The organism is Nocardioides aurantiacus (assembly GCF_003752505.1).
Taxonomy (GTDB): domain Bacteria; phylum Actinomycetota; class Actinomycetes; order Propionibacteriales; family Nocardioidaceae; genus Marmoricola; species Marmoricola aurantiacus.
Window position 1 is genome coordinate 2,329,047 of the sequence record NZ_RKHO01000001.1, and the last position, 113,428, is coordinate 2,442,474.

Sequence of the window (113,428 nt, forward strand, 5' to 3'; positions counted from 1 at the left end):
GTGATCCAGCGCTCGCCGAACCAGACCCGGGGACGCACGCCCTGCTCCTTGAGCTCCTCGCTGCGGGTGTCGGTGGCCTGCTCGAACAGCGGGATCCGGGTCTCGTGCCACAGCTGGCGGCCGAGCAGGAACGGCGAGTTGGCGCCGACGGCGAGCTGGATGCCGCTGATCACCTGGGAGGCGTTCCAGTAGGCCGCGAAGTCGTCCGGGCTGACCTGGGCGTGCAGCTGCGTGCTGGTGCACGCGGCCTCCGGCATGATCGAGTCCGAGGTCGTCTGAAGCCGCTCGCGGCCCTGCACGTCGATGACGAGGTCCTCGCCGCGTGCCGCCAGGATCTGGTCGCTGAGCAGCTTGTAGCGCGGGTTGGGGCTGATCTTGGACGGGCTCAGGTGGCCCGGCTCCAGGGTCGGCAGGATGCCGATCATCACCATGTGGGCGTCGACCTCGCTGGCGCGCTCCTCGGCGTGGTTGAGGCTCGTGCGCAGGTCGTGCTCGTACTGCGTCGCGCCGCGGGCGTGCAGCGGTCGCGGCGGGATGTTGATCTCCAGGTTGAACTGGGCGAGCTCGGTCTGGAACGACGGGTCGGCGATCGCCTCGAGCGCCTGCGCCGACTTCAGCGAGGGGCGTCCCTCGTCGTCGACGAGGTTGAACTCGATCTCCATCCCGGTCATCGGGTCCTCGGCGTCGAAGCGCGACTCCCGCAGCATCCGCGCCAGCACGTCGAGGCAGCGCCGCACCTTCTCGCGGTGGCGCGTCCGGTCGCCCCGGGTGAACTCCTGAAGGTCGACCTCTTCTCCCATGCCGCGACCCTAGACGCACCCGGCCCGGTCCGGCGCGCCGCTCAGCCCAGGAACAGGGGGAGCCGGTCGCCGCGGGGCGGGTCCCAGGTCACCGGGGACACCGCTCCCAGCAGCAGCTGGGCGACGGACTCGGCCATCGGGTCGTCCGGGTCGACCTCGACGGCCCGGTCCACCGCGCACCAGGCGAGCGCCCCGTCACCGGCCTGCCACGCGGCGATCGCCAGGACCCCGCAGGCTCCGGGGAGCAGGGTCTCGGGACAGCGGCGCGCCAGCGCCCGCCACAGCTCGACGTGCTGCCGCGCGTTGCCCCGCTCGATCTCGGCGAGGGCGACGTCGCGCAGGTCGGCGAGGGCGACCAGGGCCAGGGCCCGGCCCGCGTCGGCCGCCGACAGCGACTGCCGGTCGACCAGGGAGCGTCGCAGGCGGCGCTGCAGCCAGCGCCCCTCGGGCCGCAGCACCGAGCGCACCGGCCGGGTGCCCAGCAGCAGGTCGTCGGCGGCCCGGGTCGCGGCGAGCGTGACCGCGGCGAGGTCGGTGTCGTCGGAGCCGACCAGGGAGGCGGCCACCTCGTCGCGGTCGCGGCGCACGGTGCGGCCCTCGAAGACGTGGTGGGCGGTGAACGGGTGCGTGCTGAGGTCGTACGCCGTGCCCGGGTCGCCGTCCTCGGGCACTGGGAACCACCGCCCCTCCTCGACCCGGACGACGTCGAGCACGCCGACGCCCGCGGCGAGCAGCGCCTCGACGAGCAGCCCCGCCTGCGACCGTGCGGCCTCCGCGTCCTCGGTGTGCAGCAGCACCGCGACGTGGTGCGCGTCGTGGTCCACGCACGGCGGCACCAGCACCGCCGCCACCTGCTGCTGACCGGCGAGGTCGGTGGGCAGGTCGACGCGGGCGTGGAACCCGGGACCGGCTCCCGCACCGAAGGTGAGCAGCACCACCGAGTCGCGGGGGTGGAAGCCGAGCACGAGCGGCGCCATCACGACCAGGTCGGTGGTCGAGCGGGCGACGTACGGCGTGTGGTCGGGGGCGGCAGCGGGCTCGCGCGAGGTCGTCATGGCCACGACCCTCGCCTCGGCGGGGGCCTCGTGGGGCGTCGCGCCGGGGCCTGTGGACGACGGGCTCCCCCGGACGGCCTGTGGAGGCGAGGTGGCGCGTGCGACGATCGCTGACTGTGCGTGCCGAGCCGACGATCCTGCACCTGGATCTGGACGCGTTCTACGCGGCGGTGGAGCAGCGCGACAAGCCCTCGCTGCGGGGGAAGCCGGTCGTCGTGGGGGGCACGGGAGGGCGCGGCGTCGTCGCCACGGCGTCCTACGAGGCGCGTGCCTTCGGGGTCGGCTCGGCCATGTCGACCGCCGAGGCGCGCCGCCGGTGCCCCAACGCGGCGTTCCTCGGGGGTCGGTTCGACGCCTACCGCGAGGCGAGCGCGGCGGTGATGCGTGCGCTCCGCGAGGTCAGCCCGGTGGTCGAGCCGCTGTCGCTCGACGAGGCCTACGTCGACCTCGAGGCCGCCGACCTGCCCGACCGTTCCGTGGCGTCGGTCAGCGCCCTGGCGCGGACCCTGCGGGCGCGGGTCGCGGAGGTCACCGGCGGGCTGACCGCCTCGGTCGGCATCGGCACCTCCAAGCTCGTCGCCAAGATCGCCTCCGACCTCGACAAGCCCGACGGGCTCGTGGTCGTGCCACCTGGCCTGGAGCGCGACGTGCTCCGGCCGATGCAGGTGGTGGTCATCCCCGGCGTGGGACCGGCCACCGCCGAGCGGCTGCGCCGGGCGGGGGTCCACACCGTCGAGGACCTGGAGCAGCTCTCCGAGGAGGAGCTGGTGAGCCTGCTCGGCCGGGCCCACGGGTCCGGGCTCCACGCCATGGCACGGGCCGAGGACCCGCGTCCGGTCGAGCACACCCGGGAGGCCAAGTCGGTCAGCGTCGAGGACACCTACGACACCGACCACGTCGACCCGCGGCTGATCTCCGCGCTGCTCGACCGGCAGTCGGCCAAGGTCACCGAGCGGCTCCGCAAGGCGCGGCTGTCGGGGCGGACGGTGTCGATCAAGGTGCGGCTGCACGACTTCTCGACGGTCAGCCGCTCGGCCACGCTCGCCGGGCCGAGCGACGACGGCCGCGTCATCGCCCGGGTGGCGCGCCAGCTGCTGCGCGAGCTCGACACCTCGGCCGGCGTACGCCTGCTCGGGGTGGGGGTCTCCGGGCTCGCCGACTGGATCCAGGAGGACCTGTTCGCCGACGAGGAGCAGCCCCCGGTCGTGGTCGACCCGGACACCCAGGCGGCCCTCGACGCCGCGTCGCGAGGACGCGGCTGGTGGCCCGGCATGGACGTCGAGCACGACGAGCACGGCCGCGGCTGGGTCTGGGGCGCCGGCCGCGGGGTGGTCACGGTCCGCTTCGAGACGGCGACCACCGGGCCGGGACGGGTGCTGAGCCTCAAGGCCGACGACCCGGCGCTCCGGGCCCACGTGCGCCCGCCGCCCGAGGATCCGCCCGAGGACCCGCCCGAGGACCCGGTGGACGCCGCGGCCGACGTCACGGACGGGTGAGCCGGAACCTCACCTCGTCGCCGGGCGCGAGCTGCGCGCAGCGCGCCACCGAGGCCGGGTCGAGCACGCCGACCACGGGGTAGCCGCCGGTCGTGGGGTGGTCGGCGAGGAACACCACCGGCTGGCCCCCGGGCGGGACCTGCACGGCGCCGAGCACCATCCCCTCGCTGGGCAGCTCCCGTGACCGGGCCCACCCCAGCGCCGGTCCCTCCAGGCGCAGCCCGACGCGGTTCGACGCGCTGCTCACGACGTACGCCGCCCGGCCGAGCGTCTCCAGGGCGGCCTCGTCGAACCAGTCCTCGCGCGGACCCACGACCAGCTCCAGCGGGTCGCCGGCACGGGGCGGGACGGCCACGCCCACGGGCCGCGGCGCGCCCGGACGCTCCCCCACCGGCAGCTCGTCACCCTCCTCGACGCGGGGCGGCCCCAGCCCCGAGAGCAGGTCGGAGGAGCGCGACCCCAGCACCGGCTCCACGGCCACGCCGCCGGCGACCGCGAGGTAGGCGCGCAGGCCGACCACGGCCCGCCCCAGCTCGACGACCCCGCCGCGCGGGACCGCGACGGCGTCGCCCCAGTCGCGGGGACGTCCGTCGACCGTGACCGGGACCTGCGCCCCGGTGACCGCGACCGTGGTCGCGGCACCGACCCGCAGCCGCAGGCCGCCGCCCAGGCACTCCAGCGTCGCCGCGGCCTCGTCGTTGCCGACCAGGCGGTTGGCCAGCCGGTGCGCGGGCAGGTCGAGCGCCCCCGACCGCGGCACCCCGAGGTGGGCGAGGCCGACACGACCGAGGTCGGCGAGCAGCACCAGCCCGGCCAGCCGCTCGACCGTGATCGCCCGCTCCTCCGGCCTAGTCACGGGTGAACCTCACCGCGGTGCCGGGACGCAGCAGCGCGGGCTCCGCCGACGAGGGGTCCCACAGCGTCGTCCGCGTCGTGCCGAGCAGCTGCCAGCCGCCCGGCGACTCCCGCGGGTAGACCCCGCAGAACTCGCCGGCCAGGCCCACGGCGCCGGCCGGGACCCGCGTCCGGGGCTCGTCGCGCCGTGGCACGTGCAGGACCTCCGGCAGGCCCGCGAGGTAGGCGAACCCCGGCGCGAAGCCGCAGAAGGCGACCCGCAGCTCGGTCGAGAGGTGCAGGTCGACCACCTCCGACGTCGAGAGCCCGGTCAGCCGGGCCACCTCGTCGAGGTCGGGCCCGTCGTAGGCGACCGGCAGCTCGACCGCCCGGTCCTCGTCGTCGACGACCTCGACGTCCGCCCACGTGCCCAGCTCCGCGAGGACCGCGTTGCGGTCGACGACCCCGTCGAGCAGCACGGTCGCGGCGCCCGGCACGACCTCGTCGCACACCAGCAGCCCGGACTCGCGACGGGCCAGCGCGGCGGCCGCGGTCGCGCGGACCTGCTCCGGCCCCGCGCACTCGAGCAGCAGCGCGTCGCGGCCGACCCGCAGCGGCGTCGGGGGGCCGGTCACGACGAGCTCCACGCGCGGACACGCATCCCGGCCGCGGCGAGCGCCTCCCGCACCGCGCGGGCGGCGGTGACGGCCCCGGGAGAGTCTCCGTGGACGCAGAGCGAGGCCACCGCCCGGTCGCCCCCGGCGCGGGCCAGGGCCACCGCGTGCGCGGCGACCTCGTCGGCGCCCTCGACCAGGGCGCCCGGCTCGTCGCGTGGCACCAGCCGGCCCGCCGGGGTGTAGCCACGGTCGGGGAACCCCTCGGTCACCGTCACCCGACCGGCCGCGCGGGCCTGCCGCAGCACCGCCGATCCCGGCAGCCCGAGCACCGGCAGCGACCCGCTGCCGGCCAGCACCGCGGCCGCCTGCTCCTCGTCGTCGACGACGCGGTGGTAGAGGGCGCCGTGCGGCTTGACGTAGGCCACCTCGGACCCCGCCGCGCGGGCCAGCTCCGAGAGCGTGCCGACCTGCTCCTCGACCCATCCCCGCAGCACCTCGGGGGCGACGTCGAGGTGGCGGCGACCGAAGTGCTCGCGGTCGTCGTAGGAGACCTGCGCCCCCACGACCACGCCGCGCTGCACCGCGCCCTCGCACACCGCACGCATCGTGGGCACGTCACCGGCGTGGAAGCCGCACGCCACGTTGGCGCTCGTGACCACGGCGAGGAGTCCCTCGTCGTCGGTGACCCCCTCGCCGAGGTCGGCGTTCAGGTCGACGTCCCGCAGCCAGTCCACGGGGCCAGTCTGCCCTCCGCCCGACGGCGGGAACACGTCACTGAGAAGTGACTGAGAAGTCGACTGGACCGCAACTCCCCGGGGTACCCGAACGTCTGTAGCACCGAGGGGTCAGGACGAGGCCCCAACCCGACTCCGGTGGGAATCGCACCCCCTCCCCCGACGTTGGACAGCACAGGGCCGGCAACGCCGTCCCGCCTGTAGGAAGGGAAGCGAGTCCCAGATGACGACCACCAGCATCCGCAACGACCGTGAGATCGAGGGCCGCGACAGCGTCGGGCTCTACCTGGACGAGATCGCACGGACCCCCCTGCTCGACGCCGCGACCGAGGTCGAGCTGTCCAAGACCATCGAGGCCGGGCTGTTCGCGGCCAAGCTCCTCGAGGAGGGCCGCATCGGCCGCCGCAAGGGCGGCGCCCCCAAGACGGCCAGCGAGGCCGAGCTCCGCTGGATCATGGAGGAGGGCGAGCGCGCGATGCAGCGCTTCATCAACGCCAACCTCCGGCTGGTGGTCTCGATCGCCCGCAAGTACGGCCGCAGCCAGATGCCGATGCTCGACCTGATCCAGGAGGGCAACACCGGCCTGATCCGTGCGGTCGAGAAGTTCGACTACGCCAAGGGCTACAAGTTCTCCACCTACGCCACCTGGTGGGTGCGGCAGGCCATCACGCGTGGCATCGCCCAGCAGGCCCGCGTCGTGCGGCTCCCCGTCCACGTGGTCGAGGAGCTCAACCAGGTCGGCTCGGCCCGCCGCACGCTCGAGCGCCAGCTCGGTCGCGACCCCGAGCCCGAGGAGATCGCCGCCGAGCTCGACATGGACCTCGACCGCGTCCTGGACCTGATGTCGTGGGGCCGCGACCACGTCAGCCTCGACACCCCGGTCGACGAGGACGGCGACACCTCGCTGGGTGACCTCATCGCCCAGGAGAGCGCCCCCGGGCCCGACCTGACCGTGCTGGACACCGAGGCGAGCGCCCGGCTCAGCAACCTGGTCGGGCTGCTCGACGACCGGTCGGCCGACATCGTGCGGTCGCGCTACGGCCTGGTCGACGGCCGGCAGCACAAGCTCGCCGACATCGGTGCCCGCCACGGCATCTCGGCCGAGCGCGTGCGTCAGCTCGAGCGCGAGGCGATCACCAAGCTGCGCAAGATCGCCGACCCGGACCTGGCCGCCTAGCCTGCGGCCGGGCCCCGGTCCGGACGCACGGCCTCGAAGACCTCCACGACCCGGTCGTGGAGGTCTTCGCGCGTCCCGGTGTTCTCCACGACGTGCGTCGCGATCGCACGTCGCTGCTCCCGGCTCGCCTGGGCCGCGACCCGGCTGCGGGCGTCCTCCTCGGTCCAGCCCCGGTCGCCGACCATCCGCTCGAGCTGCACCTCCTCGGGGGCGTCGACCACGACCACGTGGTCGAAGTCGCCGCCGCGGTCGTTCTCGGTGAGCAGCGGGATGTCGTGCACCACCACCGCGTCGTCGGGCGCCTGTGCCTCGAGCTCGACGATGCGCTCGTAGACGAGCGGGTGGATGATCTGCTCCAGCCGTCGACGGGCGGCTGCGTCGGCGAAGACCAGCCGACCCACCGCCGGCCGGTCGAGACGGCCGTCCTCGGTGAGCACGTCGTCGCCGAACACGGCGACGACGGCGTCCAGCCCGGGCGTGCCGGGCTCCACGACCTCGCGGGCCAGGACGTCGGCGTCGATCACCACCGCACCCAGCTCGCTCAGCATCGCGGCGACGGTGCTCTTGCCCGACGCCACCCCTCCGGTGAGCCCCACGCGCGTCGTCATGGCCCGATCATGGCCCAGGCCGGGTGGCCGGACCACGTCCGGGGCGCAGCAGTGCCCCGGCGCCGGGGCGCCGGGGCGTGGCGCGGATCAGCTGTCGCCGCTGCCGGTCTTCTCGCGCAGCCGCTCGATGTGCTCGGAGGCCTCGGCCTTGTTGAGGTCGGCCGGGATCTCCTCGCCCGCCTGACGGGCCAGGTTGTCGAGGTAGCTGCGCTGGGGGCCGGTCATCGGCTCGTCGCCGGTGACCCACTCCTGGGGGTCGCGCTCGGCGCCGGACTCGGGCGTGGAGCTGCCCAGGGTCTCGCCCTCGCGGCGGTCGTGGGTGTCGGTCTCGGGGTGCTGTTCGCTCATGTGTTCGAGAGTACCCATCCGGTCCGACACCACTCCCCGCGTCCGCTGGGCCGGGTTGAGACGATCGGGGCGTGCCTGCGACGGACCTCCCGACCCTGCGGCCCGGCGACCGGGTCGCGCTGCTGCTGACCGGCTCCCCGGCGTACGTCGAGCTGGTGCTGTCGCTGCTGCGCCGCGGCGTGTTCTGCGTGCCGATGGACGTGGGGCTCACGCCGGCCGAGCGCGCTCCCCTGCTGGCCGACGTCGACCCGGTGCTGGTCGTCGAGGACCAGGAGCACCTCGAGGCGCTCCTGGCCGCACACCCTGACGACCCGGCTCTCGGCCCCCCACGCGGACGGCCGGTGCACCTGACGAGCGGCACCACCGGTCGCCCCAAGGGCGTCTGGTCGGGCCTGCTCGACGAGGCCGACGGCGCCGCGCTCGCCGCCGAGGAGCGCGACCTGTGGGGCTTCGCGGCCGACGACGTCAACCTGGTGCTCAGCCCGCTGCACCACTCCGCACCGCTGCGCTTCGCGCTGGGCACCCGGCTGGCCGGGGGACGCGTCGTGGTGCCCGGGCCGTTCGACGTCGAGCGGGTGACGCGCGCGATCGTCGAGGAGCATCCGACCACGATGTTCTGCGTGCCGGCCCACCTGCAGCGGCTCTTCGCCCACTGGAACGACGTCGGGGTGCCGGACCTCGACGGCTTCCGCCTCGTGGCGCACGCCGGCGCGCCCTGCCCGGACCACGTCAAGCGCCGCCTGGTGGAGCTGTTCCCGGCGGGGAGCACGTGGGAGTTCTACGGCTCCACCGAGGGCCAGTTCACCGCCTGCCGCAGCGAGGAGTGGCTGCGTCGGCCCGGCACGCTCGGGCCGGCCCGCCCCGGACGGACGATGACGGTCGACGACGACGGTCGGCTGTGGTGCGTGGTGCCGCCCCACGCGCGGTTCGAGTACCTCGGCGCGCCCGAGAAGACCGCCGCGGCGTGGCGCGAGACGCCCGACGGCCCCGCCTTCACCGTCGGCGACCTCGGGCACGTCGACGGGGACGGCCACGTCCACCTGGACGGGCGTCGCGAGGACCTCGTGATCAGCGGCGGCGTCAACGTCTACCCCGCCGAGGTCGAGCGCGCCCTCACCGAGGTCCGCGGCGTGGTCGACGTCGCGGTCTTCGGGGTGCCCGACGAGACCTGGGGCCAGCGGGTCTGCGCGGCCGTGGTCGGCGACGTGGAGGAGGCGGCGCTGCGGGAGCACGCGCGGACGCGGCTCGCACCGGCCAAGCGCCCCAAGGACTACCGCCGGCTCGACGAGCTCCCCCGCACCCCGACCGGCAAGGTCCGCCGCCTCGACCTGCCCGGGCTGACCGCGTCCCCGGGGGACGGGGCCTGATGGGCTTCACCCGCGCCGAGCTGGCGTCCTACCAGGACGCGGTGGTGCCCGACCTGCTCCCTCCGCCCGACGTGCCGCTGCGACTGCTGTTCGTCGGCATCAACCCCGGCCTGTGGACGGCCGCCACCCAGACCCACTTCGCCCACCCGGGCAACCGGTTCTACCCCGCGCTGCTCCGTGCCGGGGTGCTCGACGAGCCCGTCGATCCCTCGGCGGGCATGACCGACGCCGACCGCGCCCGTTTCACCGCCCGTGGGCTCGGCATCACCAACCTCGCCCCCCGCGCCACGGCCCGGGCCGCCGAGCTCAGCGCGGAGGAGCTTCGGGCGGGCGGCGAGCAGCTGCGTGGGCTGGTGCGCGCACGACGACCGGCCGTCGTGGCCGTGGCCGGCGTCACGGCGTACCGCCAGGCCTTCGGCGTCCGCACCGCCCAGGTCGGTCGCCAGCCCGAGCCGTTCGAGGGTGCCGAGCTGTGGGTGGTGCCCAACCCGAGCGGCCTCAACGCGCACGAGACGACGGCGACCCTGGCGCAGGCGTACGCCGCCCCGGCGGTCGCCGCCGGACTGCTGCACCCGCTGGCAGGAAATGACCGCTCGGTGACCTGACTGCCACTCGTGGCAGGGATCGTGCGGGAGCAGGATTGCTGCCATGACCGAGACGCTGCTCCTCTGGATCCTGTTCGCCGCCGCCCTCGTCGTGATCGGCGTCGCCGTCCACGACGTGCTGACCGACCGCCCCGGACGCCGCCACGAGCCGCCGCGCAGCCACCCCCGCGACCCGTTCTCCGGCGCCCGTCCGCTGTAGCAGGCCCGGACGCGCGTCAGCCCGGCCCCACGAGGGGACCGGGCTGACGACGAGGTGCGAGCGGAGGCTAGTTGCCGCCGCCGGTGAGCTTCTCGCGCAGCGCCTGCAGGGCCTCGTCGGAGGCGAGCGAGCCGCTCCCGCCGCCACCGTCGGTGTCACCGGTGGAGACGTCGTCGCCGCCGGAGGAGTACGACGTGGCCTCGCCGGCCTCGGCCTCGGCGACCTTGGCGTCGGCCTGCTGCTTGACGTGCTGCTCCCAGCGGGCGTGCGCCTGGGCGTACTGGTCCTCCCAGACCTTGCGCTGGTCCTCGAAGCCCTCGAGCCACTCACCCGTGTCGGGGTCGAAGCCCTCGGGGTAGATGTAGTTGCCCTGGTCGTCGTAGGTCGCGGCCATGCCGTAGAGCGTCGGGTCGAACTCCTCGACCTCGGTCGCGGCGGCGGTCTCGTTGGCCTGCTTCAGCGACAGCGAGATCCGGCGACGCTCGAGGTCGATGTCGATGATCTTGACCATGACGTCGTCGTTGACCTGCACGACCTGCTCGGGGATCTCCACGTGGCGCTCGGCCAGCTCGGAGATGTGCACCAGGCCCTCGATGCCCTCCTCGACGCGGACGAACGAGCCGAAGGGCACCAGCTTGGTGACCTTGCCGGGCACGATCTGACCGATCTGGTGGGTGCGGGCGAAGTGCTGCCAGGGGTCCTCCTGGGTCGCCTTGAGCGACAGCGACACGCGCTCGCGGTCCATGTCGACGTCGAGCACCTCGACGGTGACCTCGTCGCCGACCGTGACGACCTCGGACGGGTGGTCGATGTGCTTCCAGGACAGCTCCGAGACGTGCACCAGGCCGTCGACGCCACCGAGGTCCACGAAGGCACCGAAGTTGACGATGGAGGACACGACGCCCTTGCGGATCTGGCCCTTCTGGAGCTGGGTCAGGAAGCCGTGGCGGACCTCGGACTGGGTCTGCTCGAGCCAGGCGCGACGCGACAGGACCACGTTGTTGCGGTTCTTGTCGAGCTCGATGATCTTGGCCTCGAGCGTCTGGCCGACGTAGGGCTGCAGGTCGCGCACGCGACGCATCTCCACCAGCGAGGCGGGCAGGAAGCCGCGCAGGCCGATGTCGAGGATGAGGCCGCCCTTGACGACCTCGATGACGGTGCCCTCGACGACGCCGTCCTCCTCCTTGACCTGCTCGATGGTGCCCCAGGCGCGCTCGTACTGGGCGCGCTTCTTGGACAGGATCAGGCGGCCTTCCTTGTCCTCCTTCTGGAGGACGAGGGCCTCGACCAGGTCGCCGACGGAGACGACCTCGTTGGGGTCGACGTCGTGCTTGATCGACAGCTCGCGCGAGGGGATGACGCCCTCGGTCTTGTAGCCGATGTCCAGCAGGACCTCGTCGCGGTCGACCTTGACGATGGTGCCTTCGACGATGTCGCCGTCGTTGAAGTACTTGATCGTCGCGTCGATGGCGGCGAGGAAGTCCTCCTCGCTCCCGATGTCGTTGACTGCGACCTGCGGGGCGTCGGAGAGAATGGGGGTGCTCGTCATGAGGTGATGGGAACCTTCGGGTGGATGATGGGTCGTGCGGGCACGCACAGAGGTCGGTTTCACCACCGGGCTCCAGGACCGAGGACCGTGACGGTCACCGCCTGGGCCGTGAGCGAGCGAGTGTCTGCTCTGTCCGAGACGACGCAGACCTCTGGCGCAGTGTGCGAGTCTACGCGCCCCCGGGTCCGAGCGTCCAACCGGCGGCCCGCGCCAGGAGCGCGGTGGCCCGCAGGCACGGCCCGGTGCCGTCCGCCCGCCCGGCCAGGTCGATCAGGGCCGCGAGGTCGGCCGCCTCCGCCCGGGCCTCCACGTCCTCGGGCACCCCCGGCACGATCGAGGCGTACGCCGCCAGCACCGCCTCGCGCAGCACCGGATCGCCGGCGTGCCGCAGCAGGTTGCCGAGGTCCTCCCACGGGCCGCCGGCGTGCGCGAACTCCCAGTCTACCAGCCCGGTCACCTCCAGGGTGCTGCGCTCGACCAGCACGTTGGGCGGGTTGAGGTCGCCGTGCACCAGCACCCGGCGGGCCTCGCCCGCCAGCAGGTCCTCGGCGTCGTCGACGACCGGCCCGAGTGCCGCGGCCAGGCCGTCGGGCAGCGCGGGCGCCGCCGCGTCCAGCAACCGGTCCAGGCTCGGCAGCGGCTCCTCGGCCACCAGCCGCCGGTCGGTGAACCGGCCCGCGCGGGGCTGCACCGCCAGCCCGAGCCGACCGGCGAGCACGCCGAGCTGCTCCCCCACCTGGTGCAGCCCCGCCCCGTCGAGCTCGGGCAGCACCTCGCTGAGCCGTTCACCGGGCAGATGGGAGGTGACCAGCAGTCCCGGCAGGTCGGCCCCCGGGTCGCCGCGGCGGACCTCGAGCACGCGCGGCACGGGCAGCACCCCGCGGACGAGGTCGAGCACGGCGGCGTCGACCTCGGGGGCCAGCGGGCCCCGGGCGGCCGAGCGAGCGGCGTACAGGCGCAGGACGGTGTGGTCGCCGCCCGCCCCGGCCAGGAACGTCTCGCCGCTCGCGCCCCCGGGCAGCGGCTGGAGGGAGGTCGCGAAGCCCGGCCCCTCGTCGTACGCCACGGGCCGAGCCTGCCACGGGGCGCGCTCCCGTCTAGGGTCGGTGGGTGTCCGGAGTCCGCCCTGAGCGCCGTCCCGTCGACGAGGCCGAGTCGTTGCGCGCCAACCGCGCCGACTGGGACGCCTACGCCGACGAGTACCAGTCCACCCACGGGGAGTTCCTCGGCGACGCCGGCTTCCTGTGGGGGCCCGAGGGCGTCCGCGAGGACGACGTGCACGTCCTCGGCGACGTGGTCGGCCGCGACGTCCTGGAGATCGGCAGCGGCGCAGGACAGTGCTCGCGGTGGGTGCTCCGGCACGGCGGGCGGCCCGTGGCCATCGACGTCTCGATGCGCCAGCTCCAGCACAGCCGGCGCATCGACCTCGAGCACGACGTCGTGGTGCCCAGCCTGTGCGCGTCGGCGGCCGGCCTGCCGTTCCGCGAGGACAGCTTCGACATCGTCTTCTCCGCCTTCGGCGCGTTGCAGTTCGTCGCCGACGCCGGCGCGCTGGTGGGCGACGTGGCGCGGGTGCTGCGACCCGGCGGCATCTTCGCCTTCTCCGTCACCCACCCGACGCGGTGGATGTTCCCCGACGACCCCGGCGAGGAGGGGCTCGTGGCCTCGCAGTCCTACTGGGACCGCACGCCCTACGTCGAGGTCGACGACGAGACCGGCGAGACGCGGTACGTCGAGCACCACCGCACGCTGGGCGACTGGGTCGCGGCCCTGACCCGACACGGCCTGCACCTCACCGCGCTGCTCGAGCCGCAGTGGCCCGAGGGCCACGACCGCACCTGGGGCGGCTGGTCACGCGTGCGCGGGGTGCTCACCCCCGGGACGGCGATCTTCCGGGCCCGCCGGGCCTGAGGCCGGGGCCGGGCACGACCGCGGGCCCGGCTCGCGCCGGGCCCGGGTCACGCTCAGACGTTCGTCGGCTCGCGGTCGTCCGCGTCGGACTCGGCCACGTGGGAACCCTGCGAGCGTCGACCGCGCAGCACCAGCGCGACGCCGGCGAGCAGCACCAGCAGACCGGCGATGGTGCCCACGACGGGCAGCCAGAAGCGCACCACCTTGAGCTGGGTGGCCAGCGAGCTGTAGGTCTCGACGTTGTCGGAGACCGTCGTGTCGTCGTAGCCGATGGTGACGTCGGTCAGGGTGGCCACCTGCTCGCCCTGGTACTCGGCGACGGTGTTCTGCTCCTCCTGGCCGCGGATGATGACGCCGGTCTCGGGCTCGATCCACAGCGTCCGGGTGTTGGAGTAGACCCGGTCCAGGCTCACGTCGCCGTCGGCGTCGATGCCGAAGAACGAGGCGGGGGCGTTGAGCTCGCCGACGGTGGTCGGCTCGATGACCTGCTGGTAGCGGTAGACCGTCAGGCCCTTGATGGACTCCGTGCCCTGGTAGGCGAGGTCCGTGGAGTCCTTCAGCGAGCCGTCCCAGAACTGGTAGGTCTTCTTCTCCGACTGGAACGGCAGCTTGAAGTACTGGCCGGTGATCGGGGTGTCCTCGTCGCGGATCTCCTCGCCGGAGCCCAGGTCGGCGCTCGAGGCGGTGTAGGACCCGCAGCAGTCGATCGCCTCGCCGGTGTGGCGGTCGAAGGCCACGCGGTCGTGGGTGCTGGAGCGGGGCGGGTTGTCCTCGTCGACGGTCGCGCCGGGCTCGTCGGTGTAGACGAGCGTCTCCCAGACCGCGACGTCGCGGTCGAGGTCCTTGCTCGCGTCCTCGGACGCGGCGACGTCGCCGACGACGTTGCGGGTGGAGACGAGGTCGAGCGAGATCTCCTCGCGCGAGGCGATGTCGAAGATGGTCGCGTCCGGACCCTGCGAGACCGACACCGTGTCCTGGTCCAGGGGGACCACCGCGATGCGGTCGTACATGTACAGCCGTGACAGCAGCGAGACCGCCACCACGAACACGCCGACGCCTACCAGCACCCAGCCGAGCTTCTTCACCGAACTCCCTCTCCTGCTCCCGGTACGCCGTGTCCGGACTCTGAGACGGGGAGGCTACCAGCCAGTCACGTGACCGTCGTCACCGCGCGCCGTCCGGTCGGATCTCGGCCACCACGAGGCCGTGCGCGGTGTAGAGCAACCGGTCGTAGGCGACCTCCCAGACCTCCGCCACGGGCACCTCGCGCCAGGTGTTGCGCCAGCGGTCGCGACGCAGCGCGCGCAGCGAGGCGACGGGGTGGGACCCCTCGCGGAGCTCACGCTCCAGCGCGGGGTTGTAGCCGACCGGCACGGTGAGCCAGAGCGTCCCTCCGGGGGCGAGCAGCGAGGTGAGCGTCCGCAGCGCCCGGCCCGGCTTGTCCGGGTCCTGCACGTCCTCGTCGAGGCCGACGTGCTCGAGCGTCGACACGGCGAGCACCAGGTCGAAGCGCTCGTCCAGCGCGAGGTCGGCGACGTCGACGTTGAGCACCCGGTCGGCCTGCTCGTACTTGTCGACCACCAGGTGGTCGACGGGCCGGTAGTGACCCAGCACGTGGCCGACCTCGAGCACCCGGTCGGCCGCGTGAGCGTCCAGCTGCTCGCCCGCCAGGGCCAGCTCGACGGCGCGCTCGTTGAGCCAGGTGTAGTTGTAGCGTTCGTGGACGTAGGGCACCCGCCGTCCGGCGTACGCGAAGGTGCGGGTGGTCGGCCGACCGGCGCGGGGCCGGCCCAGCAGCCACTGCCCGACCCACAGCACGCAGGAGGTCAGCACGGACACGACGCCCCGCTCGCGGACGAAGGGCACGACCCGTCCCGACAGTCGCGACGCGGTCCCCAGCAGCATGGCGCCGACCGTAACGGACCCCGGACCGGCCCCCGCCACCCCGGCGGCACCGGGCCCGGACTTCCCCGCCCTGGACTCGCTGCGGGCCGTCGCCTCCGTGGCCGTGGTCGCGACCCACGCCTCCTTCTGGGCCGGGGCGTACGCCGCTCCGGTGTGGGGCACGGCGCTGGCCCGCCTGGACGTCGGCGTCGCGCTGTTCTTCGTGCTGTCGGGCTTCCTGCTCTCCCGCCCCTGGTTCGCCCGTCGTCGCGCAGGCGCTCCCCCGCCGGGCACCGGGCGCTACCTGTGGAAGCGCGCACTGCGGATCCTGCCCGTCTACCTGCTCACCGTCGTGGCCGCGCTGACCCTGCTCCCGGGCAACCGTGACGCCGGCCCCGGTCAGTGGCTGGCGTCGCTGCTTCTGGCCGACACCTACGTCGACGACCGGCTCCCCGACGGCCTCACCCAGATGTGGAGCCTCGCCACCGAGGTCGCCTTCTACGCGGTGCTGCCGGCGCTGATGTGGTGCACGCTGCGCCCCCGCCGCGACCGCAGCGGCGACGCCCGCCGCTTCGTGGTGCTCGTGCTGGCGATGCTGGGGGTCACCGTCGTGTGGCTGCTCGACCTCTCGGTCCGGCTCGACGGCGGCGGCACCATGCTCCGGCTCTGGCTGCCCTCCTACCTGACCTGGTTCGGCACCGGCCTCGTGCTCGCGGCGGCGCAGGTCGCGCGCAGCGACCGGGGCGGCCCGGCCGCGCCGGACGTCCTCGGGGGCGGCGGGCGGCTCGGCCGGGCGGCGTGGGGCCTGGAACAGCTGGGCCGCTCGCCGGTCACCTGCTGGGTGGCGGCGCTCGCGCTCCTGGCGGTGGCCTCGACCCCCGTCGCCGGCCCCGCGGACCTCTCCCCCGCGACGCTGGGCTCGGCGCTCACCAAGAACCTGCTGTACGCCGCGGTGGCCGGCCTCGTCGTCCTGGCCGGGGTCTTCGCCCCGGCCGGTCACCCGCTGACCCGGCTGCTCTCGCTGCGTCCGCTGCGCCACCTGGGGCACCTGTCCTACGGCCTGTTCTGCGTCCACCTCGTGGTGCTCGAGCTGGTGGCCCGTTGGCGCGGCATCGAGCTGTTCGGCGGGCGCGGGCCGGAGCTGCTGGTCCTCACGCTGGTGGTCTCCCTGGCCGTCTCCGAGCTGCTCTACCGACTGGTCGAGCGCCCGCTGATGCGCTGGAAGGACCTCGGCCGGCGTACGCCGCCCAGCTCGGCCGCCACCACGACCCCGAGCGCCACCGCCACCAGCAGCGCGGGCGCGACCAGCACCCCGGCCCACCCGTCCGGGGACCCCAGCGGGCGCAGGCAGTAGACGACCGCGGCCGCCCCCAGCGGCACCCCCGCCGCCCAGGCGATGGACTCCGCCCGGACGAACCGGCCCAGCACGAGCGCCGCGCCGGCGCCGAGCGCACCGGCCAGCAGCCCCCACCACCCCGCGACCAGGCCGAGCGCCAGCAGGGTGAGGCCCAGCGGCACCACGGACGGCACCCGACGTGGGCCCACCGGCGGGAGGGCCGCCGCCCCGCGCAGCCGCGCGGCCGCCGCGACCAGCCCGAGCAGGAGCAGCCCCCCGACGAGCAGCGCGCCGCGGTAGAGGCCGTCCGGGGCGAAGACCAGGCGCACCGAGCCCGTGCCCGCGGGCACCTGCCAGCCCTGCTGCCAGCCGTCGACGACGACGGGGCGGAGGCTGCGGTCGGCGGACGTGGCCTCCCACCCGCGGTTGCGGTTGGCCGCCACGGCCAGCACACCGCCCTGCTCCTCGCCCGGCCCGGTGAGGTCGGCCTCCCGGCGCACCGGCGAGCCGTCGTCGAGCTCCACCGGCCGGGCTCCGCGCGTCGCGGTGGCCGCGGCGAGTCCCGGGGAGCGGAGCACCACCTGCTCGCCCCGGAAGGCGGGAGCGGGAGCCAGGACGACCCGGGTGCTGCCGGACGGCACCTCGACCAGCTCGGGGCCGCACACGCGGGCCGGCACGGTCGCGCGGTCGAGGAGCTGACGCGCCGAGGCGGTGACCGAGGTGGCGTACACCTGGTCGCCGACCCGCAGCGTCGGCCCGAAGCCGCAGCCGATGTCGCGCGGCACCGTGGAGAGCCGGGCGGGGAGCAACCCCATCCCCTGCAGGCGCACCTCGCCCACACCCACGCCGAGCGCGCGACGGGACCCGTCGGCGAGCTGGGTGGAGCCGCGGGGAGCGTCGAGCAGCTCCAGCTCGACACGGTCGCTGCGGAAGGGCCGCAGCCGCGCGGCGCCGGTGGCGTCCAGGTCGACGACCTGGGTGCCGCCGGGGTGGGTCACCCGCACCCGCGTCGGCCGCGTCGCCGCCGCCTCGGCGTCCAGGCGCAGCGTCACCCCGGACACCGGCCGGCGCCCGACCCAGCGCAGCGAGAGCGTCGGGGTGGCGTCGTCGGGGTCGGCCAGCCAGCTCGTGCCGGTGCGCCCGTCGACGGCGGCCACCGCGGAGGCCCGCGGGTCCTCGACCAGCACCGAGGAGGCGGTGGCCGCGACCAGCTGGTCCTGCTGGAGCAGGCCCTGCAGGGCGTCGCCCTCGGTGGGGCGCACGGTGACCGAGGCGCCGTACGTCGCTCCCCGGCCGAGCTGCAGCGTGCGGTCGAGCACCGCCTCCTCGCCCGCGCGCTCGCGGTCGGGGCCGCACCGCACGTCCGTCCCCACGGACACGCACGCGTCGCGCCCGGTGGGCGAGGCCAGCAGCACGCCGTCGGGGGCACCCCACCCGGCCGGCACCTCCGGGAGCACGAGGGTGCGGTCGACGTCGAGACCGGGCGCACGCAGCTCGGCGACCACGAGCTCCTCGGGCGGCCGCTCGCCCGGGCCGCCCCCGGTGCCGACCATCCGCACGACGTCGGTCGTGCCGGCCGGCACGGCCACCTCCAGCGCGTCCCCGCTCGAGCCGCGCTGCACCGCGCTCGTGCCGGCGTCGGTGAGGACCCGGAAGCGCTGCTCCCGCTCGCCGGTGTCGCCGAGCACGACCGTGACGCGGTCGGTCCGCAGCGGGCGCTCCGGCTCGACCTCGAGCCACGCCGGCGTCTCCCCCGGGTCGCCGGAGGCCCAGGCGGTGCCGACGTCGCCGTCGAGGGCGGCGAAGGGCTGCGTGCCCGGGCGCAGCGACCCGTCGGTGTCGGCGTACGCACGGGAGGAGGACGCCTCGACCGAGCGCGCCCCCAGCAGCCGCGCGTGCGTCTCCCAGCGGGCGTCGCCGAGCGCGTAGTCGCGGGCAGGAGCGCCCCGCCGTCCGGGGTCGCCCGCCTCGAGCGTGGCCGACCGGTTGCCGTCGAGCCGGGCGAAGTCGACCTCCTGGCGCCGCAGGCCGTCGGTGAGCAGCAGCCCCTGGCCCCCGGGGCCGTCCGGCGCGTCGACCGCGAGCCGGGTGGCGGCGTCGCCCAGCAGGCCGGCGCCGAGCAGGCCGAGCAGGTCCTCGGGGCCACCCACGACCACCGGGGCCGCGCGCGAGAGCGAGGCCTCGCGGGCGCCCGCCACGGCGTACACCTCGACGGCGCGGTAGCGGGCGGTCCAGCCGTCGTCGAAGACCAGCCGCCGCCGGTCGCGGCCGCTCTCCCGCGCCGCCTCGGTCCGGTCGAGCCGTGCGGGCTCCCCGACCTCCGGACCGAAGGCGCGGACCCGGGTGAGGCCCGGTGACCCGTCGAGGGCCTGGTGCACGAGCACCGGCGAGGGCCGGTCGGTGGCGCGGGCCAGGTCGTTGCGCACCACGAGGTGGCCGACGCCGGCCCGCCGGAGGTAGGCCGCCAACGCCTCGGACGGCCGGCCGGCCGCGAGCTGGTCCTGGATCGCGTCGAGCACCCGGATGTTGCCCGCCGGCGCCAGCGGGACCGCGTTGCGCACCGCGAAGCGGGATCGGCCCAGGGCCTGCAGCGGCTCGTCCTCGGGGTCGCCCCACTGGTAGGTCGCGAAGCTGGAGCCCGGCACGAGCAGGGCGGTGGTGTCCGGGGCGTTCGTGGCCAGCCAGCGCGAGGCCGAGGACCAGTACGCCGGGACGCCGTCGAGGTCGTCGCCGGGCGCGAGCCGGCCCGACAGCGCCGGCGTGGCCACGCCCGCCACGGCGGTGACCGCCAGGAGCAGCACGCCGAGGTGCACCACCCGCTCGCCGGTGCCGGGGGCGCGCCAGGTGGCCCGCTCGGTCCACCTCCCCCACGCCTCCCGCGGGCGGGCGTCCGCGAGCACGCCGAGGACGTGGGCCAGGCCCAGCACCAGGGGCAGCCGCAGCAGCGGGTCGAACTTGTGGACGTTGCGCAGGGGTGCCAGGGCCCCGTCGAGGGCCGCCCGCTCGGGACCCGCGAACCAGCCGGCCAGCGCCCCCCCGTGCCCGAGCATCACCACGACCAGCCCGAGCAGCGCGCCCAGCAGCAGGAACCGCCGGTGCGGGTCGGAGCGCGCGGTGATGCCGACCAGCCCCAGGAGCAGCAGCACGCCGCTGTTGAGGGCGACGTAGCCGGTCGTCACCAGGTCGTTGCCGGCACGCCACAGCGGGTCGACGTAGGCCACCCAGTGGGAGGTGCCGCGCAGGGTGTCGAAGAGCGTGGTCGGGAAGGTGGTGACGTCGGCGGTCTCGATGTAGTCCAGGAACGGCGGGCTGTAGCCGCCCAGCAGGAACAGCGGCACCAGCCACCAGGCGGTGCCGAGCAGCACCAGCCCGGGCCACCACAGCATCAGCGAGCGCCGACGCGGTCCGGGCTCGCGGGTCAGCAGCCAGAGCGCGGCCAGCGGCACCACCGCGAAGGTGGCCGCGGCGTTGACGCCGCCCACCGCCGCGACGGCGAGCGCCGAGAGGGCGGCGGCGCGGCGCGGGGAGCCCCGCTGGCTGCCGACGACGAGCGGGACCAGCACCCACGGGGCGAGGGCGCTGGGCCACGCCTCGACCGAGATCGGTCCGAGCGTGGTGAGGATGCGCGGCGAGAGCGCGTAGGCGAACCCCGCCACCACCCGTGCCGTGGGCGACCCGAGGCCCAGCGCGCCGGCCAGCCGCACCGTCCCGAGGAAGGCCACGCAGAGCAGGAGCGACCACCACAGCCGCTGCGCCACCCAGCCGTCGAGCGGCACCAGTCGGGCCAGCGAGAAGAAGGGGCCCATGGGGAACAGGTAGCCGTAGGCCTGGTTCTGCACCTGTCCGAAGGCCCCCATCGGGTCCCACAGGTGCAGCGACCGGGCGAGCATCCGCCCGGGGGCGACGACGAGGTCGAGCTTGGTGTCGCTGACCACGCGTCCTGGGCGCTGCGCGAACGACAGCGCGACCAGGACCAGGCAGCAGGTGAGGAGGCGGAAGCGCCACCGCAGACGCGTCGCCGGGTCGTGGTGCCCGGCGGTCATCGCCTCTGCAGCACGATGACGAGGTTCCAGGTGAGCACCTCGCGCACGAGCGGCACGTGCGTCAGCCAACGGGCGGCGCGCGGGTTGTAGCGCGGGACCAGGGAGACCACCTCGGCGTCCTGCTGCCGGCGGGCCCACGCGAGTCCGTCGCGGACGGTCACGCCGAACAGCGACTCGCCGAACCGGTTCTTGGGCTCGCGGCCGTGCACGCGCCGGTAGCGCCGCCGGGCCCGGGCCCCGCCGAGGTAGTGCCACGGCGAGGTCTCGTGACCGCCCCACGGGCCGAACCAGACCGTGTAGGAGATGAAGGTCAGGCCGCCGGGCCGGGTGACGCGCACCATCTCCTCGGCCATCCGCCACGGGTCGTCGACGTGCTCGAGGACGTTGGAGGAGTAGCAGACGTCGAAGCTCGCGTCGCCGAACGGCAGCTCCATGCCGCTCCCGACGACGGTGCGCGGCGCCACCTCGCCGAGGCCGGACAGCTCGCCGACGTCGGCGTCGAGGGAGAAGTACGTCGACCCCGCCTCCTCGAACGCCCGCCGGAAGTAGCCGGGCCCGCCGCCCACGTCGAGCAGCGTCCGACCACGGAGGTCGACGTGCTGGGAGAGGTGGCCGACGGCGTCGTCGGCCAGGGCGCCGTAGAACACCTCCGGCTGGGTCTGCTCGACCCGGAAGGCCCGGAACAGCCGCACCGAGCGGCGCAGCGTCGGGGCCCAGGTGGCGTGCCCCGGGACCTGCGGGACGGGCGGCTGCGGCACCGGGCGACCTTATCCGACCCGTGGTCTAATGCAGCCGTGGCAGCCAGCACGGCGGTGACCTGGGAGGACGCCCCCCGGGACGCACCCCCGGCCGACCGCACCGCCCAGATCGCCTCCCTCACGGGCCTGCGCGGGGTCTCGGCCCTGATGGTGGTCCTGATCCACGTCAGCGTCCTCACCAGGTACCCCTGGGTCGGCATCCCCGACTACGGGCCGGTCAGCCTGTTCGTGCTCTCCGGCTTCCTGCTCTCCCGACCCTGGGCACGATGGGCGCTGCGCCTGGGCGAGCGGCCCTCCGTGCGCACGTTCGCGTTCCGGCGGATCGTCCGCATCTTCCCGGCCTACCTCGTGGTCCTGGTGGCGGTCTGCGCCGTCTACCCGCCGGCCCGTCCAGACGGCCCCGGGCAGTGGCTCCGGGCCGCCACCCTGACGTGGATCTACCGGGCCGGCGACTTCCGCGCCGCGTTCCAGCAGACCTGGAGCCTCGGGACCGAGCTGTCCTGGTACGTCGCCCTGCCGGTGCTGGGCGGTCTGGGGGCCCTCGCGGCACGGCGCACTGACCCGCGCCGGGGGTACTGGCTCCTCGTGGCCCTGCTGTCCACGTCGCTCCCGGTCTCGGTCGCCTGGCGGTGGTACGTCGACACCGCGGACCTGGGCCGCTTCTTCACCTACTCCTACTGGCTGCCGGGCTACCTGGTGTGCTTCGCCGTCGGCGCGCTCGTCGCCCTGACCGTCGAGGGGCGCCGCGCGGGTGCGGTCACACCGGTCCGCCTGACCCGCCTCGCCGCGGACCCCTGGGCCGTGGTGGTGCTCGCGCTCGCCGTCGCCCTGCTGGGCACGTCGGCGCTCGGGGGCGCCAACGGGTTCTCCACCCCGATCACGCTCGACGAGCACCTGGTCCGTGCCGGCTGTGCCACCGGGGTGGCGGCGCTGCTCCTCCTCGGGGCCGTGCTGGGGCCCCGCACGACACCGCTCAACCGGGCTCTGGCGTCCCGCTGGCTCCAGGCCGTGGGTCGCTGGTCCTACGGCGTCTTCTTGTGGCACCTGCCGCTCATCACCGTCCTGGACCGCGACGTGAGCTTCCAGCAGGGCCCTGCAGGACTCGCGTGGCGGCTGGTCCTGACCCTGGCCCTGGCGGTCCCGCTGGGCGCCGCGACCTACGCCTGGGTCGAGCGGCCCACCCTCGACTGGTCGCGCCGGTTCCTCGACCGCGGCAGCACGAGCACGCCGAGCACGGCCAGCCAGCCCAGCAGCCCCAACCCCGCACCCGTGCGGAGCGACGCGCCGGCGGAGTAGTCGAGGGAGACGCGGTCGATGCCCTCGGGCACGACCCAGCCCTGCGCCCACCCGTCGACGGTCACGGACCGCAGCCGGACACCGTCGGCGCGCGCCGCGAAGCCCGTGCCGGCCGGCACTGCCAGCACCACGGTGCGGGTGCCCGGACCCGGGACCGGGAGGTCGACCGACGACCACCGGTGCGCGACGGCGTCCGCGTCCACCTCGAGCGGGGCCGGCCCGGACGTGCCACCGGCCGGCCGGTCGTCGTCGACCTCGCCGACCGCCGCGGGCGACCGGCTCAGCACCAGCCCGAGCGGCAGCCAGGTGAAGGTGGCCTCGACGCTGACCGGGGTCTCCCCCGCGGCGACCTGCGGCCGGTCGCACAGCACGGCGGCCACCGGACGGCCCTCGACGAGGTCCCGTGCCGAGGTCCGGACGCTGGTCCGGACGCTGGTCCCGCCCACGCGGACCTCCGGTCCGAGCCCGCAGCGCAGCGTGCGGACGGCGTCCGCGTCGTACGTCGTGGCCGGGGCGCCGTCGACCTCGACCTCCGCGACGGCGGCCGCGGTCGGGCTCTGCGCCGCGGTCACCGAGTCGAGCGAGGTCGGGCCCTCCAGGTCGAGCAGCGTCACCGTCACGCCCCGCGCACGGACGGCGGGGAAGCGCACGGCCCCGTCCTCCTCGACCCGCCGTTCCACCGCCCGGGGCGCAGCGCCGCCCGTTCCGGCGCCGGTCGCCTGCACCCGCACCCGGCCCGGCCGTGCCGACAGCCCGTCGTCGGGCAGGACCAGGCGCAGCCCGCTGATCCGGGCACGCTCCGGCCACGCCAGCGTCAGCGCCGGCTCCTCGTCGGAAGGGGCGGCCCGCCACGCGGTGCCCGGGTCGCCGTCGGCCGCCGCCTGCGCCCGGGTCACGAGGTCCTGGGCGGCGACGCTGGTCGCGGTCGCCGTGACGGACGGGTCGGCCAGGCCGTCGGCGACCGCTGCGGCCTGGACGGTGTCGGGCGCGCGCACCCAGGCCCGGCCGGTCACCGGGCCGGCCTCCGGCACCGGCAGCACGCGGTCCAGGGACCCCACGTCGCGACCGCGGACCGACAGCGACGGGTCGCACACGGTGGCGGGCTCGGCGGTCGGCCGCCCCGGGAGGGGGACCGCGGGCACGCACCGGGTCCGGCTCGCCGGGCGGGCGGCCAGCACCCACGTGGACGCGGACGACCGGGGCACGACGAGCTCCTCACGCACGGTGACGCCCGGCACCACGACCTCGGCGATCGCGAACGCGTCGCGCGGCGAGCTGCCCGAGAACGCCACCGCGGTGATCCGCAGCCGCGAGGTCGGGCCCGGGTCGTCGAGCACCAGGCGGCCGTCGGCGGCCACGTCGACCTCGCGGCCACCCGCGTCGGTGTCGACGCGCACCCGGGTGACCAGCTGGCCGCCGTACACGTTCTGCACGACCTGGACGGTGGTGCCGAAGACGCGCCGCGGGGCGTCGAGCTCCAGCTGCCACCACTGCCCCTCCCGGACGCCGGGACGCGACTGCCACACCGTGAAGGCGTTGCCGTCGACGGCGGCCAGCGGCTCGGCACCCGGACGGCGGCCGTCACCGGTCGCCTCGGCCGCCGAGGACGACGCCGTGACCGCCTCGGCACCGCTGACGAGGCGGCTCGCCGTCGGCGGAGCGGCGGCACCCGGCGGGACGACCTCGCGGCCCTGGCTCGCCGCGAGGGCCGGCCCGTCGGGGTCGACGGCCTCGCGCTGGTCGACGTCGCGGCGGTAGGCGGAGTCGGAGAGCACCGCGGCGCCGTCCTCGACGAGCCGCACCGCGCGGGGTCCGAGGACGCCGGAGGCGGTCAGGTCGGCGGTGGTGCCGGCGTCCCCGGCGACGTCGAGCGGTGCGCCCACGGCGACCCGCCCGAGGCCCGAGCCCGGCAGCTGCCACACCTCGACGCCGGCCGTGGCCGGGCGTACGCCGCCGTCGACCACGACGTCGGCGGCGCCGTCTCCCCCGGGGAGGGCGAGCACCCGGGTGGCACCGCCGGAGGCGAGACCGGCCCGCACCAGCCCGGAGGGGCGGCGCCGGTCGGCCGCGGCCCCGAGGTCGTCGCGGACCAGCACGTAGGCGACCCCGAGCCGACGCAGCCCGTCGAGGACCTCCGGGGCGGCCTGGCCGCGGGACACCCGGCGGAGCACGTCGTCGAGCGCGGCAGTCGCCGTCGGCGTCGACACCGGGAGGGCGTCACGTCCGACCCAGGGCCGCCCGCCGAGGGCCTGGCGCACGACCGGGTCGAGGCGTCCCGTGGTCGCGGGGAGCACCAGCACACGACCGGGCGGCGCCGACCGGGACCACGCGGCCACGTCGCGCCAGAGGTCGGCCGGGGCGCCCTGGGTGCCGGCGGCCGCGGGGTCGGTCGGGCGCTCGAGGGCGGCCAGCGCGACCCCCGCGGCGCTCAGCACGAGCGCGGCACAGGCGAGCAGGGCCCCGGCCTGGGTCCGGCTGCGCGGGGGCCGGACGAGGTCGTCGAGATGCCAGCGCAGCCCGTCGACGACCGCACCCCACGCCAGGACCGCGGCGGCCGACCACAGCGCGAGGGCGGGGGCCAGGGCCGCCGGGGCTCCCCCCAGCGCCGCCGGCGCCAGCACCGGGACCCGGAACCCGGACGAGAGCCCGGACGCGACCAGCAGCGTCCCCAGCCCGAGCAGCCCGCCCACCAGCAGCCGCTCGGGGCGGCCGCGCGCCACGACGACCCCGGCGACGGCGACAGCAGCGGGGGCCAGGGCGAGCAGCAGCAGCCAGACCAGCGACCACGCGGGGCGACCCAGCGCCTGCGCCACCTGCAGGCGCAGGTCGGCGTCCGGGAGGACGTCGGTCACCACGGTCGCCCGACGGGCCTCCCAGACCGTGACCACGCCCCACCAGGTGCTGGCCAGGGCAGCCAGGAGCACCCAGCGCAGCAGCTGGCGCAGGTCGCGGCGCCACACCACGACGGCGGCGAGGAGCCCCGCCGCCAGCACCAGCAACGACCACACCGGGGTGCCGACCCCGGCCAGCCCCAGCCAGGCGGTCGAGCGGGCCGCACCCGCCCAGCCCCGGTCACGGCGTACGACGGGCAGCAGCACCCACGGCAGCAACGCCGCCACCAGGCCGTCCAGCGGCGCGTCGACCCCCGTGGCCACCAGCACCGGGCCGCAGGCGTAGACCAGCGCCGCGACCCACGGGGCCCACGACTCCCCCGCCGCGGCCGGGCTCGCCACCGAGGCCAGCCGACGGGCACCGACGACCGCCAGCACGAGCACCAGCGCCGTCCAGGCCGCCTGGGCCGCGGTGCCCGGCACCCCCACCGCGTCGGCCAGTCGGTGCAGCGCCGCCAGCGGGAGCGAGCGCAGCCCGGCCGCCGAGGCGTCGCCGAGGGACCCGGCGGACCCCCAGCCGTCGAGGGCTCGGCCCAGCGCACCCGCCGGGTCGCCCGCCAGGTCCGCGGCGGTGCCCTCGAGACCGCGCGCGACGCTGACCCGGATGCCCACGACCGCGGCCAGGACGGCCACGGCGACGGTGCGCGTGCGTCGGACCGGCAGCCCCGCGGGGGGCCCGTCGACACGCGGCGGCCCGCTCACGGGCGTCCGCTCGCTCCCGGCCCGAGGAGCACCCGCCCGGCCAGGGCCCCCACGACCAGCGCCGTCACGACGTCGGACCCTACCGGCGGGGAGACGGCGCTCGCCCCGGACACGACGATCAGGCCCGCGACCGCCAGCGCCGCGAGGCCGGAGGCGGCGGCGAGCGGTGTCGGGACCGCCCGCGTCAGTCGGCCGACCACCGCGCCGACGGCCAGCGGGACCGACACCAGGACGAGGGCGACCAGGCCGGCGCCGGCGGCCACCCGGCCCGCCCACCCGGGTCGCCCGCCACCGGCCGGCCGCGCGGTCGGTTCGGGAGACGGGTCGGGAGACGGGTCGGCCGGCGGGCCGGCGGCAGGACGACGGCGGGCCCGCACCAGCAGCACGAGCGCGGCCAGCGCCACCAGCCCAGCCAGGACCAGCCCCACCACGATCGAGACCACGAACGTCGTCTGCGGCGCGTAGACCAGCCGCACCGGACCGTCGGTGCCCGCCGGCACCCGCCACGCCTGCTTCCAGCCGTCGACGACCAGGGGCCGGAGCTCCCGGCCGTCCACCGTGGCGACCCAGCCCGCGTTGCGGCTCTCCGGCACGCTCAGCACCGCGTCGGTGGGAGCGGTCACCGCGACGGTCCGTCCGGTGTCGCCCCAGCGCTCCACCGTCGCGGTGGGTCCCGAGCCCTCCGACGCCTCCTCCCACCCGGTCGGGCGCAGCCACAGGTCGGTCACCGCGAAGCCGGCCGGGGGGCCCACCCCCAGCCGCTGCACGCCCGCGGGCAGCGACAGGTCGTCGCCGCAGGCGCGCACCTCCAGCTCGCGGCCGGCCACGACGTCGGCGAGCGTGCCCACGACCTCGGTCGGCACCACGCGTCCGCCGGCGGCGACCACGGGCCCGAACCCGCACGCCGTGCCGGTGGGGGTGTCGGGGGACGCGGCGTGCCGGAGTCGCTGCAGACCGTCCACGCGCAGCTCGGAGATGCCGACCCCCTCGTCGCCGGTCCCGCCCGAGGCAGCGATGCGGAGCCTCCTGGTGCGGAACGGCTCGAGCGTCCCTGCGTCGGGCCCGGACGTCGCGACGAGCTGGGGCTCCTCGCCGTTGAGCGGGTCCACCAGCAGCGCCTCCGGCAGTCGGCCGGGCTGGCCCGGCTCGAGCAGCGCCTCCACGGACCGGATCGTCCGCGGCCGCTGCCAGGTCAGCGCGAGGGCGGGCGCCGGGTCGAGCGGGGAGGCCAGCCATCCGGTGCCCCGCCGCCCGTCGAGGGCGTTGGCGGGCACGACGGCCGGGTCGCCGGCGTACGTCGAGGTCGCGGTCACCGACACGCGGCGCGGGTCCAGCGGCGCGAACAGCCGCTCCAGGGCCGGACCGTTGGTGGCCACGACGCTGCCGCCCACCTCCCAGGTGCCCGGCTCGGTGACCTGCAGGGTGCGGTCGAAGCCGGTCGTCTCCGGCGTCACCAGCTGTCGACGCTGCTCGCACGACAGGCCGCGCTCCAGCGTGACGCACGCCCGGCGGGGCTCCTCGGCCGACAGGTGGACCGCCGTCCCGGCGGTGACCCGGCCGGGCAGGCGCAGCGAGCGGCGCACCTCCCGGCCCTCGAGGGAGACGTCGGCCAGGCGCACCTGCGCGCGGGTGCCGCGCACGTCGTCCAGCGTGATCCGCAGGCGGGACGTCCTCCCCTCGGGCAGCTCGACGTCGCGCGCCGCGCCCTCCGCGTCCACGCGGGCGGCGACCCGGCCGGCGTCGGTGCTCAGCCGGACCGTGCGGACCACGGCCCCGTCGAAGTGGTCGAAGGTGAGCGCCACCGGCCCGAGCTCGACGGGGCTGCCGAAGCGGACCTCGATCCACTGCCCGGTGGGGTCGCGCAGCGGCGCGGTCGCCCAGGAGGTGAAGCCCGAGTCGTCGAAGGCGGCGTACGGGTGCTGCTCGGGACGCACCGGCCCCAGCACGTCGGCGTACCCGCCCGACGACGAGGCCACGACGTCCTGGGCACCGACGTAGGTCGCGGTCGTCTGCGCCGTCGGCACGTCGGGGTCGGTGAAGTCGTGCTCCCGGCGATCGACGCGGAACCGGTCCTGGGCCGTCATCGCCCCCGAGACGGTCGCGTGGACCCGGCCGAAGCTGCGCTCGACCCGCTGCCGGGTGTCGGTCACGACGTCGGCGCGCTGGTCGGCCCCGACCAGGACGGTGGGCTGGTCCGAGGCGAGCAGGCCCGAGGCCACCAGGTCGGCGACGGCCTCGGGGCCTCCCGAGACGCGACGCACGGAGGCGGCGTCGGCGATCGCGGCGCGGGGGTCGCCGAGCGTCGTCACGGCGTACACCTCGACCTGCTGGCGGCCACCCACCTCGGGCCCGTAGCCCGCGACCCGGTCCAGGCCCGGCGTGCTCGCGACGCCGGCCTCGACCACGTCCGGCGAGGGCGCGTCGGTCTCGTCGGGGTCGAGGTCGTGGCGCAGCACCACGTGGGTCATGCCGAGCCGGGCGAAGGACGCGGCCAGGCTCGGCTGGGGACGCGCGCGCGAGACCGACTCCTCGAGCGCGTCCAGGAGCGCCAGGGTCCCTCCCGGCGCGACCGTCACCTGGGCGCGGGCCAGCCAGGGCGGCGCGTCCAGGACCTGGATCGGCTCGTCGACGGTCCGGCCCCACACCTGCACCGCGAAGCCCGCGCCCGGCAGCACCATCGCGCGCACCGGACCGGTCTGCGCGTCGAGGTAGCGGGCGGTGTCGCGCCAGGACGCCGGGAGGTCCTCCATCCCGTCGGCCGTCCGGAGCGACCCCGTCACGGCCGGGAGGGTCGCCGCCAGGACCGCCAGGGCCGAGGCGGCGAGCACGAGCCGCCGAGCGGGCACGGCGCGGGGCAGCCTCCGCCACGACCACGTCGCCGGCACGGCGCTCACCAGGGCACCGAGACCCAGGCTGAGCGGCAGGCGGACGACCGGGTCCCACTTGTGCACGTTGCGCAGCGGTGCCAGCGCACCGTCCAGGGCGTCGAGCCACCAGCCGGAGAGGACCGAGCCCGCGGGCGCGCCGCTCCCGGCGGTGAGCACCGCGAGACCGACCAGCACGCTGGCGACCAGCACCCCGCGCTGCCAGGTCCGACGCAGCGCCAGCCCCGCCAGCCCGGCCCCCGCGACGAGCACCGTCGGCAGCACCAGCAGGCGGGAGGACGCGAGCTCGTAGCCGCCGACCCAGCCCAGCGGGCCGCCACCGGGGAAGAAGGCCACCCAGTGGCTGGTGCCCCGCAACGAGGCGAGCCAGCCGGTCCCGGCAGCGGTGTTGCGGGAGGACTCGATGAAGTCGAGGAACGGCGGCGCGTAGCCCCCGAGCAGCAGCAGCGGGACCAGCCACCACGCGGTCACCACCAGCACCAGGGCGCTCCAGGCGGTCAGGTCGCGCAGCCGCCGCCGCCAGGGGCGGCCCTCCCCCAGGGCCAGCAGCAGCGCGGGCATCACGAGGCAGGCCGCGACCAGGGTGGCGTTCTGGCCGCCCATCACCGGGATCGTCGCGACCGAGGCCAGGATCCCGACGCGCGCCCGCACCCGGCCGCGGAGGTAGAGCACCAGCGGCAGCACCGTCCACGGGAGCACCGCCCCGGGGAGCGTCTCTCCGCTGAGGCCACCGACGGTGGTGAGCACCCGCGGCGCCAGCATGTACGCCGCTCCGGCCAGCACCGAGCCGAGCACGCCCACGCCCGGCCAGGAGCGCGCCAGGCGCCGAGCGCCCTCGTAGGCCAGCAGCATCACCGCCGCCGACCACAGCCGCTCCCACACCCACGCCGGGACCCCCAGCACGTCGCCCAGCCAGAAGGCCGGACCCATCGGGAACAGGTAGCCGGACGCCTGGTTCTGCAGGCCGCCCAGGGCCCAGTCGCCGTTCCACAGGCTCAGGCTGCGGCTGAGCAGGTCACCGGGGCCGAGCTGCAGGTCGAGCTTGGTGTCGAAGGTGACGCGGCCGGGCTGCTGGAGCAGGTTGAGCAGCAGGACGCCGATCGTCACGACGACGCCGGCGAGGGCGGGGGGACCCGGGAGCGGGGGTCGTCGACCCCACCGCGTCCCGCCCTGCGCCACCTGCGGCCCGCCCTCGTCCTCGCCCTGTCCGACGTGCGGCGGGGAGTCTATATGCTGCCGTGCGACCCTCAGGCCGACCCGGCCGCTCGACGTCAGGGAGAGCCATGCAGCATCGCGCCGCGCCTGGGTTCCAGGCGGCCTGGGAGGTCGCCGACCGCATCCCCGGGTGGCTCACCGAGGCGCAGGCGCGCCTGCTCTGGGAGACCGCCGAGGAGGTCCCCGACGGCGGGCTGCTGCTCGAGATCGGGAGTCACCAGGGTCGCTCGACCGTCGTGCTCGGCGCGCTCGCGCGCGAGCGCGACGCCCGCGTGGTGGCGGTGGACCCCTTCGTCGACGGCCGTCTGTTCGGGGGCCGACCGACCCGGGAGAAGTTCGAGCGCCACCTCGCCGAGGCCGGGCTGACGCCGACCGTCGAGCTGCTCGCCGACTACAGCACCCGGGCCCGTCCCTCCTGGTCTCGCCCGCTCGACCACCTCTACATCGACGGCAAGCACGACTACTGGACGCTGTCCGACGACCTGCGCTGGACCCGCCACCTCCGCGACCGGGGACCGGTCCTGGTCCACGACTGCTTCTCCAGCATCGGCGTGACGCTCGGGATCCTCGTCCACGTGCTGTTCTCGGGCCGGCTGCGCTACGAGCGCCGGGCGGGCTCCCTGGCGCTGTTCCGCGTCGGGCGACCCTCGCTGCGCGACCGGGCCCGCATCCTCGGCGAGCTGCCGTGGTGGATCCGCAACGTCGCGGTCAAGGTGCTGCTGCGACTGCGGCTGCGCCCCGTGGCCCGGGTGCTCTTCGGTCACCGCGGGCCCTACGACCCCTACTGAGGGTCAGCGGGCGCCGGTCTCCTCGAGACGGTAGATCCGCCGCTCGAGGTGCCCGCCGCGACCGCGGAGCTCGGGCTTGACGACGGCGTCCCACGCGATGCGCGGGGTCCCGCGGCGGCGCCGGGTGCGCCAGGTCAGCGCGCTCGTCACGCCCTGCGCGGCGACCGTCTCCCAGGTCCGGTGGTGACCCTCGGCGCGCATCGCCGCCGCGGCGAACTCCGGGTCCAGCTCACCCTCTACGCGCAGCCGGACCTCGCCGGTCCAGTGGTACTGCACGACCCGGTGCTCGAACCGCTTGTTCAGCACCGCGTCCAGCTCCCGGCGTACGCCGGCACGCTCGATGTAGGCGTCGATCTCGGGGTCGTGGTACGGCGCGGTCTTGGCCGTGAACACGAGCGTCGGCCCCTCCGGCTCGTCCTCGAGCCGGCACCACCACAGGTGGCTGGGGAAGTCGACGATCTTGGCGCTGGCCGCCTCGGGGACCTCGATGTAGCCCGCGGCCGCCACCCGGCTCAGCTCGGCGGCGACGCCCACCGGGTCGGTGACGTGCTCGAGCACGTTGGAGCAGATGGCGTAGGCGAAGGCGTCGTCGGCGAAGGGCATGTCGGCGGCGTCGGCGTCGAAGAGCGGTCGGCTGATCCGCGCCTTCGCGCGCCCCGAGCGCTGGGCACCGTGCTCGGCCCCGGCGAACCGGTCGAGCAGCACGTCGGCGCGCCACGACGGCTTGTCGCCGCTTCCCACGTCGAGCACCAGGTCGTCGTCCCCGACCGGGACCGCGATGCGGCGCTCGTGGAACAGGCGCAACGCCGCCAACCAGGACATGGTCGGTGAGTATGGCAGGTGAACGAGCAGTAACATTCGGCCCATGGAGGGATCTGTCCCGGCCTCGCTGGAGGGTCGTCACGTCGTGCTGTTCAACTGGCGCGATACGGCCAACCCCGAGGGCGGCGGCAGCGAGCGCTACGTCGAGACCATGGCCGCGGGCCTGGTCCGCCACGGCGCCCGGGTGACGGTCTTCTGCGCCGCGCACGCGCACGCGCCGGCCGACGAGGTCGTCGACGGCGTCCGCTTCGTGCGCCGCGGGACCCACGTCGGCATCTACGTCCTCGGGATGCTCCACCTCCTCGGCCGTCGGTTCGGCCGGGTCGACCTCGTCGTGGACGTGCAGAACGGCCTGCCCTTCTTCACCCGGCTGGCCACCCGCCGGCCCGTGGTGGTGCTGGTCCACCACGTGCACCGCGAGCAGTGGCCGGTCGTCTTCCCCGGCCGGCTGGGGCGGGTGGGCTGGTGGATCGAGCGACGCCTCGCCCCGGCGCTCTACCGCACCTCGCAGTACATCGCCGTCTCCCGCGCGACCCGCGGCGAGCTGATGGCCCTCGGCGTGGACCAGCGCCGGATCGCGGTGGTGCACAACGGCACCTCCCCCGCCCCGGCCGTCACGGCCGGCCGCAGCCCGACGCCACTGCTGTGCGTCGTGGGCCGGCTCGTGCCCCACAAGCAGGTCGAGCACGCGATCGACGCGGTGGTCGCGCTGCGGCACCGCCACCCCGACGTGCGCCTCAGCGTGGTCGGGAACGGCTGGTGGGACGAGGACCTCCACAAGTACGTCGCCGAGAGCGGTGCCGGCGACCTCGTCCGCTTCGAGGGCCACGTCGACGAGCAGCGCAAGCACGAGATCCTGGCCGCGTCGTGGCTGATGCTGCTCCCCTCCCTCAAGGAGGGCTGGGGTCTCGTCATCGGCGAGGCCGGCGTCCACGGCGTCCCGACGGTGGCCTACCGCTCGGCGGGCGGGACCCGCGAGTCGATCCGCGACGGACGGTCGGGCGTCCTGGTGGACGACCGCGCGGGCTTCGTCCGGGCGGTCGACGAGCTCCTCGAGGACCCCGCGCTCCGGGAGCGGCTCGGCGACGGTGCCCGCGAGATGTCGCACACCTTCGCCTGGTCACACTCCCAGGACTCCTTCGCCCACGTCCTGGCCGACGTGCTGGCGGGCGAGCGGGTCAGCGTCGAGGACCCCGAGGGCCCCTAGGACCTCTGGTGCAGCCGCACCGCGAACGGCCGTGCGGGTCCGGAGACGACGACAGCGGCTCCGGGGAGCCGCTGAGGTGGTGGAGCAGGAGCCTGCTCGGAGCTACTGGTTGGTGCCGTAGTCCATGACGCTCTGCTCGGGCTGCGACGCCTCGCCGTTGACGCTGCTGACGACGCCGAACGCCGTCGTCACGGCCAGGCCAGCGCCCACCAGCACGGCGATCCCGCCGGCGACCAGTCCCTGCACGATGCGTCTCCACTCCCTCGAGGCCGCTACCACCTAGCGGTCGGCCGCAAAGGTACCACCCGGTAGGCGTTCTGGGTGCACCGAACGACGTGTGCGTCGCCCGTGCCGCGCCACGGCGCCGAGCGCGAGCAGGAGGACGAGCCCGGCCGCCACCCAGGCCCCGGCCACGGGGGCCGCGGGGACGCCGTCGACGCCCTCGGCCACCGGCCCGGGGAGCTCCCAGACCACGAGCAGCCGGCCCTCGTGGACGACGCGGGGGTCGTCGTACGCCGGGGCGGCCAGCGTCGGCACCGCGTCGCCGAGCCGGGCCTGCGCCTCACGGTCCAGGACCACCCACCCGATGCCCTCGGCCCGCAGCCGCCCCGCCACCACGCCGGGCGCACCGCCCCGTTCGAGGACGCGTGCCACCCGCGCGGCACGCGGGTCCTCGCCCGCGACGCGGCGCCCGGAGACGTAGAGGTCGTCGCTCTGCAGGAAGTCGGGGGCCAGGAAGCGGCCCAGGGGGTCGAGCACCCGCCGGCCGCCGTTCCACGACGGCGCGCGGTAGCTGCTGAACGGGAGCAGCAGCACGTCGCCGCCCCCACCGTCCCGGACCGCCACCGCGCGGTCGAGCGCCGCCCGCGCGGCGGCGTGCTCGGCGGGATACTCCACCGGCACCAGCCGGCCGCCCAGGCCCCCGGCGACGTCGGGCGCCAGCGCGACCGGCGCCAGCACCAGCAGCGTCCCGACCGCCAGCCCGGCCGCCGCCGGTCGCACCGCACGGGCGGCCCGGGCCACCCCGAGACCGACGAGCGAGGCCAGCCACGGGCTGAGCAGCGCCACCCACCGGGTGCCGTCGCGGAGCAGGCCGGCACCCGGGACGGCGGACCCGAGCCACGCGACCGCGCCCGGGGAGGCCCACCCCGCCAGCGCCACGACGAGCCCGAGGCCCGCCAGGACCGGCAGCGCGAGCCGCAGCCCCGACCGTTCGTCCCGGCGCCACGCGGACAGTCCCGCGGCACCCAGCGCGAGCAGCAGGACCAGGGCGACGACGGCCGGCCAGCCCTGGCGCGAGGCCGGCACCACCTCGGTGTTCCAGATCCCGCCCAGGCCCAGCACCGCGAGCGGGGCCGGCAGCAGTCCCTCCCCCTGGGCGGCGAAGGCGGCCGCGCCGGCCGGGTCGCCGCGTCCGGCGGTGCCGTGCAACGCGCCCGCCACCACCCAGGGCGCGTTGAGCAGCAGGCCGCCGACGGCCGTGACCAGCACGGTCCGCGGTCCGACCCGCGCGGACGCCACCCCGACGACCGCCGCCACCACCGCCATCACCCCGCCGGCGGGGCTCAGGCTGCCCAGCGCGGTCCAGAGCAGCAGACGACCCACGCTGCCGTCGCCGCGGCCGAGACGCCGGGCCTCGACGAGCAGCCACGGCAGGGCGGCGTACGTCAGGAGCAGGGGCCAGTGGCCGATGCCGAGGCGCTCGGCGACGAACGGGTTCCAGACGTACGCGGTCGTGGCCGCCAGCCGGGCGAGCACCGACGGCGAGGGCACCAGCCGGGCCGCGCCCGCGCCCGCCACGACGAGCGCGAGCAGCAGGACCGCGGGCTGCAGCAGCGACCCCGGGACGACCTCGTCGACGAGGGCCACCAGGGCGTCGGAGGGCACCGCCCGCGGCAGCGACGACCCCAGGCCCCAGGAGTCCGGTCGCAGCGCCAGGTCGGGGACGAACACCATGTCGTAGGCGAGCACGTGACCCGGCGTGACCGCCGGCCCGAGGAACAGCCCGGCGAGCAGCCAGGGCCACAGCCGCACGGCCCACCGCCCCACCGCCACGTCGGCTCCTCCCCTCGACCCACCGGTCCCCCGGACGGGCGCCCCGATCCAACCACCTGCGCCCCGGGCCACGGCTGCCCCCGTAGTCTCGACGGGTGACCGAGCAGCCCGAGACCCGGGACGACTGGACCCGCGGGGGCAGCGTCATCGCCGTGGCCATGGCGGTCATGAACGTCACCACCTACGGCTACACGATCCTGGCGGCGCGGCTGCTCGGGCCGGGCAGCTACGGCGCCTTCGCCGCGGTGATGGGCCTGCTGCTGGTGCTCGGGGTGCTGCAGCTCGGCCTGCAGACCACGGGCGCGCGACGCATCGCGGCCCACCCCGAGAGCGTGGGCGAGGTCGAGCGGGCGCTGCTCCGGGTGGCGCTCGGCACGGCGGCCGTGCTGGCGCTGCTGTGCCTGCTGCTCTCCCCCGTCATCGACCGGCTGCTCAACCTCGACAGCGTGCCGACCGCGGTGCTGGTCGCGTTCACCGTGCTGCCGATGACGCTGATGGGGGCCCAGGCCGGGATCCTGCAGGGCGAGCGACGCTGGCGGGCGCTGGCGGCCCTCTACCTCGCCGCCGGGGTCTCACGACTGCTCGTCGGCGGGGCGCTCCTGGTCTGGCGCCCCACCGAGACGATCGCGGTCCTGGCCGTGCTCATCGCGTTCTTCGCCCCCGTCGCCGTCGGCTGGTGGGCGCTGCGCCGCTCGCTGCCGCACCGCCGCGGCCACGTCACCGGTCACCACGACGAGCGCAGCATCCTGGCGGAGACGTTCCGCAACTCCCACGCGCTGCTGGCCTTCTTCGCGCTCTCCAACGCCGACGTGATCGTCGCGCGCGACGTGCTCGGCGACCACCAGTCCGGGCTGTACGCCGGAGGGCTGATCCTGGTCAAGGCGGTGCTGTTCCTGCCGCAGTTCGTGGTGATCGTCGCCTTCCCCTCGATGTCGGACCAGGAGAACCGGCGCGCCGCGCTGGTGCGCAGCATCGGCCTGGTGCTCGCCCTCGGGGTCGTGAGCACGCTCGGCGCCTGGCTGCTGAGCGGCCTCGCCCTCGTCTTCGTCGGGGGTCCGGAGTACGCCGAGATCCGCGGCCAGCTGTGGCTCTTCGCCATCCTCGGCACCGTGCTCTCGGTGGTGCAGCTGCTCGTCTACAGCGTGGTGGCCCGCCAGTCGCGCTGGTCGGTCTACCTCGTCTGGGCCGGGCTGGTCGCGCTGCTCGTCGCCACCCGTGGGGTCGACGACGCCACCGGCCTCGCCGTCGTGGTCACGGTCATCGACGCGGTGGTCCTGGTGGCCCTGCTGGCGACCAGCCTGCACCGGCTGCGGCCCGGCGCCCCGGCCTCGCGCGACGTCGCGCCCGCCGCCGCGTCGCGCTGACCCGCCTCGCGCTGACCCGCCTCGGGTCGACCCGTCGGGCCTCGACCCGTGGGCCGCAGCGTCAGTGCGCTGCGTCGTGCCAGCTGTGGCCGGTGCCGACGGAGACGTCCAGCGGCACGCTGAGCTCGGCCGCGGCCCCCATCTCGCGACGCACCAGCGCCTCGAGCTGCTCGCGCTCCCCCTCGGCGACCTCGAAGACGAGCTCGTCGTGGACCTGCAGCAGCATCCGCGAGGCCAGCCCCTGGCGGGTCAGCTCACGGTCGACGCCGAGCATGGCCAGCTTGATGAGGTCGGCGGCGGAGCCCTGGATGGGAGCGTTGAGGGCCATCCGCTCGGCCATCTCGCGCCGCTGCCGGTTGTCGCTGGTGAGGTCGGGCAGGTAGCGGCGGCGACCGAGGATGGTCTCGGTGAACCCCGAGCGCCGCGCCTCGTCGACGATGCCGCCGAGGTAGTCGCGGACGCCGCCGAAGGTCTCGAAGTACTCCTCCATCAGCCCGCGCGCCTCGCTGGTGTCGATGCGCAGCTGCTGGGAGAGACCGAACGCCGACAGGCCGTAGGCCAGGCCGTAGTTCATCGCCTTGATCTTGGCCCGCATCTCCGAGGTGACCTCGGTCGGCTCGACGTCGAAGACGCGCGCCGCGGTCACCGAGTGGAAGTCGTGGCCCGAGCGGAACGCCTCGGTCAGCGCGACGTCCTCGGACAGGTGCGCCATGATCCGCATCTCGATCTGGGAGTAGTCGGCCGTGAGCAGCTCGGAGAAGCCCGGGCCCACCACGAACCCCTCCCGGATGCGGCGGCCCGCCTCGGTGCGGATCGGGATGTTCTGGAGGTTGGGGTCGGTGCTGGAGAGCCGTCCGGTCGCGGCGATCAGCTGGTTGAAGGTGGTGTGGATCCGACCGTCGTCGGAGACGGTCTTGAGCAGGCCCTCGACGGTCTGTCGCAGCCGGATCACGTCGCGGTGGCGCAGCAGGTGCTGGAGGAACGGGTGCTCGGTCTTCTCGAACAGGCCCTGCAGCGCGTCGGCGTCGGTGGTCCAACCGGTCTTGGTGCGCTTGGTCTTGGGCATGTCGAGCTCATCGAAGAGCACCACCTGCAGCTGCTTGGGCGAGCCGAGGTTGATCTCCTTGCCGATCACCTCGTAGGCGTCGTCGGCGGCCTCGCGCACCCCGGCCGCGAACTGCTCCTCCAGGCCCTCCAGCAGGTCGCGGTCGACGGCGATGCCGACCTGCTCGAGGCGAGCCAGGACCCCGATCAGCGGCAGCTCGACGTCGGAGAGCAGCCGGGTGCCGCCCCGGTCCTCCAGCTCCTCGTCGAGGGCGGCCGCGAGGTCGAGGACGGCGCTGGCGTGCAGCATCGCCGTCTGCGAGGCCTCGTCGGCGGTGTCGTCGTCGAGGCCCTCCAGGCTCAGCTGGCCGTCGTCGACCGCGCCCTGGCGCAGCTCGCGCTTGAGGTAGCGCACGGTCAGGTCGGCCAGGTCGTAGGAGCGCTGGTCGGGCCGGGCGAGGTAGGCCGAGAGGGCGGTGTCGCGCTCGAGCCCCTCGAGCAGCCAGCCGCGGGCGGTCAGCGCCAGGATCGGGCCCTTGGCGTCGTGCAGCACCTTGGGGTACGCCGGGTCGCCCAGCCAGGTCGTCAGGGCGGCGTCGTCCTCGGGGGTCAGCGTCGCGACCACGACGTGCGCGGCGCTGCCCGACCCGGTGGCCAGGGCGAGCGCGAGCACCTCCCCCGTGCCCGAGCGCCAGCTGCCCTCGACGTGCACGCCGACGCGGTCGCCGCCCTGGGCGTGCGCGGCGAGCCAGTCGGCCACCTGACCGGGCGCGAGCCGGGTGCCGTCGAGCTCGAAGCCGGACTCGTCGATCTCCTCCGGGGAGGACAGCGTCTCGAAGAGCCGGTCGCGCAGCACCCGGAACTCCAGGCTGTCGAAGAGCGTGTGGACCTGCTGGCGGTCCCACGGGCGCAGCGCCAGCTCGGTGGGCGCCAGCGGGAGGTCGAGGTCGGTGACCAGCGCGTTGAGCTGGCGGTTGCGCATCACCTGGCCGAGGTGCTCGCGCAGCGCCTCGCCCTTCTTGCCGGTGATCTCGTCGGCCCGGGCGATGACGTTGTCGAGGCCGTCGTAGAGGTTGATCCACTTGGCCGCGAACCCGGCTCCCACCCCGGGGACGCCCGGCAGGTTGTCGGAGGTCTCCCCCACCAGGGCCGCGAGCTCGGGGTAGCGGCTCGGCGGGACCTTGTACTTCTCCTCCACGGCGGCCGGGGTCATCCGCTTCATCTCCGAGACCCCGCGCATCGGGTAGATCACGGTGGTGCGCTCGTTGACCAGCTGGAAGGAGTCGCGGTCGCCGGAGCAGATCAGCACGTCGAAGTCGTCGGCGACGGCCTGGGTCGCGAGCGTGCCGATCACGTCGTCGGCCTCGAAGCCCGGCTTCTCCACGAAGGGCACGTTGAGGGCGTCGAGCACCTCCTTGATCAGGCCGACCTGCCCGGAGAACTCGCTCGGCGAGGTCGCGCGGTTGGCCTTGTACTCGGCGTACTCCGCCGCTCGGAAGGTCTCGCGGGAGACGTCGAAGGCGACCGCGAGGTGGGTCGGCTCCTCGTCGCGGAGCACGTTGATGAGCATCGCGGTGAAGCCGTAGACCGCGTTGGTGTGCTGCCCCGTCGTGGTCGAGAAGTTCTCCACCGGCAGCGCGTAGAACGCCCGGTAGGCCAGCGAGTGCCCGTCGAGGAGGAGCAGGCGCGGACGTGAGATGGGTGCTGACTCGGCCACGGGGCCGACCCTAACCCGCGGCACCGACAGCCCCCGGGGCGGCGGTGGCCCGGGTCGGGGGCGGGTGGAGGACGAGGGGGTCAGGCCCCGGCCTGGCGGCGTCGTGCCGTACGACGCTGGGCCAGCACCTCGACGAGGTGACGGTTGCTGCCGGCGGCGCTCCGGGCCCGCTCGACCGAGAGCTTCTTGCGCAGCGCGGCCGTGCTGGCCAGGCGGACGGTCGCCACGGTGCCGAGCCCCAGCCGGGCCAGGAACCGGTTGGTCTCGCGGCTCCCGTCGGTGAAGGCGCTCATCTGCTCCACCCCCTTCTCCTCGGCCCAGGACACCCCCGCCTCCATCAGCGCGTGGGCGTAGCCGTGCCGGCGGTGGCTGGGGGCGACCACGAGGTAGGAGGTGTGCACCGCGCTGTCCAGCGACAGCGGGGAGATCGGGCCGCGGGAGAGGAACAGCGCCGCCACGATGCGGTCGTCGCCCTCGGCGACCAGCAGCTTGGACTCGGGATCGGCGGCGGTGTTGGCCAGCGCCTGCACCGCGTCACGACGGGCCTGCTCGTCGGGCTCCCCGGTTCGCGTCGTCTCGGCCCACAGCTGCAGCAGCAGGTCGGCGTCGGACGGCGTGGCCTCGCGGATGACGGGCGCGAGACGCGGCATGGGACCTCCGTGGCGGGACTGCCGATCGTGGCGACCACGGGCGGCGGAGAGGGACGGTGAGAGACTAGCCCGCCCTGTAGTTCACCCGTAAAGGAGTTCCGAGTGTTCCCCGGCTTCGGCACGCTCGTCAACGCCACGACGGTGCTCCTGGGGACGCTGGTCGGCACGCTCGTGGGGCACCGCCTGCCCGAGCGCACCCGCACCGTGGTGACCGACGGGCTGGGGCTGGTGACGCTGCTGATCGCCGGCACCTCGGCCGCGGCCGTCGGCGACGAGGTGCTCTCCGACGCGGTCGGGGGTGCTGCCCCGATGCTGATCGTGCTCGGCTCGGTGCTCCTGGGCGGCATCGTCGGGTCGCTGCTGCGGCTCGAGGACCGCATCGAGGCTCTCGGCGGCGTGCTCCAGCGGGCCGCCGTACGCCGCGTGGCCCGGTCCGGCGCGCCCGCCGACGCCGCCGCGCGGGAGCGCTTCGTGCAGGGCTTCGTGGTCAGCTCGCTCGTCTTCTGCGTGGGACCGCTCACGATCCTGGGTTCGATCAACGAGGGCCTGGGCAACGGTGCCGACCAGCTGCTGCTCAAGAGCGCGCTGGACGGCTTCGCCTCGATCGCCTTCGCCGCGTCCTTCGGCTGGGGCGTCGGCGCGAGCGTGGTCTCGCTGGTGGCGATCCAGGGCGGCCTGACCGCCCTCGGTGCCGGGCTCGGCAGCTTCGTGCCCGACCCCCACCTCGCGGCGCTGACCGCGACGGGCGGGCTGCTGCTGGTCGGCGTCGCGCTGCGGCTGCTCGACCTCAAGCAGGTCAAGGTGGCCGACCTGCTGCCGGCGCTGGTGGTGGCGCCGCTGCTCACCGCGCTCGTCGTCGCCCTGCGCTAGACGGGGCCGGACACGACGCTCAGTCGCCGGTCGGGGCGTCGGCGCCGCCGACCGAGGGCCCGTGGGTGACCACGCCCTCGGCGACCTGGCGCATCGAGAGCCGCAGGTCCATCGCGGTCTTCTGGATCCAGCGGAACGACTCGGGCTCGCTGAGGCCGAGGCTCTCCTGGAGCACGCCCTTGGCGCGGTCGACGACCTTGCGGGTCTCCAGCCGCTCGGTGAGGTCGGCGACCTCGGACTCCACCTGGCGCAGCTCGGCGAAGCGGCTCATGGCCATCTCCACCGCGGGCACGAGGTCACCCTGGTCGAAGGGCTTGACGAGGTAGGCCATCGCGCCGGCGTCGCGGGCCCGCTCGACGAGGTCGCGCTGGCTGAAGGCGGTCAGGATGACGACGGGGGCGATCCGGGCCCGGGCGATCTGCTCGGCGGCCGCAATGCCGTCCAGCCGCGGCATCTTCACGTCGAGGATCACCAGGTCGGGGCGCAGCTCGGTCGCCAGCTCGACGGCGCGCTCGCCGTCCTCGGCCTGGCCGACGACGTCGTACCCCTCCTCCTCGAGCATCTCCGCGAGGTCCATGCGGATCAACGCCTCGTCCTCGGCGATGACGACGCGCGGTCGTCGGGTGCTCCCCGTCGACGCGGTCGTCGCAGCGGGCACCCCGCTCTGCTCGGTCACGGCACGAGGCTAGCCGTCGTGGACCAGACCGGTCACGAGGACCCGTGGACCGCCTCCGGCCTGCAGGATCATCCTGGAGCGGCTCCAGGGGGTGCCTGGACGACGCCGGAAGGAAACAGTCCGGTAACGGCCGTGCCGCAGGCTCCTCGTGACGGTGCTGCAGATCACCCCACGCTCTATGCTCACCCCCGCAGCCGAGTCGTCTGCCGCCCCGGCGCATGCCCGGGTGCCCGACGCCCGGACCCTTTGTGAATGGAGGACCATGTCGCCCTCGAGTCGACGAGCGCCCCAGGAGGCGCGTCGCCGCGGCCCTGCCGTGACGCTGCTCCTGCTGCTGGCGACCAGCCTGTTCGCGGTGCTGGCGCTGTCCGGGACGGCGCAGGCCGCCGACGGCGACCGCACGGTCGTGGGCACGTTGCGCAACTCCGCCGACGACAACGCGCCGGTCCCCGGTGTCACCGTCAACGTGGAGAGCAGCGACGGCGGTCAGTACACCGCCGAGAGCAACGAGGAGGGACGCTTCGAGGTGGCCGTACCGGCCGCCGACCGCGGCACCCTCACCGTCTCCCTGGACACCGACACCCTCCCCGACGGCGTCGACCTGCGTGAGGGGGCGCCCGACACCCTGCGGCCCACCGGCAGCCTCAGCACGGTGACGGCCAACTTCGCGCTCGGTCCGGACGACCGCCAGGTCTCCACCAAGTGGGACCAGGTGCCGCAGCTGCTCTACAACGGGCTGCTGTTCGGCATCGTGCTCTCGCTCGGCGCGCTGGGCCTGTCGATGGTCTTCGGCACCACCGGCCTGACCAACTTCGCCCACGGCGAGCTGGTCACCTTCGGCGCGGTGATGACCTACATGGGCAACCGCGTCTTCGGGCTCCCCATCATGGTCGCGGTGCTGATGGCGGTGGTCCTCTCCGCGGGCTTCGGCTGGCTCAACGACAAGGGCCTGTGGGCCCCGCTGCGCCGCCGCGGCACCGGCCTGATCGCGATGATGATCGTCTCGATCGGCCTGCAGTTCCTGCTGCGCAACCTCTACCAGTACTTCACCGGCGGCCGTGCCCTGACCTACCGCGAGTACGTCACCCCCGCCGGCCAGGACGCCTTCGGGCTCTTCACCTACACCACGCGCGACATCGTGATCATCCTGGTCAGCCTGCTGACCCTGATCGCGGTCACGCTGGCGCTGCAGTTCACCCGGCTGGGCCGGGCCACCCGCGCGGTCTCGGACAACCCGGCGCTGGCCGCCTCCACGGGCATCAACGTCAACCGGGTCATCACGACCGTGTGGATCTTCGGGGCCGCGCTGGCCGGTCTGGGTGGCGCCTTCCTCGGCTTCTCCCAGTCCGTGACCTACCAGCTCGGCGCGCAGGTGCTGCTGCTCATCTTCGCCGCCACCTGCGTGGGTGGGCTCGGCTCGATCTGGGGTGCGATGCTCGGGTCGATCATCATCGGCCTGTTCGTCGAGACCTCGACGCTGCTGATCCCGTCGGAGCTGAAGTACGCCGGCGCGATGATCTTGCTCATCGTCGTCCTGCTGTTCAGGCCCCAGGGCCTGCTCGGTCGGGCCCAGAGGATCGGCTGAGGAAGGACTCGACATGATCGACGCAATCACCGGAGCCCTCCACGACGGGTTCGGCTACGTGGCCATCTCCTACTGCCTCGCCGCCATCGGCCTGAACATCCAGTTCGGCTACTCGGGCCTGCTGAACTTCGGCCAGGCCGCGTTCCTCGCCATCGGCGGCTACATCATGGGTGCCGCCATCGCCACCAGCGGCATCCCGACCATCCCGGCCATGCTCATCGCGATCCTGTTCGCGGTGGCGCTGGCGCTGATCCTCGGCGTGCCCACGCTGCGGCTGCGGGCCGACTACCTCGCGATCGTCACCATCGCGGCGGCCGAGATCCTGCGGCTCGTCTTCGGCACCTCCTTCCGCGAGTACTTCCGCGGCAAGGACGGCGTCACCGGCTTCGCCGACGGCTTCCGCGGCCTCAACCCGCTGCCGGAGTACGACGGCTTCTTCCTCACCTACAGCCGCAACGAGCTGTGGACCATCATCGTCGGCTGGATCGTGGTGATCCTGATCTGCGTGCTGGTCTGGGCGCTGATGCGCTCCCCGTGGGGCCGTGTGCTGCGCGGCATCCGCGAAGACGAGGACGCCGTCCGCTCGCTGGGCAAGAACGTCTACGGCTACAAGATGCAGGCGCTCGTCCTCGGCGGCGTCATCGGCTGCATCGGCGGCTTCATCGGCGCCTTCGGCGCCGCGTCGGTCCAGGCCGACACGTTCAACCTCGACTTCACCTTCATCGCACTCACCATGTTGATCCTGGGCGGTGCGGCCCGCGTCATGGGCCCCGTCGTCGGGGCCATCCTGTTCTGGGCCGTGCTCTCGTTCCTCGGGTCGATCCTCTCCGACCTCTCGGCCAACCCCACCGTGGCGCAGTTCATGAACGCCGACCAGGCCTCCAACGTCCGGCTCATGCTGGTCGGCCTGGTGCTGATGCTGCTGATGATCTACCGACCCCAGGGGATCTTCGGCGACCGGAAGGAGATCGCGCTCGATGCCCGCTGACACCTCTCCCACCCCCGCGACCGGGTCGACCAGCATGTCCGGGTCGACGGGCACGACCGGCACGGCCACCACGACCGGGGCCACCCGGTCGGTGGCCGACCAGGGTCGCGCCGACCTCCAGGGCCTGGCCACCGAGCCCGGGGTCAGGAAGAAGGACCCGATCGTCGTCGCCACCGACGTGCGCCGCACCTTCGGCGGCCTCACCGCCGTCGACGTGGAGCACGTCGAGATCCAGCGCGGAGTCATCACCGCGCTGATCGGCCCCAACGGCGCCGGCAAGACGACCTTCTTCAACCTGCTCACCGGCTTCGACCAGCCCGACTCGGGGTCCTGGACGTTCAACGGCACGTCGTTGAAGGGCAAGTCGGCCTACAAGGTCGCCCGCCTCGGGATGGTCCGCACCTTCCAGCTCACCAAGGTGCTCTCCAAGCTCACCGTGCTGGAGAACATGCGGATGGGCGCGACCGGGCAGCGCGGCGAGCGCTTCTGGGCCGGCGCGCTGCCGTTCCTGTGGAAGAGCCAGGAGCAGGAGATCACCGCGCGGGCACGCGAGCTGCTCGGCCGCTTCAAGCTCGACGCCAAGGAGGAGGACTTCGCCGGTTCGCTCTCCGGTGGCCAGCGCAAGCTGCTCGAGATGGCTCGCGCCCTCATGGTCGGTCCCGAGCTGGTCATGCTCGACGAGCCGATGGCGGGCGTGAACCCCGCGCTGAAGCAGTCGCTGCTGGGCCACGTGAAGTCGCTGCGCGAGGAGGGCATGAGCGTGCTCTTCGTGGAGCACGACATGGACATGGTCCGCGACATCTCCGACTGGGTCATCGTGATGGCCCAGGGCAAGGTGATCGCCGAGGGCCCGCCTCGCTCGATCATGACCGACCAGCGCGTCATCGACGCCTACCTCGGCGCGCACCACGACACCGACATCAGCGAGCTCGAGCAGGTCGTCACCGCCGAGCACGAGCAGCCGAAGGAGGAGACCGCGTGAGCGAGTCCCCGCAGCACCGCGCCGGCGGACCCACCGACCCGGCCGAGTCCGGCCCCGCCCTGTCGGCCGCCGAGTCCGAGCGGCTCCTCGAGGAGCTCAACAAGCCGACCGAGGAGGCCGTGGTCCGCGAGGACGGCGAGATCGTCGCCGAGGCCGACCCGTTCGCCCCCAAGATCGACGAGGAGGCGCGCCGCGTCCATCTCCAGGCCGCCGAGGGCGCCGTGCTGCGTGCCGACGACCTGCTGGCGGGCTACCTGCCGGGCGTGAACATCCTCAACGGCGCCGACCTCTACTGCCAGGAGGGCGAGCTCGTCGGCATCATCGGACCCAACGGCGCCGGGAAGTCGACGCTGCTCAAGGCGCTGTTCGGCCTGGTCAACATCAACTCCGGCACCGTCACGCTGCGTGGCGAGGAGATCACCAACCAGCGCGCCGACAGCCTGGTGGCCAAGGGGATCGGCTTCGTCCCGCAGACCAACAACGTCTTCCCCTCGCTCAGCATCGAGGAGAACCTCCAGATGGGCTGCTACCAGGCCCCCTCGAAGTTCGCCTCGCGCTTCGAGTTCGTCACCAACCTGTTCCCCGCCCTGGGCGAGCGTCGCAAGCAGCGCGCCGGCCAGCTCTCCGGCGGCGAGCGCCAGATGGTGGCGATGGGCCGGGCCCTGATGATGGAGCCCTCGGTGCTGCTGCTCGACGAGCCCTCCGCCGGCCTCTCCCCCGCCATGCAGGACGAGGTGTTCGTGCAGACCCGCGCGATCAACAAGGCCGGCGTCTCGGTGATCATGGTCGAGCAGAACGCCGCCCGGTGCCTGCAGATCTGCGACCGCGGCTACGTCCTCGACCAGGGCCGCAACGCCTACACGGCCTCCGGCGCCTCGCTGGCCAAGGACCCCAAGGTCATCGAGCTCTACCTCGGCACGCTGGCGGAGTCCAACAAGTAGCCCGTCCGCTGCCCGTCGTACGCCCCCACCGCTGCTGCGCTGGGGGCGTCGTCGTGCCCGGGTGGTGTCGGTGCTGGCCGCACGCCGGAGGTCGGGGGGTGGTGGCCGTCGACGGACTCCCGAGGTCGCTCGGGAAACCGTCGCTGCGCCGGAGCAACATCCCCGGCGGAGCAGCAGGCTCGCCGGCGCAGCAGCCGCGCGGCGTACGACGGACCACGCAGGCGACTTCGGACGCCATACGAGGTGGTGGCCGGGACGACCAGGACGTATGACGCCCCGGACGTCATACGAGTTGGTGGCCGGGACGACCAGGACGTATGACGCCCCGGACGTCATACGAGCTGGTCGCCGGGGCGACGAGGACGTATGACGCCCTGCCGCCCCGGAGGCGCCGCAGCACCCCCACGACGCACGCGACCCCCCGAGCCGGTGGCTCGGGGGGTCGGGTGGTGTGGTGCGGGGTGGGTCAGCCGTTCTGGCCGATGCCGGCCTTGATCAGCTCGGGGACGATCTTCTTGGTCTCGTCGAACGCGATCAGCACGATGGCGTCGGGGTCCTGACCCTTGATCTCCTCGACCTCGGCGGTGTAGTTGGCCGCGTTGGCGTCGTAGAGGGTCTTGGCCACGATCTTGCCGCCGGACTCGGTGAAGAACTTCTCCACGTTGTTGGCCAGCGCCTCGCCGTAGGAGTCCTGACGGGCGAGGATCGCGACGTTCTGGTAGCCGTCCGAGGACAGCGTCTGCGCCATGACCTGGCCCTGCAGCACGTCCGAGGGAGCGGTGCGGAAGTACAGGCCCTTGTCGGCGTAGGTGTCGAACGCCGTCGAGGTGTTGGCCGGGGAGATCTGCAGGACGCCCGCGCCGGTGATCTTGTCGATCACCGAGAGGGACACCGAGGAGGACGCGGCGCCCACGATGGCGTCGGCCTTCCCGCGGAGCAGCTTGTCGGTCTCCGACGGGGCGATGTTCGGCGAACCGTCACCCGAGTCGGCCTTGACCTGCTTGACGTCCTTGCCGAGGACGCCGCCGCCCTCGTTGATCTCCTGGACCGCGAGGTCGACGCCCGCGAACTCCGGGGGGCCGAGGAACGCGAGGTCACCGGTCGCCGGGAGCAGGGTGCCGATGGTCAGGGTGCCGTCACCCTGGCCGGCGCCGCCGGAGACCTTCTGGTTGGCCTTGACGTCGGCCTCGTCGGGGATCTCGCCGGTGATGAAGTCGAGGTTCGAGTAGTTGTTGTCCTCGCCGTACTCGAAGATGCCGATGGTGGCGGCCGAGGGCGACCCGGTGGAGTTCAGGTCGAGGGGACCCGAGACGCCGTCGTAGTCGATGTCGGTGCCGTCGGCGAGCAGGTCGGCGCACTGCTTGAACTCGGTGCACTTCTCGCCCTCGCCGGAGACGGTGGCCATCTCGCCGGCGATCGCCTTCCCGGAGTCGTTGTCCGCGGCGATCGCGGCCAGCGCGGTCACGATGGTCGCGTCGTAGGACTCGGGACCGTAGGTGAAGTCCTTGAGGTCCTTGTTGACGCCGAGGAGGCGCTCGCGGAACTCGTCGCCCAGCTCGGCACCGGGGTAGGTCGCCTTGACGCCCTTGAGGGTGCCGGGGTCGAAGTCCTCGGAGTAGTTGGCGGTGTTGCCATCGACGAAGTAGAGCTGCGTGCCCTTCTTCTCCGCCGAGGAGCCCTCGTCGGAGCTGCCGCCGCTGCCGCTGTCGCTGTCGCTGCTGCCGCACGCGGAGACCGCGAACGAGCCGGCGACCGCGAGGACCGCGAGTCGGGTAAGGCGGTTGGGACGGTACATGGGACCTCCGTGATCGGGATTCAGGCTCCGGGAGAGAGCGCACCCACCACGCGTGAGGCCACCGGAGTGAGCACAACATAGGTTCCGGTGCTGGTCGGGCGGCAGCGCCGCGCGTACCTCGTGACCGAGTTGTGACGAACCCGCAGGGGTTGTGGACAAACCGGACACCACTGGGCTGGACCGGTGACCCGGCCCGCTTGTGGGATAGCGTCTCCCTGCTCACGAGCGTGACGCTCGGACGGCAGGCGCCCCGGTATCCCAATCGGCAGAGGAAGCGGTCTCAAACACCGTCCAGTGTGGGTTCGAGTCCCACCCGGGGCACGCCAGCGGTGGTGCAGGCTCAGCGGCGGTACGCCGGCGCGACCTCGTTGATGGCGTCGCCCATCCGGTGGATGCGCAGCGCGTTGGTCGAGCCGGGGATGCCGGGCGGGCTGCCCGCGATGATGACGACGAGGTCACCCTCGGCGACGCGGCCGATCTTCAGCAGCTGCTCGTCGACCTGGCGCACCATCTCGTCGGTGTGCTCCACGGCGTCGGTCTTGAACGTCTCCACGCCCCACGTCATCGACAGCTGCGAGCGCACCCGCGCCTCGGGGGTGAAGGCGAGCACGGGGATGGCACCGCGGTAGCGGGCGAGCCGGCGCGCGGAGTCACCGCTCTGCGTGAAGGCGACGAGGTACGCCGCCCCGATCCGCTCGGCGACCTCGGCGGCGGCCTTGGCGATCACGCCGCCGCGGGTGCGGGGCTGCCAGTCGATGGCGGCCATGTGGTGCAGCTCGTGGTTCTCGGTGGAGCTGATGATCCGGGCCATCGTCTCGACCGTCTCGATGGGGTACTCCCCCACGCTCGTCTCGCCCGACAGCATCACCGCGTCGGCCCCGTCGAGGACGGCGTTGGCGACGTCGGAGGCCTCCGCGCGGGTCGGTGCGGGGTTGTTGATCATCGACTCGAGCATCTGGGTGGCCACGATCACGGGCTTGGCGTTGCGGCGGGCCTTCTCGACCACGCGCTTCTGCAGGAACGGCACGTCCTCGAGCGGGCACTCCACCCCGAGGTCGCCGCGCGCGACCATGAAGCCGTCGAAGGCCTTGACCACCTCGTCGAGGTTGTCGATCGCCTGGGGCTTCTCGATCTTGGCGATGACGGGGAGCATCACGCCCTCCTCGCGCATGATCGCGCGGACGTCCTCGGCGTCCTGGGCGTTGCGGACGAAGGACAGCGCGATGAAGTCGACGGTGAGGTGCAGCGCCCACCGGAGGTCGGCGATGTCCTTCTCCGACATCGCCGGGACGCTCACCGGCACGCCGGGCAGGTTGATGCCCTTGTGATTGCTCACCCGCCCCGCGGTGACGACCTCGGTGTGGACGTCCTGGCCCTCCACGGAGGTGACCCGCAGGCGGACCTTGCCGTCGTCGATGAGGACCTGGTCGCCGGGGCCCACGTCGCCGGGCAGACCGGCGTACGTCGTGCCGGCCACCTGGCCGTCGCCCGGGACCTCGCGGGTGGTGATCGTGAAGGCCTGGCCCTTGGTCAGCTGTGCGGACCCGGCCGCGAACTTGGCCAGCCGGATCTTGGGGCCCTGCAGGTCGACGAAGACGCCGACACCATGGCCGGACTCGTCGGCGGCCCGCCGGACGTTGCGGTAGACCTCCTCGTGGTCCTCGTAGGACCCGTGGGAGAGGTTCATGCGGGCGACGTCCATGCCCGCGGCGACCAGCTCCCGGATCTTCTCCAGGCTCTGGGTCGCAGGGCCGAGGGTGCACACGATCTTTGCTCTCCGCACGCACCGACCCTAGCGGGCCGCACTTGAACGTTCCAAGGCCGACGTACGACGCAGGGGCCCGACCGGACCTGACGGGGCCGGTCGGCCCCGTCAGGCTCGCGTCGTCACGCGGTGAGCGGCCGCTCCGTCGGGGGGATCGGCGCCGGCAGGTTGGTCGACCCGGCGAGGTAGGCGTCGACCGCGGCCGCGGCCGCACGCCCCTCGGCGATGGCCCACACGATCAGCGACTGGCCGCGGCCGACGTCACCGGCCACGAAGACACCCTCGACCGAGGAGAGGTAGCCGTTGTCGCGGGCCACGTTGCCGCGGCCGTCGAGCTCGACGCCGAGCTGCTCGACCAGGCCCGGCTTCTCGGGGCCGGTGAAGCCCATCGCGAAGAGCACCAGGTCGGCCGGGATCTCGCGCTCGCTGCCCTCGACCTCCTCGAACTCCCCGTCGACGAAGTGGACCTCGACCAGGCGCAGGGCGCGGACGTGGCCCGCGTCGTCGCCGAGGAACTCCTGGGTGGAGACCGAGTAGACGCGGTCGCCGGCCTCCTCGTGGGCCGAGGAGACCCGGAAGGTCATCGGGTACGTCGGCCACGGCTGGTTGGCCGGACGGGACTCACCGGGCTGGTCCATGATCTCCAGCTGGGTGATCGACGCGGCTCCGTGACGCGTCGAGGTGCCGAGGCAGTCCGCGCCGGTGTCGCCGCCGCCGATGATCACGACGTGCTTGCCGCCGGCGTGGATCTGGCCCTCGACCTCCTCGCCGAGCGCGGTGCGGTTGGACTGCGGCAGGAACTCCATCGCCTGGTGGATGCCGGCGAGGTCGCGACCGGGGAGGTCGAGGTCGCGGGGCTCGGTGGCGCCCATGGCGAGCACCACCGCGTCGTACCGCTCGCGCAGCTGCTGGCCGGTGAGGTTCTCACCGACGGCGACGCCCGCCCGGAAGACGGTGCCCTCGCGGCGCATCTGGTCCAGACGGCGGTCGAGGACCTTCTTCTCCATCTTGAACTCGGGGATGCCGTAGCGCAGCAGGCCGCCGATCTTGTCGGCCCGCTCGTAGACCGCGACCGTGTGGCCGGCACGGGTGAGCTGCTGGGCGGCGGCGAGACCTGCCGGCCCGGAGCCCACGACGGCCACGGTGCGCCCGGTCAGCCACTCCGGGGGCTGCGGCCGGACGGCGCCGGACTCCCAGGCGCGGTCGGCGATGGCGACCTCGACGTTCTTGATGGTCACGGGGTCCTGGTTGATGCCGAGCACGCACGCGGTCTCGCACGGGGCAGGACACAGCCGACCGGTGAACTCCGGGAAGTTGTTGGTCGCGTGCAGCCGCTCGATGGCGGCGTCCCAGTCGTCGCGCCAGACCAGGTCGTTCCACTCCGGGATCAGGTTGCCCAGCGGGCAGCCCTGGTGGCAGAACGGGATGCCGCAGTCCATGCAGCGCCCGGCCTGGGTGCTGATGATCGGCAGCAGCGCGCGTCCGGGTCCACCGGGGTAGACCTCGTTCCAGTCCTTGGTGCGCTCCTCGACGGGGCGCCGGTCCGCGACCTGGCGCCCGTCCTTGAGGAACCCCTTGGGGTCAGCCATGGAGGGCCTCCATCATCTTGTTCGCGATCTCGCGGTCGTCCAGCCCGTCGGCCTCGGCCTTGGCCTTGGCCTCCATCACCACGCGGTAGTCGCGCGGGATCACCTCGGTGAAGCGGGTCAGCGACTGCTCCCAGTCGTCCAGCAGGTCCTGCGCCACCTGGGAGCCGGTCTCGTCGGCGTGGGCACGCACCAGCGCCTCGAGCTCGAGCGCGGCGTCCTCGGTGACCGGGCCGAGCTCGACGAGCTCCTGGTTGACCCGGAAGTCCTTGAGGTCGAGCACCCAGGCCACGCCGCCGCTCATGCCGGCGGCGAAGTTGCGACCGGTCTTGCCGAGGACCACGACGCGGCCCCCGGTCATGTACTCGCAGCCGTGGTCGCCCACGCCCTCGGTCACCAGGTGGGCGCCGGAGTTGCGCACGGCGCAGCGCTCGCCGACGCCACCGCGGATGAAGATCTCCCCCGACGTGGCGCCGTAGGCGATCGTGTTGCCCGCGATGATGTGCTTGCTCGGGTCGAAGGCGACCTCACGGTCCGGGCGTACGACGATCCGGCCGCCCGAGAGCCCCTTGCCGACGTAGTCGTTGGCGTCGCCCTCCAGGCGCAGCGTGATCCCCCGCGGGACGAACGCACCGAAGGACTGGCCGGCCGAGCCGAGCAGCGTGATGTCGATGGTGCCGTGGGGCAGCCCCTCGCCGCGGTAGCGCTTGGTCACCTCGTGGCCGAGCATCGCGCCGACCGTGCGGTTGACGTTGCGCACCGCGACCTGGGCCCGGACCGGCTCGCCGCGCTCGAGGGCGTCGGCGCTGAGCCGGATCAGCTCGTTGTCGAGCGCCTTCTCCAGGCCGTGGTCCTGCGGGCGGACGTGGTGGCGCGCCTCGTCCTCGTGCAGCTCGGGCACGTGGAAGATCGGCGCGATGTCGAGACCGGCCGCCTTCCAGTGGTTGACCGCCTCGGTGGAGTCGAGCACGTCGGCGCGGCCGATGGCCTCGTCGAGCGTGCGGAACCCGAGCTCGGCGAGCAGCTCGCGCACCTCCTCGGCGATGTAGGTGAAGAAGTTGACGACGTACTCCGCCTTGCCGGTGTAGCGCTCGCGCAGCACGGGGTTCTGCGTCGCCACGCCCACCGGGCAGGTGTCGAGGTGGCAGACCCGCATCATCACGCAGCCGGAGACCACGAGCGGCGCGGTGGCGAAGCCGTACTCCTCGGCACCCAGCAGCGCCGCCACGACGACGTCGCGGCCGGTCTTGAGCTGGCCGTCGGTCTGCACCACGATCCGGTCGCGCAGCCCGTTGAGCAGCAGCGTCTGCTGGGTCTCGGCCAGGCCGAGCTCCCAGGGACCGCCCGCGTGCTTGAGCGAGGTGAGCGGCGAGGCGCCGGTGCCGCCGTCGTGCCCGGAGATGAGCACCACGTCGGCGTGCGCCTTGGACACGCCCGCCGCGACCGTGCCGACCCCGACCTCGGCGACGAGCTTGACGTGCACGCGCGCCGAGGGGTTGGAGTTCTTCAGGTCGTGGATCAGCTGGGCGAGGTCCTCGATGGAGTAGATGTCGTGGTGCGGCGGCGGCGAGATCAGACCCACGCCGGGCGTGCTGTAGCGGGTCTTGGCCACCCAGGGGTAGACCTTGTGGCCGGGCAGCTGGCCGCCCTCGCCCGGCTTGGCGCCCTGCGCCATCTTGATCTGGATGTCGTCGGCGTTGGTGAGGTACTCCGAGGTGACGCCGAACCGGCCCGAGGCGACCTGCTTGATCGAGGAGCGCCGCTCGGGGTCGTGCAGCCGCTCGGCGTCCTCGCCGCCCTCGCCGGTGTTGGACTTGCCGCCCAGCCGGTTCATCGCGATCGCCAGCGTCTCGTGGGCCTCCTGCGAGATCGACCCGTAGGACATGGCGCCGGTCGAGAAGCGCTTCACGATCGCCTCGACGGGCTCGACCTCGGAGATGTCGATCGGCTGCCGTCCGGTGGCGTCGCCGTCCTTGAAGCGGAACAGCCCGCGCAGGGTCAGCAGCCGCTCGGACTGCTCGTTGACCCGGGAGGTGTACTGCTTGAACACGTCGTACTTGCCGGCCCGGGTGGAGTGCTGCAGCCGGAACACCGTCTCGGGGTCGAACAGGTGCAGCTCGCCTTCGCGGCGCCACTGGTACTCGCCGCCGACCTCGAGCTCGCGGTGCGCCGGGGCGATGCCGCCGACCGGGTAGGCCACGCGGTGCCGCTTGGCGACCTCCTCGGCGACCACGTCGAGCCCGATGCCGCCGAGCTTGGAGGTGGTGCCGGTGAAGTAGCGGTCGACCAGCTCCTGGGAGAGACCGAGCGCCTCGAAGATCTGCGCCCCGGTGTACGACGCGACGGTGGAGACGCCCATCTTGGACATCACCTTCAGCACGCCCTTGCCCAGGCTCTTGACCAGGTTGGCCACGGCCTTCTCGGGCTCGACCTTGACGTAGAACCCGTCGCGGGCGAGGTCCTCCACGGTCTCCATGGCGAGGTAGGGGTTGACCGCGGCCGCGCCGTAGCCGATGAGCAGCGCGACGTGGTGGACCTCGCGCACGTCGCCGGCCTCGACGACCAGGCCGACCTGGGTGCGGGTCTTCTCGCGCACCAGGTGGTGGTGCACCGCGGCGGTCATCAGCAGCGACGGGATCGGCGCCTTGGTGGCGTCGGCGTGGCGGTCGGAGAGCACGATCACCCGGGCGCCCTCGGCGATCGCGGCGCTGACCTCCTCGCAGATCTCCTGGAGCCGCGCGGCGAGCGCCTCTCCCCCGCCCTCGACCTCGTAGAGGCCGCGCGAGACGTGGGCGATGAAGCCGGGCATGTCGCCGTCACGGTTGATGTGGCGGATCTTGACCAGCTCGTCGTTGGTGATCACCGGGAACGGCAGCACCACCTGCCGGCAGGACGCCGGCGTCGGGTCGAGCAGGTTGGCCTCGGGCCCGATGGTGCCGTTGAGGCTGGTGACGAGCTCCTCGCGGATCGCGTCCAGGGGCGGGTTCGTGACCTGGGCGAAGAGCTGCGCGAAGTAGTCGAAGAGCAGCCGCGGCCGGTCGCTGAGCACCGCGACCGGGGTGTCGGTGCCCATCGAGCCGATCGGCTCGGCCGAGGTGTTGGCCATCGGCGTGAGGATGACGCGCAGCTCCTCCTCGGTGTAGCCGAAGATCTGCTGGCGGCGGGTGACCGAGGCGTGGGAGTGGATCACGTGCTCGCGGTCGGGCAGCTGGGGCAGCTTGATCAGCCCGGCGTGCAGCCACTCGTCGTAGGGGTGCTCGGCGGCCAGGGCCTCCTTGACCTCGTCGTCCTCGACGATGCGGTGCTCCTCGGTGTCGACCAGGAACATCCGGCCCGGCTGCAGCCGGCCCTTGCGCACGATCTTGGACTGCGGGATGTCGAGCACGCCGACCTCGCTGGCGAGGACGACCAGGCCGTCGTCGGTGACCCAGTAGCGAGAGGGGCGCAGACCGTTGCGGTCGAGCACGGCGCCGACCTGCGACCCGTCGGTGAACACCACGCAGGCCGGGCCGTCCCAGGGCTCCATCAGGGCGGAGTGGAACTCGTAGAAGGCGCGCTGGGTGGCGCTCATCTCGGTGTGGTTCTCCCAGGCCTCCGGGATCATCATCAGCACCGAGTGCGGCAGGCTGCGGCCCCCGAGGTGCAGCAGCTCGAGCACCTCGTCGAAGGACGCCGAGTCGCTGGCGCCGGGCGTGCAGATCGGGAACAGCCGGCCCAGGTCGCCCGGGATCAGGTCGGACTTCAGCAGCGCCTCGCGGGCCCGCATCCAGTTGCGGTTGCCCATGACGGTGTTGATCTCGCCGTTGTGGGCGATGAACCGGAACGGGTGCGACAGCGGCCAGCTGGGGAAGGTGTTGGTCGAGAACCGGGAGTGCACGACCGCGATCGAGCTCTCCACCCGCTCGTCGACGAGGTCGGGGAAGACGTGGTCGAGCTGGTCGGTGGTGAGCATGCCCTTGTAGGCGATGGTGCGGCTCGACAGCGACGGGAAGTAGACGTCCGTCTCCTTCTCGGCCCGCTTGCGCAGGCAGAAGGCCAGCCGCTCCAGGCCCAGGCCGAGCAGGCGGCCGGTCGAGGCCACGAACAGCTGGCTGAAGGTGGGCATGCAGTCCAGCGCCGTGCGGCCGAGGGAGGCGGGGTCCGTTGGGACCTCGCGCCAGCCGAGGACCTTCAGGCCCTCCTCGACGGCGATCTCCTCGATCCGGGCGCGGGTGGCGGCCACGGCGTCGGCGTCACCGGGCAGGAAGGCGGTGCCCACGGCGTACGCGTGCTTGCCGGGCAGCTCGAAGTCGACGACCTCGCGGAAGAAGCGGTCCGGGACCTGCATCAGGATGCCCGCGCCGTCGCCGGAGTTGACCTCGGCGCCGGCGGCGCCGCGGTGGTCCAGGTTGCGCAGCGCGGTGAGCGCCTGGTGCACGATCTCGTGGCTGGGGACCCCGGTCATGGTGGCCACGAAGGCGACGCCGCAGGCGTCGTGCTCGTGGTTGCCGTCGTAGAGGCCCTGGGGCGGTGGGACTGCCTGCACGGTGCCCTCTCCCGTCGTCGGTCGCGGCACGCGCGCGAGTCCGGCCGGGGGCGTCGAGCTCCGGCGGCTCCGCGTGGGTGCGGCGGTGGTGAGCATGCTGGTGCTGGGACGACATTGGCCCATGCGGTGCGGCGAGCCTACCCCAGGGGCCGGGGCCGGCCCGAGGTCAGGACGGTGCGTGGGACCGGTCGGGCGCCCCGTCGCGGTAGGGGCTGGCCTCGCGGGCGTCCTCGCCGCGGTGGCGGCGCCCCACCACCACCAAGTAGGCCGCCGCGGCGACGAACAGCACGATCGACATCCACACGCCCCAGCGCAGGCCGAGCACGTCGTCGAGCTCGATGGTGTCGATGCGCAGCGTCTCGATCCAGCCGCGCCCGGCCGTGTAGACCATCACGTAGAGCGCGAAGACCCGGCCGCGGCCGAGCCGGTAGCGGCGGTCGAGCGCGACGATGAGCACGACGCCGGCGAGGTTCCACAGCAGCTCGTAGAGGAACGTGGGGTGGAACGTGGTGCCCTCGGCGAAGCTCGCGCCGCTGGGCCAGTTGACCGGGTCGATCTCCAGGCCCCACGGCAGCGTGGTGGGCCGGCCGTAGAGCTCCTGGTTGAAGTAGTTGCCGAGGCGGCCGATGGCCTGGGCCAGCAGCAGCCCTGGCGCCAGCGCGTCGGCGAACGGGCGCACGAGGATGCCCTGGCGGCGGCAGTAGAGCCACGCGCCCAGGAAACCGCCGGAGATCGCGCCCCAGATGCCGAGGCCGCCGTTCCAGATCTCCAGCGCCCCCCACGGGTCGCGACCAGGACCGAAGTAGAGCTCGTGGTCGGTGGCGACGTGGTAGATCCGGGCACCGATCACGCCGGCCGGGACGGCCCAGAGGGCGACGTCGCCGACCTGGCCCTGGCGGCCGCCACGGGCGACCCACCGGCGGTCGCCGAGCCAGATCGCCGCCACGACGCCCGCGATGATGCACAGCGCGTAGGCCCGGATCGGGACCGGCCCGAGGTGCCAGACGCCCTGGGAGGGGCTGGGGATCGACAGCGGGAGCAGCTGGAGCGCCTCCAGGCTCATCCCGCGTCCTCCTGGAGCACCTTCTCCAGGTCGGCGGCCATGTCCGAGGGCGAGGTGGCGCCGGTCCACACGAGGTCGCCGCGGCCGCCCTCGACCGAGATCACGACGGTGGAGTGGTCGACCTCGTAGCCGCCGCTGGGCAGCTTGCGGCCCTTCTCGACGAGGATGTCCATCGGCTTGCCCAGCGCGACGACGTCGGCGAGCGAGCCGGTCACGCCCTCGAAGGAGGGGTCGTAGCGGTCGAGGTAGGTGCGCAGCACCTCCCGCGTGTCCCGGGCGGGGTCGGTGGTCACGAAGACCATCTGCAGCCGCGCCTTGTCCTCCGGTGACAGCTTGGCCACCGCCGAGGCGATGGTGCTCATCACGACCTGGCAGATGTCGGGGCACTTGGTGTAGCCGAAGAACACCAGCGTGCGCTCGTCCTGCGTCGCGAGGTCGAAGGGGCGGCCCTCGGTGTCGGTCAGTCCCGCCACCTCCGGGACGCGGTAGGCGTCCTGCCCCATCCCGATGCCGCGGTAGCCGTCGTCGTCGTTGGTGGTGATGCCGGTGACGGGCGCGCCGGTGTCGCCGGCGCCGCCGCAGCCGCTCAGCAGCAGGGTCAGCGCGGTGGCCGCGCCGGCCAGGGCGAGGGTCCCGCGGTGCCCGCGCCTAGCCACGGCGCACGCCCGCGGCGAGGTCGGCGGTGAGGGTCGCGAGCCGGTCCAGGCCGGTGCGGCGGTCGGGGGCGTCGAGCAGCGCGCGCACGAACGCCGAGCCCACGATCACGCCGTCGGCGTACGACGCGACCTCCGCGGCCTGCGCGCCGTCGGAGACCCCCAGCCCGACGCCCACGGGGAGGTCCGTCACCGACCGGGTGCGGGTGACGAGCGGCTCGGCGAGGTCGGAGCTGGTGGCCCGCGCCCCGGTGACCCCCATGACGGCGGTGGCGTAGACGAAGCCACGGCAGGCGTCGGTGGTGTAGGCGAGGCGGGCCTCGGTCGAGGACGGCGCGACCAGGAAGACCTTGTCCAGGTCGTGGGCGTCGGCGGCCGCGATCCAGGCCTCGCCCGAGTCGGGCGTCAGGTCGGGCGTGATGAGCCCGGCGCCGCCGGCCGAGGCCAGGTCGGCGGCGAACCGCTCCACGCCGTAGCGCTCGACGGGGTTCCAGTAGGTCATCACCACGGTGGGGACGCCGAGGCCCGCGATCTTCTCCACGGTGCGGAACACGTCGGTGGTGCGGGCACCCGCCTCCAGCGCCTGCTGCGCGGCCGCCTGGATCGTGGGCCCGTCCATCACGGGGTCGCTGTAGGGCAGCCCGATCTCGATCACGTCGCAGCCGTGCTCGACCATCACGCCGATGGCCTCGACCGCGCCCTCGACGTCGGGGAAGCCGGCCGGGAGGTAGCCCACCAGGGCCGCGCGGCCCTCGGCGCGCGCGGCGGCGAAGGCCCGCGCCGTGCTCACTTGGCGCCCTCGGCGATCTGCTCCTGGTCCGCCTGCTCCGGCGTGCCCTCGGGCGTGGTCTGGCCGAGGCCGAACCACTCGATGGCGGTGCCCATGTCCTTGTCGCCGCGACCGGAGAGGTTGACCAGCAGCGTGGAGCCCGGGCGCTCGGCGGCCAGCTGCAGCGCGCCCGCGATCGCGTGCGCGGACTCGATGGCCGGGATGATGCCCTCGGTGCGCGAGAGCAGCGCCATCGCGTCCATGGCCTCGGTGTCGGTGACCGGGCGGTACGTCGCCCGGCCGATGTCGGCGAGGTGGGCGTGCTGCGGGCCGACCCCCGGGTAGTCGAGCCCGGCCGAGATGGAGTGCGACTCCACGGTCTGGCCGTCCTCGTCCTGGAGCACGTAGGTGCGCGCGCCGTGCAGCACGCCGACCTGGCCGGCGTGGATGGTCGCGGCGTGGCGCGGGGTGTCGACCCCGTCGCCGCCGGGCTCGAGGCCGAGCAGGTCGACGCCCTCGTCGTCGAGGAACGCGGTGAAGATGCCGATCGCGTTGGAGCCACCGCCCACGCAGGCGAGCACGGCGTCGGGGAGCGCGCCGGTCAGCTCCAGGGTCTGCTCGCGGGCCTCGTCGCCGATGCTGCGGCAGAAGTCGCGCACCATCGCGGGGAAGGGGTGCGGTCCGGCGGCCGTGCCGAAGCAGTACGCCGTGTGCTCGACGCTGGAGACCCAGTCGCGGATGGCCTCGTTGATGGCGTCCTTGAGGGTGCGTGCGCCCGAGGTCACCGGGATCACCTCGGCGCCGAGGAGCTGCATCCGGGCGACGTTGAGCGCCTGGCGCTGGGTGTCGACCTCGCCCATGTAGACGGTGCAGTCCAGCCCGAGGTACGCCGCCGCGGTGGCCGTGGCGACGCCGTGCTGGCCCGCGCCGGTCTCGGCGATGACGCGCGTCTTGCCCATCCGCTTGGTCAGCAGCGCCTGGCCGAGGACGTTGCGGATCTTGTGGGCACCGGTGTGGTTGAGGTCCTCCCGCTTGAGCAGGATCCGGGCGCCGGCGACCTCCGAGAGCTTGGTCGCGTCGTAGAGCCGGCTGGGCACCCCGGCGTACTCGCGGAGCATGCGGTGGAACTCGTCGGTGAAGGTCGCGTCGGACATGGCGTCCTGCCAGGCCGCGGTCAGCTCGTCGAGGGCGGCCATCAGCGCCTCGGGCATGAACCGGCCGCCGAAGTCGCCGAAGCGACCGGCCTCGTCCGGACCGTTCGAGCGCACGGGGGTGGGTGTGGGGACGGTGGTGCTCATCGGGGGCCTCCTGGGGCTGCGGCACGCATGGCCGCGACGGCACTGCGGGGGTCGCCGTCGCGCACGAGCGCCTCGCCGACGAGCACGACGTGTGCTCCCTCGGCGGCGTAGCGGGCGGCGTCGTCGGGGCCGGAGACCCCGGACTCGGCGACGGCGACGACGTCCTCGGGGAGCCGGGTGACCAGCCGCCCGAAGACCTCGGGGTGGACCTCGAGGGTCTTGAGGTTGCGGGCGTTGACGCCCACGAGCGTGGCCTCGACGGCCAGCGCCCGCTCGACCTCGGCCTCGTCGTGCACCTCGGTCAGCACGGTCAGGCCCAGCTCGCGGGCCTGCTGGTGCAGGTCGAGCAGCTGCGGGTCGTCCAGGGCCGCCACGATCAGCAGCACCAGGTCGGCACCGGCAGCCCGGGCCTCGAGCAGCTGGTAGCCGGTGACCACGAAGTCCTTGCGCAGCAGCGGCGTCGGCACCGCGGCGCGCACCTGGCGCAGGTCGTCGAGGCTGCCGCCGAAGCGGCGCTGCTCGGTCAGCACCGAGATCGCGTCGGCACCCCCGGCGGCGTACGCCGCAGCCAGGGCGGCCGGGTCGGGGATGTCGGCCAGCGCGCCCTTGCTGGGCGAGGACCGCTTGACCTCCGCGATCACCGACAGCCCGGGTGCCCGGAAGGCGGGCATCGGGTCCAGGGCCGCGGGCAGCTCGGCGGCGGCGTCGACCAGCACGGACTCCGGGACGGCGCCGCGGCGTACGGCGAGGTCCTCGCGCACGCCTTCGACGATGTCGTCGAGCACGGACATGCGGGGGCCTCTCGGTGCGGAGCGGACGTCGTACGACGCTGGGGGGCGGTTCGCGGGGCCCGACGCCACGCGGCACCGGGGCGCGACACCCATCCGATTACCAAGGTTCTCACACGGCCCATCACATAGGTTGACCCCGTCGTGACCACCCATCGGAAGGCCTCGTCATGAGCAGCGACTACCCCCCGTCCGGGTCGGGGAACAACCCTGACCCGCGACCTGACCCCACGCCCGACACCAGCGGCGGCTACGGCTCCCAGTCCTACGGCGACCAGGGCGGCTCGCAGGGCTACGACCAGTCCGGCGCCGGCCAGCAGGGCTACGGACAGCAGGGCTACGGACAGACCCCGCCTCCCCCGCCGCCCCCCGGTGGCGGCTACGGCGCCCCCGGCGGCTACGCCCAGCCGGCCAAGACCTCGCCCCTGGCGATCATCTCCCTGGTCACCGGCATCGTCGGCCTGCTGTGCTGCAACTACTTCGTGCTGAGCATCGCCGCGATCGCGACCGGCTTCATCGGTCGCAAGCAGATCCGCGAGTCCAACGGCACGCAGAAGGGTGACGGCATGGCCAAGGCCGGCTTCATCCTCGGCATCGTCGGCATCGTGCTCGGCATCATCGTCTGGATCCTGTACGCCGTCGGCGTCAGCGGTGGGTTCGGCCAGATGCCGACCGCTCCCTGACCCAGCGCCACCCACACCCCTCAGGGAGCGAGCCACGCACCCTGGGGGGTGTTGCGCGCCACGGTGAAGACGAGGGTCAGCAGCACCGCCGCCACGACGAGTGAGGTGCGGGCGACCCGCCCCGGGCGCACCCCGGCGCGGGGACGGCCGGTCCACGCGCGACGCGTCCACAGCGCCCAGGCCAGGACCAGGACCGGGGCGACGAGGCCGAAGAAGACGAGGTTGCTGCTCAGCGCGGCGCCAGGGTCGCCGTGGGCGACGTCGTGGACGCCTCGCAGGATGCCGCAGCCCGGGCAGTACAAGCCGGTGGCCGCGAGGTAGGGGCAGGTGCCCCAGCTGCCCTGGGTGTGCGGGTCGCGCACCGCGAGCGCGGCGACGGCCAGACCGACCGCGCCGGCGGTGAGCAGCGGCGCCCGCAGGCGTCGGGCACGACCGGGTGCCTCACCGGGACGCACGTCGGAGGACGGCGGCGCCAGGGGCCCCGTCCGGCTCAGTGCGCCTTCTCCCGACCGCGGTCGACCTGACGCTCGGTGCTGTGGTCGCGGCCGCCGAGGCCGACCTTGGTCATCACCGCGCCGGCGACGAGCGCGACCGGGGCCAGCGCGACGCCGATCCAGAAGACGAGCATGCTCCCGATGACGAGCCCGATGCCGCCGACGGTGAAGGCGAGCAGCCCGATCGTCACGGCCGTCCAGGCCGCCGGGGTGTTGCCGTGGCTGTCGGACATGGAGCTCCTCGGGTCGGTGGGGGACGACCCCGCCATCCTAGGGGGCGCGGCCCTCGTCGCCGACGCCACGTTCGGGGTCGGTGGGGTCGCGTCCCTCGTCGAGGGCCTTCCACAGCTCCTGCTCGGTGGCCGGGCCGCGCTCGCGGGCGGCGGCGGCCGCGTCGGCCGGGGCGTCGTACCGCGCGCCCATCTCGGGCCAGGACGGCACCCGTCGCACCGCGACCAGCGCCGGGACCACGGCGACGACGGCCGCCACGAGGCTGGTCCAGAACCACCCGGTCAGGCCGGCCGCGGCACCGGGACGGCCGAGGGAGGTCGCGAGGTCGTCGCCCGCGGTGCCCGGCAGGGTGAGTCCCCCGGTGACCACCGTGGCCAGCAGCCCGACCGCGGCCAGGGCCGCGAGCACCGCGAAGCCGCGGCGCACCCGGGCCCGCGTGACGAGCAGCACGCCCCAGGCAGCGAGCAGCACGAGGCTGACGGCCGAGGCGAGGGGGTACGTCGTGCCGGCGTCGGCCGCCACCGAGGTGCCCGGGAGCGCTCCCCCGTCGGTCGTGCCGCGGGCGCCGGTGCCCTCCAGGGCCACCCAGGGGCGCGAGCACGCCAGCGCCGCGAGGGCGGCGCTGGCGAGGCCCAGCAGCACCACGGGCCCGAAGCCGCCCCGGGACCTGCGGGACCGCGGCGGCACCGCCGGGTCGGGCGTGGGCGTGCTCACCCCGTCGGGCCGGTCAGCGGCAGCAGCGCGGCGTCGAAGCAGGTGCGGTCGCCGGTGTGGCAGGCCGGTCCGTGCTGGTCGACCTTGACCAGCAGGGTGTCGCCGTCGCAGTCCAGCCGCACCTCGACCACCCGCTGGGTGTGGCCGGATGTCTCGCCCTTGACCCAGTACTCCTGGCGGCTGCGCGACCAGTAGGTCCCGCGGCCGGTGGTGAGCGTGCGGCGCAGCGCCTCGTCGTCCATCCAGCCGAGCATCAGCACCTCGCCGGTGTCGTGCTGCTGCACCACCGCGGGCACCAGGCCCTGGTCGTTGCGGCGCAGCCGGTCGGCCACGGCGGGGTCCAGGGAGGGCGCAGCAGACGGGTCGGTCGGGGTCGGGGACGGAGTGCTCACCGCCCCAGTATCCGCGGACCCGCCCGGGCCGGTCACAGCGACTGCTGCGCGACCCACGACGCGTGCAGCCGGGCGTAGACCGAGGGGGCGCCGTCCTCGGTGCGCTCCCCGACCAGCACGGTGTGGTGGCCGCGCTGCACGACGCGGCCGCGGTCGAAGACGATCACCTCGTCGGCCTGCTCCGCGGTGGAGAGGCGGTGGGCGATGGTGACGCTGGTGCGTCCGCTCATCAGGTGCTCCAGGGCGCGCGCGATCCGCATCTCCAGCGCCGGGTCGACGGCGCTGGTGGCCTCGTCGAGCACCAGCAGGTCGGGGTCGGCGAGGTGCGCGCGCAGCAGCGCGACGAGCTGGCGCTCGCCGGCCGAGAGCGCCTCGCCCCGCTGGCCGACGCGGGTGTCGAGCCCGTGGGGCAGCCCGTCGAGCCAGTCGCCCAGCCCGAGCTCGGTCGCCGCCGCACGCACCTGCTCGCGGGTGGCGTCGAGGTCGCCGTAGCGCGCGTTGTCGAGCAGCGTGGAGTCGAAGAGGAACCCCTCCTGCGGCACCAGCACGACCCGGCGGCGCAGCGAGGCGAACTCGACCTCGCGCACGTCGATGCCGTCGAGCAGCACCCGCCCCGAGGTGGGGTCCATCAGCCGGGTGAGCAGCTTGGCGAAGGTGGTCTTTCCCGAGCCGGTCTCCCCCACGACCGCCACCCGGCTGCCGGAGGCGAGGTGCTCGTCGACGTCGCGCAGCACGAGCGGCCCGCTCGGGTAGCCGAACGAGACGTCCTCGAACGCGACGTCCATCGCCCCGCGCGGCAGCGAGCTGCCGCGCGGACCGGGGTCGTCGAGGTCGGCGGGGGTGTCGAGGATGCCGATCACGCGGCGCCAGCCCGCGATGGCGTTCTGGGCGTCGGTGAGCACCTGGGTGCCCATCTGGACCGGGCCGACGAACAGGGTCACCAGGAAGGCGAACGCGAGGACCTGGCCCGAGGTGATGTCACCGGCCAGGCCGAGCAGGATGCCGACGACGAGCACCCCCGCGTTGGCCAGGCCCGCGGACAGCCCGCCGAGCGAGAACGAGACGGCGGTGAGCCCCTGCGCCCGGGTGGCCGCGACCTGGTTGACCCGGATGGCGTCGTCGATGCGGTCCTGGGTGCGGCCCTCGATGGCGTAGCTGCGGACGGTGACGGCGCCGACGACGGGCTCGGAGATGACCGAGAGCATCGTGCCGACCGAGCGGCGGACCACGCCGTACGCCGCGGAGAGCCGCTTCTGGAAGTAGCGCAGCGAGATGAACAGCGGGGCGAACGCCACCCACACGAGCAGCGTGAGCTCCCAGGAGTAGACGAGCATCACGACGGTGGCGAGCAGCACCTGGCCGACGCTGATGATGCCGAAGATGCCGCCGAAGACGACGAACTGCGAGACCTGGTCGACGTCGCTGGTGACGCGGGAGACCAGGGCACCGCGGCGCTCGGTGTTCTGGGTCAGCAGCGGCAGGTCGTGGACGTGGCGGAACGCCTTGACCCGCAGCGTGGCCAGGCCACGCTCGGCGGCGGTGAACAGCCGGGCCGTCATGAGGTAGGACGACAGCCCGGTGACGACGATGGCGGTCGCGGCGAGCGCCGCCATCAGCGAGACGAAGCCGAAGTCGATGCCGCCGGGGGCGTTGATGCCCCGGTCGAGGGTCTGCTGCACCGAGATCGGGACCACGACGCGCCCGGCGGTGCCGAGCAGGGCCAGCAGCAGGGTGACGCGGAACCCCTGGGCCAGCTCCGGGGAGTGCCGCAGGCCGCTGCGGATGGTCGCCCAGGCCCCGATGTCCTCGCCACTGTCCATCGTGGTGCCGGCCGAGGTCAGCTCCTCGGGAGCGGTCGGCTCGTCGGTCGTCGTGCTCACCGCGACACCTCCTCGGCGTGCTCGGCGCCCGGGCTCCCGGGCGCGCCGGGGACCTCGGTCTCGTAGGCGTTGACCAGGTGGGCGTACGCCGGGTTGCGGGTCAGCAGCTCGGCGTGGGTGCCCCGGTCGGTGATCCGGCCGCCCTCGAGGAACAGCACCTCGTCGGCCAGGGAGATGGTGGCCTTGCGGTAGGCCACGACCAGCATCGTGGTGCCGCCGCCGCGCTGGCGGATCGCGGCCAGGATGCGGGCCTCGACCTCCGGGTCGACCGCGGAGGTGGCGTCGTCGAGGACGAGCAGGCGCGGGCGCCGCAGCAGGGCGCGGGCCAGCGAGAGCCGCTGGCGCTGCCCACCCGACAGCGAGGTGCCGCGCTCCCCCAGCCGGCTGTCGAGGCCGTGGGGCAGGGCGGCGACGAAGCCGTCGGCCTGGGCGGTGCGCAGCGCCGCCCAGACCTCCTCGTCGGGCACCTCGGTGCCGAGCGTGACGTTGCCGCGCACGGTGTCGTCGAAGAGGAAGGCGCTCTGCGGGACCAGCGCGACGTGCTCGGCCAGCTCGCCGGGGGCCAGGTCGCGCAGGTCGGCGCCGTCGAGCCGCAGCGTGCCGGCGACCGGGTCGACCAGGCGGGTGACCAGCGAGGTCAGCGTGGTCTTGCCGGACGCGGTGGCGCCCACGACCGCGACGGTGCGCCCGGGGGCCAGGTCGAAGCTCAGCTGCTCGAGCAGCCGCTGCTGCGGGTCGTGGCGGTAGTCCAGGGCGTCGACCTCGAGGCGGGCGCCGGACGCCGACGGCTCCAGCCGCGTCGTGCCGTAGGAGGTCTCGCTCACGACGTCGAGCACCCGGTGGACGCGGTCGTAGCCCACGACCGACCGGGGGAACTCCCCCAGCAGCCAGCCGATCGAGCGGATCGGGAAGGCCACGATGGTGAGCAGGTAGGCGACCGTCACGACGTCGCCCGCCCCGGCGTCGCCGGAGCCGACACGGGCAGCGCCGACGCCGAGCACCGCGAGCACGCCGAGGTTGGGCAGGCCCTCCAGGAACGGGTCGAAGGCGGCGCGGATGCGCCCGGCCCGGATGCCCTCCTCGCGCAGCACCGAGGCCTTGGCCGCGAACCGCGCGGTCTCCTGCTCCTCGCGGCCCAGGGTCTTCACGACCATGCCGCCGTCGAACGACTCGTGGGCCACCTCGCTCAGCTCGGCCCGCAGCGCCTGGATGCGCGTGAAGATCGGCGACGAGCGCCGCTGGAACGCGACGTTGGCCAGCATCACCAGGGGGAACACCAGCAGGCCCACCACGGCCATCACCAGGTCGGTCAGCAGCATCTGGGCGACCGCGATCACCATCATCGCCAGCGTGCCGACCGCCATCGGCAGCGGCGCGATCGGCGCCCATGCCGCCTCGACGTCGGAGTTGGCGTTGGACAGCAGCTCGCCGGTCGGGTGCTTGCCGTGCCACGACATCGGCAGCGTGAGGTACTGCCGGGTCACCTCGCGCCGGTAGGCCGCCTGCATGCGGTACTGCATGATGCCGGCCCCGAGCCGCCGGGCGACGATGCCGACCGCCCGCAGGATGGCCACCCCGACGAACAGCGCGACGATGGCGACCAGGCCCCGGGTGGTGGTGGTCCCGGTGTCGAACGCCGGGAGGAGGACGTGGTCCGTGGCCCACCCCAGCACCCAGGCGTCGGCCACGGTGAGCGCTCCGAAGAGCACGCTCCCGAGCGTGGAGAGGGTGAAGACCCAGGGCTCGCGCCGGATGGCGACACCGAGGACACGGAAGCCCGACCCCAGGCTGGAGCCCGCCCGTCGGGGGCGGGACGCCGGGGCGGGTCCGGCGGCGGAGGCCGCGTCGGGGACGGCGGCAGGTGAGGGACTCGACACAAGGTCTCCAACCCTAGGCAGGCCCCCCGACATTCCGCACATCGCCGACCGGCATCCACTCCCCGCGCGACGGGCGCCGCCCTAGGATCCCTGGCATGGAACCCCTGTCCCGTTCCGAACGGGCCGCGCTGTGCAACTCCGCCCTCGAGGCAGGTGAGTCCGCCCCCACGCTGTGCGGCGGGTGGGACGTGAAGGACCTCGTCGTGCACCTGCTGGTGCGCGAGCGTCACCCGGTCGGTGCCGCGGGGATCGTCGTGCCGCCGCTCGCGGGGCTGACCGCACGCACCTCGCGACGCCTCGCCCGGCAGGACTTCACCGCCCTCGTCGAGCGGGTGCGCGGGGGGCCGCCGCTGTGGTCGCCGACGGCGGTGCCGGCCCTGGACCGCGCCGCCAACAGCCTGGAGTTCCTGGTCCACCACGAGGACGTCCGCCGGGCGCAGCCCGGCTGGGAGCCGCGCGAGCTGGCCGAGGCCGAGCAGCGGGCGGTGTGGAGGTCGCTGGCGGTGGCGGGCAAGGGCCTGGTCCGCGCCGCGGGCGTGCCCGTCGAGCTGCGCTGGCCCGGCGCCGGCCACGACGGTGAGGACCGCACCGCGACGCTGCGCGCCGGTCAGGACCCGGTGGTGGTCACCGGGGAACCCGTCGAGCTCGCGCTGCTGCTCTTCGGTCGCGACCAGCACCGCGGGCTGCGGTTCGCCGGCCCGCCGGACGGCGTGCGCCGCCTGCGCGGCAGCGACCTGGGGTTCTAGCACCCCGGTCGCCGCCGGACGCGGCGTCGGTCAGTTGACCTTGATGTGCACGTGGTCGAAGTGGTTGGCCGTGGCCGAGCCCCGGTCCTCCATCGACCGGAAGCCCTCGCTGGAGCGCTCGATCGTCCAGATGGTCTGCGACCAGATGATGTCGAACAGGTCGAACGCCGCGCGGTTGGCGTACAGGTAGTCCTTGACGCGCTCGCCGAGCGAGCCGCTGGCCATGAAGTCGATGGCCTGGCCGTTGACGTGCTCGCCGTGGCCGTCCTGGCCGCCGTAGGCCGAGAGCTCGGGGAAGGCGTTGCACACGGCGCGGTAGACCTTGACGGCCGCGGGCTGCAGCCCGGCCTCGAGGTCCGACCCGTCGGGGCAGGGGGCGCCGCTGACGCCGGACGCCGCGGCGGTGCCGCTCGAACCGGAGGCGGCGGAGTCGCCGGACGCTGCCGGCGCCGGGGCCTTCTCGACGACCTTCTTCTTGCTGAGGTACGACGCGGTCACCCAGCGGGCCTGCTCGTCGAAGACGACCTCGGCGTAGCCGCGCTTGCGCTCACCGGTGACGCCGATGCGACGGTCCTCGGGGAACGTGGCGACCGAGCGGCTGCCCTCGGTGGGCTTGACGCGGATCTTGAGCGGGGCGGTGCTCCACAGGGTGCGGGCGACCTCCGGCGGCCGCTGGTCGACCAGCGGCACGCGCTCCTGCGAGCGGGAGGTGCCGAGGGTGCGCTCCTCGGTCGGCTGCTCGGCGACCCGCTGCTGCTGGGGCGCGCTGATGGCGGCGCCCGCGGGGGCGGTGGCACGGTCGGGGTCGCCGGCGGCGACGCCGGTCGCGACCACGGCGACGGTGACGAGCGGGGCGGTCACGAGCACCAGGGTGCGTCCGCGGAACGTGGTGGGCACCAGGCTGTGTCGGCCTCGGGGCACGGTGGATCCTCACGTGGGGGGCAGGGCGAGCATCGATGACACCACGGGTGCTGCGCCCGAGGCCAATCGAGGTCCCCAGGCCGCGGCGTGAGCCTCGCCACGTCGGAGGGCCCTCGGAGCCGCCCGTGGTGGTCAGCCCCCGGTGGTCTCACCGGCGTCCTCGCGGACCACGCACAAGGTGCCGTCGGTGTCTTCGAGCCAGCCCTCGGGCAGCGCCACACCCTTGCGCGGGGACCCCTGTCGCCCTCGCGGCGTGCCCAGCTCGAGCACCGGGAACGGCGCCGCCGGGTCGAGCTGCGCGAGCAGCGCGTCGAGCTCGTCCAGGCCGCTGACCAGGGCCAACGCACGACGGAGGTCACCGCCGACGGGGAAGCCCTTGAGGTACCACGCGACGTGCTTGCGGAACTCCTTGCAGCCCCACTCCTCGCTCTGCTGCTGCCCGGCGAGCAGCTCGGCATGGCGACGCATCATCACCGCCACCTCGCCCAGCGTCGGCAACGTCGTCGTGCTGCGGCCCGCGAACGCGTCGGCGAGGTCGCGGAACAGCCACGGCCGTCCCAGGCAGCCGCGGCCGACCACGACGCCGGCGGCCCCGGTCTGCTCGACCATCCGCAGCGCGTCGGAGGCCTCCCAGACGTCGCCGTTGCCGAGCACCGGGATGTCGACGTGCTGCACCAGGTCGCCGATGGCGTCCCAGTCGGCGGTGCCGGAGTAGCCCTGCACCGCGGTGCGGCCGTGGAGCGCGATGGCGGCGACCCCCGCCTCCTGGGCGATCCGGCCGGCGTCGCGGTAGGTCAGGTGGTCCTCGTCGATGCCCTTGCGGGTCTTCATCGTGACCGGGACGCCGTGACGCTCGCCGGCCGTCACGGCGGCCTCGAGGATCTCGGCGAGGAGCCGGCGCTTCCACGGCAGCGCGGCACCGCCGCCCTTGCGGGTCACCTTGGGCACCGGGCACCCGAAGTTGAGGTCGACGTGGGCGACGCCGTGCTCGCTGATGAGGATCTCGGTCGCCTTGCCGACGTAGGCCGGGTCGGTGCCGTAGAGCTGCACCGACCGCACCTCCTCGGCCTCGTCGAAGACGAGCATCCGGGTCGTGGTCTCGTCGCCCTCGACCAGCCCGCGGCTGGTGATCATCTCGCAGACGTAGAGACCAGCGCCCTGCTCGCCGCAGAGCCGGCGGAAGGCCGCGTTGGTGACGCCGGCCATCGGGGCGAGCACCACCGGGGTCGCCACCTCGAGGGAGCCGAGCCGTAGCGGCGGCAGCACCGGGGCGGCAGCGGTCGCGGGGGCGTCCTCGGGGGCGTACGTCGTCACGCGGACCAGTGTGCGGCCCCGGACCGGAGCCGCTCAAATCGGCCGACCGAGGTCAGCGGCGGGCCTTCTTCCTCGCAGCGGGGAGGACCTTGCCGTCCCAGGTGATGGGCTCGAAGGTCTGCAGCGGCCGGAAGCTGACGGCCGTCAGCTCGCCGCGGTCGGGCACGAGGTAGACCAGGCAGCCGCTCGTGCTCGCCCCCTCGCCGAACTTCGCGGGCAGCGGGGTGGACGGGCAGCGGTCGAACTCGCTGGTGAACGACGAGGGCTGGATCAGGCTGTCGGCGCCGTCGACCGCGAAGAGCGGGACGGCCGCGCCGCCCAGGTCACCGGAGCCGACGTTCTCGACACGCACCGTGACGTAGTAGGGCGTCGTCCTCCTGGTGGTCGCGTCGAGCTGGAAGGCCGACAGGTCGCCGATCCGGCCGGTCTGCACCTTCTGCACGGTCAGCTCGAGGACCGAGGACTTGGAGGTGTTGGGCTCGTAGGCCACCGTCGCGGTCTCGCCGAACGCGAGCTCGGTGCCGGCCTTGGTGGGGGTGACGCCCTCGGGGATCTCGACGTCGCCGGTGGGCAGGTCGGTCGAGGGGGTGGCGGACGCCCGGGACGGCTCGTCACCGGCCGACGACCCGCCGCCGCACCCGGCGGCGACCAGGGCGAGCGCGAGGAGCGGCAGGACCAGTCGGGCGGCCGGTCGAGGGGTCCGTCGGGAGGTCGGTCGGGCGGGCGTGGGCACGCGGTCATTGTGCCCGCACGCCCGCCCCTCCGGGCGGTATTACCGGCTCAGCAGCCGAGGAGTCGCTCCCCCAGCCAGGTGCGCAGCCCCTCGAGGCTGATCCGCTCCTGCGACATCGCGTCGCGCTCGCGCACCGTGGCCGCGCCGTCCTCGAGGGTGTCGAAGTCGACGGTGACGCAGTACGGCGTGCCGATCTCGTCCTGACGGCGGTAGCGACGGCCGATCGCGCCGGCGTCGTCGAACTCGACGTTCCACAGGGTGCGCAGCTCGGTGGCCAGCGCGCGCGCCTTGGGGGTGAGGGCCTCGTTGCGGCTCAGCGGCAGCACGGCCACCTTGACCGGGGCCAGGCGCGGGTCGAGCTTGAGCACGGTGCGCTTGTCCACGCCGCCCTTGGTGTTGGGCGCCTCGTCCTCGGTGAAGGCGTCGACCAGGAAGGTCATCAGGCTGCGCGAGAGGCCCGCCGCGGGCTCGATGACGTAGGGCAGGTAGCGCTCGCCGGCGGCCTGGTCGAAGTAGGACAGGTCGGTGCCCGAGTGCTCGGAGTGGGTCTTGAGGTCGAAGTCGGTGCGGTTGGCGATCCCCTCGAGCTCGCCCCACTCCGACCCGGCGAAGTTGAAGCGGTACTCGATGTCGACGGTGCGCTTGGAGTAGTGCGAGAGCTTCTCCTGCGCGTGCTCGTAGTGGCGCAGGTTGTCCGGGTCGATGCCGAGGTCGACGTACCAGCGGGTGCGCTCGTCGATCCAGTACTGGTGCCACTCCTCGTCCTCGCCGGGCTTGACGAAGAACTCCATCTCCATCTGCTCGAACTCACGGGTGCGGAAGATGAAGTTGCCGGGCGTGATCTCGTTGCGGAAGCTCTTGCCGATCTGGGCGATGCCGAAGGGCGGCTTGCGGCGCGAGCTGGTCACGACGTTGGCGAAGTTGAGGAAGATGCCCTGCGCGGTCTCCGGGCGCAGGTAGTGCAGGCCGCTCTCGTCCTCGATGACGCCGAGGTAGGTCTTGAGCAGGCCGGAGAACTGCCGCGGCTCGGTCCAGGCGCCGCGCGTGCCGCAGTTGGGGCACGCGAGGTCGGCGAGCGAGACCTGGTCGGGGTCGACCTCGGCGCCGCTCTTCTTGGCCGCCTTCTCGGCCGCCTCCTCCTGGAGGTGGTCGGCACGGAACCGCTTGTGGCACGACTGGCACTCGGTGAGCGGGTCGCTGAAGGTCGCGACGTGGCCCGAGGCCTCCCAGGTCTCCCGCGGCAGGATCACGCTGGAGTCGAGGCCGACGACGTCCTCACGGGCCTGGACGACCTGGCGCCACCACTGCCGCTTGATGTTGTCCTTGAGCTCGACGCCGAGCGGGCCGTAGTCCCACGCGGACCTGGTGCCGCCGTAGATCTCGCCGCAGGGGTAGACGAACCCCCGGCGCTTGGCGAGCGAGACGACGTGGTCGACGGTCGTGGGGGGCGGCTTGGCCACGGGTGGGACTCCTGGGTCAGGAAGCGGGCCCGGTCGCTGGCTGCGATGGGCGAAGGGTCCACCCTAACGACGCGCGGCGGCGTGCTCAGCCCAGGTCTCGGGGCCGCCACTCGTTGAGCTCGCCGTCCAGTGCCTCGTAGGCCGAGGGCTCGTCGACGGCACGGCTCAGCAGCGGCACGGCACCGACCTTCACGTCGTACGTCGACAACGCCCGGCGGTAGCTCCCGACGTCGCGCCACCGCGTCACCATCGCCCACAGCGTCGGGTCGTCGACGTTGCGACCGAGGTCGCCCGAGACGTAGCCGCGCTGCTGCGCGAGCACCGCGTGGGCGGCCTCGAGGTCGGCACGGAACGCGGCGTCGTCCTCGTCCACCCGGAACCTGTTCACGACCAGCACGTGCCGCAGCGTACGTCGGTCCGCGACGTCGGCGGCCGAGCCCGTCGCGGGGCCTCGGTTTGACAATGATTCTCATTGGAACTGAGAATCATTGTCATGCGCTCGATCCCCACCGCCCTGACCGGCACGCTCCTCGCCGCCTCCGCCCTGAGCGGCTGCGCCGCCTTCTCCGACGACGGCGCCGGCGCGAGCGGCGGTGACGGACTGCAGGTGGTCGCCGCGTTCTACCCCCTCCAGTACGTCGCCCAGCGCGTCGCCGGCGACCGCGCCGAGGTCGACAACCTCACCAAGCCGGGCGGGGAGCCGCACGACCTGGAGATCCCGCCCTCGGAGACGGCGAGGATCGTCGACGCCGACCTGCTCGTCGTGGAGTCCGGCTTCCAGCCGGCCGTGGACGACTCGGTCGGGCAGAACGCCACCGGCGAGGTCGTCGACGCCGCCGACGTGGTCGAGCTGCTGCCCGCGGGCGAGGAGCACGCCGGCGAGAGCGCCGAGGAGCACGCCGAGCACGCCGAGCACGAGGGCGAGGAGGGCCACTCCGAGGAGGAGGAGGAGGAGGGCCACGACCACGGCGACGTGGACCCCCACTTCTGGCAGGACCCCGCGCGGATGGCGCGGCTCGCCGACGCGGTGGCCGAGAAGCTGGCCGAGGTCGACCCCGACCACGCCGACGAGTACGCCGCCAACGCCGGGCGGCTGCGCGACGAGCTGACCGACCTCGACACGGCGTACGACGAGGGGCTGTCCGACTGCGAGCGCGACACCGTGGTGGTCTCCCACGACGCGTTCGGCTACCTGGAGAAGTACGGTCTGACGATGGAGCCCATCGCCGGCCTGTCCCCCGGCGCCGAGCCGACCCCGGCCGACCTCGCCCGCCTGCAGGACCTCATCGGCAGCGACGGCATCACGACCGTGTTCTCGGAGCGGCTGGTCAGCCCCCGGCTGAGCGAGTCGCTGGCCCGTGACGCCGGTGTCGCCACCGCCGTGCTCGACCCGGTCGAGGGCCTGTCCGACCAGACCGCCGACGACGACTACCTCTCGCTGATGCGGTCCAACCTCGCCGCGCTGCAGAAGGCCAACGGGTGCCGGTGAGCACCTCCCCCACCACCACGGACGACCCCGAGCTGCCGGTGCGGCTCGAGGGCGGGGCGGTCGCCATCGGCGGCCGCCCGGTCCTGCGTCACATCGACCTCACCGTCCGCACCGGCGACTTCGTCGCCCTGATGGGCGCCAACGGCTCGGGCAAGTCGACCCTCGTGCGCGCCCTGACCGGGCTGCTGCCGCTCACCACCGGGCGGCTGCGGGTCTTCGGCCACGCCCCCGAGGAGCTGGCCGACCGGCAGCGCATCGGCTTCGTCCCCCAGCGCAGCGGCGCCGGGAGCGGCGTACCCGCCTCGGTGTGGGAGGTCGTCGCCGCCGGGCGGCTCACCCACCGGCGGCTGCTGCGCCCGCTCTCCCGCGCCGACCGCGACGCCATCCACGACGCCCTCGAGGTCGTCGGCCTGGCGGACCGGGCGCGCGAGAGCATCTCGCAGCTCTCCGGCGGCCAGCAGCAGCGCGTCCTCATCGCGCGGGCGCTGGCCGGGCAGCCCGACCTGTTCTTCCTCGACGAGCCGACCGCGGGGGTCGACCTGCCCAACCAGGTCGCGCTCGCCGCGGCGCTGGGCCGGCTGAAGGACCGCGGCGCCACCATCGTGCTGGTCGCCCACGAGCTCGGCCCGCTGGCGCCGCTGGTGACGCGGGCCGTGGTGATGCGCGACGGTCGGGTGGCCTACGACGGGGCGCCGCTCGGCGACCACGAGGTGCACGACGCCACCTTCGGCGAGCCGCACGCGCACCACCACCACGTCCACGCCGCCCACGAGCACCCGCCCGGCGCCCCCGGGCAGCGCGGGCGCCACGACCACGCCCCCCACGTCGCGGGCCCGCTGGAGCGTGGCTGATGGACCTGTTCTCCTACGCCTTCATGCAGCGGGCGCTGATCGCCGCGCTGTTCACCGGCCTCGCCGCCCCCGCGATCGGCACCTACCTGGTGCAGCGCCGGATGGCGCTGATGGGCGACGGGATCGGCCACGTCGCGGTCACCGGCGTGGCGCTCGGCCTGCTCACCGGCACCTCGCCGACCTGGACCGCGGTCGCCGTCGCGATCCTGGGCGCCGTCGCGATCGAGCTGGTCCGCGAGCTGGGCCACACCAACGGCGACGTGGCGCTCGCCCTGCTGTTCTACGGCGGCCTCGCCGGCGGCGTGCTGATCTCGGGGCTGGGTGGCAACAGCACGGCCCGGCTCCAGGAGTACCTCTTCGGGGCGATCACCACGATCGCAGTCGCCGACATCCTGGTCACGATGGTGCTCGCGGCCGTCGTGGTGCTGTGCGCGATCGGACTGGCCCCGCAGCTGTTCGCGATCGCCCACGACCAGGAGTTCGCCCGGGTGGCCGGGCTGCGCGTCCGCGCGTACAACCTGCTCGTCGCGGTGCTCGCGGCCGTCACTGTCACCGTCGCGATGCGCACCGTCGGGCTGCTGCTCGTGGCGGCGCTGATGGTGGTGCCGGTCGCGACGGCCCAGCAGCTGAGCCGCACCTTCCGCACCACGCTGGCCGCCGCCATGGTGCTGGGCGCCGCCGCCTCGGTCGGCGGGCTCACCGTCTCGGCCCTGCTCTCGAGCACCGCCACCGTCGCCCCGGGACCGGCGATCGTGCTGCTCTCGCTGGCCGGGTTCGTGGCCACCTGGCCCGTGGGTGCCTGGCTGCGGCACCGGGCCCGGCTGCGGGCGCCGTTCGTGGAGCTCGACCCCGCCACGCACGAGGAGACCGACCCCCACCCGCACGACCACGGACCCGCCTGCGGGCACGTCGCCGTCGAGCACGGCGACCACGTCGACTACGTGCACGACGGCCACCGCCACGCCGCCCACGGACGCCACTATGACGAGCACTGAGTCGACGCTGGGCCGGCCGACCCGGCAGCGGCGGGCGATCATGACGGCCCTGGAGAGCGGCGCGGAGTTCCGCACCGCCCAGGAGATCCACGCCCAGCTCGACGCCGCGGGGGCGCAGGTCGGCCTCTCGACGGTCTACCGGACGCTGCAGTCGCTGGCCGACGCGGGAGAGGTCGACTCGTTGCGCACCGAGGCCGGCGAGAGCAGCTACCGCCGGTGCAGCGACTCGCACCACCACCACCTGGTGTGCCGGTCCTGCGGCACCGCGGTCGAGATCGAGGGGCCGGCCGTGGAGCGGTGGACCCGCGCGGTCGCCGAGGAGTCGCGGTTCCGCGACGTCAGCCACACCCTGGAGATCTTCGGCACCTGCGCCGACTGCTGACCCGTGCTCGGTCCGCCCGCCTAGGGTCGGACGCATGCGACCCCGCGCCCGGCTGCTGCTCGCTGCCGGGCTGCTGGCCGCGACCGGGTGCGGTGGCCCCGACGTCGACGACCCCGGCTACCGGCGGCAGGTCCAGGACGCCGCCGACGCGGCCCGCGCCGAGGTCGACGACCTGGCCGCGCAGGTCGGCTCGGGAGCCCGCCCGTCGCGCGACGAGCTCCTCACCTGCGAGCGGGGCGGCGAGGAGGGGCGACAGGTCGCCTACAGCGTCCGCGTCGAGGTGGGTGACGCCGCCCGGGCCGTCGCCGGGAACCCGCTGCGCGACCGCTACACCAGCCGCGGGTGGGCGGTGACCTACCGCGGCACGAGCACCGTGCTGTTCCAGAAGGCCGGCACCCAGCTGGTCCTGATCCTCGACGCCGGCACCGGCACCGCCTCGGTGGGCGGCACCGGAGGGTGCGTCACCTGACGACCAGCCCGGCGCGGCGTACCCTGGACCCACCCCCTGGAGGTGGCCATGGCCGAGCCCGTCGTCGCACCGTCGCCGACCGTCGCGTCGCCGAGCAAGTACGCCCGGCTCCCCGACCCGATCGCCCCCGAGGACATGGTCGCGACCCAGGACCCGGGGCCGCTGCCCTACCAGCGTGGCGAGTTCGACACCGACGTCGAGTGGCTGCTGCGCACCGTCGGCCTCGGCTGAGCCCGCTCCGCCCGAGGCTCAGTCCTCGACCTGCGTGACGCGGTAGCGCCGGTCCAGCTCGACGGTGACGTCGTCGTCGTTGCCGCGCTCGACCTCGACCTCGTAGGCGTGGTCCTCGTCGCGGTCGGCGTACGTCGCCTCGGTGACCCGGCCGCCGCCGACCTCGGCCAGCGCGGCCCGGGTGGCCTGGCGGCGTACGTCGCCCCGCAGCGGGGTGTCGTCGTCGACCCGCCCGGAGCCGGCCCGCGGGCCGGAGTCGTCACCGGACTCGTCGCTGGAGTCGTCGGTGGAGTCCTCGCTGGAGTCGTCGCCGGGGCTGGGGCTGGGCGTGGTCGACGGGTCCCCGCCGGCCGGTGCGAGGTCCTCGTCGAGCCCGGCCTGGTCGAGGACCTCGTAGGAGTCGTCGAGCTCGACGTCCACGTCCTGGCCCTCCTCGGTCTCCACCTCCACCTCGAAGGCGTAGCGGTCGTCCTCGTCCCCGACGCTGACGTCGGTCACGCGCCCCGACCCGACCGCGGCCAGCGCGGCGTCCTCGGCCTCGCGGCGCTCGTCGTCCGAGGGAGCGGGGTCGCCGCCGCAGCCGGTGAGGACCAGGGCGGCGAGGGCGGCGGCAGCGGTCGCGCGGAGGGTCGTCGTCATGGCGACGATGCTGGCGAGCAGCGGTGAGCCGTTCGTGAGGACCCGATGAGAGGGCTCTCATCCACCGGGACGCCGTGCTGGTCGTCGGTCGGGCGCGGACGTGCGAGACGCCCCGGGCCGGTGGCCGCGGGGCGTCTCCTCGAGAGGGCTGTGGTGATGGTGGGGTGTTCGTTGATTCAAGAACGGCCAGGCCAGCGCCCCGAAACTGCTAACGCGATCTAGGACTTGCACCCCTGCTCTGCAGAATCAGCACCCGTTGCCCCGAGGGTGAGACGGTGGTTGGCCTGCCGGCCGTCCAGTGACGGAACGTTACTTCCTCCAAGCACATTGTTCGCGCCCGGCCATGTGAAGGTCGGAGACGTCGGGCCAACGTCGCTGTCGTGAGAAGGTCCCGACGTTCGAGAAAACCCTTCTCGCGGGGGGCACAAAGTCGGCGTCTTCCTTCTAGGCGACACACTGCGACCATCAAACACCTCTGGCGGAAACACTCGCGGCCAGATCCTCTTGAGTGTCCGGAGACGATGAAGTGATGGACGCGCCGTCAGATCCCTCGTACCGCGAGGTCGCGCGACACGTGCGCAAGTTCCCGCCAGAGCCACTGCTGCGCGAGATCGCCCGGATGGCTGCTGCCGAGACTCATCGTCGGCTCGTAGAGCGCGAAGGCATGAGAGCACCGGAGACGCCGTTCACGTTCGCCGGACTGGCTCGTACGGTGCTCGCGGAGACCCGCTCCGGGGTCTGGCCGGACGGTTCGGCCACCCAAGCGAGGAGAATACGAGCACGCGTCCGCCGCAGCGGAGTGAGCTCGGCGCAGGTTCGGGTGCTTTGCGACGAGATGATTCGTATGTGGACGCCGGCAGTTCTCGCTGCCGGCGAGAAGGACGTCAGCGTGCTGATGGCCTCGATCGCATTCGAGCAGTTCGGCGCCCAGTGGTCGTCCTTCGAGAACCTCAGCCGGGCGTACAGCCTATTCGTCGACGCGCGGGCGAAGCACCCGACTCTTCCAGCCCCAGCAGACTGGGCTGCCGAGCTGGGCGTGGACCTCGACGGGTTCATGCGCACGGGGTTTGCCTTGCACGTCGCCATGCTCCAGAACGAGGGGCAGGTCTCGCGCGAAGTGCTGAAGGGAGATAACGTCCGGCCGATCTGGGCAACCATGAGCCCGGACGACCTCTTCGCCGTCATCGACCGGCACTTCGTCAAGGACTTCGCTGACCACGGTCGCATTTGCCGTGCAGCCCAGCGGGACGGATGGGAGAAGTGGTCGTTCAACTCGCTCAGCGCGGCCCCCCTGATCAACTTCGGTGATGACCTCGTCGGTCCGGCGCCCCATCTGGTGCTTGACAAGGTCAGTTCGACCGGGCTGTGGTACGTAGGGCAGAACGCGTGGGGGTCGACTTTCACCACAGCCTTGGGTGGCGCATTCGAGGACTACGTGGGACGCAACCTTCAACTCTTGCAACACGCGACCGCGATTCCGGAGATCACGTACAAGACCGGGGCCGGGGATGGCCAGAGTTGCGACTGGATCGTGATCACCAACGAGGTGGTGTTGCTAGTTGAGGTCAAGTGCGCCCGGCCGCTGTACGGGATCCGTCTAGGTGATCCCGAGGCGTTGAAGGACCTCAAATCCAAGGTGGAGCGCGCGGTTGGTCAGCTCGAGACCACCGCTGCGCTAGTTCGGGCCGGTCACCCCAGCTTTTCGGCTGTGCCGACGGACCGGCCGCTCCTAGGTTTGGTCGTAACCCTGGAGCCGTACTACCTGCGCGAGACGTTCCGCGACGAGATGCTCAACAGCGATGTATTGCCGGTCTCAATAGCGTGGTCGCACGAGTTAGAGAACGCCTGTGCGCAGTTGAGCTCGGAGGCGGACATCGGTGCGCAACTTCTTGAGAGCCTTACGCCTACGAAGAACCCGCTCGTCGCGACCGGCTCCCTGGGCAACATTGCATACAAAGGTCTAGGAAAGCGAAATCCCATCGTTGACAGCAGCTGGAATGCGTGGGCGACCTGGCCAGGTATCACGTAGGCCAAGCCTGTCGTAGCGCTGGGCCCGGTTGCAGTACGAATGACCGGTAACGTGCCGGGTCGCGCTGACCGGATCCTGTGGAACAAGGCGCGTCCACGACGGATCTGAACACCACGCCGTCCAACGTCTCGGAGATGTCGCCCGTGGACATTCTGGTCGCAGAGCCCTTGGTGGGCGCTCCTACCCATGCAGGACACAGGCGCGGCCCGACGAAGAAGGCCAAGTAAGTGAATGCGGAACCTAGCCAAAGTGTCTTCGGCGGCGCACGACAGCAGCGTCTCGAGGTTTTACCCGGCTGGCAAATGGACTCCTGGCGGCAGCTAGACGGCCACCCTGAGACGAACCCGCGAACCGACCTTTCGCGGTTGCCCAGCCGATACCGTGGCCGAGGCTCACGCCAGATTCGACGGGGAGAAGCTGATGGCCGAACCGCAAGAAGTGCCGTACTGGACGCTGTCCTCAGGCGGCGACGGGGACGACGCTCTCGTACAGCGTCTCCAAGGCACCGCCGCTGAGCTGAACCACGACCGGCTCCAGCGACTCCGAGTCGCGCTCGCCGCCATGTCGGACAACCCGCCGGTCCTGATGGAGCGGTATGCGCTCGCACTTCCCGATGTCCCCCAGGGGGGCCGGCTGGTCGCCGCCGGGTCCCCGCTGGCCAAGCAGCTCGGCGACATCATTGGCACCACCCGCCAGGTCGCGCCCGTCGAGGCCGCCGCTGGCAGCACCGAGGTGCTGTACCGGATGGTCGTACCGGAACGGCTCGCCAGCCAGCTCGCACAGGGAACTGCGAAACAGATGGTCGCCAAGGACGGCGGGGTCTACTCAGCCGTCCGTGGCGCCAAGAGCATTGTCGGGAACACCCGGTTCGTACCGGTCTCCGGTGGCGCCGGCACGGCAGGGGCCGCCGGCGCCGGCGGCGCGGCCGCCGCAGCCGGTCTCGGCTCAGCGGGCGCGGTCGGAGCGGTCGTTGCCGCAGCGCCAGTCGTCCTGCTTCTGGCCGCGACGGCCGGCAGCATCTACGCAGAGGAGCAGCGCCGCAGGACCCTGGAACGAGTCGAGGACATCCTGAACACGCTGAAGGCGGACGCGCTCGACGAGGAGCGCGACGAGCTCAACGGCGCCGTCGCAGCGATCACGAAAGCGACCGCGCTCCTCGCTGACGAAGGCCGGCTCGGGCTGTCGCTCGGGCTGGACTCCGCGGTCAACCGCATCGACACCGCCGTCTCGCGTGCCGAGCGTCGCGTCGGCGACTGGGAACGGGCGGTCGCCGGGTTCGCCGGCTCCGCGACCCCAGACGAGCTGAGGGCGGAGTTCCCGGGCCTGGGAGCCGCCGGCGGCGAGTTCGAGGCAAAGCTGCGGATGGCGAGCTTCGCGATCGCGATGAAGCGCCGGGTCGCGATCCTGCAGGCCGCCGAGCACACGCAGGCCGACGCGAGCCTGTCGCTGTCGCGGTTCAACGACGCGCTCGCCGAGGACACCGCAGACCTCGCCCAGCTCGAGCAACGGATGGTCCACCTGCTGACCGACCTCGCGCACCTGAAGATCGAGGCACCGGCGCGACGACAGCACAAGGTCGGATACCGGCCCGGTGAGGTACGAGAACTCCTGAGATGGACGCCGTATCTGCGCGCGTTCGCCGACCGCGAGACGCCCGCGTCGCTCGGCCGCCGCGACTTTGAGCTCTGCTTTGTCGCGAACGACAACGGATCCATCCGGGTCCTCGAACCGGTGCCAGCCGGATAGAGGACCACGTGGCATGGGCCGCGGACGCCGACATCCTGGCGTTCGGGTCACGTGTGCGAGGGCTTGGTGCGCGCGCCGGGCAACGTCACCCGCAAGCGGGTGCGCCGAGCACCGTTCCCACGGTCTCAGCGACGCAACGGAGCTGCACCTGCTGCAGCTCGAGGTCGACCAGGTTTTGGCCGACGAGTTCCCTGCCGCCTTAGAGACCCACATCTCTTGGCGAGCCCCGCTCGCGGAGAACCAGTTCGGGCCGACACGCTCGTGGCCGGATCGACTTGCGCGTGCGATGACGATGGAGCCATGGACGCGCCGTCAGATCCCTCGTATCGCGAGATCGCGCGGCACGTGCGCAAGTTTCCGCCAGAGCCGACGTTGGTCCCCGGAGCGGGGGTGTCTCCCCATTTCAGGGGAGGCCGCACGCGGCCCGGGGTTCGGGGCATGGTGCTTGTTCAGGACCGCTGGTAGGGGCGCTGGGCCCGCGCGACGTCGTCGTAGCAGGTGTCTCCGGCAATGTCGCTCGGCACCCGGTACTGCGCGAGCACGGCGCAGTTCCACAGATCCTGGGTGGCCTGGATCTCCGTCCACCCTCCGTCGACCATCGCCCACATTGCGACGTAACCGCCGTCGCAGTCGTTGACCGCGCCGACCGCATACCCGTCGGTGCGCAACGACTGGACGCCCACCCCGACCAAGCCCTGGTCACAGGCGGCGCCCTGGCTGAGTCGTTCGGCGGTGCGGCCGATGAACTCCTTGAAGGAGTCAGGCGCGCCGGCCAGGTTGTTCGCGTCGGCCCTTGTACGGACCTGCGCGCGGCCGGACCCGTCACCGTCGTAGGAGATGAGCCTCGGCTCCGCCGGCGGAGTCAGGTCGTCCGGTGCGCGAGACGTCGTGGGGAGGTTCGGCTCCTGGCTGGCCCTCGGCGCCGTCGCCCGTGGCGGCTCATCGCGGTCGGGGGTGGCGAACGTGACGCTCACGAGGAGGAGCACTACTGCGGCAGCGACGAGGAAGGGCGCGAATCGATCGCCTCGCCCGAGGTGGACAGCGCGCAAGCGCCGTCGCCCAGAGGAGGTCGCCTCCAGACTGGGGAGCGGGGGGACGACGAGGTTGCTGGCCACTTCGTCCAGCTCGCCGACGAGGGTGCGCTCGAGGTCAGAGTGCATCAGCTTTCCTCCTGCCCGAGAGCGGTTCGCAGATTCTGTAGCGCGCGGTGGGCGGTGGACTTCACGTTGCCGCGGGAGCAGTCAAGGACGTCGGCAATTTCTGCCTCGCTGAGCTGTTCGTAATAGCGCAGCACGATGACGGCTCGCTGCCGCGGCGGCAGCAGGCGTACCTGTGGCCACAGCGACATCCGCTCTTCGGGACCCGCAGTGAGCGGTGAGGCCGGTTCGGGCGCGTCGTCGCCGATGAGCAATTCCAGCCTTCGCCTTTTGGGGCGCTTGGCGGACAGGAACGTGTTCATCAAGATGCGCCTGACGTAGGCGGCCGGGACGTCGGACCGACTCACCCGTGACCAGGCGCCGTGGACCTTGATGAGGGTCTGCTGGGCGAGATCCTCGGCGTCTGCGTGATTTCCAGCAAGGAGGAAGGCGCGACGGTACAGCGATGGCCACTCTGTGGCCGCGTAGTCGTCGAACGTCATCGCGTCGGCATCGGCGAACGTCGGCACCGGCACCACCTCCTACCTCTACAGGCGCCCGATCTGGTCAGCAGGTTGCGTCGGGCGGCACACTGTTCCAGGCCTGTGGACGGAGCCGGTGAGCGATACCGGAGCCGCTCGCACTTGTGAAGCGTGTCTGCGGGCCTGAGGATCACCCCGGCAGACAGGACGTCATCAGGCTTGCCGCGCTAGGTCTCGTCTGGGCGACCGCAGACTCGGTCGACCTGCGGGTCGCCGCAGGTGCCGAGGTGAGTTCGGCCCGGCCGCAGCAGTACTCGGTCTCCCCGAGCCGCGAAAGTGACGGCCTAGAGGGCCGGACTGGGTCGCTTGGTGGCGTCAGTGTCCTGCGGTGTGCGTCAGCCGGGGCGAGCCGAGCACGGGGGCGGGCCGACGAAGTCCGGCGGTCACCGCTCCCGTCGAGACGTACCCCGAAAAGGTGCGATATCCGCGCCGGACCGGAGCAACCATCCGAACTCCCGTGGCGTGTAGCAAGTGTGGAGATCATGCCGAAGGAGCGCTCGCTGGCGGTGCCCGTGAGCTGCGCGATCCATCCCGGGGATCCCGAGCGACCCTGCAGAAAGCCTCGCTCCTTCTCACCGGGGACCCGCACAGCGCAGGACATGACGCAGAACCACCCTGGCCAAGCGCTTCCAGGCGGGGGTGCCGGAGCGAGCAGCACGGGCGTGTCGACAACCACACCGGGCGAGTGGCGGTCGCCGAGCACCGCTGCGGCGCGTGTCGCGCTCGGCAGCGGCCCGACTCGCGCTCCGACGTAGTCCGAACGCAGACCCCGCCGCCCGACAGCAGGGCAAGCGGACGCTGACCCGACGAACTCTCGCCTCACAATCCGAACTCACGAGCACTCATTCACATGATGGAGCCAACTGATGTCCTGCCGGTCCTCACGCACACGACTGTTGATCCTCGGAGTCACCGCGGCCTTCGCCGCGGTCTCAGCCTGCAGCGCGCCCAGGACCGCCTCCTCCGGCCCCGAGCGTCCGACCTCACAGGTCAGCGCGTCCTCGAACGCCAAGATCGTCAGCAACATCCCTCGCGGTGCCACGAACGTGGACGTCGACCGCAAGCTGAGGCTGCGAGTCGAGGCGGGCACGTTCGAGGCAGTCGAAGTCACCGGCCCCGAGGGCTCGAGCATCGAGGGGCGTCTCTCACCGGACAAGACACGTTGGGCCGCCAGATCCCCGTTGCGGGCGAACTCGCGTTACCGGATCACCAGCACGGCCACGGACACCGAGAGCCGGGAGGGCACCTTCGAGTCGGTCTTCCGGACACGCGAGCTGACCCTGGATGAGCAGACCTACCCCAGCTTCGCGCTCGCCGACGGGCAGACCGTCGGGGTCGGCATGCCGGTCGTCATCCGATTCGACATCCCCGTCACCGATCAGGCATCGATCGAGCGGCACCTGAAGGTGACCAGCCGTCCAGCGCAGGCCGGTGCCTTCCGCTGGGTCAGCGGTCAGGAGGTGCACTGGCGGCCGAAGGCGTACTGGCGCCCGGGCACCGACGTGACAGTGGAGGCTGACATCGGCGGGGTGCCGGCCGGCAGCGGCATCTACGGGCAGAAGGATCGAAGGATGACCTTCCAGGTCGGAGATGCGATGGTCAGTGAGGTCGACATGACCACCCACCAGATGCAGGTGTTCCGCAACGGCAAGCTGGTCAGGACGATCCCGATCACGACCGGGGAGCAGCCAAAGTTCACCACGAGGTCCGGCATCAAGGTCATCAGCGAGAAGTACCGGAGCAAGCGAATGAACTCCGCGACAGTGGGCATCGATCCCGACAGCGCCGACGGCTATGACCTCGACGACGTCGAGTACGCCATGCGGCTGACGAACAGCGGTGAGTTCGTGCATGCAGCTCCGTGGTCAGTCGGCTCCCAGGGCAGCGCCAACGTCAGCCACGGCTGCACCGGCATGAGCACCGCCAACGCCGAGTGGCTGTACAACAACACCAACGTGGGCGACGTCATCGAATACGTCGGGACGGACAAGCCCATGGACCTCACCAACGGCTTCGGGGACTGGAACACCTCGTTCCGCGACTATCGGGCAGGCTCGGCGCTCAGCTGACCTCGCGGCGGGTCGATGCCGCTGTCTGGCATCCGAGGCACACGGTGGGCCTGGCCGGCCCCAGCGGTCGGCGTGCTGGGGATGTCAGTGTGGGAGCCGGGTCCAGGTCGCGCCGAGGTCGGTGCTGACGCGTGTGTGGTTGCGCTCGGGGTGGATGGCGTAGATGCGACCGTCCTCGAACTCGTACTCCCAGCCGCCCTCCGTGCCTGGTGCCGGCAGCCGTGTCCAGGTGCTGGTGGTGACGTCGACCAGCAACGTGCCATTGGCGGCCGACTCGCCGGTCGGCACCAGGGCGACGGTCGTGTCGTCGAGGGTGCGCACGGCCGGCTCCCACCACCGATCCCGGCCGGAGTCAGCGTCGCCAGGGACGTCGGTGGGCAAGAACTTCCAGGCGGCGTCGGAGGGTGCGTCGGTGCGACGCACCAAGAGCCCGTCGAGGGTCGCGTGCTCGAGGTCGGAGCCTTCGGTAGTGAGGGCTGTGACGACGTGGTCGCCGACGGCGGTCAGGCTCAGGGAGGGGACGTAGGTCCGGGGTGTGGTCGTGTGCCCGGCGATGGGCTCCCACCTGCTGCCGCCGGCAGAGCGCTGGAACTGGATCTCGCCGTCGGCGTAGCCGAGCTGGCGTACCAAGCTGCCGTCGTCGGTCACGGTCCACCCTTGCCAGTCCCCGGCAGCTGGGGTGGGGGTGAACATGATCCGGTCCTCGGGCCGGTACAGGCGGGCGGAACCGTAGATGGGGGCCAGGTCACCAGCGGCCGCGGGCCGCGACGTGGCGCCGCGGACCTGGCGGATGGTGCCGGTCGCGGTGATGTGGAACGTCGCGCGGCCGGCGGGGCCGATGAGGAGGTAGCCGTCGTCGACCGCGCGCACGAACGGGGTCGCGGCGCCTTCGAGAGTGACCTCGGACAGCCCGGTGGCCAGGTCGCGGCCGCGGTGGTCGTAGAGGCGCCACGCGCTGGCGGAACGTCCTTCGCTCGTCGGCGGGTCGACGGTGTAGGTGATCAGGTGGGTGCGGTCGGGTCCGGTGGCGGCGTCGACCGGGCGGCCGGCGTCGACGATCTCGTCGGCGCTCGCGCCGCTGTCTTCGGCGACCTCGGCCATCCGGTCCGCGTCGACCCGGTCACCGCCGGTACCGACCGTGTTGTCGCTGTCCTCGGCGCCCGTGCCGGTGCACGCCGCGAGGATCGCTGCCGTCGCGGCGACGGTAGCGACGTGCAAGACCGGTCGCAGGGTCCGGCGTCGGGACGGGTGCATGGGGTCCACTGTCCCCCTCCTTCGCGCCGATGGACACCGAGGCCGGATTGCCGCCACCTGCGCGGGCGCCGTGATCGTGCCCACTGTGGGCGGCGACGGTCAGGAACTGTTCGACGACCGACTGCGCACCCCAGCCCGACGCGCGCTGGTGGGCGATCTCGCCCGGCGGTTGACGGGTCTACAGGCGCCTCGGACGCGGCTCCGCCCCGCACTCGAGGAGGCGCGGGGCAGAGTCGGTCGGTCTACTTGGTGGTGGAGAACGAGCTAACGCACTCGCCCTGGGTGGTGAAGACCGGGGACGTGCTGGTCTTGTAGCCGCCGTTCTTGCACTGGTCCTTGCTGGTCAGCACGACGGGCTTCGCGAACGTGTAGGTGGTGCCGGCGAAGGTGATCGAGTTGATGACGCCGTCGCCCTTGACGCCGGAGCCGAGCGAGAAGCCGAACGCCTTGACGATCGCGTTGGGGAAGTTCGCGCGCCACTCGTCGAGGGTGCCGTAGTAGGGGCTGCCGTAGCCGCCGCCGGTGTGCGGGGCGGCGGCCTTGATGTCGGCGTCGGCGGCGTTGTTCAGCCACCAGGTGCCGTTGTAGACCTTCTCGCCGACGAGGATGCCGTCGTTGGTGCCGTCGGCGTCGAAGTCGACGATGAGCTGGTAGCCGGGCGGGATGGTGCCCGAGGTCGGCGTGTAGTCGAGGGTGGGCTCTCCGGTGCTCGCGAGCGGGGTGTTGGTGTCGACGTACTCGGCGACCTTGTCGGTGCTCGTGTTGCTCTCGGTGAACACGCGAAGGCCGGCGCCCTGGACCTCGTAGTGGCCGGTGGCTCGGGTGTCGGAGTACGTGGGGTTGAAGTCGTCGGGGACCAGGATGGTGCCCGATGCGGCCTGCGCGGGGCCAGCGAGGGCGAGGGTGGACACGGCTGCGCCTGCCAGGGCGGTCCCGATGCGCGTGAGGCTTCGTACGTTCATGCTGGCTCCTGTGGTGAGCGTCCCGACGCCGTACGAAGACGGCGCGGGATGACCCTCACCCCCGGGAAGTAGCGCCAGCATGGGCATTGTTTGGTCGGTCACCAAGGCCGTCGTCGACAGCTTCTAGACCGGGTTCTCATCCCTCGGGCAAGGACCGCGAGCCCTCGCCCGGAACCGGTTGCGCGTGGTAGGTCAGCGGCTGTGTGACGACACGCAGCGTCTGTTTCCCGCGCTGCCGGCGCGGAGTACGTCGGTAGATCCAACTTGTAGCGACCGGTCGTTCCGTGCCGTAGGTGAGACAAGTCGGCCGACCTGGTTGCAACCGGTACGCCGGACCAACGGGCCGACCCGGCAACACCGTGGGACGTCGCGGCGTCAGGTGCGCCGCGGACGGGCCCTGTTCCAGAGGTCGGCGTCCTCAAGATCGACCATGATCGCGTGCTCAGCCGCGCGCCTCGGCTGCGGTATGGCAGCCCGCCCAGGCGACCTCGAGAGGCCGACGACCGAAAGCGGCCCTCGCCCAGGCCGTCGCGCGCTTACTCACGCTTCCCCGGGTCAGCACCAGCCGATCCTGGAGCCAAACCGGGTCCGCGAGGGCGCGGTCCAGAAGCGCCTCACCCAACCCCGACACCGCTCCCCCGGCCACGCGCGTAGACACGCAGCCGACCGTGAACGCCTTGGCCGCGGCGTTCACCCGCCATGCCGATGGACATCAGCTGCCCTTCCGATCTCGCCGCGTACACCCCCGGGGGTTGTCGTAGCTGTCGTGGCTGCGTTCTGTAGTGGCGTCCACGTGCTCCAGTCGTGGCCGCCCAGACCAAGGCGGCCGTCCTCGACCGTCACCAAAGCGACGTCAACGTCCTGTACCGATGTGCCGTCGTCATCTGGGTCAGTGCCGGCTACCGCGTCGGTGTCTGGCCTGGGCGAGGTGGAGTCACCAGGGTGACGGCCGCAGTGCTGATCGTCGCCGGGTGCGGAGCCACCCCGGAGGGTGCTTTCGAGGCCGTCGGTGAGACAGAGGCCATGAGCTGCTTGCAGGACGGGGCTCCGGTCCTCCTGCGCTGAGCAACTTCGCCTGGCCAACGAGGTCTTCGCGGACGCCACGAACGTGTGCAGACACGGGTCGGCGAGAGACCGCCAACCGGGGTTACGACCGGCGCGAACTTGGCACACTGGCGATTACACGAAGAGCACCTGGGGGGCGCTGATGACAGCCGGTTTCCATGTCGACCTGGCCGCGCTGATGGCCACCCGTGACTACTTGGACGACATCGGTTCCGCGATCGGCGAGATCAACGTCGCCCAGGCGCTGGAGACGTGTAACGGCGTTGGCGCCGAGGCGACCACCGCCGCCGTGAAGGACGTCGCATTCTCTCTGGGCGCGGCGGTCGCCGGGTACGCCGTCGACACCGTGGCGCTGGCCAGCAAGACCGGCGCGACTATCTCGGACTACGCCGCCATCGACGACGGAGTCAGTTCGACGCTCCGCCGGCTGGCGCTGTGACATGCCAGCGCTGACGCTGTCCGAGGTTGCGTCCTGGCAACCGCACACGCTCCGGGCGAGCGCGGAAAGCCTGACCGCGCTCACCCGCGACCTGCTGACCCGCGTCGAAGACATCGCCACCGCCAAGATCCGACTCAACGACGCCTGGGAGGGATGGGCCGCCGACTCCGCGGCCGCCACCACCCAACGCCACGCCGCGTCAGGCAAGGACCTGGCCGAGACGTTGACCCGTACAAGCCAGACGCTCACCTGGGGATCAGCTGCTCTCACCGCAGCCCAGGAGACCGTCGCCGAGAGCGCACAAGCTGCCCGAGGCGCGGGCTGCACGGTCGACGACGACGGAACCGCGCACCCGCCACCCATCAGCGCCCCCGAGAACCCGCTGATGCCGCTGCCCGCGTTGCAGCCGGTCCAGCAGCAGCGGGCTGAGGCCCTTGCCCTGGCGCAGGCTCGTGCCCAGGCAGCCGCGATGGCGGCGCGGTACACCCAGCTGATCCAGGGCAACCTCGAGGCCGCGGCGGCCACCGACGTCGAGGTCGCCCGCACGTTGAGCTCCATCACGCTGCCGGCTGCTGTCGCCACCTCAGCCGCGGAGACCGCCGTAGCGGTCGTGGGCGTCGGGCTCGGCGGAGACAACCCGAACCTCCAGGTCGCGTTCCCCGACAGCTGGCGCCTGTCCGATCAGATGCGGCCGCTGTCACTCACGCAGTGGTCCGCACTCGTGGGAGCCTCACTGGGTCTGCCGGTGTTCGCGCTGAAGTGGTACCAGAAGAACGAGCCCGCCGGCGATCGCACCGGCTACTACGGGGGTGGCGGGGTCATGGGCCCAGACGGCCGGATGTACCCCCTGGTCGCGCCCCAGGTGAACCTCGACGGCGTCCTGTACGGCGGCGACGCCCAACCCGGCTCCAACCGCGTCGTGGACCTGCGCGGCCAAGACGATGGCTGGCACACCATCGCCCACACCTCCGGTGTCGACCGGCTCGCACCCTTGGACAAGTTCACCAAGGGCGCCGCAGGGCTCGGTGTCCTCGCCGGGGGCTCCTTGCCGTCGGACCCGACCCCCTCACGGCTGGACCTGCGCGACAACCTGACCACGAACGCCGGCGGGTTCCCGACCCTGGGAGACGCACCGCCCTCAGGCGGCTCCGACGACAACTCCCTGGACCGCCCGGGCAAACCGTTCGGCGACCCGCGCGACAACCCGATCGACAAGCCGCCGTGGGCTCAACCAGAGGTCGCAGGCCTGCACCCGGACCACGCCGGCCGCGCGCAAGGAGGAGTGGACCTGCTCACCCAAGCCGGGGACGCCGCGCTCACGGTCAAGCGCCTCAACGACTCCGAGTCCAAGCTGTACGACCTGACCCTGGAGGCACACGAGGACGGCGACCGCACCCGCGCACTGCTCCGCATCTACGATGTCGAGGAAGACCTCCAAGCCCCCGACGACGACCCCAAGTTCATCATCAAGAGCTCCTACGGGTGGCTTGACTCCGAGACCGGAACGATCAAGCAGAGGGACTACAACTTCCTCGGCGCACCCGAGAGCGCCGGCCCGAACGCCCGCTACCACAAGGTGCTGAATTGACTCACCCACGCGCACGTCGTCGCCGCCCACGTCCCGCCGCGGCGGTCTCGGCGTGTCTGCTGGTCGTGCTCACCGGATGCGGAGGCTCTGGCCAGGGGTCAGCGACCGAGACCGGCTCATCGGAGCCCAGCGTCAGCCCCTCGCCGAGCTCGTCGCCCACCCCCACCGACGAGCCGGGTCAGGATGCGTTCCTGAGCGGGCAGACCGACATCGGTAGCCCCGCGGTGTTCGCGCAGCGCGAGATGTGCGTCAACGGCAGCGACTACAACTACGTCCTCGCCGCCTTCACCGGAGCGCAACCTCCGCCGACCAAACCCGACGCAGGGTTCGTTAAGGCCGGCATCGGGAGAGCGCGGAACCTGGCCGCAGCGCTCGCCGGGCAGCTCCCCGCCGACCAGCGCAGCAACGCCGAGGGGGCCGTGAAGACGTGGACCATCGGCGGGTCGGTGCTGCGCAAGCAGGGCTACGGTGCCGAGGACCTGGAGGAGTTCTTCGTCAAGGTCGGGCCGCGTGTGGAGGACTACGTGGACGGCAACGCAGCCCTGACGCAGTACCTCACCGCGACCTGCTCGTCCAAGGTGCCGAACTTCGCCAAGCAACTCGCCCCACCAACATGATCTGACGTTCTCACCGCAAGACCGGTCAGCGCCATCTCTGCAGGACCTGGTGGCCACGGGGAGACCCGGCCCCCAGGCTCGTCGCTCAGTGCGCTGACCTACACCACTCAGTGAGCGATCAGATGCGTCGACGGAACGGTGCGGGCGCGGTCGCTGGAGGGGAGCGCTGCTAGCTGTACCTGGACATCACGTTGGTAGCAGTCGGTTGATGGGTGGGTGTCCGCCGAGTGCGCTGTGGCGGCGTTGAGTGTTGTAGTGCTCGAGCCAGGGCGCAAGGGCAGCGCTGCGCTCGTCGTTGCTGAGGAAGACACGGCGGTAGGCCCATTCGCTGAGCAGGGTGCGGTTGAGGCGTTCGACCTTGCCGTTCTGCCAGGGGCAGTGGGGTCGGATGAAGATCTGGCGGATGCCGCGGGCGGCGCAGAGCTCGCGCAGGGAGTAGCGGTAGGCCCAGGCGTTGTCGGTCATCAACTGCTCGACGGTGTCGATGCCGTGGGCGGCGAAGTAGGCCAGGGCGCGTTCGAGGAAGCCAGCGCAGGTGAGGCCTTGTTCGTTGGCCAAGATCTCGGAGTAGGCCAGGCGGGAGTGGTCGTCGATGAGTGAGTGGACGTAGTCGAAGCCCACTACGGTGTCGCGGCGCCGGCGGGTGCTGCCGACCTGACGCCCGTGTGCTTTCCAACCACCGCCGTCAGGGATGCGGCCGAGCTTCTTGACATCCATGTGGACCAGCGCGCCGGGCCGCTCGCGTTCGTAGCGCACCGTGGTGGCTCTGCTGGCCCGGACCTGCTCGCCGGTGATCGGGTCCAGCAATGCCAGGCGAGGCAGGTGGTGCCGTGCGATCACCCGCGTGACCGTCCGCGGGCACACCCCGAGGCGATGACCGATCTCGTCGGGACCGAGGCGTTCACGCAGGCGGAGCTCGATGATCTGGGGTCTGCTGCACGGATAGGTGACATCTGATCTGCGTCGATGTGTGTCGGCGCTGGAAGGATGTGCACTATGCCGAAGGCGTTCCCCAGAGAGTTCCGCGAGGACGTGATCCGGGTCTACCGGGACTCGGATGCGTCGCTGGCCCAGGTCGCCAAGGACTTCGGCATCTCGCCGTCGTGCCTGAAGCGCTGGGTCACGATCGATGACAAGAAGTCTGCCCGCCCATCCTCAGCCGGCCGAGCGCCCGTGGAGTCCGACGCGCTGCGCGAAGCGAACAAGCGAATCAGGCTCCTCGAGCAAGAGAACGAGGTTCTGCGCCGCGCCGCTGCGTATCTCTCTCAGGCCAACCTGCCGGGAAAATGATGTACCCGCTCGTCCGCGAGCTGGCCGCCGATGGGGTCCCCGTCGCGGTGACGTGCCGGGTGCTGAAGATCGCTCGCCAGCCCTACTACCGCTGGCTGGTCAATCCGGTCACCGATGCCGAGCTGACCGCGGCCTACCGGGCGAACGCGTTGTTCGACGCCCACCGCGACGACCCCGAGTTCGGCTACCGGTTCCTCCTCGACGAAGCCCGCGGCGCAGGTGAGCCGATGGCCGAGCGGACCGCGTGGCGGATCTGCTCCGACCTCGGTTGGTGGTCGGCGTTCGGGAAGAAGCGCGGCAGGAACGGGAAGAAGCCGGGCCCGCCGGTGCACGACGACCGCTGCGCCGTGGTCGACGACCAAGGCAGGATCCGCCACGAGTTCACCGCCACCGGCCCGAACGAGCTGTGGCTGGCCGACATCACCGAGCACTGGACCGGGGAGGGCAAGCTCTACGTCTGCGCGATCAAGGACGTCTGCTCCAACCGCATCGTCGGCTACTCGATCGACTCACGGATGAAGTCCCGGCTCGCGGTCGCTGCGCTGAACGACGCAGTCGCTCGCCGCGGCAAGGTGGCCGGTTGTGTCCTGCACACCGACCGAGGATCGCAATTTCGAAGCCGCAAGTTCGTCCACGCGCTCAACCGCCACGACATGGTCGGCTCGATGGGCCGCGTCGGCGCAGCCGGCGACAACGCAGCCATGGAGAGCTTCTTCTCGCTGCTGCAGAAGAACGTCCTCGACCGCCACCCCTGGGCCACCCGTGAAGAGCTGAGGATCGCGATCGTCAGGTGGATCGAGAGGACCTACCACCGGCGCCGGAGACAGGCTGCTCTCGGGCGATTGACCCCGGTCGAATACGAGCTGATCATGACTCCAACCGCCACCCAGGCGGCCTAACCAAAACTGTCACCCGTTCGTGCAGCAGACCCGAACGCGTCCCAGACACGATCGACCTGACCCTTGAGCTCACCCGTGATCACCCCGGCACCCTAGACGTCACCAGGGCTGGACGCACCAGAGCCGCCCCGGCGTGGTGCCGTGACGGCTCTGGTCAAGAGGGCTGTCCTGTTGGTGATTCTGCGAAGACTTCGCGTTGATTCTGCGAAGACCCCATGGTGGAGCTGGCGGGAATCGAACCCGCGTCCTAGAGCGCCGTGCCAGGTCTTCTCCGGGTGCAGTTCGTGATGTCGCTTTTCTCGGCCCCGGCGCTCCCACGAACAGGTCGCCGACGGGCCCAGTCAGGAAAAAGTCCCGATCGACCCTCCTGACAGGAGTCGATCAGCAAGCCCTCTAGATGACGTCAGGGTCCGGGACGAGGGCAGATGCCCGGTCTGACGCTCCGATCACTGCTCAGGCAGCGAGTTCGAAGTCAGTGCGATTGGAGTCGGCACTTGTGGTTTCCAACGGACGTTTACGAGATGACGTTGGCTTCTCGACCCGCTTCTCCTGGGACTAACGACCCCAGTCGAAACCAATCAGCCCCTCTTGAGTTGTGCAGCACCAGTGTAACCGCGCGGTCCGACATCGGCATTCCCGCGGGGCGGTGGTCCCGACGGGCTCGACCTCGCCCCCCGACCGCGACGTGCGCCCCGACGGCGTCAGGCGCTGGTGCCCGGCGGCGTGGCCGGCGCCCCGAACAGCTCGGCCCCGTTGTGCCACAGCACCCGGCGCAGCCAGTCCTCCCCCAGCCCCGGGTGACGCTCCCCCAGCGCCAGCAGCCCGTCGAGCTGCTCGCGGTAGGGGTAGGGGATGGTCGGGAAGTCGCTGCCCAGCAGCACCTTGTCGCCGAGGTCCGCCAGCCGCGGGAGCAGGTCGTCGGGGTAGGGCGCGTCGCCGTCGAAGAAGTCGGTGAACACCATCGTGGTGTCCAGCCGCACGTGCTCGTGGGTCTCGGCGAGCGCGAGGAACTCGGCGTACTCCGGGGCGCCCATGTGGGCCACCACGACCGGCAGCCGCGGGTGCCGCTCCAGCAGCCGTCGGAGGTACGCCGGCCCGGTGAACGCGTTGCCGACCGGGCCCGACCCCACGTGGGTCACCACGGGGACCCCCGCGTCCTCGACCAGGCCCCACGCCTCGTCCAGGAGCGGGTCGTCGAGGGCGAACTCGCCCACCTGGGTGTGCAGCTTGAACACCTCCACACCCGCCTCGATCGACGCGCGGACGTAGTCGGCCACGCCCTCCTCGGGGTAGAAGGTCGCCGACCACAGGCACTCCTCGACCTCGGCGGCGAAGTCGCGCGCCCAGTCGTTGAGCCAGGTCGCGACGCCCGGGCGGTGGGCGTAGGGCAGCGCCGAGAAGCGGCGTACGCCGAAGGCACGCAGCTGGGCGACCCGGTGGGCGTGGGCCTCCCGGTAGCGGATCGGCCAGTCGCGCCCGATCTTGGGCCCTGCCTGGTCGAAGACCGCCCACACCTTGTCCTGGATCGACTGCGGCAGGAAGTGGACGTGGACGTCGAAGAGCCCCGGGAGCCCGAGGGCGCGCCACACGGGCGCGACCTCGGGCTCGTCGGGGGCGAAGAGCGCGGTCACGGGACCGAGGGTGCCAGGTCCCGCGGGGGCGGGTCGCTCAGACGCCGAACCAGGCCAGCCAGGTGCGCGCCACCGCGACGTCCACGCGCTGGAAGCCCTGGACCGAGCGGCACTTGTCGCCGCTGCCGTTGCTGTAGCTGGTGACGGCCGCGATCGCGCCGCCGAAGTAGACCGGCCCGCCGGAGTCGCCGACGCAGGTCTCGCCGAGCTCGTCGCTGGTGGAGGTGCCGTTGGTCTGGAGCACCTGCGGGGTCAGCTTCTGGCCGGGCATGTCGACCGTGCGGCGCAGCAGCGGGAAGGTCATCGGCGTGGCCTTCTGCGGGCCCACGAGCGGCTTGCGCACCTCCGAGCCGTAGCCCACGGCACGGAAGACGGTCGAGGACAGCTGGCTCTTGACGATGGTGTCGAGGCTGCCGATCGGGGCCAGGGGGGCCGGGGCGATGTCGGTGACGGGCTCGTCGAGGACGACCACGGCCACGTCGTTCCAGCTGTTCAGGTCGGTGAACCCGGAGTACTGCGGGTGCGAGACGGGAGTCCCGCTGCGCAGGCCGGCGGCCTCCAGCTCGGCGTCGGTGTAGCCGGCGGCGGTGTCGGCGGCGGCCGGGATCGGCAGCGGCGGCTCCTCGGCGACGACGGAGTCGAAGGTGACCGCGACCTCGCCGGCGGCGTCGTCGAAGCAGTGCGCGGCGCTCAGCACGACGGTCGGCGTGACCAGGGTGCCGCTGCAGCGGACCCGGAAGCCCTCGGAGTAGAGCACCAGCAGGCCGGTGGCGGGGTGGGCCGCACCGTCGGCGGTGCCGTTGGTGCTCGCCTGGGCGGTGCCACCGGGCGAGGCCACGGCAGCGGCGGAGGCGGCCACCAGGGCGGTCAGGACGGCGGCGGCACGGCGGCGCAGCTGGGTTCGCATGGGCGTAGCGAACCAGAACGTTCAGACCCGCGTGGGCGTTTTCACCCCATGCCCTTCAGTCGCCGACCCACCGCCTCGCGGGCGTCGCGGTCGGCCTGGCGGGCGGCGATCGCGTGGCGCTTGTCGTAGGACTTCTTGCCGCGCGCGAGCGCCAGCTCGACCTTGGCCCGGCCGTCCTTGAAGTAGAGCGACAGCGGGATCAGCGTGTAGCCGCGCTCGTTGACCCGCCGCTCCAGCTTGTCGATCTCGGCGCGGTGCAGCAGCAGCTTGCGGACGCGGCGCGGCTCGTGGTTGGTCCAGGTGCCCTGGGTGTACTCCGGGATGTGGACGCCGTGGAGGTAGGCCTCGCCGTGGTCGACCTCGGCGAACCCGTCGACCAGGGTGGCGCGGCCGGCCCGCAGCGACTTGACCTCCGTGCCGACGAGCACGAGGCCCGCCTCGAGGGTGTCGTCGATGTGGTAGTCGTAGCGCGCCTTGCGGTTCTGCGCCACGAGCTTGTGACCCTGCTCCTTGACCATCCGACCATCCTCCCAGGTCGGACCAGCGGGGCGCTGCGGCGTGGGTCAGAGGTAGCGCATCGGGTCGACGGGGTTGCCGTCGAGCAGCGCGCTGAAGTGCAGGTGGCAGCCGGTCGACCAGCCGGTCGAGCCGGAGTAGCCGACGAGCTGGCCGCGGGTGACCTGCTGCCCGGTGCTCACGGCGTAGGAGCTGAGGTGGTTGTAGACGACCGTGAGGTTCTGGCCGTTGACCTGGCCGAGGTCGAGGTAGAGCCGGTTGCCGTAGACGTCGGACCAGGCCCGCGAGATCACGGTGCCGGTGCCGGCGGCGACGTTGGCGGTGCCGCAGGAGGCGGAGAAGTCGGTGCCGTCGTGCAGGCCGTAGTAGCCGTAGATCGGGTGCACCCGGTAGCCGTACGGCGAGGTCACGCCCCCGGGCACGGGTCGCTGCAGGAAGCTGGCCGCGTCGCCGCTGAAGCCGCCGCGCTGGCGGGCGGCACGGGCCAGAATGAGCTGCCGGATCTTGCGGGCCTGCTGCTCGGCCGCGCGCAGCTGGGCCGCGTCGGCGACGCGCGCCTGCTGGGCCTCGGCGGTGGCGGCGGCGCGGCCCTTGACCAGGGTGGCCACCTCGGTGCGGGCGGAGGCGGCCTGCTGCTCGAGGTCCTGGCGCCGGGAGAGGTTGTCGGCCGCGGCGGCGCGCTGCTCGGCGACGACCGCGCGGGCCGCCTCGACCTTCCGCTCCTCCGCCACCATCGCGGCGCGGGCCTCGCGCAGCACGTCGAGGGTGTTGTCCTGCCGGCTCATCAGGGAGTCGACGGTGTTGAGCTGGCTGGTGGCCTCGGCGGGGTCCTGGCTGTTGAGCACCACCGCGAGGCCCATCAGCTGCGGGTCGCCGTTGACGTACATGTTGGCGGCCAGCCGGCCGATGTCGGCCCGCTGCCGGCGTACGCGCTCGCGGGCCTGCTCCAGGGCCGCCTGGGCCCGCTCGAGCCGGATCTCGGCGGCCTCGAGCTGGGCCTGCATCTCCTGGTCGAGCCGCCGGGCCTCGCCGAGCTGGGACTGGGCCGTCTCGAGCCGGCGCTGCGCGCCGCCGAGGCGCTCGCGCGCGGCCTGGAGCTTGCGGGCCGCCGCGGAGAGCTCGTCCGAGGACTCCTGGAGGTCGTCCTGGGCCGCCCGGACGCTCCCCTTGGCGTCGCGTTCGCGGTCGCGGAGGTCGTCGGCCGAGGCCAGCGGGACGGTCACGGCGAGGCTGGACAGGGCCAGGATCGCGGTGAGGGCCGTCCGGGGAAGAGGACGAGACACCGGGTTTGCCGATCTTTGGGGAAGTAGGCCCGGTGACCGTAACCGACCGGGCTCAGACCTTGAGGTATTTGCGGGTCATCACGAGTGTCGGCAGCAGCGTGAGCGCCAGTCCGAGCGCCGCCACGCCGCCGATGGCCAGGAAGGAGTCCTGCCAGTCGACCCACTCCACGATGTTGGAGGTGGGCCGGAGCATCCCGTAGATCACGACGTACATGAAGACCAGGAGCGTGCCGGCCGCCAGCCCCACCCCGATCAGGGCGGCGACCAGGGTCTCGATGAGGAACGGCAGCGAGATGTAGAGCCGCGAGGCCCCCACCAGCCGCATGATGCCGATCTCCTTGCGCCGGGCGTACGCCGCCATCCGGATCGTGTTGCCGACCTGCATGATCGCGGCCAGCAGCAGGAACCCGGCGACCGCGATCGCCCCCCACTTCATGACCTCCATCCAGAAGTAGATCGGCTTGAGCACCTGCCGCAGGTCGCGCACCGCGGCGACGCCCTGCTGGTCCGAGAGCGCCTGGGAGATGCCCTGGAACTCGTTGGGGTCCTTGAGCTTGACCCAGTAGGACTCCTGCATGTCCTTGGCCGTGACCGTGGAGTAGATCTCCTGCTCGGACTTGTCCTGCGAGAGGTAGACGCGCTTCCAGGTCTCGAACGCCTCGGCCTTGGTCTGCAGGTAGTACGACGCCACCTCGGGGTTGGTCTTCACCACCTGCTCGATCGCGGCCTTCTGCTCGGGCGTCACCTCGCCCTCGCAGGTCGGGACCTGGCTGTTCTGGTTGCACATGAACACGGTGATCTGGAGCTTGGAGCCCCAGAACCGCTCGGCCTTGTCGGCCTGGGAGTTCAGCAGCAGCCCCATCCCGACCAGGGTGAGCGAGACGAAGATCGTCACGACGAGCGCGATCGACATCGACACGTTGCGGCGCAGGCCGGTGCGGGTCTCGGAGAAGACGTAGCGGAGGTGCACGAGCGGACTCCTAGTAGGTGTGGCCGTAGACGCCGCGCAGCTGGTCGCGCACGACCGAGCCGCCGTCGAGCTCGATGACGCGCTTGCGCATCTGGTCGACGATCTCCACGTCGTGGGTGGCCATCAGCACCGTGGTGCCGGTGCGGTTGATGCGGTCCAGCAGCTTCATGATGCCGATGCTGGTCGCCGGGTCGAGGTTGCCGGTGGGCTCGTCGGCGATGAGGATCTTGGGCCGGTTGACGAAGGCACGGGCGATGGCCACGCGCTGCTGCTCGCCGCCCGACAGCTCGTCGGGCATCCGGCGGCCCTTGCCGTCCAGGCCGACCAGCTCGAGCGTCTCGGGCACCAGACGGTTGATCTGCGCCTTGGGCTTGCCGATGACCTGCAGGGCGAAGGCGACGTTCTGGGCCACGGTCTTGTTGGGCAGCAGCCGGAAGTCCTGGAACACGGTGCCGACGTCGCGCCGCAGCCGGGGCACCCGGAAGCCCCGCATCCGTCCCAGCTCGCGGCCGTCGACCCAGACCTCGCCCTGGGTGGCGCGGATCTCGCGCAGCACCAGGCGCAGGAAGGTGGACTTGCCCGACCCCGACTCGCCGACGAGGAAGACGAACTCGCCCTCGTCGATGATGGCGTTGACGCGGTCCAGCGCCCGGGCGCGGTGGCCCGGGTAGGTGGCGGTGACGTTCTCGAATCTGATCACGGCGGGGGTGGGCCGGTGTCGGGGATGTCAGGGGCACGCAGACGCTGCGTCCGACCGCTGGTAACGCTAAGTCCTGGGCCCTACGGTTGCCCGCATGTGCGCTTCCTCGGCCCGTCGCGCCGCCGGGGGCGCGCTCCTCGTGCTGGCGCTGCTGCTCGCCGCGGCCTGCTCGTCGGGGTCGCCGGAGTCCGCGCCCGAGCCCTCGCCCACCCCGATCTCCGACCTGGGGACGGCCTCGGTGGAGCTGCCGCGGATCGCGTTCTGCTCGGTCGTGCCGAAGGCCGACGTCGCCGCGGCGCTGGGCGGACCGGCCCAGGACGGTGCCTCGTGGGGCAACGGGGACGAGCTCGACCTGACCGCTCCGGGGGCGTCGGGGTCCGCGACGCCCCAGGTGGTGCAGGAGCTGGGCTGCGCGTGGACCCGCGGCGAGGTGACCGCCCGGGCGTGGGTGTTCGCCCGGCCCGTCACGCCCGCGCTGGCGCGCGGCGTCGTACGGCAGGCGGGGCGGGAGCGGGGCTGCGAGACGCCGCAGGGTCCAGGCTTCGGGTCACCGTCGCTGCTGCAGGAGTGCGAGACCGACGCGGGCCGCCGGGTCCGTCACGCAGGCCTGTTCGGCCAGACCTGGCTGACCTGCGAGCTCGCCGGCCCCGAGGTCGAGGACGAGCGGGCCGAGCAGTGGTGTGTGACGCTCGTCAACTCCCTCGACACCGCGTCCTGACCGGGCCCCGCCCAGGGGGCATCCTGGGGAGATGACCTCCTCCGACCAGACCACCCCGTCCCCCGTCCGCTCCACGCAGGTGCGGCTCGCGCAGCGCCCCGTCGGCGAGCCCGGGGACGACACCTACGACATCGGCCCGGTCGACCTGCCGGCGCTGGCGGACGGGCAGCTGCTGCTGCGGGTCGTCTACCTCTCGCTCGACCCCTACATGCGCGGTCGGATGAGCGACGCCCCGTCGTACGCCGCCCCGGTCGCGGTCGGCGACGTCATGGAGGGCGGCACCGTCGTGGTCGTCGAGGAGTCGCGCCACCCCGAGTGGTCGGCCGGCGACGTCGCGCTGTCCTACTCCGGCTGGCAGACCCACGCCATCAGCGACGGCACCGGCCTGCGCCGGCTCGACCCGTCGCGCGCCCCGATCTCGACCGCGCTGGGCGTGCTCGGGATGCCCGGCTTCACGGCGTACGCCGGGCTGCTGGAGATCGGCAAGCCGCAGGCCGGCGAGACGGTGGTCGTGGCCGCTGCCACCGGGCCCGTCGGCTCGGCCGTCGGCCAGGTCGCCCAGGCGCGCGGCGCCCGCTCGGTCGGCATCGCCGGCGGCGAGGCCAAGCGCGCGGCCCTGACCGAGGAGTTCGGCTTCGACGTCGCGCTGGACCACCGCTCCCCCGACTTCGCCGCCGAGCTGGCGGCGGCCGTGCCCGACGGGATCGACGTCTACTTCGAGAACGTCGGTGGTCCGGTCACCCGCGAGGTGCTGCGCCACGTCAACACCTACGCCCGGATCCCGGTCTGCGGGCTGGTCTCCTCCTACAACGCCACGTCCGCCCCCGAGGGCCCCGACCGGCTCCCCGGGTTCATGGGCCTGGTGCTGCGCAAGAGCCTCACCGTCCGCGGCTTCATCCAGAACGAGTTCACCGCCTCCCACGGTCGCGACTTCGTGCGCGAGATGTCGGGCTGGGTCGCGGACGGCACCGTGCGCTACCGCGAGGACGTCGTGCAGGGCCTGGAGTCGGCCCCCGAGGCGTTCCGCGGGCTGCTGACCGGCAAGAACTTCGGCAAGCTCGTGGTGCAGGTCAGCGAGGACCCGACCCGGTGAGCGAGGTCGCCGGCGCCCTCAACGGGGCGGTGACCGTCTCGATCGTGCGCCACGTCGCCCCTGAGAACGCCGCCCAGATGGTGGCGTGGGTGCGGGCCGGGTCATCGTTGGCCGAGCGGTTCGAGGGCTTCCTCGGCACCGGCTGGGTGCGATCCGCCCCCGGGTCGGACGCCTGGCACATGCTCTACCGGTTCGCCGACCACGCCTCGCTGGAGGCGTGGGAGTCCTCGCCGCAGCGGGCCTGGTGGCTCGGCTCCGCGCAGGGTCTCGTCGGCGAGTCGCGGGTGGAGCGGCGTACGGGCATCGAGGGGTGGTTCGAGGAGCCGGCGTCCCGCGACGTCGAGGACCTCCGACCCGCCGCCCCCGCCCCGCCGCGGTGGAAGCAGGCCACCGTCATCTGGCTGGCCTTCTTCCCGTTGTCGCTGGTGCTCGGCTCGCTGCTCAGCGCCACCGGCCTCGAGCTGGCCCTGGTGGTGCGCACCTTCCTGACCACCCTCGTCGCGACGCCGATCATGACCTACGCCCTGCTGCCGTGGATGACCAAGCGGTTCGAGTGGTGGTTGCACCGCTGACGGGGTACCGCGAGGGCGGACCCTGCGAGTGACACCTGCGAGAGGAGCCGTCGTGCCGAAGGCCTGGAGCGACAAGCGCGAGCGTCAGTACGAGCACATCAAGGAGGGACTCGAGGAGCGCGGCAAGGACGAGTCCACCGCCGAGGAGATCGCGGCCCGCACCGTGAACAAGGAGCGTGCCCGCGCCGGTGAGTCCGAGGAGGCCAGCCGGACCTCGACCGAGGACATCTCCTCGGGCCGTCGAGGCGGGCTGCGCTCGCACTCCGGCGAGGGCGGGCGCACCAAGGCCCAGCTCTACGAGGAGGCGCGCAAGAAGAACGTCGAGGGCCGCTCGGGCATGAGCAAGGCCGAGCTCGAGAAGGCGCTCGACGGCTAGGCGGCTCGCTGCCGCTCTGGACGGCGTACGACGGGCCGCGGCTCGGGCACGACCCGCGCCAGCCCCAGCACCAGCACCGTCGTGGCGAGCACCGCGAGCAGCGCCAGCAGCGCCCCTCCGGGCGAGGTGACCACGAGCTGCGGCAGCAGGCGGTCGGGCACCGCACTGGCCCCGACCCCCGCGCCGACCAGGCCGAACCAGCTGCCGCGCATGTTGCGTCGGTGGGCCTCGACGTTGCCGCGCCAGGCGTGGACGATGCCGAGCGTGACGGTCACCAGCGTCACCGTGGACAGGACGTGCAGCCAGCTCAGCTGGCCCGCACGGATGTCGCGGATCCAGAACGACGTTACCGCCACGTAGACCATCAGCACCACCCACACCCGACCCGCGAGCCGGTGCAGCCGGTCGCCCTTGGTCGGCCGGAACAGCTGCACCCCGCCCAGCACCAGCGCGACCGTGGCGGCGAAGGCGTGGGTGCCGACCAGCAGCGTCCAGCCGGCGTTCACCGGGGGCCCCCGTCCATGGCGGCGAGCAGGCGTCCGACCGGGCCGGCGAGCTCGTCGGGCTCGACGTCGGCCGCCTTCAGCAGCCGCGCGAACGACCCCTCCAGCAGCTGCAGCGCGAGGTCCACCTGGTCGGACCCGGGCCCGGTGAGCACCAGGCTGCGGCGGTTGCCGGTCCCCGGCTCCTGGCGTACGTCGGTCCAGCCGGCGTCGCGCAGGGACCCGACCAGCCGGCTCGCGCCCGCCTCGGTCAGCCCGACGGCGTCGGCCAGCGCCCGCTGGGTCACCGGCCCCGCCTCCCCCAGCCGGCGGACGGTCAGCAGCGCCAGGAACTTCTGGTAGGTCAGGTCGGTCGACTCGCGCAGCCGCTGGTCGGCGTTGCGGTCCAGCCGGCTGACCAGCACGTGAAGCTGGTGGGCGGGCTCGGCGTCGTACGGGCTCATGACTACATACTTGCGTTCGCAACTTGCTATATCAAGGTCGCGCCTTATGAACGTCGCACCACATCAGGGGCTGGCCAGATACGAGTCTGGCCGCTACTGTCCCGTCCACATATTGAGACCCGGGGGGATGACATGACCTTGTTCACGACAACTTCTGCGCGCGCCGTACTGGTGCTGCTGTCGGCATCGGTGGCGCTGGCGACGACCCAGCTGCCCGCTTCCGCGGCCAGCGACCTGCCGGCCCCCGAGCAGACCACCATCGACCAAGCCCTGCGCGAGATGGGTGCCGACGAGGCGGTTCCGAGCGATCTCGTACTCGAACCGCTGACCGGTGACGAGGACGTGCGCATCGCCGCGTCAGTCGAGAGGTTCGGTTTTGGTCTGCCCGCCACGGGCGGCGGCAGCACCCTCGACGACGGCGTGACGACCCTCTACGACGGTGCCTCCGACGGCACCTCGGTGGCGGTGCAGCCGGTTGCGACGGGCGCCCGGGCCCTGGTGCTGATCCAGGACGAGTCGGCCACCACGACCTTCGACTTCCCGGTGACCGGGGACACCGACCGGCTGCAGCTGAGCCCGACCGGTTCCGTCACGGCCCTGGACTCCGAGGGGACGCCCCTGGCCACCGCCGCACCCGCGTGGGCCGTCGACGCCGAGGGCACGCCGGTGCCGACCCACTTCGAGGTCGATGGCACCACCCTGCGCCAGGTCGTCGACCACGACGCCGCCGCCGACGTGGCCTACCCGGTCACCGCCGACCCGGTGTGGGCGGTCGTGATCGCCGCCGCCGCCCGACAGTGCGCGGCTGGCGCCCTCTCGGGCATCGCGTCGACAGCCCTCATCGACATCTACAAGGGACGGGCGTCGTCCAAGCGGGACTACGTGCTCAATGCCATCGCATCCTGCCTGGTGGGCCCGGTCGGCTACTGGGCGTGGAAGGTCCTGCCCGGAGCGACCAAGCGCTGGCTGGTGCGGCAGGTGCTCTACTTCGTCATCTACGTGATCCGACGCGTGCGATGACGGAGGAAAGCATGGCGACCCGAGAGCGGCCGAGCCGCCAGGACTACGCCTGGATCGCGTTCGGCTGGCTGCTGGTGCCGGTGACCGCGATCGTCCTGGACGCGGTGGGGCTGATCGAGCTGGACGGGGTGCTGGTGCTGGCCACGGCCGTGATGAGCGCGATGGCCGGCGGCGCGGCGCGCGCCTACCGGCAGCAGCTGCGTCGGGAGCGCGACCCCCGCTGAGCGGTGGCGCCTCAGCTGTTCTCGGCCTGCTCGGCGCCCCGGCGCCAGCGGATGCCGGCCTCGAGGAAGCCGTCGATGTCGCCGTCGAAGACGGCCTGGGGGTTGCCGACCTCGAACTCCGTCCGCAGGTCCTTGACCATCTGGTAGGGGTTCAGCACGTAGTTGCGCATCTGGTCGCCCCAGCTCGCCTGCACGTCGCCGCGCAGCGAGTCGAGGTGGGCCCGTTCCTCGGCCTTCTTCAGCGCCAGGATCTTGGCCTTGAGGATGACCATCGCGCTGGCCTTGTTCTGCAGCTGCGACTTCTCGTTCTGGCAGGACACGACGGTGCCGGTCGGGATGTGGGTCAGCCGGACGGCGGAGTCGGTGGTGTTGACCGACTGGCCGCCGGGGCCGCTGGAGCGGTAGACGTCGACGCGGATGTCCTCGTCGGGGATGTCGATCTCGTCGGTCTGCTCGAGCACCGGCACCACCTCGACGGCGGCGAAGGAGGTCTGGCGACGGCCCTGGTTGTCGAAGGGGCTGATCCGCACCAGCCGGTGGGTGCCGGCCTCGACGGAGAGGTGGCCGTAGGCGTACGGCGCGTGCACGGCGAAGGTGGCGCTCTTCAGGCCCGCCTCCTCGGCGTAGGAGGTGTCGAAGACCTCGACGTTGTACTTCTGGCGCTCGGCCCAGCGGGTGTACATCCGCATCAGCATCTCGGCGAAGTCGGCCGCGTCCACGCCGCCGGCGCCGGAGCGGATCGTCACGAGCGCCTCGCGGACGTCGTACTCCCCGTTGAGCAGGGTGCGGACCTCGAGCGCCTCGACGGACTTGTGGAGCTTGAGCAGCTCGGCCTCGGCCTCGGCCATCGAGTCGGCGTCACCCTCCTCCTGACCGAGCTCGACGAGGACGCCGAGGTCCTCGATGCGGCTGGACAGGCTCTCGAAGCGGTCGAGCGTGCCCTGGAGGTGGCTGAGCTTGCCGGTGACCTTCTGGGCGTTGGCCTGGTCGTCCCACAGGTCGGGGGCGGCGACCTGCTCGCCGAGGTCCTTGATCTCGCGGCGCATCTCGTCGACGTCCAGGACGGAGCCGATGGTCTTCATCGTCGCCTGGAGCTGCTTGATCTCGGAGTCGAAGTCGGTGGCTGCCACAGTCCGACAGGCTACGGGACGGGTTCGATGTCGGCCGCGGGGAGCCAGCGGGCGACGGTGGCCCAGCCGACGGCGTCGACCCAGACCACCGAGACGACCCGCCCCTCCCAGCCGCGCTCGGTGCGGCACCACTCCACGAGCAGGCTGGGCTCGCCGTCGACGCGGCAGTGCCGGGCCGGGGTGTGCGGGACGGGCGGGTCGGGCACCGCCGCGGGCCCCGGGTCACCCCGACCCGCGACCCGCTCGGCCAGCGTGCCGTGGTCGCCCGATCCGTAGCCGCCTCGCACCGGACCATCATGACACCGATTCGAACACGTGTACGACTGTCCACGAGACGGGACTCACGTTGCCGGCCGCCTGCGAGGGGGTAGGACAAGGGCAACCTACCGAGGAGTCACATCGTGAGCGCACGCCCCGCCCGCACCGTCGTCATCACCGGAGCCGCCGCCGGCATCGGCCGTCGTACCGCCCTGACCCTGGCCGGCAACGGCTGGACGGTCGGCGCCTTCGACCTCGACGAGACCGGGCTGGCGACCCTCGCCGACGAGGCCGGCCGGCTCCCGGGACGCATCCTCACCGGCCACCTCGACGTCACCGACGCCGCGGAGTTCGCCGAGCGGGTCGACGGGTTCGTCGCCGAGACCGGGCGGCTCGACGCGATCGTCAACAACGCCGGCATCCTGCTGGCGGGCCGCTTCGAGGAGATCGACGTGGCCAAGCAGCACCGCGAGATCGACATCAACACCAAGGGCGTCGTCAACGGCCTGCACGCCGCGTTCGCGCACCTCAAGGCGACGCCCGGCTCGGTGGCGGTCAACCTGGCCTCGGCCTCGGCGATCTACGGCCAGGCCGAGATCGCGAACTACAGCGCGACCAAGTTCTTCGTCCGCGGTCTCACCGAGGCGCTCGACATCGAGTGGAAGCGCCACGGCATCCGCGTCGCCGCGATCTGGCCGCTCTACGTGCAGACCGCGATGACCGACGACATCAAGACCGGCACCACCGACCGGCTCGGCATCAAGCTCGGCCCCCAGGACGTCGCCGACGCGATCGTCGGCGCCATCGACCCGCCGCTCCCGCGCCGCCTGGCCAAGCAGGTGCACTTCACGGTCGGGGCCCAGACCCGCGCGATGGCCCTCGGCTCGCGCTTCTCCCCCGCCTGGCTGACCCGCGCGGTCAACAAGAACCTGGCCGGTCACTGAGGCGGACGGCGACGACCGCGCGTGCATCCACGGGGGGTGCGGAGTCGGAAGAGACGTCAGGACAGGGAGCCACCGGGCACCTGACGTCGAAAGGAACCTCCGACATGAGCAAGCTCCTCACCCGGGCAGCAGGGACGGTCGCGGTCGCCCTGCTGGCCACGGGCCTCTCGCCCGCCTCCGCCACGACCCAGGCCACCGCCGCGGCGCCCTCCGGCAACCGCAGCCTCGCCACCGTGCTCACGTCGGACGGCAACCGCTTCGACCGCAACGCCCATGACTACGACGTCACGACCGAGGCCGTGCTGGCCGTGCTCGAGGCCAAGCCGGACAGCGCTGTCGGTGTCCTGGCCGACGGGTCGCAGCCGCTGACCGCGTTCGTGCCGACCGACCGCGCCTTCCGTCGGTTGGTCCACGCGCTGACCGGGAAGTGGGTCCGCAGCGAGCGGCACGTCTTCGAGGCCGTGGCCGGTCTCGGCATCGACACGGTCGAGCAGGTGCTGCTCTACCACGTGGTGCCGGGGAGCACGATCGACCGTCGCGCGGCGCTGGCCTCGGACGGCGCCCGGCTGACGACCGCCGCCGGCCCGACCGTCACGGTGGACGTACGCCGCAGCCCGCGACGCGTCGTGCTCCTGGACCGCGACCCGAACGCCTACAACCCGCGCATCGTCCGCTTCGACCTCAACCGCGGCAACAAGCAGATCGCGCACGCCGTCAACCGGGTCCTCCGCCCCGCCGACCTGTGAGTCCGGACCACCACGCGCGCTGCCGCGCGATCGCTACCCTGGGTCGATGACCGGGAGCGGACTGCGCGGCAGCGCCGTGGTGGACCTGGCGACAGCACTCCGGGACGGTCGCCACGACGCGCTCGAGGAGCTGTTCGACCGGTGGTCGCCGCTCGTCCACTCGTTGGCGTGGCAGGCGCTGCGCGACCCCCACGAGGCCGACGAGGTCACCCAGCTGGTCTTCGTCTCGGCGTGGCGCTCGCGCGAGACCCTGCGCCCCTCCGACACCGCCCTGCCCGCGTGGCTGGTCGGCATCTGCCGGCACCGCATCGCCGACCGCTTCGCCGACCGGTCCCGCGAGTCCCGCCGCCTGGCCCGGATGGCGTCCGAGGAGGACGTGCTGGAGGCCGACCGGGTCGAGGTCCTCGGCACCGAGCAGTTCCTCGAGGCGCTCACCATGGAGGAGGCCCTCGGCGCCCTCCCCGAACCGCGGCAGACCGTCGTGCGGCTGGCCTTCCTCGAGGACCAGACCCACGCCGAGATCAGCCGCCGGCTCGGCCTGCCGCTTGGCACGGTCAAGAGCCACGTCCGCCGGGGACTGCTCCAGCTGCGCGACCGGTTGGCGGTGAGCCATGACGACGCACCTCGATGACGACGACCTGGCGGCCGTCGCGCTCGGCGACCACGAGACGGAGCTGCCGCCGTCGGCCTGGAGCCACGCCGAGTCCTGTGCGCACTGCGCCACCGAGGTCGAGGCGCTGCAGGCCGTCGTCCGCCGGGCACGGGCGACCCCCGCCTCCGCCCCGCCGGTCGGCCCGGGCGTGTGGCGCTCCGTGGAGCGCGAGATCGCCGCCGACGACGCACCGCCCGCCGCGCCGGCGCCGGGGTCGACCGCCCCGCGACGGCACCACCCACGGCGACGGGGGGCGCTCCGGCTGCTCGCCGGCGCGGCCGCGCTCGTGCTGGCCGCCGGCGCCGGGCTGGCGTACGGGCGGACCCTCGCGCCCGACCCGCCGCGGGCTCAGGACCAGGTCGTCGCGCGGGCCGACCTCACCACCGTCGACGGTGATGCGTCCCGGGGCCGGGCCCAGGTGGTGCGCGCCGACGGCGCGCTGGCGCTGCGGATCTCCGCCGCCGACCTCGGCGACGAGGCCGGGTGGCACGAGGTGTGGCTGCTGCACGACGACGGCCGGGGCCTGGTCTCGCTGGGCACGCTCGGCGGCGGCGAGAGCGGCACCTTCCCGCTCCCCGGCGCACTGCTGCGCGAGGGCTACACCACGGTCGACGTCTCGCTCGAGGACGACGGCGACCCGGCCCACTCCGGGCGGTCCCTGGCGCGAGGACGACTGGGCGACGTCTGAGAGGCGTACGGGCTGACCGGCCCTACCCCGCTCGCGCACGGCCATGCCTGGCGTTTCGAGACGCTCTAGTCCACCCCCATCCGGTTGCCGGTTCACCCACCTCGGGCACGTGGGGGGTGCCACGCTCGGCCGGCGACGAGAGGCGGGAGAGAGCAGCGATGACGGCAGCACGGACGGCGAGCCCCCAGGCGACCGACGACGGGGCCCCGGTCGACGGCGCACCGGGGCGGGGCGCCCCCGCCGACGGCCGGCTGGACTGCGTCCTGCAGGTGCTCGGCGGTGCCTCCGTGGCCGGCGTCGCCCGGGGCGCGGGCCTGGAGCCGGCCGTGGTCCACCGGTGGGTGCGGCTGTTCACCGACGCCGGCGCCGCCGGCCTCGCCAACCGGCCCGACCCGACCCTGGCCCAGCAGCGCGACCGCTTCCTGGCCGCGTTCGCCCACGAGATCCGTACGCCGCTCGCGGTCGCCCAGGGCTGGACCGACATCCTCGCCGACGGCGACCTCCCCGAGGACATGACCGCCTCGACGGTCGGCAAGCTCGGCGCCGCGCTCGCGCTGCTGGCCGAGCGCACCCAGGAGGTGGAGTACCTCGCCGCCGCGTCACTGGGGCGGCTGCGGGTGACCCGCCGCGCGGTCTCGGCCCTCGCGCTGGTGCCCGACGGCGAGGCTGCGCCGAGCGGCGACCTCGACGCCCGGGTCGACACCGATCCTGGCCTGGCCGCCCGGGTCGTGCGCGACCTGTGGGCGGCCGCGGCGATGGCCCCCCGGCCCACGCGGCGCGAGCTCCAGGTCCGCGACACCGGGATGTGGGTCGAGCTGCGCGTCGTCCGGACCGGTGAGCCGATCCCCGCCCGCACCCTGCACGCGCTGTTCGAGCCCTTCGACCGCAACGACGACGCCACCGGCGTCTCCACCGGTCTCTACCTCGCCCGCGCCCTCAGTGTCGCCCTCGGCGGCACCGTCGGGCTCGAGCAGGACTCCGAGCGCGCCGTGTTCTGGGTGCGTCTCCCCTCCCCCGAACCGAGGACCCTCCGATGATCTTCCGCCTCGCCTGTGGCGACGTCATGCCCGGCTGCGCCGCCAGCTTCGAGAACACCGACAAGAGCCTGCTGCTCGAGGAGGTCGCCCGTCACGCGGCCGCCGACCACGGCATCGCCGAGATCACGCCCGAGATGCTCGCGGCCGTGGACGGCAAGATCGTGCAGGCACCGGCCTAGCGGCTCCCCACCAGCGCGGCGACGACCTCGCGGGTGCCGGTCCGGCCCTCGGGGGTGGGGGTCAGCGGGTGCACGTGGACCGCACCCGGCACCTCGTGCAGCGTCACCGGCGTACCCACCTCGCGGCAGCGCTCGACCAGCAGCAGCGTGTCCGGGTGGAGCGAGTCGCGGGTGCCGATCCACACCGTCATCGGCGGCAGCCCGTCGAGCCGACCGAGCAGGGGGCTGACCCGCGGGTCGCGGAGGTCGCCGCCACCCATCCACACCCGGGCCACCTCGCGCGCGCCCGGCGTCGAGAGCCAGGGGTCGTCGACGCGGTCGATGTCGGGGTTGGTCAGCGTGGCGTCGACCCACGGCGCGACCAGCACCAGCCGCGCGACTCCGACGCCCTCGTCGCGCAGCACCTGCGCCAGCCCCAACGCCAGCCCGCCGCCGGCGGAGTCGCCCGCCAGCACCAGTCCTCCCCCGGCGCCGACCGGCACGTCCTGGTGGGACTCGGGAGACGGTCGCGACTGCCACGGTCTCCCGAGCGCACCCGGATCGGCGGCCAGGTCGCGGCAGAGCCCGACCAGGAAGGCGTAGGCGTCGTCGCAGGTGTGGTCGGGCGCGAGGCCGTAGAGGGGCACCACGACGCGGCAGCCGGCGTCGACCGCCGCCGAGACCAACGCCCAGTGCTGCGGGGCGATCTCGGACAGGTAGGTGCCGCCGTGCAGGTAGACCACCGTGCTCGCCGGCACGCGCTCCGGCTCCACGTAGTAGACCCGGAACCCACCCACCTCGGCCTCGTGCACGTCGTGGCGGTCCCGGAACCGCTTCGGCGGCGACGGATCGGCCTTGGGCTCGGCGAGCCGCTTCCGGGCTCGGCCCACGGTCGCCATCCGCGGCTTCCGGGTCACCCGCAGCACCAGTCCCACGCCCCGCATCTGCCAGCTCATGGGCGCAGGCTCCCACGGTCCGGTGAGGTGCGGTCGAGCCGCACCCGGCCGACGATCAGTTCGCGGTCGCCGGGTGTGGGTCCCCGCCTGGGCGTCGGCGCAGGGTGCTGAACTGATCGTCGTTCGGGTGTGGGTGCGGCGTCAGTCGGAGACCACGACGACCGAGGCGGCCTGGCCGGTGATCCGGACCTGCTCGCCCACGCCAGGCACACGCAGCGGCAGGTCGGTCGGGGCGGCGAGACTGACGATCACGGTGTCACCGGTGGTGCGCACCGAGTGGGACAGGCCGGGGAAGCGCTGCGACGCGCCGCTGGCGGCGAGGTAGGTGGCGACGTACTGCCGGGCCGCCTGCGGGTCGATCTCGGCCCGCCGACCCAGGCCTTGCGTGTAGACCTGCTCGCCCTGCAGCCCGTCGGTGGCCGCGAGGGCCGCGGCGTCGGCGGTGGCGTTGAGGCCCTGGCGCCGGAGGTACGCCGCGGACGCGTCGACGACCACGGCCACCACCAGCGCGACCACGACCGTGAAGCCGATGATGAGCGGCGTCATCGACCCGTGCTCGTCGCGGGGCCGGCTCACGGCCGCTCCTCGCGGAAGGTGCCGTACGGCGCCTGGTGGTCGGCCTGCAGCCGGATCGCCGGCGTCTGCGACCCGAACACCGCCGGCAGCAGCGGCAGGTCGACCGAGGAGCGGACCTCCGCGCGGACCACCGACCCGGGGGTGAGGCAGTCGCGGGGTACCGGCCGGCAGGTGATCTCCACCCGCGGCGCGTCGGTGAGGCCCTGGTCGGCGTACGCCAGGCGGGCGGCTGCCTGGGCACGGGAGTACGCCGAGGCCTGGTCGGGCGAGGTCACGAACGCGCGACCGGCCGAACGGGCCGCGGCCGAGGCGGCGTACGCCGCGCGCTGGGTCTCGAAGACGGTCAGCACGACGTAGAGCAGCGGCACCAGCAGCAGGATCGCGAGCCAGACGAACTCGATCACCGCGGTCCCCTCCTCGTCGTGCGCCGTCACGGCTGGTCCTGCAGCAGCGGCTCCTGCACCCCGTGGCCCTCGACGTCGAGCGAGACGCCCGGGCCCCACAACCCGAGCGGAGGCACGACGGCCCGCACCCGGACCTCGACGGTCGGCACTCCCCCGGTCGTCGTACGACGCGCGGAAACGTCGCGCGCGAACCGGTCGGCGATCGCGCCCCGCACCTGCTGGCGGGTGCGGGCCACGCCGTCGGCCGGACCCCGGTCGAGGGTCGCGCCGTAGCGGGCACCCTCCGTCGCGGCGGCGGTCAGGGTGTTGCGCACGTGCAGCACCAGCCCGACCTGGACGAGGCCCAGGACGAGCGGCACGAGCACCATGCTGACCAGGACGAAGTCGACGACGGCGGCGCCGGCCTCGTCGCGGCGCCACCGGTCGGGCTCAGCCCGAGACCGAGGCGAGCGCTTCACGCAGCATCGCGCCCAGCTGCGAGCCGGCGATGGCCCAGAGGCCGGCGACCAGACCGGCGGTCATCACGGTGATCAGGACCCAGCCGGGCACGTCGCCGCGCTCGTCGCGCGGGTGGCGCAGCCGCTGCAGGGGTGAGGGAAGGTGTCGCACGGTTCCTCCAGGTGGTGGGGTTCTCGGCCAGAAGACGGGGGCGGGTCAGGGCACGACCAGGCGCAGGCCGACCAGGCCCGGCCAGAACGCGAAGACGACGACGGTCGGGAGCACGAGGAAGACGACGGGCACCATCATCAGGACCTCCCGGCGCGCGCCGGTCTCGATCAGGGCGCGTCGCGAGGCCTCGCGGACGTCGCCGGCCTGGGCGTGCAGGACGTCGGACAGCGGGGTGCCGCGCTCGACCGCGACGGCCACGCCCTCGGCGAAGCGCGAGACCACGGCCAGACCGGAGCGGGCCGACATCTCGTCGAAGGCGCGGGTGATCGGCGTACCGGTGCGGACGTGGGCGAGGACGCGCGCCAGCTCGGCGGACAGCTCGCCCGAGGAGCGGCGCACCACGCGGTCGAGCGCCGCGACCGGGCTCTCCCCGGCCGCCACGGCCAGGGCCAGCAGCTCGGCGACGGTCGGGAACTCCTGCAGGATCTGCCGCTCGCGGGCCGCGACCTGGGCGCTGAGGCGGTTCTCCCGCAGCAGCACGCCGCTGACGAACGCGATGCCGCAGAACACCAGCAACGGCACCGACCGCTCCGGCGAGGTGGCGGCGACCAGGCCCGAGGGCACCGCGGCGAGGGTGAAGCCGACCAGCCCCCAGACCACCTGCTCGACGCGGAACTGGGCGACGTCGATCTCCAGGCCGGCCCGCTCGATCCGGCGCCGCACGGACGTCGAGCCGCCCATGACACGCTCGACCGCCCGTCCCGCGGCCTGCAGCGGCGGTCCGAACACCCCCGCGAAGGCGTTGGACGACGCCGGCGGCGCCGGCAACGACGCCGGGCGCGGGAGGTCGCGCACGTAGGGCAGCACGCGCACCGCGATCGGCGTACGACGGGCGTCGAGCAGTGCCACGACGACGAGCCAGAGCCCGGCACCGAGGGCGCCGCCGAGCAGGCCTCCGAGGAGCGGCGTCACGACAGGATCCGCCGCTCGACGGGGAGCCGGCCGATCCGCACCATCAGCCGGTACGCCGCGGCGCACAGCAGGCCGCCCGTCGCGAGCACCACCACCCCGGCCCCGGTCGCGTAGCGCTGGATGACGTCGGGCTGGAAGCAGAGCAGGAGCAGCACCAGCCACGGGGCGGCAACGGCCAAGCGGGCGCCGTTGACGGTCCACGACTGCCGCGACTGCAGCTCCGAGCGCGTCCTGGCGTCGTCGCGCAGGTAGCCCGAGAGGCTGCGCAGCAACCGGCCCAGGTCACCGCCGCCGACCTCGCGGGCCACCCGGAGGCTCTCCACGACCCGGTCGCCGACGGGGTCGGCCAGCCGCTCCTTGAGCCGGTCGAGCGCGACGGCGAAGCGCCCGCCGACCTGGTAGTCGAGCGCGAACCCGGCGAACGCCCTGCGCAGCGGCTCGGGACCGCGCTCGGCGAGCGCCGCCAGCGCCTCCGGCAGGGACATGCCGGCCCGCACCGCCGACGCCAGGTTGTCGACCGCCTCGGGCCAGACCTCGGCGAACTCGCGCTGCCGGCGCTCGGCCCGGCCGCGCAGCAGCGCCACGGGCAGGTAGGCGCCCATGACGCCGAAGGCCAGCGCGACCGGCACCGTCCGCGAGGCCAGCAGCACCACGGTCGTGGCCGCCACGGCGGTCACGACGCACACCACCACGAAGCCCGCCGGGCTCACGTCGGGCAGGCCGGCCCGGGCGAGCAGGGGCTGCAGCCGCGGCTGCCGGGTGCGCGCCGGCGCGGCCGGCCAGGTCGAGGACCACACCAGCAGCAGCCCGACGCCCAGCACCAGCCCCAGGAGAGCGCCCATCAGCCGCCTCCCCCGAGGATGCGGTGGACGTCGACGCCGGCCCGCTCGAAGGTGTCGAGCCGGGTGGGCATGCCGCCCGCGTGGACCAGCTCGCCGTCGCGGCGGACGAAGATCGGCTCGGT

The 113,428-nt window shown here is 73.1% G+C and carries 106 protein-coding genes, 1 tRNA gene, 1 other RNA gene and 2 pseudogenes (2 of these 110 only partly in view); 44 read left to right on the forward strand and 66 right to left on the reverse strand.

Going from position 1 to position 113,428, the window contains the following annotated elements; all coding sequences use genetic code 11:
* Both EDD33_RS11165 and EDD33_RS11170 read right to left on the reverse strand, forming a co-directional pair.
* Positions 1-800 carry the 5' portion of a glutamate-cysteine ligase family protein gene (locus EDD33_RS11165; RefSeq protein WP_123390878.1) on the reverse strand. 679 nt of this gene lie to the left of the window's left edge, so only the first 800 of its 1,479 coding nucleotides appear in the window; it begins with the start codon at positions 798-800; its stop codon lies beyond the left edge, outside the window.
* Positions 801-841: 41 nt separating this feature from the next.
* Complete coding sequence (locus EDD33_RS11170) at positions 842-1,855, reverse strand: DUF4192 domain-containing protein (protein ID WP_123390880.1); 1,014 nt, start codon at positions 1,853-1,855, stop codon at positions 842-844.
* A gap of 116 nt (positions 1,856-1,971) precedes the next feature.
* Here EDD33_RS11170 and EDD33_RS11175 point away from each other — a divergent pair, with 116 nt between their 5' ends.
* Positions 1,972-3,351, forward strand: a complete 1,380-nt coding sequence (locus EDD33_RS11175; RefSeq protein WP_123390882.1) for a DNA polymerase IV — start codon at positions 1,972-1,974, stop codon at positions 3,349-3,351.
* On the opposite strand, the gene EDD33_RS11180 is transcribed toward EDD33_RS11175, so the two are convergent.
* From EDD33_RS11180 to pxpA, 3 genes are read right to left on the reverse strand one after another with little or no spacing between them, the layout of a single operon-like run.
* The gene (locus EDD33_RS11180) at positions 3,338-4,207 is read right to left on the reverse strand and encodes a 5-oxoprolinase subunit C family protein (RefSeq protein ID WP_246003473.1); all 870 of its coding nucleotides are present in this window, start codon (positions 4,205-4,207) and stop codon (positions 3,338-3,340) included. The genes EDD33_RS11175 and EDD33_RS11180 overlap by 14 nt on opposite strands.
* A complete protein-coding gene (pxpB, locus tag EDD33_RS11185) occupies positions 4,200-4,820 on the reverse strand; it encodes a 5-oxoprolinase subunit PxpB (RefSeq protein WP_246003474.1) in 621 nt (206 codons plus the stop codon). The genes EDD33_RS11180 and pxpB overlap by 8 nt, the downstream gene beginning before the upstream one ends.
* Positions 4,817-5,527 (reverse strand): 5-oxoprolinase subunit PxpA, encoded by a 711-nt coding sequence (pxpA, locus tag EDD33_RS11190; RefSeq protein ID WP_123393317.1) that lies wholly within the window; start codon positions 5,525-5,527, stop codon positions 4,817-4,819. The genes pxpB and pxpA overlap by 4 nt, the downstream gene beginning before the upstream one ends.
* Positions 5,528-5,759: 232 nt before the next feature.
* Between pxpA and EDD33_RS11195 the strand changes: the two genes are divergently transcribed.
* The gene (locus EDD33_RS11195) at positions 5,760-6,713 is read left to right on the forward strand and encodes a sigma-70 family RNA polymerase sigma factor (protein ID WP_123390883.1); all 954 of its coding nucleotides are present in this window, start codon (positions 5,760-5,762) and stop codon (positions 6,711-6,713) included.
* On the opposite strand, the gene coaE is transcribed toward EDD33_RS11195, so the two are convergent.
* Both coaE and EDD33_RS11205 read right to left on the reverse strand, forming a co-directional pair.
* Positions 6,710-7,321, reverse strand: a complete 612-nt coding sequence (coaE, locus tag EDD33_RS11200) for a dephospho-CoA kinase (protein WP_211332518.1) — start codon at positions 7,319-7,321, stop codon at positions 6,710-6,712. The two genes, EDD33_RS11195 and coaE, sit on opposite strands and share 4 nt — an antisense overlap.
* A gap of 87 nt (positions 7,322-7,408) precedes the next feature.
* Positions 7,409-7,669 carry a DUF3072 domain-containing protein gene (locus EDD33_RS11205; RefSeq protein WP_123390885.1) on the reverse strand — a complete coding sequence of 87 codons (261 nt, stop codon included), beginning with the start codon at positions 7,667-7,669 and terminating at the stop codon, positions 7,409-7,411.
* Positions 7,670-7,740: 71 nt separating this feature from the next.
* Here EDD33_RS11205 and EDD33_RS11210 point away from each other — a divergent pair, with 71 nt between their 5' ends.
* The 3 genes from EDD33_RS11210 to EDD33_RS20005 are packed head-to-tail and all read left to right on the forward strand — an operon-like array spanning position 7,741 to position 9,840.
* A complete protein-coding gene (locus EDD33_RS11210; RefSeq protein WP_123390887.1) occupies positions 7,741-9,036 on the forward strand; it encodes a class I adenylate-forming enzyme family protein in 1,296 nt (431 codons plus the stop codon).
* Positions 9,036-9,641, forward strand: a complete 606-nt coding sequence (locus tag EDD33_RS11215) for a mismatch-specific DNA-glycosylase (RefSeq protein WP_123390888.1) — start codon at positions 9,036-9,038, stop codon at positions 9,639-9,641. The genes EDD33_RS11210 and EDD33_RS11215 overlap by 1 nt, the downstream gene beginning before the upstream one ends.
* A 43-nt stretch (positions 9,642-9,684) precedes the next feature.
* Positions 9,685-9,840 (forward strand): hypothetical protein, encoded by a 156-nt coding sequence (locus EDD33_RS20005; protein WP_170169787.1) that lies wholly within the window; start codon positions 9,685-9,687, stop codon positions 9,838-9,840.
* A 67-nt stretch (positions 9,841-9,907) separates the two neighbouring features.
* On the opposite strand, the gene rpsA is transcribed toward EDD33_RS20005, so the two are convergent.
* Positions 9,908-11,389: a 30S ribosomal protein S1 gene (rpsA, locus tag EDD33_RS11220; RefSeq protein WP_123390890.1), complete on the reverse strand. Its 1,482-nt coding sequence runs from the start codon at positions 11,387-11,389 to the stop codon at positions 9,908-9,910.
* 169 nt (positions 11,390-11,558) lie between these two features.
* Complete coding sequence (locus tag EDD33_RS11225) at positions 11,559-12,455, reverse strand: phosphotransferase family protein (RefSeq protein ID WP_170169788.1); 897 nt, start codon at positions 12,453-12,455, stop codon at positions 11,559-11,561.
* Between the two features lie 44 nt (positions 12,456-12,499).
* Between EDD33_RS11225 and EDD33_RS11235 the strand changes: the two genes are divergently transcribed.
* On the forward strand, positions 12,500-13,300 hold the full coding sequence (locus EDD33_RS11235; protein WP_123390894.1) for a class I SAM-dependent methyltransferase: 801 nt from the start codon (positions 12,500-12,502) through the stop codon (positions 13,298-13,300).
* A 53-nt stretch (positions 13,301-13,353) separates the two neighbouring features.
* Here EDD33_RS11235 and pgfA read toward each other — a convergent pair whose 3' ends face one another.
* Together pgfA and EDD33_RS11245 are read right to left on the reverse strand one after the other, a co-directional pair.
* Positions 13,354-14,385: a cell envelope lipid trafficking protein PgfA gene (pgfA, locus tag EDD33_RS11240; RefSeq protein WP_123390895.1), complete on the reverse strand. Its 1,032-nt coding sequence runs from the start codon at positions 14,383-14,385 to the stop codon at positions 13,354-13,356.
* Positions 14,386-14,464: 79 nt separating this feature from the next.
* Positions 14,465-15,205 (reverse strand): class I SAM-dependent methyltransferase, encoded by a 741-nt coding sequence (locus tag EDD33_RS11245; protein ID WP_123390897.1) that lies wholly within the window; start codon positions 15,203-15,205, stop codon positions 14,465-14,467.
* Here EDD33_RS11245 and EDD33_RS20535 point away from each other — a divergent pair.
* On the forward strand, positions 15,204-16,538 hold the full coding sequence (locus EDD33_RS20535; protein WP_123390899.1) for an acyltransferase family protein: 1,335 nt from the start codon (positions 15,204-15,206) through the stop codon (positions 16,536-16,538). The two genes, EDD33_RS11245 and EDD33_RS20535, sit on opposite strands and share 2 nt — an antisense overlap.
* Before the next feature lie 806 nt (positions 16,539-17,344).
* Here the strand turns inward: EDD33_RS20535 and EDD33_RS20540 are convergent.
* Together EDD33_RS20540 and EDD33_RS11260 are read right to left on the reverse strand one after the other, a co-directional pair.
* Positions 17,345-20,563: pseudogene (locus EDD33_RS20540) on the reverse strand (alpha-(1->3)-arabinofuranosyltransferase domain-containing protein); the annotation flags it as partial.
* Positions 20,560-21,321, reverse strand: coding sequence for a class I SAM-dependent methyltransferase (locus tag EDD33_RS11260; protein WP_123390903.1), 762 nt, complete (start codon positions 21,319-21,321; stop codon positions 20,560-20,562). The gene EDD33_RS11260 and the pseudogene EDD33_RS20540, both read right to left, overlap by 4 nt.
* A 36-nt stretch (positions 21,322-21,357) precedes the next feature.
* Between EDD33_RS11260 and EDD33_RS20545 the strand changes: the two genes are divergently transcribed.
* Complete coding sequence (locus tag EDD33_RS20545; protein ID WP_148077056.1) at positions 21,358-22,617, forward strand: acyltransferase family protein; 1,260 nt, start codon at positions 21,358-21,360, stop codon at positions 22,615-22,617.
* Positions 22,618-23,135: 518 nt separating this feature from the next.
* Here EDD33_RS20545 and EDD33_RS20905 read toward each other — a convergent pair.
* Positions 23,136-26,210, reverse strand: a pseudogene (locus EDD33_RS20905) (alpha-(1->3)-arabinofuranosyltransferase domain-containing protein); the annotation flags it as partial.
* Complete coding sequence (locus tag EDD33_RS11275; RefSeq protein WP_148077057.1) at positions 26,207-30,202, reverse strand: alpha-(1->3)-arabinofuranosyltransferase domain-containing protein; 3,996 nt, start codon at positions 30,200-30,202, stop codon at positions 26,207-26,209. The pseudogene EDD33_RS20905 and the gene EDD33_RS11275, both read right to left, overlap by 4 nt.
* 176 nt (positions 30,203-30,378) lie before the next feature.
* Here EDD33_RS11275 and EDD33_RS11280 point away from each other — a divergent pair, with 176 nt between their 5' ends.
* Entirely contained in the window at positions 30,379-31,098 is a 720-nt protein-coding gene (locus tag EDD33_RS11280) for a class I SAM-dependent methyltransferase (RefSeq protein WP_123390910.1), read from the forward strand.
* 3 nt (positions 31,099-31,101) lie between these two features.
* Here the strand turns inward: EDD33_RS11280 and EDD33_RS11285 are convergent, their stop codons facing one another.
* Entirely contained in the window at positions 31,102-31,920 is an 819-nt protein-coding gene (locus tag EDD33_RS11285; protein ID WP_170169790.1) for a class I SAM-dependent methyltransferase, read from the reverse strand.
* A gap of 43 nt (positions 31,921-31,963) precedes the next feature.
* Here EDD33_RS11285 and EDD33_RS11290 point away from each other — a divergent pair, with 43 nt between their 5' ends.
* Positions 31,964-33,127, forward strand: coding sequence for a glycosyltransferase family 4 protein (locus EDD33_RS11290; protein ID WP_123390914.1), 1,164 nt, complete (start codon positions 31,964-31,966; stop codon positions 33,125-33,127).
* Between the two features lie 102 nt (positions 33,128-33,229).
* Here EDD33_RS11290 and EDD33_RS20010 read toward each other — a convergent pair whose 3' ends face one another.
* Together EDD33_RS20010 and EDD33_RS11295 are read right to left on the reverse strand one after the other, a co-directional pair.
* Positions 33,230-33,373 (reverse strand): hypothetical protein, encoded by a 144-nt coding sequence (locus EDD33_RS20010; RefSeq protein WP_170169791.1) that lies wholly within the window; start codon positions 33,371-33,373, stop codon positions 33,230-33,232.
* 33 nt (positions 33,374-33,406) lie between these two features.
* Entirely contained in the window at positions 33,407-35,182 is a 1,776-nt protein-coding gene (locus EDD33_RS11295) for an MmpA family trehalose lipid delivery protein (RefSeq protein WP_123390916.1), read from the reverse strand.
* Positions 35,183-35,277: 95 nt separating this feature from the next.
* Between EDD33_RS11295 and EDD33_RS11300 the strand changes: the two genes are divergently transcribed.
* Complete coding sequence (locus EDD33_RS11300; RefSeq protein ID WP_123390918.1) at positions 35,278-36,546, forward strand: lipopolysaccharide biosynthesis protein; 1,269 nt, start codon at positions 35,278-35,280, stop codon at positions 36,544-36,546.
* A 61-nt stretch (positions 36,547-36,607) separates the two neighbouring features.
* Here EDD33_RS11300 and polA read toward each other — a convergent pair whose 3' ends face one another.
* Both polA and EDD33_RS20325 read right to left on the reverse strand, forming a co-directional pair.
* Positions 36,608-39,307: a DNA polymerase I gene (gene polA, locus EDD33_RS11305; RefSeq protein ID WP_123390920.1), complete on the reverse strand. Its 2,700-nt coding sequence runs from the start codon at positions 39,305-39,307 to the stop codon at positions 36,608-36,610.
* 80 nt (positions 39,308-39,387) lie between these two features.
* A complete protein-coding gene (locus EDD33_RS20325) occupies positions 39,388-39,957 on the reverse strand; it encodes a GNAT family N-acetyltransferase (protein WP_123390921.1) in 570 nt (189 codons plus the stop codon).
* Positions 39,958-40,059: 102 nt separating this feature from the next.
* Here EDD33_RS20325 and EDD33_RS11315 point away from each other — a divergent pair, with 102 nt between their 5' ends.
* Positions 40,060-40,827, forward strand: a complete 768-nt coding sequence (locus EDD33_RS11315) for a DUF554 domain-containing protein (RefSeq protein WP_123390924.1) — start codon at positions 40,060-40,062, stop codon at positions 40,825-40,827.
* Positions 40,828-40,846: 19 nt separating this feature from the next.
* Here the strand turns inward: EDD33_RS11315 and EDD33_RS11320 are convergent, their stop codons facing one another.
* Positions 40,847-41,503, reverse strand: coding sequence for an ANTAR domain-containing response regulator (locus EDD33_RS11320; RefSeq protein WP_281274157.1), 657 nt, complete (start codon positions 41,501-41,503; stop codon positions 40,847-40,849).
* Positions 41,504-41,819: 316 nt separating this feature from the next.
* Here EDD33_RS11320 and EDD33_RS11325 point away from each other — a divergent pair, with 316 nt between their 5' ends.
* From EDD33_RS11325 to EDD33_RS11340, 4 genes are read left to right on the forward strand one after another with little or no spacing between them, the layout of a single operon-like run.
* Positions 41,820-43,088, forward strand: coding sequence for a branched-chain amino acid ABC transporter permease (locus tag EDD33_RS11325; protein ID WP_211332519.1), 1,269 nt, complete (start codon positions 41,820-41,822; stop codon positions 43,086-43,088).
* A gap of 13 nt (positions 43,089-43,101) precedes the next feature.
* Entirely contained in the window at positions 43,102-44,076 is a 975-nt protein-coding gene (locus EDD33_RS11330) for a branched-chain amino acid ABC transporter permease (protein ID WP_123390927.1), read from the forward strand.
* Entirely contained in the window at positions 44,066-45,058 is a 993-nt protein-coding gene (locus EDD33_RS11335) for an ABC transporter ATP-binding protein (protein ID WP_123390929.1), read from the forward strand. The genes EDD33_RS11330 and EDD33_RS11335 overlap by 11 nt, the downstream gene beginning before the upstream one ends.
* Entirely contained in the window at positions 45,055-45,999 is a 945-nt protein-coding gene (locus EDD33_RS11340; RefSeq protein WP_246003475.1) for an ABC transporter ATP-binding protein, read from the forward strand. The genes EDD33_RS11335 and EDD33_RS11340 overlap by 4 nt, the downstream gene beginning before the upstream one ends.
* 466 nt (positions 46,000-46,465) lie before the next feature.
* Here EDD33_RS11340 and EDD33_RS20550 read toward each other — a convergent pair whose 3' ends face one another.
* Positions 46,466-47,794: an ABC transporter substrate-binding protein gene (locus EDD33_RS20550; RefSeq protein WP_246003476.1), complete on the reverse strand. Its 1,329-nt coding sequence runs from the start codon at positions 47,792-47,794 to the stop codon at positions 46,466-46,468.
* 247 nt (positions 47,795-48,041) lie between these two features.
* Between EDD33_RS20550 and EDD33_RS11350 the strand changes: the two genes are divergently transcribed.
* Positions 48,042-48,115, forward strand: a tRNA-Leu gene (locus EDD33_RS11350).
* Between the two features lie 19 nt (positions 48,116-48,134).
* On the opposite strand, the gene pyk is transcribed toward EDD33_RS11350, so the two are convergent.
* The 8 genes from pyk to trpC form a co-directional block, all read right to left on the reverse strand.
* Positions 48,135-49,577, reverse strand: coding sequence for a pyruvate kinase (gene pyk, locus EDD33_RS11355; protein ID WP_123390931.1), 1,443 nt, complete (start codon positions 49,575-49,577; stop codon positions 48,135-48,137).
* 104 nt (positions 49,578-49,681) lie between these two features.
* The gene (locus tag EDD33_RS11360) at positions 49,682-51,148 is read right to left on the reverse strand and encodes a glutamate synthase subunit beta (RefSeq protein WP_123390932.1); all 1,467 of its coding nucleotides are present in this window, start codon (positions 51,146-51,148) and stop codon (positions 49,682-49,684) included.
* A complete protein-coding gene (gene gltB, locus EDD33_RS11365; protein WP_246003666.1) occupies positions 51,141-55,589 on the reverse strand; it encodes a glutamate synthase large subunit in 4,449 nt (1,482 codons plus the stop codon). Before gltB ends, EDD33_RS11360 begins: the two co-directional genes overlap by 8 nt.
* 247 nt (positions 55,590-55,836) lie before the next feature.
* Positions 55,837-56,733: a prolipoprotein diacylglyceryl transferase gene (gene lgt / locus EDD33_RS11370; RefSeq protein WP_123390935.1), complete on the reverse strand. Its 897-nt coding sequence runs from the start codon at positions 56,731-56,733 to the stop codon at positions 55,837-55,839.
* On the reverse strand, positions 56,730-57,389 hold the full coding sequence (locus tag EDD33_RS11375; RefSeq protein WP_123390937.1) for an SCO family protein: 660 nt from the start codon (positions 57,387-57,389) through the stop codon (positions 56,730-56,732). Before EDD33_RS11375 ends, lgt begins: the two co-directional genes overlap by 4 nt.
* Positions 57,382-58,176 (reverse strand): tryptophan synthase subunit alpha, encoded by a 795-nt coding sequence (gene trpA / locus EDD33_RS11380; RefSeq protein ID WP_123390939.1) that lies wholly within the window; start codon positions 58,174-58,176, stop codon positions 57,382-57,384. The genes EDD33_RS11375 and trpA overlap by 8 nt, the downstream gene beginning before the upstream one ends.
* Positions 58,173-59,453 carry a tryptophan synthase subunit beta gene (gene trpB / locus EDD33_RS11385; protein WP_123390941.1) on the reverse strand — a complete coding sequence of 427 codons (1,281 nt, stop codon included), beginning with the start codon at positions 59,451-59,453 and terminating at the stop codon, positions 58,173-58,175. Before trpB ends, trpA begins: the two co-directional genes overlap by 4 nt.
* Positions 59,450-60,244 (reverse strand): indole-3-glycerol phosphate synthase TrpC, encoded by a 795-nt coding sequence (trpC, locus tag EDD33_RS11390; RefSeq protein ID WP_123390943.1) that lies wholly within the window; start codon positions 60,242-60,244, stop codon positions 59,450-59,452. The genes trpB and trpC overlap by 4 nt, the downstream gene beginning before the upstream one ends.
* Positions 60,245-60,411: 167 nt before the next feature.
* Between trpC and EDD33_RS11395 the strand changes: the two genes are divergently transcribed.
* Positions 60,412-60,924 (forward strand): DUF4190 domain-containing protein, encoded by a 513-nt coding sequence (locus EDD33_RS11395; protein ID WP_123390944.1) that lies wholly within the window; start codon positions 60,412-60,414, stop codon positions 60,922-60,924.
* Between the two features lie 20 nt (positions 60,925-60,944).
* On the opposite strand, the gene EDD33_RS11400 is transcribed toward EDD33_RS11395, so the two are convergent.
* Genes EDD33_RS11400 through EDD33_RS11425 form a run of 6 tightly spaced genes read right to left on the reverse strand, consistent with a single transcriptional unit; the run spans position 60,945 to position 66,512 of the window.
* Positions 60,945-61,379 (reverse strand): DUF2752 domain-containing protein, encoded by a 435-nt coding sequence (locus tag EDD33_RS11400; protein WP_123390946.1) that lies wholly within the window; start codon positions 61,377-61,379, stop codon positions 60,945-60,947.
* A gap of 35 nt (positions 61,380-61,414) precedes the next feature.
* Positions 61,415-61,651 (reverse strand): HGxxPAAW family protein, encoded by a 237-nt coding sequence (locus tag EDD33_RS11405; RefSeq protein ID WP_123390947.1) that lies wholly within the window; start codon positions 61,649-61,651, stop codon positions 61,415-61,417.
* A 37-nt stretch (positions 61,652-61,688) separates the two neighbouring features.
* On the reverse strand, positions 61,689-62,363 hold the full coding sequence (locus EDD33_RS11410) for a Trp biosynthesis-associated membrane protein (protein WP_170169792.1): 675 nt from the start codon (positions 62,361-62,363) through the stop codon (positions 61,689-61,691).
* Entirely contained in the window at positions 62,360-62,755 is a 396-nt protein-coding gene (hisI, locus tag EDD33_RS11415; protein ID WP_123390950.1) for a phosphoribosyl-AMP cyclohydrolase, read from the reverse strand. The genes EDD33_RS11410 and hisI overlap by 4 nt, the downstream gene beginning before the upstream one ends.
* A 32-nt stretch (positions 62,756-62,787) precedes the next feature.
* The gene (locus EDD33_RS11420) at positions 62,788-64,635 is read right to left on the reverse strand and encodes an ABC transporter ATP-binding protein (protein WP_342773615.1); all 1,848 of its coding nucleotides are present in this window, start codon (positions 64,633-64,635) and stop codon (positions 62,788-62,790) included.
* Positions 64,632-66,512 (reverse strand): ABC transporter ATP-binding protein, encoded by a 1,881-nt coding sequence (locus EDD33_RS11425; RefSeq protein ID WP_342773616.1) that lies wholly within the window; start codon positions 66,510-66,512, stop codon positions 64,632-64,634. Before EDD33_RS11425 ends, EDD33_RS11420 begins: the two co-directional genes overlap by 4 nt.
* Positions 66,513-66,607: 95 nt before the next feature.
* Between EDD33_RS11425 and EDD33_RS11430 the strand changes: the two genes are divergently transcribed.
* Positions 66,608-67,258, forward strand: coding sequence for a TIGR03085 family metal-binding protein (locus tag EDD33_RS11430; protein ID WP_123390954.1), 651 nt, complete (start codon positions 66,608-66,610; stop codon positions 67,256-67,258).
* Between the two features lie 30 nt (positions 67,259-67,288).
* Here EDD33_RS11430 and EDD33_RS11435 read toward each other — a convergent pair whose 3' ends face one another.
* From EDD33_RS11435 to EDD33_RS11455, 5 genes are all read right to left on the reverse strand, one after another.
* Positions 67,289-68,179: a VldE C-terminal domain-containing protein gene (locus EDD33_RS11435; protein ID WP_148077058.1), complete on the reverse strand. Its 891-nt coding sequence runs from the start codon at positions 68,177-68,179 to the stop codon at positions 67,289-67,291.
* Between the two features lie 132 nt (positions 68,180-68,311).
* Entirely contained in the window at positions 68,312-69,442 is a 1,131-nt protein-coding gene (dusB, locus tag EDD33_RS11440; RefSeq protein WP_170169912.1) for a tRNA dihydrouridine synthase DusB, read from the reverse strand.
* A 103-nt stretch (positions 69,443-69,545) separates the two neighbouring features.
* Positions 69,546-70,226, reverse strand: a complete 681-nt coding sequence (locus tag EDD33_RS11445) for a hypothetical protein (protein ID WP_123390958.1) — start codon at positions 70,224-70,226, stop codon at positions 69,546-69,548.
* Between the two features lie 47 nt (positions 70,227-70,273).
* Positions 70,274-71,686, reverse strand: coding sequence for a glycine--tRNA ligase (locus EDD33_RS11450; protein ID WP_123390959.1), 1,413 nt, complete (start codon positions 71,684-71,686; stop codon positions 70,274-70,276).
* A gap of 85 nt (positions 71,687-71,771) precedes the next feature.
* Complete coding sequence (locus EDD33_RS11455; protein WP_123390961.1) at positions 71,772-72,083, reverse strand: antibiotic biosynthesis monooxygenase family protein; 312 nt, start codon at positions 72,081-72,083, stop codon at positions 71,772-71,774.
* A gap of 96 nt (positions 72,084-72,179) precedes the next feature.
* Between EDD33_RS11455 and EDD33_RS11460 the strand changes: the two genes are divergently transcribed.
* The 6 genes from EDD33_RS11460 to EDD33_RS11485 are packed head-to-tail and all read left to right on the forward strand — an operon-like array spanning position 72,180 to position 76,103.
* On the forward strand, positions 72,180-73,175 hold the full coding sequence (locus EDD33_RS11460; RefSeq protein WP_123390963.1) for a metal ABC transporter substrate-binding protein: 996 nt from the start codon (positions 72,180-72,182) through the stop codon (positions 73,173-73,175).
* Positions 73,172-74,026, forward strand: coding sequence for a metal ABC transporter ATP-binding protein (locus EDD33_RS11465; protein WP_211332520.1), 855 nt, complete (start codon positions 73,172-73,174; stop codon positions 74,024-74,026). Before EDD33_RS11460 ends, EDD33_RS11465 begins: the two co-directional genes overlap by 4 nt.
* Positions 74,026-75,021, forward strand: a complete 996-nt coding sequence (locus EDD33_RS11470) for a metal ABC transporter permease (protein WP_123390966.1) — start codon at positions 74,026-74,028, stop codon at positions 75,019-75,021. The genes EDD33_RS11465 and EDD33_RS11470 overlap by 1 nt, the downstream gene beginning before the upstream one ends.
* Complete coding sequence (locus EDD33_RS11475; protein WP_123390968.1) at positions 75,008-75,403, forward strand: Fur family transcriptional regulator; 396 nt, start codon at positions 75,008-75,010, stop codon at positions 75,401-75,403. Before EDD33_RS11470 ends, EDD33_RS11475 begins: the two co-directional genes overlap by 14 nt.
* Before the next feature lie 34 nt (positions 75,404-75,437).
* On the forward strand, positions 75,438-75,872 hold the full coding sequence (locus EDD33_RS11480; protein ID WP_123390969.1) for a hypothetical protein: 435 nt from the start codon (positions 75,438-75,440) through the stop codon (positions 75,870-75,872).
* Between the two features lie 48 nt (positions 75,873-75,920).
* Entirely contained in the window at positions 75,921-76,103 is a 183-nt protein-coding gene (locus EDD33_RS11485) for a hypothetical protein (protein WP_123390971.1), read from the forward strand.
* 18 nt (positions 76,104-76,121) lie between these two features.
* Here EDD33_RS11485 and EDD33_RS11490 read toward each other — a convergent pair whose 3' ends face one another.
* Entirely contained in the window at positions 76,122-76,742 is a 621-nt protein-coding gene (locus EDD33_RS11490; protein ID WP_123390974.1) for a PepSY domain-containing protein, read from the reverse strand.
* Between the two features lie 574 nt (positions 76,743-77,316).
* On the opposite strand from EDD33_RS11490, the gene EDD33_RS11495 reads away from it, so the two are divergent.
* Complete coding sequence (locus tag EDD33_RS11495; protein ID WP_148077059.1) at positions 77,317-78,771, forward strand: hypothetical protein; 1,455 nt, start codon at positions 77,317-77,319, stop codon at positions 78,769-78,771.
* Between the two features lie 381 nt (positions 78,772-79,152).
* Entirely contained in the window at positions 79,153-80,517 is a 1,365-nt protein-coding gene (locus tag EDD33_RS20015; RefSeq protein ID WP_170169793.1) for a hypothetical protein, read from the forward strand.
* A gap of 449 nt (positions 80,518-80,966) precedes the next feature.
* Here EDD33_RS20015 and EDD33_RS11515 read toward each other — a convergent pair whose 3' ends face one another.
* Positions 80,967-81,677: a hypothetical protein gene (locus tag EDD33_RS11515; RefSeq protein WP_123390981.1), complete on the reverse strand. Its 711-nt coding sequence runs from the start codon at positions 81,675-81,677 to the stop codon at positions 80,967-80,969.
* Positions 81,677-82,183 carry a SigE family RNA polymerase sigma factor gene (locus EDD33_RS11520; protein WP_211332521.1) on the reverse strand — a complete coding sequence of 169 codons (507 nt, stop codon included), beginning with the start codon at positions 82,181-82,183 and terminating at the stop codon, positions 81,677-81,679. Before EDD33_RS11520 ends, EDD33_RS11515 begins: the two co-directional genes overlap by 1 nt.
* 1,058 nt (positions 82,184-83,241) lie before the next feature.
* Between EDD33_RS11520 and EDD33_RS11525 the strand changes: the two genes are divergently transcribed.
* Positions 83,242-84,264 carry a L,D-transpeptidase gene (locus tag EDD33_RS11525; protein ID WP_246003477.1) on the forward strand — a complete coding sequence of 341 codons (1,023 nt, stop codon included), beginning with the start codon at positions 83,242-83,244 and terminating at the stop codon, positions 84,262-84,264.
* Between the two features lie 84 nt (positions 84,265-84,348).
* Here EDD33_RS11525 and EDD33_RS11530 read toward each other — a convergent pair whose 3' ends face one another.
* Both EDD33_RS11530 and EDD33_RS11535 read right to left on the reverse strand, forming a co-directional pair.
* Positions 84,349-85,482: a hypothetical protein gene (locus EDD33_RS11530; protein ID WP_148077060.1), complete on the reverse strand. Its 1,134-nt coding sequence runs from the start codon at positions 85,480-85,482 to the stop codon at positions 84,349-84,351.
* A 278-nt stretch (positions 85,483-85,760) separates the two neighbouring features.
* Positions 85,761-86,429, reverse strand: coding sequence for a hypothetical protein (locus EDD33_RS11535; RefSeq protein ID WP_148077061.1), 669 nt, complete (start codon positions 86,427-86,429; stop codon positions 85,761-85,763).
* A 1,258-nt stretch (positions 86,430-87,687) separates the two neighbouring features.
* On the opposite strand from EDD33_RS11535, the gene EDD33_RS11550 reads away from it, so the two are divergent.
* The 3 genes from EDD33_RS11550 to EDD33_RS11560 all read left to right on the forward strand — a co-directional run bounded on the left by EDD33_RS11550 (position 87,688) and on the right by EDD33_RS11560 (position 90,189).
* The gene (locus EDD33_RS11550; RefSeq protein ID WP_123390992.1) at positions 87,688-87,984 is read left to right on the forward strand and encodes a hypothetical protein; all 297 of its coding nucleotides are present in this window, start codon (positions 87,688-87,690) and stop codon (positions 87,982-87,984) included.
* Position 87,985: 1 nt separating this feature from the next.
* Positions 87,986-89,572 carry a hypothetical protein gene (locus EDD33_RS11555; protein WP_123390994.1) on the forward strand — a complete coding sequence of 529 codons (1,587 nt, stop codon included), beginning with the start codon at positions 87,986-87,988 and terminating at the stop codon, positions 89,570-89,572.
* Between the two features lie 224 nt (positions 89,573-89,796).
* Positions 89,797-90,189 (forward strand): hypothetical protein, encoded by a 393-nt coding sequence (locus tag EDD33_RS11560; protein WP_148077062.1) that lies wholly within the window; start codon positions 89,797-89,799, stop codon positions 90,187-90,189.
* A 186-nt stretch (positions 90,190-90,375) separates the two neighbouring features.
* Here the strand turns inward: EDD33_RS11560 and EDD33_RS11565 are convergent, their stop codons facing one another.
* Positions 90,376-91,320: an IS481 family transposase gene (locus EDD33_RS11565; RefSeq protein ID WP_246003669.1), complete on the reverse strand. Its 945-nt coding sequence runs from the start codon at positions 91,318-91,320 to the stop codon at positions 90,376-90,378.
* Between EDD33_RS11565 and EDD33_RS11570 the strand changes: the two genes are divergently transcribed.
* Positions 91,222-92,378, forward strand: a protein-coding gene (locus tag EDD33_RS11570) for an IS3 family transposase (protein ID WP_246003478.1) whose coding sequence is annotated in 2 segments (ribosomal slippage) — positions 91,222-91,470 and positions 91,473-92,378 — 1,155 coding nt in all. Because the reading frame shifts where the segments join, the coding sequence is not laid out codon by codon here. The genes EDD33_RS11565 and EDD33_RS11570 overlap by 99 nt on opposite strands.
* A gap of 216 nt (positions 92,379-92,594) precedes the next feature.
* Here the strand turns inward: EDD33_RS11570 and ssrA are convergent.
* From ssrA to ftsE, 7 genes are all read right to left on the reverse strand, one after another.
* Positions 92,595-92,964: a transfer-messenger RNA gene (ssrA, locus tag EDD33_RS11575) on the reverse strand.
* 115 nt (positions 92,965-93,079) lie between these two features.
* Entirely contained in the window at positions 93,080-94,009 is a 930-nt protein-coding gene (locus tag EDD33_RS11580; RefSeq protein ID WP_123390998.1) for an amidohydrolase family protein, read from the reverse strand.
* A 37-nt stretch (positions 94,010-94,046) separates the two neighbouring features.
* Positions 94,047-94,916, reverse strand: coding sequence for a trypsin-like serine protease (locus tag EDD33_RS11585; RefSeq protein WP_211332522.1), 870 nt, complete (start codon positions 94,914-94,916; stop codon positions 94,047-94,049).
* A gap of 41 nt (positions 94,917-94,957) precedes the next feature.
* Positions 94,958-95,434 (reverse strand): SsrA-binding protein SmpB, encoded by a 477-nt coding sequence (smpB, locus tag EDD33_RS11590; RefSeq protein WP_123391000.1) that lies wholly within the window; start codon positions 95,432-95,434, stop codon positions 94,958-94,960.
* Between the two features lie 45 nt (positions 95,435-95,479).
* Positions 95,480-96,715 (reverse strand): M23 family metallopeptidase, encoded by a 1,236-nt coding sequence (locus EDD33_RS11595; RefSeq protein WP_148077063.1) that lies wholly within the window; start codon positions 96,713-96,715, stop codon positions 95,480-95,482.
* A 52-nt stretch (positions 96,716-96,767) separates the two neighbouring features.
* Positions 96,768-97,685 (reverse strand): permease-like cell division protein FtsX, encoded by a 918-nt coding sequence (ftsX, locus tag EDD33_RS11600; protein WP_123391004.1) that lies wholly within the window; start codon positions 97,683-97,685, stop codon positions 96,768-96,770.
* A gap of 10 nt (positions 97,686-97,695) precedes the next feature.
* Complete coding sequence (gene ftsE, locus EDD33_RS11605; protein WP_123391006.1) at positions 97,696-98,385, reverse strand: cell division ATP-binding protein FtsE; 690 nt, start codon at positions 98,383-98,385, stop codon at positions 97,696-97,698.
* A 94-nt stretch (positions 98,386-98,479) separates the two neighbouring features.
* Between ftsE and EDD33_RS11610 the strand changes: the two genes are divergently transcribed.
* The 4 genes from EDD33_RS11610 to EDD33_RS11625 are packed head-to-tail and all read left to right on the forward strand — an operon-like array spanning position 98,480 to position 101,144.
* Positions 98,480-99,103: a hypothetical protein gene (locus EDD33_RS11610; protein WP_123391008.1), complete on the forward strand. Its 624-nt coding sequence runs from the start codon at positions 98,480-98,482 to the stop codon at positions 99,101-99,103.
* A 31-nt stretch (positions 99,104-99,134) separates the two neighbouring features.
* On the forward strand, positions 99,135-100,196 hold the full coding sequence (locus EDD33_RS11615; RefSeq protein WP_123391010.1) for an NADP-dependent oxidoreductase: 1,062 nt from the start codon (positions 99,135-99,137) through the stop codon (positions 100,194-100,196).
* Positions 100,193-100,768 (forward strand): antibiotic biosynthesis monooxygenase, encoded by a 576-nt coding sequence (locus EDD33_RS11620; RefSeq protein WP_211332523.1) that lies wholly within the window; start codon positions 100,193-100,195, stop codon positions 100,766-100,768. Before EDD33_RS11615 ends, EDD33_RS11620 begins: the two co-directional genes overlap by 4 nt.
* A gap of 52 nt (positions 100,769-100,820) precedes the next feature.
* Positions 100,821-101,144: a hypothetical protein gene (locus EDD33_RS11625; protein ID WP_056543814.1), complete on the forward strand. Its 324-nt coding sequence runs from the start codon at positions 100,821-100,823 to the stop codon at positions 101,142-101,144.
* On the opposite strand, the gene EDD33_RS20020 is transcribed toward EDD33_RS11625, so the two are convergent.
* Both EDD33_RS20020 and EDD33_RS20025 read right to left on the reverse strand, forming a co-directional pair.
* Positions 101,141-101,650 carry a DUF2306 domain-containing protein gene (locus EDD33_RS20020; protein WP_170169794.1) on the reverse strand — a complete coding sequence of 170 codons (510 nt, stop codon included), beginning with the start codon at positions 101,648-101,650 and terminating at the stop codon, positions 101,141-101,143. The two genes, EDD33_RS11625 and EDD33_RS20020, sit on opposite strands and share 4 nt — an antisense overlap.
* Positions 101,647-102,090: a MarR family winged helix-turn-helix transcriptional regulator gene (locus tag EDD33_RS20025; protein WP_170169795.1), complete on the reverse strand. Its 444-nt coding sequence runs from the start codon at positions 102,088-102,090 to the stop codon at positions 101,647-101,649. The genes EDD33_RS20020 and EDD33_RS20025 overlap by 4 nt, the downstream gene beginning before the upstream one ends.
* A gap of 132 nt (positions 102,091-102,222) precedes the next feature.
* Here EDD33_RS20025 and EDD33_RS11635 point away from each other — a divergent pair, with 132 nt between their 5' ends.
* Together EDD33_RS11635 and EDD33_RS11640 are read left to right on the forward strand one after the other, a co-directional pair.
* Positions 102,223-103,110, forward strand: coding sequence for a hypothetical protein (locus tag EDD33_RS11635; RefSeq protein ID WP_148077064.1), 888 nt, complete (start codon positions 102,223-102,225; stop codon positions 103,108-103,110).
* Between the two features lie 11 nt (positions 103,111-103,121).
* The gene (locus tag EDD33_RS11640) at positions 103,122-103,334 is read left to right on the forward strand and encodes a hypothetical protein (protein ID WP_056543828.1); all 213 of its coding nucleotides are present in this window, start codon (positions 103,122-103,124) and stop codon (positions 103,332-103,334) included.
* Positions 103,335-103,345: 11 nt separating this feature from the next.
* On the opposite strand, the gene prfB is transcribed toward EDD33_RS11640, so the two are convergent.
* Positions 103,346-104,464, reverse strand: a complete 1,119-nt coding sequence (prfB, locus tag EDD33_RS11645) for a peptide chain release factor 2 (RefSeq protein WP_056543832.1) — start codon at positions 104,462-104,464, stop codon at positions 103,346-103,348.
* Between the two features lie 11 nt (positions 104,465-104,475).
* Positions 104,476-104,751, reverse strand: coding sequence for a hypothetical protein (locus EDD33_RS11650; protein WP_123391014.1), 276 nt, complete (start codon positions 104,749-104,751; stop codon positions 104,476-104,478).
* 114 nt (positions 104,752-104,865) lie between these two features.
* On the opposite strand from EDD33_RS11650, the gene EDD33_RS11655 reads away from it, so the two are divergent.
* The 6 genes from EDD33_RS11655 (at position 104,866) to EDD33_RS11680 (ending at position 108,968) form a co-directional block, all read left to right on the forward strand.
* Positions 104,866-105,666 (forward strand): SDR family oxidoreductase, encoded by an 801-nt coding sequence (locus tag EDD33_RS11655; protein WP_123391016.1) that lies wholly within the window; start codon positions 104,866-104,868, stop codon positions 105,664-105,666.
* 104 nt (positions 105,667-105,770) lie between these two features.
* Positions 105,771-106,412 (forward strand): fasciclin domain-containing protein, encoded by a 642-nt coding sequence (locus EDD33_RS11660; RefSeq protein ID WP_056543841.1) that lies wholly within the window; start codon positions 105,771-105,773, stop codon positions 106,410-106,412.
* Positions 106,413-106,458: 46 nt separating this feature from the next.
* The gene (locus tag EDD33_RS11665; RefSeq protein ID WP_056543844.1) at positions 106,459-107,043 is read left to right on the forward strand and encodes an RNA polymerase sigma factor; all 585 of its coding nucleotides are present in this window, start codon (positions 106,459-106,461) and stop codon (positions 107,041-107,043) included.
* A complete protein-coding gene (locus EDD33_RS11670; protein WP_123391017.1) occupies positions 107,024-107,752 on the forward strand; it encodes an anti-sigma factor in 729 nt (242 codons plus the stop codon). Before EDD33_RS11665 ends, EDD33_RS11670 begins: the two co-directional genes overlap by 20 nt.
* A gap of 158 nt (positions 107,753-107,910) precedes the next feature.
* A complete protein-coding gene (locus EDD33_RS11675) occupies positions 107,911-108,789 on the forward strand; it encodes a sensor histidine kinase (protein WP_123391019.1) in 879 nt (292 codons plus the stop codon).
* Positions 108,786-108,968, forward strand: a complete 183-nt coding sequence (locus EDD33_RS11680) for a DUF1059 domain-containing protein (protein ID WP_246003479.1) — start codon at positions 108,786-108,788, stop codon at positions 108,966-108,968. Before EDD33_RS11675 ends, EDD33_RS11680 begins: the two co-directional genes overlap by 4 nt.
* Here the strand turns inward: EDD33_RS11680 and EDD33_RS11685 are convergent.
* The 8 genes from EDD33_RS11685 to EDD33_RS11720 all read right to left on the reverse strand — a co-directional run.
* Positions 108,965-109,903: an alpha/beta hydrolase fold domain-containing protein gene (locus EDD33_RS11685; protein WP_123391021.1), complete on the reverse strand. Its 939-nt coding sequence runs from the start codon at positions 109,901-109,903 to the stop codon at positions 108,965-108,967. The two genes, EDD33_RS11680 and EDD33_RS11685, sit on opposite strands and share 4 nt — an antisense overlap.
* Before the next feature lie 141 nt (positions 109,904-110,044).
* Positions 110,045-110,479 (reverse strand): pilus assembly protein TadG-related protein, encoded by a 435-nt coding sequence (locus EDD33_RS11690; protein ID WP_246003480.1) that lies wholly within the window; start codon positions 110,477-110,479, stop codon positions 110,045-110,047.
* A complete protein-coding gene (locus tag EDD33_RS11695) occupies positions 110,476-110,913 on the reverse strand; it encodes a hypothetical protein (RefSeq protein ID WP_123391022.1) in 438 nt (145 codons plus the stop codon). Before EDD33_RS11695 ends, EDD33_RS11690 begins: the two co-directional genes overlap by 4 nt.
* Positions 110,910-111,341 (reverse strand): TadE/TadG family type IV pilus assembly protein, encoded by a 432-nt coding sequence (locus EDD33_RS11700; protein WP_246003481.1) that lies wholly within the window; start codon positions 111,339-111,341, stop codon positions 110,910-110,912. The genes EDD33_RS11695 and EDD33_RS11700 overlap by 4 nt, the downstream gene beginning before the upstream one ends.
* Positions 111,313-111,492, reverse strand: coding sequence for a hypothetical protein (locus tag EDD33_RS11705; RefSeq protein ID WP_123391024.1), 180 nt, complete (start codon positions 111,490-111,492; stop codon positions 111,313-111,315). The genes EDD33_RS11700 and EDD33_RS11705 overlap by 29 nt, the downstream gene beginning before the upstream one ends.
* A 45-nt stretch (positions 111,493-111,537) precedes the next feature.
* Positions 111,538-112,464 (reverse strand): type II secretion system F family protein, encoded by a 927-nt coding sequence (locus tag EDD33_RS11710; RefSeq protein ID WP_056543867.1) that lies wholly within the window; start codon positions 112,462-112,464, stop codon positions 111,538-111,540.
* A complete protein-coding gene (locus EDD33_RS11715; RefSeq protein ID WP_123391026.1) occupies positions 112,461-113,306 on the reverse strand; it encodes a type II secretion system F family protein in 846 nt (281 codons plus the stop codon). The genes EDD33_RS11710 and EDD33_RS11715 overlap by 4 nt, the downstream gene beginning before the upstream one ends.
* Positions 113,306-113,428, reverse strand: partial view of a TadA family conjugal transfer-associated ATPase gene (locus EDD33_RS11720; protein WP_123393348.1) — the final stretch only. 1,182 nt of this gene lie beyond the right edge of the window; 123 of the gene's 1,305 nt are visible here — the last part of the coding sequence; its start codon lies beyond the right edge, outside the window — the gene reads right to left on this strand; the stop codon is at positions 113,306-113,308. The genes EDD33_RS11715 and EDD33_RS11720 overlap by 1 nt, the downstream gene beginning before the upstream one ends.

What these genes read in the sequence shown, in the direction of transcription:
- EDD33_RS11205 (WP_123390885.1), bottom strand. Translation starts at nt 7,669, where the DNA reads ATGAGCGAACAGCACCCCGAGACCGACACCCACGACCGCCGCGAGGGC.
- EDD33_RS11330 (WP_123390927.1), top strand. Translation starts at nt 43,102, where the DNA reads ATGATCGACGCAATCACCGGAGCCCTCCACGACGGGTTCGGCTACGTG.
- EDD33_RS11395 (WP_123390944.1), top strand. Translation starts at nt 60,412, where the DNA reads ATGAGCAGCGACTACCCCCCGTCCGGGTCGGGGAACAACCCTGACCCG.
- EDD33_RS11485 (WP_123390971.1), top strand. Translation starts at nt 75,921, where the DNA reads ATGGCCGAGCCCGTCGTCGCACCGTCGCCGACCGTCGCGTCGCCGAGC.
- EDD33_RS11290 (WP_123390914.1), top strand. Translation starts at nt 31,964, where the DNA reads ATGGAGGGATCTGTCCCGGCCTCGCTGGAGGGTCGTCACGTCGTGCTG.
- EDD33_RS11245 (WP_123390897.1), bottom strand. Translation starts at nt 15,205, where the DNA reads ATGCTGCTGGGGACCGCGTCGCGACTGTCGGGACGGGTCGTGCCCTTC.
- EDD33_RS20550 (WP_246003476.1), bottom strand. Translation starts at nt 47,794, where the DNA reads ATGTACCGTCCCAACCGCCTTACCCGACTCGCGGTCCTCGCGGTCGCC.
- gltB (WP_246003666.1), bottom strand. Translation starts at nt 55,589, where the DNA reads ATGACCGGGGTCCCCAGCCACGAGATCGTGCACCAGGCGCTCACCGCG.
- EDD33_RS11215 (WP_123390888.1), top strand. Translation starts at nt 9,036, where the DNA reads ATGGGCTTCACCCGCGCCGAGCTGGCGTCCTACCAGGACGCGGTGGTG.
- rpsA (WP_123390890.1), bottom strand. Translation starts at nt 11,389, where the DNA reads ATGACGAGCACCCCCATTCTCTCCGACGCCCCGCAGGTCGCAGTCAAC.
- EDD33_RS11665 (WP_056543844.1), top strand. Translation starts at nt 106,459, where the DNA reads ATGACCGGGAGCGGACTGCGCGGCAGCGCCGTGGTGGACCTGGCGACA.
- EDD33_RS11640 (WP_056543828.1), top strand. Translation starts at nt 103,122, where the DNA reads ATGGCGACCCGAGAGCGGCCGAGCCGCCAGGACTACGCCTGGATCGCG.
- coaE (WP_211332518.1), bottom strand. Translation starts at nt 7,321, where the DNA reads ATGACGACGCGCGTGGGGCTCACCGGAGGGGTGGCGTCGGGCAAGAGC.
- EDD33_RS11460 (WP_123390963.1), top strand. Translation starts at nt 72,180, where the DNA reads ATGCGCTCGATCCCCACCGCCCTGACCGGCACGCTCCTCGCCGCCTCC.
- EDD33_RS11280 (WP_123390910.1), top strand. Translation starts at nt 30,379, where the DNA reads ATGCAGCATCGCGCCGCGCCTGGGTTCCAGGCGGCCTGGGAGGTCGCC.
- EDD33_RS11715 (WP_123391026.1), bottom strand. Translation starts at nt 113,306, where the DNA reads ATGGGCGCTCTCCTGGGGCTGGTGCTGGGCGTCGGGCTGCTGCTGGTG.
- EDD33_RS20535 (WP_123390899.1), top strand. Translation starts at nt 15,204, where the DNA reads ATGGCGCCGACCGTAACGGACCCCGGACCGGCCCCCGCCACCCCGGCG.
- EDD33_RS11170 (WP_123390880.1), bottom strand. Translation starts at nt 1,855, where the DNA reads ATGACGACCTCGCGCGAGCCCGCTGCCGCCCCCGACCACACGCCGTAC.
- EDD33_RS11470 (WP_123390966.1), top strand. Translation starts at nt 74,026, where the DNA reads ATGGACCTGTTCTCCTACGCCTTCATGCAGCGGGCGCTGATCGCCGCG.
- EDD33_RS11285 (WP_170169790.1), bottom strand. Translation starts at nt 31,920, where the DNA reads ATGTCCTGGTTGGCGGCGTTGCGCCTGTTCCACGAGCGCCGCATCGCG.
- EDD33_RS11635 (WP_148077064.1), top strand. Translation starts at nt 102,223, where the DNA reads ATGACCTTGTTCACGACAACTTCTGCGCGCGCCGTACTGGTGCTGCTG.
- EDD33_RS11660 (WP_056543841.1), top strand. Translation starts at nt 105,771, where the DNA reads ATGAGCAAGCTCCTCACCCGGGCAGCAGGGACGGTCGCGGTCGCCCTG.
- EDD33_RS11675 (WP_123391019.1), top strand. Translation starts at nt 107,911, where the DNA reads ATGACGGCAGCACGGACGGCGAGCCCCCAGGCGACCGACGACGGGGCC.
- EDD33_RS11360 (WP_123390932.1), bottom strand. Translation starts at nt 51,148, where the DNA reads ATGGCTGACCCCAAGGGGTTCCTCAAGGACGGGCGCCAGGTCGCGGAC.
- EDD33_RS11515 (WP_123390981.1), bottom strand. Translation starts at nt 81,677, where the DNA reads ATGCACTCTGACCTCGAGCGCACCCTCGTCGGCGAGCTGGACGAAGTG.
- EDD33_RS11550 (WP_123390992.1), top strand. Translation starts at nt 87,688, where the DNA reads ATGACAGCCGGTTTCCATGTCGACCTGGCCGCGCTGATGGCCACCCGT.
- EDD33_RS11195 (WP_123390883.1), top strand. Translation starts at nt 5,760, where the DNA reads ATGACGACCACCAGCATCCGCAACGACCGTGAGATCGAGGGCCGCGAC.
- trpB (WP_123390941.1), bottom strand. Translation starts at nt 59,453, where the DNA reads ATGAGCACCACCGTCCCCACACCCACCCCCGTGCGCTCGAACGGTCCG.
- EDD33_RS11610 (WP_123391008.1), top strand. Translation starts at nt 98,480, where the DNA reads ATGTGCGCTTCCTCGGCCCGTCGCGCCGCCGGGGGCGCGCTCCTCGTG.
- EDD33_RS20025 (WP_170169795.1), bottom strand. Translation starts at nt 102,090, where the DNA reads ATGAGCCCGTACGACGCCGAGCCCGCCCACCAGCTTCACGTGCTGGTC.
- EDD33_RS11615 (WP_123391010.1), top strand. Translation starts at nt 99,135, where the DNA reads ATGACCTCCTCCGACCAGACCACCCCGTCCCCCGTCCGCTCCACGCAG.
- EDD33_RS20325 (WP_123390921.1), bottom strand. Translation starts at nt 39,957, where the DNA reads ATGCCGCGTCTCGCGCCCGTCATCCGCGAGGCCACGCCGTCCGACGCC.
- smpB (WP_123391000.1), bottom strand. Translation starts at nt 95,434, where the DNA reads ATGGTCAAGGAGCAGGGTCACAAGCTCGTGGCGCAGAACCGCAAGGCG.
- EDD33_RS20005 (WP_170169787.1), top strand. Translation starts at nt 9,685, where the DNA reads ATGACCGAGACGCTGCTCCTCTGGATCCTGTTCGCCGCCGCCCTCGTC.
- EDD33_RS11685 (WP_123391021.1), bottom strand. Translation starts at nt 109,903, where the DNA reads ATGAGCTGGCAGATGCGGGGCGTGGGACTGGTGCTGCGGGTGACCCGG.
- EDD33_RS11475 (WP_123390968.1), top strand. Translation starts at nt 75,008, where the DNA reads ATGACGAGCACTGAGTCGACGCTGGGCCGGCCGACCCGGCAGCGGCGG.
- EDD33_RS11555 (WP_123390994.1), top strand. Translation starts at nt 87,986, where the DNA reads ATGCCAGCGCTGACGCTGTCCGAGGTTGCGTCCTGGCAACCGCACACG.
- EDD33_RS11480 (WP_123390969.1), top strand. Translation starts at nt 75,438, where the DNA reads ATGCGACCCCGCGCCCGGCTGCTGCTCGCTGCCGGGCTGCTGGCCGCG.
- EDD33_RS11490 (WP_123390974.1), bottom strand. Translation starts at nt 76,742, where the DNA reads ATGACGACGACCCTCCGCGCGACCGCTGCCGCCGCCCTCGCCGCCCTG.
- EDD33_RS11430 (WP_123390954.1), top strand. Translation starts at nt 66,608, where the DNA reads ATGGAACCCCTGTCCCGTTCCGAACGGGCCGCGCTGTGCAACTCCGCC.
- EDD33_RS11335 (WP_123390929.1), top strand. Translation starts at nt 44,066, where the DNA reads ATGCCCGCTGACACCTCTCCCACCCCCGCGACCGGGTCGACCAGCATG.
- EDD33_RS11585 (WP_211332522.1), bottom strand. Translation starts at nt 94,916, where the DNA reads ATGCGAACCCAGCTGCGCCGCCGTGCCGCCGCCGTCCTGACCGCCCTG.
- trpC (WP_123390943.1), bottom strand. Translation starts at nt 60,244, where the DNA reads ATGTCCGTGCTCGACGACATCGTCGAAGGCGTGCGCGAGGACCTCGCC.
- EDD33_RS11405 (WP_123390947.1), bottom strand. Translation starts at nt 61,651, where the DNA reads ATGTCCGACAGCCACGGCAACACCCCGGCGGCCTGGACGGCCGTGACG.
- lgt (WP_123390935.1), bottom strand. Translation starts at nt 56,733, where the DNA reads ATGAGCCTGGAGGCGCTCCAGCTGCTCCCGCTGTCGATCCCCAGCCCC.
- EDD33_RS11670 (WP_123391017.1), top strand. Translation starts at nt 107,024, where the DNA reads ATGACGACGCACCTCGATGACGACGACCTGGCGGCCGTCGCGCTCGGC.
- EDD33_RS11680 (WP_246003479.1), top strand. Translation starts at nt 108,786, where the DNA reads ATGATCTTCCGCCTCGCCTGTGGCGACGTCATGCCCGGCTGCGCCGCC.